The organism is Pseudomaricurvus alkylphenolicus, from assembly GCF_011683955.1.
Taxonomy (GTDB): Bacteria; Pseudomonadota; Gammaproteobacteria; order Pseudomonadales; family Cellvibrionaceae; genus Pseudomaricurvus; species Pseudomaricurvus alkylphenolicus.
Genome location: NZ_JAAQPI010000010.1, coordinates 288,356 through 370,085, shown reverse-complemented (window position 1 = coordinate 370,085; position 81,730 = coordinate 288,356). Strand labels below are relative to the sequence as shown.

General features: G+C 53.0%; 62 protein-coding genes (1 of these 62 only partly in view). 26 read left to right on the top strand and 36 right to left on the bottom strand.

The genetic code is table 11. The annotated features are described in order from the left end of the window. Positions 1-288: 288 nt before the first annotated feature. Complete coding sequence (locus HBA55_RS24020) at positions 289-1,200, bottom strand: LysR substrate-binding domain-containing protein (protein WP_166996579.1); 912 nt, start codon at positions 1,198-1,200, stop codon at positions 289-291. 158 nt (positions 1,201-1,358) lie between these two features. Here HBA55_RS24020 and HBA55_RS24015 point away from each other — a divergent pair, with 158 nt between their 5' ends. From HBA55_RS24015 to HBA55_RS23995, 5 genes are all read left to right on the top strand, one after another. Next, on the top strand, positions 1,359-2,168 hold the full coding sequence (locus tag HBA55_RS24015) for an enoyl-CoA hydratase/isomerase family protein (RefSeq protein ID WP_166996578.1): 810 nt from the start codon (positions 1,359-1,361) through the stop codon (positions 2,166-2,168). Between the two features lie 299 nt (positions 2,169-2,467). Next, positions 2,468-2,899 carry a DUF2147 domain-containing protein gene (locus tag HBA55_RS24010; RefSeq protein ID WP_166996576.1) on the top strand — a complete coding sequence of 144 codons (432 nt, stop codon included), beginning with the start codon at positions 2,468-2,470 and terminating at the stop codon, positions 2,897-2,899. Positions 2,900-2,992: 93 nt separating this feature from the next. Then, complete coding sequence (locus HBA55_RS24005) at positions 2,993-3,196, top strand: hypothetical protein (protein ID WP_166996574.1); 204 nt, start codon at positions 2,993-2,995, stop codon at positions 3,194-3,196. A 300-nt stretch (positions 3,197-3,496) separates the two neighbouring features. After that, entirely contained in the window at positions 3,497-4,771 is a 1,275-nt protein-coding gene (locus tag HBA55_RS24000; RefSeq protein WP_166996572.1) for a sensor domain-containing diguanylate cyclase, read from the top strand. Positions 4,772-4,845: 74 nt separating this feature from the next. After that, the gene (locus HBA55_RS23995) at positions 4,846-5,724 is read left to right on the top strand and encodes a TSUP family transporter (protein ID WP_166996570.1); all 879 of its coding nucleotides are present in this window, start codon (positions 4,846-4,848) and stop codon (positions 5,722-5,724) included. Between the two features lie 48 nt (positions 5,725-5,772). Here HBA55_RS23995 and HBA55_RS23990 read toward each other — a convergent pair whose 3' ends face one another. From HBA55_RS23990 to gcl, 6 genes are all read right to left on the bottom strand, one after another. Beyond that, on the bottom strand, positions 5,773-7,398 hold the full coding sequence (locus HBA55_RS23990; protein WP_206019947.1) for a SulP family inorganic anion transporter: 1,626 nt from the start codon (positions 7,396-7,398) through the stop codon (positions 5,773-5,775). Between the two features lie 428 nt (positions 7,399-7,826). Further along, positions 7,827-9,248, bottom strand: a complete 1,422-nt coding sequence (gene pyk / locus HBA55_RS23985) for a pyruvate kinase (protein WP_166996568.1) — start codon at positions 9,246-9,248, stop codon at positions 7,827-7,829. Further along, positions 9,235-10,521 (bottom strand): glycerate kinase type-2 family protein, encoded by a 1,287-nt coding sequence (locus tag HBA55_RS23980; RefSeq protein WP_166996566.1) that lies wholly within the window; start codon positions 10,519-10,521, stop codon positions 9,235-9,237. The genes pyk and HBA55_RS23980 overlap by 14 nt, the downstream gene beginning before the upstream one ends. A 221-nt stretch (positions 10,522-10,742) precedes the next feature. Continuing rightward, positions 10,743-11,633, bottom strand: a complete 891-nt coding sequence (glxR, locus tag HBA55_RS23975) for a 2-hydroxy-3-oxopropionate reductase (RefSeq protein WP_166996564.1) — start codon at positions 11,631-11,633, stop codon at positions 10,743-10,745. Between the two features lie 15 nt (positions 11,634-11,648). Beyond that, the gene (gene hyi / locus HBA55_RS23970) at positions 11,649-12,431 is read right to left on the bottom strand and encodes a hydroxypyruvate isomerase (protein ID WP_166996562.1); all 783 of its coding nucleotides are present in this window, start codon (positions 12,429-12,431) and stop codon (positions 11,649-11,651) included. A 30-nt stretch (positions 12,432-12,461) separates the two neighbouring features. Then, complete coding sequence (gcl, locus tag HBA55_RS23965) at positions 12,462-14,237, bottom strand: glyoxylate carboligase (RefSeq protein ID WP_166996560.1); 1,776 nt, start codon at positions 14,235-14,237, stop codon at positions 12,462-12,464. A gap of 259 nt (positions 14,238-14,496) precedes the next feature. Between gcl and HBA55_RS23960 the strand changes: the two genes are divergently transcribed. Continuing rightward, on the top strand, positions 14,497-14,931 hold the full coding sequence (locus HBA55_RS23960; RefSeq protein WP_166996558.1) for a GlcG/HbpS family heme-binding protein: 435 nt from the start codon (positions 14,497-14,499) through the stop codon (positions 14,929-14,931). 20 nt (positions 14,932-14,951) lie between these two features. On the opposite strand, the gene HBA55_RS23955 is transcribed toward HBA55_RS23960, so the two are convergent. From HBA55_RS23955 to HBA55_RS23945, 3 genes are all read right to left on the bottom strand, one after another. Further along, positions 14,952-15,773, bottom strand: coding sequence for an IclR family transcriptional regulator domain-containing protein (locus HBA55_RS23955; RefSeq protein WP_166996556.1), 822 nt, complete (start codon positions 15,771-15,773; stop codon positions 14,952-14,954). 16 nt (positions 15,774-15,789) lie between these two features. Next, entirely contained in the window at positions 15,790-17,130 is a 1,341-nt protein-coding gene (pepQ, locus tag HBA55_RS23950) for a Xaa-Pro dipeptidase (RefSeq protein ID WP_166996554.1), read from the bottom strand. A 316-nt stretch (positions 17,131-17,446) separates the two neighbouring features. Next, positions 17,447-18,271 (bottom strand): type 2 periplasmic-binding domain-containing protein, encoded by an 825-nt coding sequence (locus tag HBA55_RS23945; protein ID WP_166996552.1) that lies wholly within the window; start codon positions 18,269-18,271, stop codon positions 17,447-17,449. 163 nt (positions 18,272-18,434) lie between these two features. On the opposite strand from HBA55_RS23945, the gene HBA55_RS23940 reads away from it, so the two are divergent. Genes HBA55_RS23940 through HBA55_RS23930 form a run of 3 tightly spaced genes read left to right on the top strand, consistent with a single transcriptional unit; the run spans position 18,435 to position 22,010 of the window. Next, positions 18,435-19,061 (top strand): paraquat-inducible protein A, encoded by a 627-nt coding sequence (locus HBA55_RS23940; protein WP_166996550.1) that lies wholly within the window; start codon positions 18,435-18,437, stop codon positions 19,059-19,061. After that, positions 19,058-19,690 carry a paraquat-inducible protein A gene (locus HBA55_RS23935; protein ID WP_166996548.1) on the top strand — a complete coding sequence of 211 codons (633 nt, stop codon included), beginning with the start codon at positions 19,058-19,060 and terminating at the stop codon, positions 19,688-19,690. Before HBA55_RS23940 ends, HBA55_RS23935 begins: the two co-directional genes overlap by 4 nt. Then, positions 19,677-22,010, top strand: coding sequence for a PqiB family protein (locus tag HBA55_RS23930; RefSeq protein ID WP_166996546.1), 2,334 nt, complete (start codon positions 19,677-19,679; stop codon positions 22,008-22,010). The genes HBA55_RS23935 and HBA55_RS23930 overlap by 14 nt, the downstream gene beginning before the upstream one ends. On the opposite strand, the gene HBA55_RS23925 is transcribed toward HBA55_RS23930, so the two are convergent. Beyond that, positions 21,979-24,141, bottom strand: a complete 2,163-nt coding sequence (locus HBA55_RS23925) for an ATP-dependent helicase (protein ID WP_166996544.1) — start codon at positions 24,139-24,141, stop codon at positions 21,979-21,981. The genes HBA55_RS23930 and HBA55_RS23925 overlap by 32 nt on opposite strands. A 198-nt stretch (positions 24,142-24,339) precedes the next feature. Between HBA55_RS23925 and HBA55_RS23920 the strand changes: the two genes are divergently transcribed. Genes HBA55_RS23920 through HBA55_RS23900 form a run of 5 tightly spaced genes read left to right on the top strand, consistent with a single transcriptional unit; the run spans position 24,340 to position 28,786 of the window. Next, entirely contained in the window at positions 24,340-25,908 is a 1,569-nt protein-coding gene (locus HBA55_RS23920; RefSeq protein WP_166996542.1) for a FadD3 family acyl-CoA ligase, read from the top strand. A 32-nt stretch (positions 25,909-25,940) separates the two neighbouring features. Next, positions 25,941-26,855: a VOC family protein gene (locus HBA55_RS23915; RefSeq protein WP_206019946.1), complete on the top strand. Its 915-nt coding sequence runs from the start codon at positions 25,941-25,943 to the stop codon at positions 26,853-26,855. A gap of 6 nt (positions 26,856-26,861) precedes the next feature. Then, positions 26,862-27,722, top strand: a complete 861-nt coding sequence (locus tag HBA55_RS23910) for an SDR family NAD(P)-dependent oxidoreductase (protein ID WP_166996541.1) — start codon at positions 26,862-26,864, stop codon at positions 27,720-27,722. Positions 27,723-27,725: 3 nt separating this feature from the next. Continuing rightward, positions 27,726-28,298, top strand: a complete 573-nt coding sequence (locus tag HBA55_RS23905; protein ID WP_166996609.1) for an NUDIX hydrolase — start codon at positions 27,726-27,728, stop codon at positions 28,296-28,298. 32 nt (positions 28,299-28,330) lie between these two features. Continuing rightward, complete coding sequence (locus tag HBA55_RS23900) at positions 28,331-28,786, top strand: nuclear transport factor 2 family protein (protein WP_166996539.1); 456 nt, start codon at positions 28,331-28,333, stop codon at positions 28,784-28,786. 73 nt (positions 28,787-28,859) lie between these two features. Here the strand turns inward: HBA55_RS23900 and HBA55_RS23895 are convergent, their stop codons facing one another. From HBA55_RS23895 to HBA55_RS23875, 5 genes are all read right to left on the bottom strand, one after another. Further along, entirely contained in the window at positions 28,860-29,960 is a 1,101-nt protein-coding gene (locus tag HBA55_RS23895; RefSeq protein ID WP_166996537.1) for an alcohol dehydrogenase catalytic domain-containing protein, read from the bottom strand. 5 nt (positions 29,961-29,965) lie between these two features. Beyond that, positions 29,966-30,688: an aspartate/glutamate racemase family protein gene (locus tag HBA55_RS23890; RefSeq protein WP_166996535.1), complete on the bottom strand. Its 723-nt coding sequence runs from the start codon at positions 30,686-30,688 to the stop codon at positions 29,966-29,968. Positions 30,689-30,769: 81 nt separating this feature from the next. Beyond that, positions 30,770-32,074 (bottom strand): cytosine permease, encoded by a 1,305-nt coding sequence (locus tag HBA55_RS23885; protein ID WP_166996533.1) that lies wholly within the window; start codon positions 32,072-32,074, stop codon positions 30,770-30,772. Continuing rightward, entirely contained in the window at positions 32,071-33,234 is a 1,164-nt protein-coding gene (locus HBA55_RS23880) for a DUF917 domain-containing protein (protein ID WP_166996531.1), read from the bottom strand. Before HBA55_RS23880 ends, HBA55_RS23885 begins: the two co-directional genes overlap by 4 nt. Then, positions 33,231-34,844 (bottom strand): hydantoinase/oxoprolinase N-terminal domain-containing protein, encoded by a 1,614-nt coding sequence (locus tag HBA55_RS23875; RefSeq protein ID WP_166996529.1) that lies wholly within the window; start codon positions 34,842-34,844, stop codon positions 33,231-33,233. The genes HBA55_RS23880 and HBA55_RS23875 overlap by 4 nt, the downstream gene beginning before the upstream one ends. Positions 34,845-34,962: 118 nt before the next feature. Between HBA55_RS23875 and HBA55_RS23870 the strand changes: the two genes are divergently transcribed. After that, positions 34,963-37,755 (top strand): winged helix-turn-helix domain-containing protein, encoded by a 2,793-nt coding sequence (locus HBA55_RS23870; RefSeq protein ID WP_166996527.1) that lies wholly within the window; start codon positions 34,963-34,965, stop codon positions 37,753-37,755. A gap of 57 nt (positions 37,756-37,812) precedes the next feature. Here HBA55_RS23870 and HBA55_RS23865 read toward each other — a convergent pair whose 3' ends face one another. Continuing rightward, on the bottom strand, positions 37,813-38,919 hold the full coding sequence (locus HBA55_RS23865; RefSeq protein WP_166996522.1) for an S-methyl thiohydantoin desulfurase domain-containing protein: 1,107 nt from the start codon (positions 38,917-38,919) through the stop codon (positions 37,813-37,815). Between the two features lie 272 nt (positions 38,920-39,191). Between HBA55_RS23865 and HBA55_RS23860 the strand changes: the two genes are divergently transcribed. After that, on the top strand, positions 39,192-40,316 hold the full coding sequence (locus HBA55_RS23860; RefSeq protein ID WP_166996519.1) for a M14 family metallopeptidase: 1,125 nt from the start codon (positions 39,192-39,194) through the stop codon (positions 40,314-40,316). Between the two features lie 364 nt (positions 40,317-40,680). Here HBA55_RS23860 and HBA55_RS23855 read toward each other — a convergent pair whose 3' ends face one another. Beyond that, positions 40,681-42,765: a TonB-dependent receptor domain-containing protein gene (locus HBA55_RS23855; RefSeq protein WP_166996517.1), complete on the bottom strand. Its 2,085-nt coding sequence runs from the start codon at positions 42,763-42,765 to the stop codon at positions 40,681-40,683. Positions 42,766-43,161: 396 nt separating this feature from the next. Then, positions 43,162-44,487 (bottom strand): spinster family MFS transporter, encoded by a 1,326-nt coding sequence (locus HBA55_RS23850; protein ID WP_166996516.1) that lies wholly within the window; start codon positions 44,485-44,487, stop codon positions 43,162-43,164. Between the two features lie 207 nt (positions 44,488-44,694). Between HBA55_RS23850 and HBA55_RS23845 the strand changes: the two genes are divergently transcribed. After that, positions 44,695-45,696: a helix-turn-helix domain-containing protein gene (locus HBA55_RS23845; RefSeq protein ID WP_166996514.1), complete on the top strand. Its 1,002-nt coding sequence runs from the start codon at positions 44,695-44,697 to the stop codon at positions 45,694-45,696. On the opposite strand, the gene HBA55_RS23840 is transcribed toward HBA55_RS23845, so the two are convergent. The 12 genes from HBA55_RS23840 to HBA55_RS23785 form a co-directional block, all read right to left on the bottom strand. Next, positions 45,693-46,361, bottom strand: a complete 669-nt coding sequence (locus tag HBA55_RS23840; RefSeq protein ID WP_166996511.1) for a peptidylprolyl isomerase — start codon at positions 46,359-46,361, stop codon at positions 45,693-45,695. The genes HBA55_RS23845 and HBA55_RS23840 overlap by 4 nt on opposite strands. A gap of 174 nt (positions 46,362-46,535) precedes the next feature. Beyond that, a complete protein-coding gene (locus tag HBA55_RS23835; protein WP_166996509.1) occupies positions 46,536-48,818 on the bottom strand; it encodes a TonB-dependent receptor in 2,283 nt (760 codons plus the stop codon). 51 nt (positions 48,819-48,869) lie between these two features. After that, a complete protein-coding gene (locus HBA55_RS23830; RefSeq protein WP_166996507.1) occupies positions 48,870-50,069 on the bottom strand; it encodes a M24 family metallopeptidase in 1,200 nt (399 codons plus the stop codon). A 207-nt stretch (positions 50,070-50,276) separates the two neighbouring features. After that, a complete protein-coding gene (locus tag HBA55_RS23825; protein ID WP_166996505.1) occupies positions 50,277-50,543 on the bottom strand; it encodes a hypothetical protein in 267 nt (88 codons plus the stop codon). Between the two features lie 112 nt (positions 50,544-50,655). Continuing rightward, positions 50,656-51,384 carry a DUF481 domain-containing protein gene (locus tag HBA55_RS23820; RefSeq protein ID WP_166996503.1) on the bottom strand — a complete coding sequence of 243 codons (729 nt, stop codon included), beginning with the start codon at positions 51,382-51,384 and terminating at the stop codon, positions 50,656-50,658. 54 nt (positions 51,385-51,438) lie between these two features. Next, entirely contained in the window at positions 51,439-51,825 is a 387-nt protein-coding gene (locus HBA55_RS23815) for a GFA family protein (RefSeq protein WP_166996501.1), read from the bottom strand. 22 nt (positions 51,826-51,847) lie between these two features. Continuing rightward, positions 51,848-52,627, bottom strand: coding sequence for a methyltransferase family protein (locus HBA55_RS23810; protein WP_166996499.1), 780 nt, complete (start codon positions 52,625-52,627; stop codon positions 51,848-51,850). Positions 52,628-52,811: 184 nt separating this feature from the next. Continuing rightward, positions 52,812-54,392 (bottom strand): winged helix-turn-helix domain-containing tetratricopeptide repeat protein, encoded by a 1,581-nt coding sequence (locus tag HBA55_RS23805; RefSeq protein ID WP_240946240.1) that lies wholly within the window; start codon positions 54,390-54,392, stop codon positions 52,812-52,814. Positions 54,393-54,627: 235 nt separating this feature from the next. Further along, positions 54,628-59,490 (bottom strand): NAD-glutamate dehydrogenase, encoded by a 4,863-nt coding sequence (locus tag HBA55_RS23800; RefSeq protein ID WP_166996495.1) that lies wholly within the window; start codon positions 59,488-59,490, stop codon positions 54,628-54,630. Between the two features lie 25 nt (positions 59,491-59,515). Continuing rightward, a complete protein-coding gene (locus HBA55_RS23795; RefSeq protein ID WP_166996493.1) occupies positions 59,516-59,800 on the bottom strand; it encodes a hypothetical protein in 285 nt (94 codons plus the stop codon). Positions 59,801-60,067: 267 nt separating this feature from the next. Continuing rightward, positions 60,068-60,295 (bottom strand): SDR family oxidoreductase, encoded by a 228-nt coding sequence (locus HBA55_RS38225; RefSeq protein ID WP_420821511.1) that lies wholly within the window; start codon positions 60,293-60,295, stop codon positions 60,068-60,070. After that, complete coding sequence (locus HBA55_RS23785; protein ID WP_166996488.1) at positions 60,264-61,829, bottom strand: FAD-dependent oxidoreductase; 1,566 nt, start codon at positions 61,827-61,829, stop codon at positions 60,264-60,266. The genes HBA55_RS38225 and HBA55_RS23785 overlap by 32 nt, the downstream gene beginning before the upstream one ends. Before the next feature lie 137 nt (positions 61,830-61,966). On the opposite strand from HBA55_RS23785, the gene HBA55_RS23780 reads away from it, so the two are divergent. Further along, on the top strand, positions 61,967-62,644 hold the full coding sequence (locus HBA55_RS23780) for a TetR/AcrR family transcriptional regulator (protein WP_166996486.1): 678 nt from the start codon (positions 61,967-61,969) through the stop codon (positions 62,642-62,644). Positions 62,645-62,648: 4 nt separating this feature from the next. Here the strand turns inward: HBA55_RS23780 and HBA55_RS23775 are convergent, their stop codons facing one another. Continuing rightward, positions 62,649-63,542, bottom strand: a complete 894-nt coding sequence (locus HBA55_RS23775; protein ID WP_166996484.1) for a LysR family transcriptional regulator — start codon at positions 63,540-63,542, stop codon at positions 62,649-62,651. A 104-nt stretch (positions 63,543-63,646) separates the two neighbouring features. On the opposite strand from HBA55_RS23775, the gene HBA55_RS23770 reads away from it, so the two are divergent. Together HBA55_RS23770 and HBA55_RS23765 are read left to right on the top strand one after the other, a co-directional pair. Next, entirely contained in the window at positions 63,647-65,341 is a 1,695-nt protein-coding gene (locus HBA55_RS23770) for a class I adenylate-forming enzyme family protein (RefSeq protein ID WP_166996482.1), read from the top strand. Positions 65,342-65,453: 112 nt separating this feature from the next. Further along, on the top strand, positions 65,454-66,746 hold the full coding sequence (locus HBA55_RS23765; protein WP_166996480.1) for a sugar MFS transporter: 1,293 nt from the start codon (positions 65,454-65,456) through the stop codon (positions 66,744-66,746). Here the strand turns inward: HBA55_RS23765 and HBA55_RS23760 are convergent. After that, positions 66,718-67,605 carry a type 2 periplasmic-binding domain-containing protein gene (locus tag HBA55_RS23760; RefSeq protein ID WP_166996478.1) on the bottom strand — a complete coding sequence of 296 codons (888 nt, stop codon included), beginning with the start codon at positions 67,603-67,605 and terminating at the stop codon, positions 66,718-66,720. The genes HBA55_RS23765 and HBA55_RS23760 overlap by 29 nt on opposite strands. A gap of 57 nt (positions 67,606-67,662) precedes the next feature. Beyond that, on the bottom strand, positions 67,663-68,562 hold the full coding sequence (locus HBA55_RS23755; protein ID WP_166996476.1) for a TSUP family transporter: 900 nt from the start codon (positions 68,560-68,562) through the stop codon (positions 67,663-67,665). A gap of 380 nt (positions 68,563-68,942) precedes the next feature. Between HBA55_RS23755 and HBA55_RS23750 the strand changes: the two genes are divergently transcribed. From HBA55_RS23750 to HBA55_RS23730, 5 genes are all read left to right on the top strand, one after another. Next, on the top strand, positions 68,943-71,933 hold the full coding sequence (locus HBA55_RS23750) for a TonB-dependent receptor (protein ID WP_240946239.1): 2,991 nt from the start codon (positions 68,943-68,945) through the stop codon (positions 71,931-71,933). A 138-nt stretch (positions 71,934-72,071) separates the two neighbouring features. Beyond that, the gene (locus HBA55_RS23745; RefSeq protein ID WP_166996474.1) at positions 72,072-73,628 is read left to right on the top strand and encodes a tryptophan 7-halogenase; all 1,557 of its coding nucleotides are present in this window, start codon (positions 72,072-72,074) and stop codon (positions 73,626-73,628) included. Then, positions 73,625-74,347: a SapC family protein gene (locus HBA55_RS23740; protein WP_166996472.1), complete on the top strand. Its 723-nt coding sequence runs from the start codon at positions 73,625-73,627 to the stop codon at positions 74,345-74,347. Before HBA55_RS23745 ends, HBA55_RS23740 begins: the two co-directional genes overlap by 4 nt. Before the next feature lie 12 nt (positions 74,348-74,359). Next, positions 74,360-75,355, top strand: coding sequence for a cupin-like domain-containing protein (locus HBA55_RS23735; RefSeq protein WP_166996470.1), 996 nt, complete (start codon positions 74,360-74,362; stop codon positions 75,353-75,355). 14 nt (positions 75,356-75,369) lie between these two features. After that, entirely contained in the window at positions 75,370-76,866 is a 1,497-nt protein-coding gene (locus HBA55_RS23730; RefSeq protein ID WP_166996468.1) for a tryptophan halogenase family protein, read from the top strand. Between the two features lie 21 nt (positions 76,867-76,887). On the opposite strand, the gene HBA55_RS23725 is transcribed toward HBA55_RS23730, so the two are convergent. Both HBA55_RS23725 and HBA55_RS23720 read right to left on the bottom strand, forming a co-directional pair. Continuing rightward, positions 76,888-77,712 carry a LytR/AlgR family response regulator transcription factor gene (locus HBA55_RS23725; protein WP_166996466.1) on the bottom strand — a complete coding sequence of 275 codons (825 nt, stop codon included), beginning with the start codon at positions 77,710-77,712 and terminating at the stop codon, positions 76,888-76,890. 120 nt (positions 77,713-77,832) lie between these two features. After that, positions 77,833-78,975 carry a sensor histidine kinase gene (locus HBA55_RS23720; protein WP_338109443.1) on the bottom strand — a complete coding sequence of 381 codons (1,143 nt, stop codon included), beginning with the start codon at positions 78,973-78,975 and terminating at the stop codon, positions 77,833-77,835. Between the two features lie 320 nt (positions 78,976-79,295). On the opposite strand from HBA55_RS23720, the gene HBA55_RS23715 reads away from it, so the two are divergent. Continuing rightward, positions 79,296-81,730 carry the 5' portion of a glycoside hydrolase family 3 protein gene (locus HBA55_RS23715; protein WP_240946238.1) on the top strand. 148 nt of this gene lie beyond the right edge of the window, so only the first 2,435 of its 2,583 coding nucleotides appear in the window; its start codon is at positions 79,296-79,298; its stop codon lies off the right edge, out of view.

Below are 81,730 nucleotides of genomic sequence, written 5' to 3'. Positions count from 1 at the left end.
CGGGCCCAACAACAATCGCAGCGAGAACGACCGAGCAATCCAGCTGTCACACAGGCAAAGTAGCATTCTGAAATACAGGACATTTCTAAGTTGCAGACAGTTAGGACATTTCTAACTTGCATTAACAGGACATTTCTAACTTGCATTAACACACACACAAGCACCGGACCCAGGCTGTAGAATGATGAGTTCTTCAACTCCCGTGGTCAATTGAACTGCTTTCGAAAAGATTCTTCAGTACTACGTTTTCTAAACGTAGATGGACCTCAAAATCCGTGAGACTTTCAACTATTTCACCGAATCGAGACTTTCAAATAACGAACTTATCCAAAAATAAAACGCTTCAACTTCCTTTCTCTGTTCACTCTGCTTTGGCGACACCATCCAGTATCCGTAATCCGTAGGAATCGCTACATCAAGAAATCGAACCAACCGCCCGTCTTTGATCCATAAATTTGTACTCGGTAACAGAGCCAGTGTTACTCCCAAACCCTCGGCAGCAGACTTGACAGCCGCCAGATAGGAATCGCAGACAAGAATGTCTCCATTGGTTACGGCCTCTTCGCCAAGCACCCTATGCCATAGCCGTGTATCTTCTGAAGGAGAAATCAAACGGTAATGACGAAGATCATCGAGAGTATTCACGGAGTTTTCGCAGGCGTACTTGGGACTGCACACAGGAACGAGCTGAACCTTGCAAAGCAAACGGCTTTCCAAATCCGGCCAATCACCAACCCCGAAACGAACTGCAGCGTCCAGAGGTTCCGTTTCAAAATCGACATAGGAACTGCGAGCCTCAATACGCAATTCGACATCCTCAGCGTAGTCGCTGAAGGATAAATAATTGGGAATCATCAACTCCTGGGCGATAAACAGAGAGGCACTGACGCGAAGTGAGCGTTGCTGGAAACGTCGAATAAAGTCCTGGTATCCCTGCTTGTGGGTTCTAACAAGCTCAGCGGCGATCTCGTAATAAAACTCCCCTTCGGTGGTCAGTTCGATTTGCCTTGCCCTGCGATTAAACAACGCCATACCCAGCCACTCCTCCAACGACTTGATATGTTGGCTGATCGCAGGGGGAGAGACATTCAGCGCCGACGCAGCAAGCTTAAAACTGCGGTGGGTGGCTGCGGCCTCAAAGACGACCAGCCACTGGATGGGGGGCGGATTACTGGGGGCTCGTATCCTGGCAGTGGTCATTGTATTCCAGCTATTGAGTGTCTGCTGTGCCACCAATGCTAGCCCTCATTCAGGATTAAGTAAATCTTATCTTTAAATCAATTTATATGAATTGAGACGTCAATTGGAACAGATTATCTTAACAGTTACATATTGACACGACCTTTAAGGAGCTGCGGATGTCAACTCAAAAACCTTCGAAACCCTTTGTTGTCACCAGGAATCAAGGCTTGGTTATTATTACCATCAATCGTCCTCCCTGGAACATGATGGGGACCGATTTTATGGATCAACTGGAGCAGTTGCTTCCCGAACTCAAGTCTGACAACAGTATCAGGTCCGTCCTGTTTACCGCTGAAGGTGAAGATAATTTCTCAGCCGGCATGGACCTCAAACAGTTGGTGGATAAAGTCGGCAGCAAGATGGCACTTGAGGCACTGTTCGACCAGCGGCTTCGTGTCTTGTCGGCCATTGAAAACCTCGGCAAACCGGTAATCGCTACCATGTTTGGTTACTGCCTGGGTGGCGGTCTGGAGCTGCCAATGGCCTGTCATTTTCGACTTGCCGCCAAAGACGGTTGCCGGATAGGACTTCCGGAAATGGATTTGGGTACTGTACCGGCCTGGGGAGGCAGTGCCCGGTTAACCCGACTGGTGGGCCGAATGCACGCACTGGATATGATTCTTAGGGCAAAGAAAATAGACGGTCCTGAAGCCTGGCGAATCGGGTTGGTTAATGAGGTGGTCGACAACAGCAAACTGAAAGCAAGGGCTATTGAACTGGGCCTCCAGCTGGCCACCGACATCCCTCCTCTGGCGATGAGTGAAATTATTCCGGTGATTATCAGGGGCGCTGATCTTTCTCAGGAAGAATCACTGCGAATGGAAAGGCAGGCTGTGCTCAATACCATGGGCTCGGAAGAAAACCAGGAAGGCATGATGGCTTTTTTGGAAAAACGGAAGCCCGCTTTTAAAGACAGACAGTCTTGAACCGGTTTTTAAGATAGACAGTCTTGAACTGGTTTTTAAAACAGACGGCCTTGAACCGGTTTTTAAAACAGACGGCCTTGAACCGGTTTCTAAATTAAACAATCTTGTATCCCTCGATAACAGCATGAAACCCTGGGCTTGCGCTTTACAGACTGACCATCAGCCGTTGAAGCCTTGCTTTCGTCAATCCGCGACATTATCAGTTCTTTACGGATTGTAAAGCGGGGTCAGGAAAGAGAGAGTGCTACACTGGCGGTCACATTTAGGTTCCCGGGAATCAAAACAAGAGGATAGCCACCATGACCAAACTCTCTCAGCTTCTTAGCGCAGTATTGCTGAACGGACTATTGCTTAGCAGCTCAGCACTGGCGATGGATAACACCGTAACAGGCCAATGGCAAACCACTGACCGCTTTGGCCAACCTGAATCATTGGTCGAGCTGTTTATGGAAGGTGATGAACTGCGAGGACGTATCGTGAAACTCTACGACGATACTAACCAAAACGCTGTCTGCACGGAATGTTCAGATGACCGCGAGGGCCAACCCATTGTAGGCCTCGTTTTTATCACCGGGCTGGAAGCCGACGGCGAAAAATGGATCAACGGTCAGGTACTGGATCCGGAGTCCGGCAGTGAATATGACTGTGAAGTCTGGCGCGAAGGCAACACGCTCAAGCTGAAAGCGGGTTTTGGTGTATTTTCCCAAACCAAGGTGTGGAATCGTCTTTGATCCTTTTCTGGCTTGGTTACGTACTCTCAATAACCGATTCCTGACTATACTGATGGTTCGGTATCATCACAGTAACATTGAGAGGTATTCCGCGTGTCCTACAATAACTACCACCCTGCCCCATTGGACAAGTCTGCCCTGCAAGCACTGCAGTCATTGGAACAGGAATTTGACCTGACGATGGTCGCTGTAGAACAAGACCCCCAACCGGCTCATTTAACGGATGATCAGCTGGCACGGCTCAAGGAACTGGAATCAAAGCTGGGCGTTTCCATTGTCGCTTACACAAAACACTGACCCAAATTGATCAATAACTGGTCAATTGAGACTGATAGCTTTGTGTTGACGTCCTCTTGGCCACATATCACCATATTTGATTTTTGTGACTCTCAGGTCTAGCCACATCCTGAGAGTGCTGGCATACTGCCTCGAAATGCCACATCCTGCAGATAGCCGTATTGCTGTTGGGAGGCGCTTGATTGTATCGCCAGAAATACAGGCAGAATTACAACAAGTTGCGCACACGGCTGACATAGGGCTGTTTATATTGCCGGAGGTGACTGTTAGTCTGTAATTGGTAACGGTGGCAAAATAATAATGAATAAAAGCCTGGATGTCCGCGAAAGGGACTTTCTTTTAATGCGCAGTAGCGAAGGCTATATGCGTATCGAAAACAATCGTATTACTCTGGTAAACCATAGCCTGTTGCAAATTCTGGGTTACCACCATCAAGATGAGCTGCCCGATTTCTTTCCGGAAATTGTGTATCACCAACGTGAATTTCTAAAATACAGCGCTGCTTTGATCAACAATTGCAGTGTCTCTCACTACGACCTCAGCCTTAAGGGCTGCCATGGAGAGGAAGTCACCGTTCGCTGTGAAGCCTCCTCCGTTGTCGACGATGACCAGGTCGTGGTGTTCCTGCTGCTTGAAGACATTACGATACAGCATAAACGCCTGGAAGAACTGATGCTGAAATCGACGGTATTTGAACACAACCCGTTTTCAGTGGCGATTACAGATCACCAGGGTGTGGTTGATGTTATTAATCGCCGTTTTAAACGTCGTACGGGTTTTAGCGACAAACTTATCGCGGGCGTGAATATCTTCGATCTAAAAACCATCACCAGTCCCCTGTCTGGGCTAAACCGGGTGGATATACTCGATGAGATCGAAAGGCGGCCTGAGTTCGTCGGCGAGTTTCGCAGTGTCAAACAGGACGGCAGTACCTTTATGGAAGAGCTGCATATCGTGCCTGTGTATCGTAACGGAGAGCTGAAAAACATCATCTTTATCAGTTACGACCTGACCGACGAACGCGCCATTCGTCGCAAACTGGAAGATCTGGCGTATCACGACCAGATGACGGGCTTGCTTCGAAAGGAGCCCTTCTACGAGATTGCTGAAGAAATCAAAATCAATATCGACGAAGAAAAACGCAGTATGGGGCTGCTCTTTATCGATCTGGATAACTTCAAACCCATCAACGACAGCTACGGCCACCGCATCGGCGATATGGTGCTGGTGGAATGCGCAGCCCTGCTTCGCAACTTGTTCCGACGTACGGATGTTGTCGCTCGTTTTGGTGGCGATGAATTTGTTGCTATCTGCCCCAATGTGCCTCGTATCGAAGATATGGAAATCATCTGCGAGAAGATTGCGGCCACCTTCAACGCATCCGCCCTGGCACTGACCGCTGAAAATATCGACGTCTCCATCAGTGTCGGTGCGTGTTTCTATTCCGGCGAGACCGACTCCCATATGTCACTGGGTGACCTGGTGCACGCGGCGGACAAGAATATGTACCAGGCCAAGCGAGAATCAGACGCCGGATACCAATTGGCACCTTTAAACCTGCTTACCCCATCCTGAATACGAATGCACTAGACTGTATAGAAGTGTCAGCAATCAGTACAATTTGCATTTAAAACAGGAATTTATTAACCGTGCTCATACGTGTCAGAGCCCTGATTCTGCAGCCTGCAATAGTGTTGCTGGCGCTCTGGATTCTGGTCTTGCTCAGCCTTCCCAATACTATTGCCATTGTTACCGAGTACCTGGCTTTTGCCCTGCTGGGCGTGATCGGAGCCATCTTTGCCAATGCTACCGGTGCCGGTGGAGGTGTGGTCTTTATCCCCGCTTTTGACCAGTTGCAATTCAGCGTTGCACAGTCGGTCGCCACCAGCTTTGGTATTCAGTGTATGGGTATGACCACCGGGGCCGTAGCCTGGACCCGTTACTGGCGCAATATCGACACCGAGATCGATCGCCGCAACTGGAGCGCCTACGTACCAACCATCACCCTGGTCTCGGTTACCTCAGTCCTAGGAATGTGGCTGGTCTATGGCCTGAATGTTTCGGCACCCGGCCCTATCAAGGAAATGTTTGCGGTATTCTCCATTATTCTGGGAATTGCCATTCTCTATGTGAGTTTTCGGGAGCCACAGAGCCAATACCGGCAGAATCTTGAAGACAGGGATTTTCTGATGCTGCCTCTGCTGGGCCTGGTGGGCGGCGCCATTACTGCTTGGTTATCCGTAGGCGTTGGTGAAATCCTGGCCATTTACCTTATTCTAAGGGGCTTTAACGCCGTTGCGGCGGTGGCAGCGGCTGTGGTGGTGTCAGCGATCACGGTTTTGGCCGGCGTCTGGGAACATCTGCTGTTCTCTCCCAACCTCTATTGGCAAGTTGTCCTCTTTGCAGGGCCGGGTGCCATTGTGGGTGCCTGGCTTGCGCGCAGGCTCGCCTGTTATCTTCCGGTCATGCAACTCAAGCGGTTGTTTGCTTTGTGGATACTGGCGATGGGATTGGGGTCGTTTTTTTGAGTCAAAAAAAGCCCGGGCATTGCCCGGGCTTTTCCTGGTGTTTGCAGCTTAGCGTTCAGACGTCATTTGATGTCCGTGTCCTACCACATCTGATTCATCTTCGTCGTTATCGGCGTCAGTCGTCACCTCCCGACCGTCCAGTGTTTCCACTTTGGACAACATGGGGTAAAGCAACAGGAAGGCACCAATAGCCAGGTAACCGCCGACAATGCCGTTAAAGACCGGCAGGTGCATGGAACCGGAGTGCAGAATACCAATAGAGGCCATCACTCCGCCGACAACCGAGAACCAACCGGCGTTGCGGAAACGACCATCAATGACACTGGCGACAATAGCCCCCCACATCAGCCCGGTGATAATCGCCCCCTGAGACAGGGCCTGGTGGCCTAAGACGTGAGCGCCCTGTTGCAGCATCGCACCTACCATTGCTTCATCGGTGAGATTGGGCAGATTGGCAGCACCCGCATCGCGCAAGGCATTCATCATGGAGCCCCACTTAACCATCACAAAGCTGGAAACATGCGGCATCATGGCAATGGCGATAGCCATCATGTGTTCTTTCTTAACGCTGTTGGCGCTTTCAGAAATCAGGCTGATGGCCACAAAGACCAGAATGGGGGCAGCAGCAGAAAGCGGTATCAGATTACTCAGGAATGCCAGCAGACCAAAGGTTGCCGCCAGGAAGAACACCACGCCCACGGCTAGAACATAACCACAACGCGCCTGCATGCGGCTGTAAACCGGATGGCCGATATAGACTGTGGTGGGGAACGGAGAACCGAACACAGCACCAATCATGGTACCGACACCATCGGTAACCTGACAGGCGGCAACCGGGTACTTATCACCGGCGGCTTCGGCGGACTCTACGTTGTTCATGGTTTCGATAAAGTTATAAATCTGAACAGGTACCAACACCAGGAACAACTCAGGGTTGCTGAACAGATGCTGCAGACCGGCGATCAAATCACCGAAGTAAGGCAGCGGTGGATAAAAACCCACGCCGTCAAAGCTTACGGAAGCCTTACCCATGGACAGAGCCATGATAGTGCCCACAATCAGAGCTACCAGACCGGCAGGCAGATTAAACGGTAACTTGAAACGGCCCACCAACCCCCAGACGATAATCATCAGGGAAACAAAACCGATCACGGGCTCTTCAAAAATATTGGCCAGCGAAACGGTACCGATAAAGACAAGCGCGATACCGCACAGGGTTCCCAGCATACCCGCGCGAGGCGTTACCCGCTTCAGGAATGGACCAATCAGCGCGCCAAAGGCAGCGACAATGCCACCGATAAAGCCGGCACCGATACCAACCTGCCAGGCCAGCAGCGCGTCGTTAGTGGACCAGTAGATGGGACCGATCACACCGAACAGGTAAACAAACATAACCGGTGTACTGATACCGTAGGGCAATGCAGTAACGTCGTCGCGACCGGTTTTGGCGGCGAGTCGACGGGCCATCAGAGTGTAAACAATGACTCCGGCAAGAATGGCGACGGCGGCACCGGGGACGATGCGACCAAAAACGATATCGGCGGGCATGTTAAAAACAAATTTGCAGATACCGCCGAGAACAATGAGGTTTGTGAGGTTATCAGTAAACAGTGCCCAGAAGGCACTGAGGTCACTGCGTGCGAACAGCGGATAGGTGGATGTTTGTCGGTTCATCGGTTTACTCACTTCGAAGTCATGGTCGCCGACACCGTGGTTGGAGCAGGTGGGCTCGATGAATCGAAGTTGTCCTCCCGTAAGTTATTTATCATGTTTATTGTTTCGACCTCAACGCGTTCCGGGCTAATTCGGCAAACGTTTCGGCCAGGGCTCTAAGCTATAGAAATCCTGACACTTGTGTCAAGACCTGTGTTTGCATATTTAGGGGGTTTTTAATGACCTTGGAGTCTAGCCGGTTTTTTTCTGGTAATTAATCGTTTAAGTGTTTAGGTTTTGCGGGTTTTTGTGGTCAGTTTGCACGGTATTATTTGGGCAGGTGGGCGCTATCAGAGTCCGTTGCGGTCCGATTCAGTGGTACAACTTTGTTCACGTACTGCGGGGACAGAGGCAGCAACCTCCGTCCCCTTCCGGGTCGAAAATTGAGGTCAGGCGGGAATGGTTTCAATACGCAGGAGATTAGTACTTCCCTGCTGCCCGAAAGGCATTCCTGCGGTAATCACGACGGTATCTCCAACCGCCGCTACCCGTTCCCGTTTGGCCGCATCCAAAGCCTGACGAACAAAATCTCCCTTGCCGTCAAAATCAGGATCGTGCACAGAATTAATGCCCCATACCACAGTCAGCTTTCTCGCCGTTGCGAGATTTCTTGTCAGACTGAGAATCGGCGCCTGTGGTCGTTCCCGTGAGGCACGCAAGCTACTGCTCCCTGTACCGGTAAAATTGATGGTCACGGGAATATGTAAAATTGTGGAGATACGACGAATCGCACAACTGATGGCATCTGCTGATGTCGGCTCCGGTTTTGCGTGAGTCGCATCCAGCCCTGCCCGGAAGCGAGGATCTGCTTCTACCTGGCGGATGATCTTACTCATCATCTCAACAGCCTCTATCGGGTAGCGCCCCGACGCAGTCTCCGCCGACAGCATTACCGCATCCGCACCTTCAAACACCGCGTTGGCAACATCCGTTACCTCAGCGCGTGTTGGTGTCGGAGCATCACGCATAGACTCCAGCATCTGCGTGGCGACGACTACGGGTCTGCCCTGCTTGCGGCATTCTTGAATAATTCGTTTCTGCGTACTGGGTACCTGCTCTGCCGGGATTTCAACACCAAGGTCACCGCGGGCAATCATAATACCGTCTGCAGTAACGACAATATCCTCGATCATCTCTACAGCAGACGGCTTTTCAATCTTTGCCATAATCGAAGCGCGGCCGTTTATCAGTTCTTTGGCAAATTCAACATCCTGTGGTCTCTGTACAAACGACAGGGCAACCCAATCAACACCCAGGTTTAAGCCAAACTCCAGGTCGTCGCGGTCTTTTTCGGTCAGCACACCACTGGTCAAAATCGCATCGGGAATATTCACCCCTTTACGATCCGACAAAGGTCCACCGACAACAACCGTCGTTTCCACACTATCGCAATCGCAGGCATCAACCCGCAATCGGATCTTGCCGTCGTCCAAGAGCAGCTCCATGCCTGGCTCAAGTGCTTCGATGACTTCCGGGTGCGGCAGCTGAACACGGTTTACATCTCCCTGCTCAAAGTCATTATCCAGAACAAATTTGTTGCCCTTTGTCAGTTCAATCTGACTGTCTCTAAAAGTGCCAACACGAATTTTCGGCCCCTGCAAATCCATCAATATACCGATGGGGCGACCGGTCTCTTCTTCGATCTCCCTGACCCAGCGGTAGCGTTGCTCGTGGTCCTGATGAGAGCCATGACTGAAGTTGAGCCGAAAAATATTGGCGCCGGCATTCACCAATTGGCGAAGCGCCTCTTTGTCGGCTATAGCCGGACCGAGCGTGGCCAGAATTTTGGTGTTCTTATTATTCGGACTCATAGTTTCCCTCCGGGAGAATCAGGATTGCACGAAAGTCGTTGACATTGGTGCGAGTGGGACCGGTCATCAGCAGGTCGTCGGTTGCCTCGAAAAAGCTGTAGCCATCATTGTTGTCCAGATAATCACTGGCATTCAGTGCGAGGCTGTGAGCGCGGGTATAAGTCTGCGGTGTTAACAGGCATCCGGCGTTGTCTTCGGAACCGTCAATGCCATCGGTGTCAGCCGCCAGTGCAAATATACGCGGATGTTGTTGCAATGATATAGCCAGGCTCAACAGAAATTCGGCATTGCGGCCACCCCTGCCCTTGCCTTTGACGGTAACGGTGGTTTCACCACCAGACAGTATCACACAAGGGGCAGGTAACGGCTGGTGTCTCTCGGCGATCTGCCGGGCAATGGCGGCGTGTACTTTGGCAACTTCGCGCGACTCCCCTTCTATACCGTCTCCTAATACCAGCGGTGTAATACCTCTTTTTGTCGCTATCTCTGCCGCAGCGTCAAGTGACTGCTGTGGCGTAGCGATCATAGTGAAGTGGCAGTTGTCCAGAACCGGATCGCCGGGTTTTACCGTTTCCGATGCAGGATCCAGCAACCACTGTTGAACAGTGTCGGGAATGTCGATCTCGTATTTATTGAGAATAAGCAGAGCTTGGGCCGATGTCGTTGGATCAGCAACGGTGGGGCCTGAAGCAATAACGGTAGCTTCGTCGCCGGGAACGTCAGAAATCGCAAAGGTATGAACCCGCGCAGGATACGCCGCTTTGGCCAGACGACCGCCCTTAATGGCGGAAAGGTGCTTGCGCACGCAGTTCATCTCGTCGATGCTGGCGCCGGATTTCAGCAGCGCCTTGTTAATGGCCTGCTTATCCTTAAGCGTGATTCCCTGAGCCGGTAGGGCCAGCAACGAGGAGCCGCCACCTGAAATCAGGCAAATCACCTGATCCTCCGCAGAGAGGTTACTGACCAGCTCCAATATGCGTTTGGCAACCGCCTCGCCGGCATCGTCCGGGACGGGATGAGCGGCTTCGACCACTTCGATATGCTGACACTCGGCGCCATGGCCATAGCGGGTAACCACCAATCCACTCAGAGGCCCCTGCCAGGCCTGCTCCAGTGCCGCGGCCATGGAGGCCGCCGCCTTACCCGCGCCGATCACAACAGCGCGGCCGCTGCGATCTTCGGGCAGGTAATCGGCCAACACCTGGCGTGGGTGGGCCGCCGCAACCGCGGTGTCAAAGAGTTCGGACAGGAAAGCTTGCGGTTGTATCGTCATACTTGTGCTCCTGCAGTGACGTCGTCACAGCGACGTGGCAATGAAAATTTTCAACGGATACTACCATGATCACCATACGGAAATACCCGTTGAAAAGCTCCATCCAAAGAAAGCCCAGCCAACGGGCAGTATAACCGTTGACTGGGAAAGGCGCTGAATTGGGGTGATCGAACAGCGCAGGTACAGCAGAGTTGGTTGCAGTACGTAAAGGGGTAGCTTGCTTATTGGCCTCCGATCTCGTGATTGGCCATCAGCTCCAAGGCTCTGACCATGGCGGAGTGGTCCCAGTCGCCACCACCATTGGCGGCACAGGTGCTGAACAACTGCTGTGCTGAGGCGGTGTTGGGCAAGCTCATCTGCAGCTCTTTGGCGCCACTCAATGCCAGATTCAGATCCTTCTGGTGCAGGCCGATACGGAAACCGGGATCGAAGGTGCGCTTGATCATACGCTCGCCGTGCACTTCCAGGATTTTGGAGGCGGCAAATCCACCCATCAGAGCCTCACGCACCTTGGCGGGATCGGCGCCGGCCTTGGAAGCAAATACCAGAGCCTCACTGACGGCTTCAATATTCAACGCCACGATAATCTGGTTGGCCACTTTACAGGTCTGTCCGTCACCGTTGCCACCGACCAGTGTTATGTTCTTACCCATCAGGTCAAACAGGGGTTTGGCTTTCTCAAAAGCAGCTTCGGTACCGCCCACCATAATGGTAAGACTGGCCGCTTTGGCTCCCACCTCGCCACCGGAAACCGGCGCGTCCAGGTATTCGCAACCCAACTCATTGATGGCTTGCGCAAAGTCCTTGGTTGCCATGGGCGAAATGGAGCTCATATCGATGACGGTCTTACCCGCGCTCAGTCCGGCGGCAACACCGTTCTCACCGAACAATACTTCTTCCACCTGAGGGGTATCGGGAACCATAGTGATAATAAAGTCTGCAGCTTCCGCCACCGCTTTGGGCGTCGGGCACGCAGTAGCGCCGGCACTGATCAACGCCTCCGGGGCTTTTTTGTAGTGCTCGGAAACAAAAATCTCATGATCACCGTTCTGCAGGTTCTGAGCCATGGGCAGACCCATAATGCCGGTTCCGATAAATCCTATTTTGCTCATAAACGTGTTCTCCAGTTACATTACATTGTGGGTCTTCAGCCAGCCCAAACCGGCTTCGGTAGACTGCTTGGGTTTATATTCACAACCGATCCAGCCGTCATAGCCGATACTGTCCAGAAAACCGAACAGGAACGAGTAGTTGATCTCGCCGGTGCCGGGCTCATGGCGGCCGGGGTTATCGGCCAATTGCACATGGGCGATACTGGACAGGTTATTTTCGATCGTCGGGGCGAGATCACCCTCCATAATCTGCATGTGGTAGATATCGTATTGGTAAAACAGGTTGTCGCCGCCCACCTCATCGATAATTCCCACAGCCTGCGCCGTATTGTTAAGAAAGAACCCGGGGATATCCCGTGTGTTGATGGCTTCAATCAGGCACTTCACACCCGCCGCTTTTAACAAAGGCGCCGCGTAACGCAGGTTCTCTACGAAAGTGGCGTGAGCCTGCTCCTGGCTGACACCCTCCGGTACTATGCCGGCCAGCACGTTGCACTGGTTGCAGCCCAGCGTTTTAGCGTACTGAATCGCCAGTTCGACACCATTGCGAAACTCCTCCTGGCGGTCCGGATGACAGGCGATACCTCGCTCCCCCGCATCCCAATTGCCGGCCGGGAGATTGAACAACACCTGTTGCAGATCATTCGCTTTCAGGCGCTCGGCGATGTCCTGTGCCTCAAAGGCATAGGGAAACAGATACTCCACTCCCTGAAATCCGGCCTTGGCGGCGGCGTCAAAGCGATCCAGAAAATCCACCTCGGTAAACAACATGGAAAGGTTGGCGTTTAGTTTAGGCATGATCAGCTCCTGTTACGTTTATGGTTATATTCAGTCGAGCAACGAAATGGCCGTTGGTGCATCCTGGGCGTTGCCTGCCAGCTGCTCGAATTCGGTGACGTTATTAATTTCGGTTCCCATAGAGATATTGGTTACTCTTTCGAGAATCACCTCCACAACCACCGGCACTCTGTATTCCGCCATCAGCGAACGGGCCTGGGCAAAAGCTTCCTGAAGCTGTTCCGGGTCACGCACGCGAATCGCTTTACAGCCCAAACCTTCGGCCACGGCCACATGATCCACACCGTAGCTGCCCAGTTCCGGTGCGTTGACGTTTTCAAACGACAGCTGCACACAATAGTCCATTTCAAATCCCCGCTGCGCCTGGCGTATCAGACCCAGATACGAGTTGTTTACCACCACATGAATGTAGGGCAAATTAAACTGCGCACCCGCCGCCAGTTCCTCGATCATGAACTGGAAATCGTAGTCACCGGATAGAGCAACTACCTGACGCTGCGGATCCGCGGCACACACACCCAGGGCCGCCGGAATCGTCCAGCCCAATGGACCGGCCTGACCGCAATTGATCCAATGACGCGGCTTGTAGACGTGCAAGAACTGCGCCGCCGCAATTTGCGACAAGCCAATGGTGCTGACGTAGCAGGTGTCGCGCCCAAAGGCGGCATTCATTTCTTCATAGACCCGTTGGGGTTTCACCGGTACATCTTCAAAGTGTGTCTTACGCTGCAGCGTGCGCTTACGCTCCTGGCATTGCTGCAGCCATTCGCTGCGATCAGCCAGCTTACCTTCGGCCCGCCATTCGCGTGCAACCTCTACCAGTAATTCCAATGCTGCGCCGGCATCGGCGGCAATGCCGTAGTCCGGCATAAAGACACGCCCAATTTGGGTCGGTTCGATATCAATATGCACAAAAGTGCGCCCCTCTGTGTAGACATCCACAGAGCCGGTATGACGGTTGGCCCAGCGATTACCGATGCCCATAACAAAATTGGATTCCAGCAATGTGGCATTACCGTAGCGATGTGACGTCTGCAGGCCAACCATGCCCACCATTTGCGGGTGGTCATCGGGAATGCTGCCCCACCCCATCAGGGTCGGAATAACCGGAACACCGGTAATTTCGGCAAACTCAAGCAAGGGGTCACAGGCATCGGCATTAATCACACCACCACCGGCGACGATGAGCGGGCGCTCCGATTCATTCAGCATAGTCAGCGCTTTTTCGATTTGCGCGCGCGTTGGCGTCGGCTTGTAGGCCGCAAGAGGCTCGTAGGTCTCCGGATCAAATTCGATCTCCGCCATTTGTACATCAAAGGGCAAGTCAATAAGCACAGGACCGGGGCGACCTGAACGCATCAAGTGAAATGCTTTTTGGAAAACATAGGGCACCTGACCCGGTTCCAATACCGTGGTTGCCCATTTGGTGACAGGCTCAGCAATACTGGCAATGTCCACAGCCTGGAAATCCTCTTTGTGCAATCGCTCGCGAGGTGCCTGACCGGTAATGCACAAGATGGGAATGGAATCCGCAGAGGCGGAGTATAAACCGGTAATCATATCGGTACCGGCAGGGCCGGAGGTTCCGATACAAACACCGATGTTACCGGCATGGGTGCGTGTGTAACCCTCAGCCATGTGTGAAGCGCCTTCAACGTGTCGCGCCAGCACGTGTTTAATGGTGCCGTTTGTGCGCAATGCGGCATAGCACGGGTTAATGGCGGCACCGGGTACACCGAAAGCCTGGTTTACTCCTTCCAGCTCCAGCACTTTAACGGCAGCTTCAATGGCTCTCATTCTTGGCATGTCTCTCTCCTGAACGTGTTGACCTCAACCTTGGAGTTGATACTATAGAAAACCTGTCACTTGTGTCAACTTTAAGTGAGATAGATTTCCACATTATGGAAATAATGATATTTATTTATATTTATCAATAACTTAAAGATCATAAACCACCAGACAAAGACAGATACCAAAACTAAAAAAATCAATTTGGTCACGAAAAAATGCGTTAGGTACTAGCGAGCGGCTTCAAAAATCACTAACAGAAAGAGAGACCACAGCGATGACTATGCAACTTGATCTTGAGCGATCCACTCAAATTATCCGCGGTGCCCTGGCCTGCGGCGGCGAGTTGAAAACACCACCTTTGACCGTGGCCGTCCTGGATGCGGGAGGCCACTTAAAAGCATTTCAGCGTCAGGACAACGCCAGCATCATGCGAACGGACATCGCCATTGCCAAAGCCTGGGGCGCGATTGGCATGGGAATGTCGTCCCGCTGCTTGGGTGACGTCGCGTCGGAACGACCGGCATTTATGTCCGCACTGACCACCATGGCGCATGGGAACCTGGTGCCCGTACCCGGAGGTGTGCTGGTCAGGGATGACGACAACAATATTATCGGCGCCGTCGGTATTACCGGAGACACGTCCGATATCGACGAGCGCTGTGCCGTCGCCGGAATTCAGTCAGCCGGATTACAGGCTGACGCCGGATAGCGGCACAGGCTTTTTGAAGTTTAATGTGTGCGGGGGCGAATGCCCCCCATGGCCTCGGTGATTTGATCGGCAGTTTGAATCAGTAGCTGCCCCAGATCGGGGACGCGCTCATCAGTAATTCGGGAACGCGGTCCGGAAATGGAAACGGCTGCAATGGCTTCGGCATGCTCATTGTAAATGTTGGCTGCGATGCAACGCAGACCAATGGATTGCTCTTCGTTGTCGAAAGAGTACCCCTGCTCCCTGATGCGCCGCAGTTCGTCGATAAATTCCGCTTTGGTGGTCAGAGTATTGTCGTTAAAACGCGTGAGTTGACGCTGTCGCAATATACGATTGACTTCACCCTGGGACAGGCTGGACAACATTGCCTTGCCCACTCCGCTGGCGTGCACGGGCGCCCTGCCACCAAGGTTGGCCACCATGCGCATCATTTCTTCACACTCGACCTGGGCGATAAATACCGGGTCGCCGTGATCCAGAATCGCCAGGTTGGAGGTTTCCCCACTTGCCGCCACCAGCTCACGCATGAAAGGTCGCGCGCAGCTGACCACGTCGCGTGTTTTCAAAAAGCCATTACCCACCGCGAAGGCTTTTACGCCAATAAACCAACGGCCCCGCTCCTGATCTTGACTGACAAACCCCTGCTGCTCCAGACTGGACAACAAGCGATGGGCAGTGGAAGGCGCCAACTCCAGCGCATCGCTGAGATCAGTCAGCGCAAGTCCGGCTGTTGAGTCTGCCAGCACTTCCAGAATTCTTAACCCCCGTACCAAAGATTGCACCTGGCTGCCGCTACCGGATTTTGTTGTCGAGCTGGTCTTGGGTTTACCTCTGGCTGCCACCGAATTGCCTCGTTATTTAGAGTCCATTTGTACGCGTAAAGTTAACACATCCGGAGGCCGTAACGAGAATATTATCTTCGATACGGATGCCGCCATAGGGCAACAGCGGCTCAACGTTTTGCCACTGTATGCTCTGACCTCGGTGATCGTTGCGGGCAGCCTCTAACAGTGGCGGAATAAAATAGAGCCCGGGTTCGATGGTAAATACCTGATGCTCGTCAATTCGACGAGTCAGACGCAGAAAGGGATGCTCACTGGGAGGCAGTTCCTCGTCACCCGCCGGGTCGGCCAGATAACCGCCTCGGTCGTGAACCTGTACGCCCAAATAGTGGCCTAGCCCATGCGGAAGGAAAACCCGGGTGACACCGGTCTCGATCGCCTCCTCTTCATCACAACAGATCAACTCGGCGCTTTTCAGTACAGCGGCGAGGTTTCTGTGAGTCTGAAGGTGTAAATCCACATAGCTCACGCCTGGCTCGATCCGACTGATGATATCGAGCTGTAGCTGATCCATGGAGTGAATTAAGGCGGCAAATTGATTGTCCGCCTGGGTGTTGTTTTTGCCAACATAGGTCCGGGTAATATCCGCCGCATAACCCGCAGCTGCGGCACCGGCATCAATCAGAAAAGAACGATGCTCAGAGGGTGCGATACGCTCCCTCTGAGTGTAATGCAGCACCGCACAGTGTTCGTTAAATGCTACGATATTGCCGTAAGGCAATTGCTCATCCAATTGTTCGGTAGCCTGCAGATAGGCCAGATGAGCCTGGTATTCACTGCCACGGTTTCGAAAAACCTCAGCGGCCGCACGGTGGCCGCGAACGGCCAGTTCATTGGCCAAACGGATACACCCCTGTTCGTAGGGGGTTTTCCAGGCGCGGTGGTAATCAAGAGCAGTCAGCAGCGGGACCGGATTGATATCCAGAGTCGTCTGGTCTTTGAAAAAAGCCAGATCGGGGCCGATATAGGCCGTCTTTGCGTCGGTATTGAACAGGGTTCGATGCATCTGCCGCTGATCTTCAAAAATGCTTACTTCAAAGCGCCGTTGAATATCGTCGCATCGCAACTGCTTTTGACCGTGCCAGATATCCGGTGGGCAATGTAGCCACATCTGGGGCTTGTCGGTATCCAGATCAATCACGATAAGCCCTTCATCGGCCTGCTCCAATGGCGCCCATACGGCAAAATAAGGGTTAAGTTTGAATGGCGCGTGGGTATCGTCGCGGTAGTGGTACTGCAGCTCCCCCGCCCCAATCACCAGGCGTTGATAACCGTACTGCTCCAGGAGATCCCGGGTCAGGTTGAATTGCTTGCTGACGTGGTCAGGATAAATAGCGCTTAGGCTGGCTGGTACCATAACGGGGTCTCCAATTTTTGTTGAGCCGGACACAATCTACTCAGCGTTGCGTCATTTCGGGTTATACAGGGGATACACAGATTAGTGTCCCGACAATAATAACGAGTGACGCGGCAAAGCCCTTACATTATCGATCAGAGCGGTCCAAATAACTTGCCGAAAAAGCACCTGATTCTCAAACGATTACGGTCTATAAACCCAACTCCACAAAATCTTCTCCGGATTTATCAGGCAGTCGAGCGTTAGGGGCCAAGGATAGGTCCAAGAGTCAACAGTGAAGGTGCATTGGAGCCCGAGGGGGTTGTAGGTAACTATCTCAACAGGAGGGTGTCAAGGGCGTTTTTCGGGCTGAGCTGGGTACCTGGCACCCAAGTTCCAACAGGTAATAATGCCAATCCCTGCCGGAGATGACCTCATCGATGACGGGCTGAAGCTGTTCATACTCTGCCATCGACATCGGGGAGAAGAACAAGTGTCGGGCAAACTCGGCTTGGGGAAGCGGCAGGCGCCGAAAGGAGTCCGGGCGGAAAAAGTGACGTTCAAAGAACGCCAGCGTCAGCGGGCTCATAATCGCCACCTCAACCCGGCCGGAGAGCAGCAAGCGCAGATCCTGCAGGGCATTGGAGGTCTCAACAGTGGTGATATGACCTTGTCGAACCAGCTCTGTGATCCCGGCGTAGTAGAATCCACGCGGCATCGCCAGCTTGCGACCCATCATGTCTTCGGGTTTTTGATATTTTATGATGCTGTTATTGCGTACAACAAACACGTCCCGGTCGTGAACAATGGCGCGACTCCAGAGGTATCTTCGCTTGCCGATATCGCTGAACCACTGGGGGTTGGCACCGATAACGGCACCCTGCCAGTCGCCGGATTCAAGCAGGCTGTTCAGCCGTTTACGGGGTATGTATTTGAGCTCCAGCAAGTAGTCTTGCTGCTGGCGATTAATCAGCCCTATCAGAGTCTGGTACATGCCCTGCTCCCGGGCGATCTGCTCCAGGGTACTGATTTGTTGCAGTTTTTGCTGGTGCACCCTGGAAAAATAGGGGGCCCGATCATGATAGGTGTAAACCGCCAATGGAGTTGGGGTAGCGGCAGCTACCTGGTTGGACATGGCCGCACCGGTTATCCAGAAGGACATCAAAAAGAGTCCAAACATAAATACAGGGGGTTTAATTGTCGCTCTCCTGTGAGCTGGGGCTATCGTAAGGCAGCAATGTACCATCAGCCCCGGATTAGCGCCACCGCTCCACCATTAAGCAAGGCACTTTGAAAAGGCGCGCGAGACCGAATAAGCTAGATCCATGTCCGATCCCATCACCCTCTGTCATCACTGCGACCTGTTGGTCAAACTGCCCGCCGAAGAGGCCGCGCAGACCACGCACTGCCCCCGCTGCCATGCTGACCTACCCCACGATCTCCATCAGGGGCTGCAAGCTCCCATGGCACTGTGCCTGGCCGGCTGTATTCTGGTGGTTCCTGCCAACACCCTGCCGATCATGACCTTGAGCATTCTCGGCAACTCTAACGCCAATACCATGCTCAATGGCGTTTTACAGTTGTTTGATGCCGGGTACTGGTGGATGGCGTTTCTGGTGTTCCTGTGCAGTGTGTTGGCCCCGGTTATGATCCTCGGTCTGCGATTTGCAGTGTGCCTGGCCATCTCAACAGGTGCGCCCTCGCAATGGGTGGTGCCCTTGTTGAAGGGTTACCAACACCTGACACACTGGAGTTCCCTGGATGTCTATATGCTTGGAATTCTGGTAGCCATTATCAAACTGGTGGACTTGGGAGACCTGGTGTTTGGACCCGGACTGTACAGTTTTATTGCGTTGTTGCTATTGTCCAGTTGGTCCACTGCTACCTTTAACGCCAAGGCACTCTGGAGTTTGGTGAGCCGCTCCCAACATCAGGGGAAAACCAACAGATGAAGCGTGGCATTGATCTGGGCCTGGTACTCTGCCTGCAGTGCCACCAGGTAAACCAACAGGCCTCTGCCAACAATCCCGGCTATTGTCACCGATGTGGCGCTCCCTTGTTTCAGCGCTTACCTCAAAGCCTGTCACGAACATGGGCGCTGCTGATCACCGCCGCGATTTTGCTTATACCTGCCAATCTGTATCCCATTATGACAGTGGTCTACTTTGGTTCCGGGCAACCCGATACGATCATGTCAGGCGTGGTGCGACTGATTCAGTCCGGTCAATATCCGATTGCCATATTAGTGTTTATTGCCAGTGTGGCGGTACCGGTGATAAAAATTCTCGGTATTGCCTTCCTGTTGTTGGTGGTGCAGCTGCGCTGGAGACTGAGCCCCCATCAATGCACGCTGATGTACCGTAGTATCGAATGGATTGGCCGCTGGTCGCTGCTGGACCTGTTTATGATCTCGATACTGGTTACCCTGGTGGACCTGGGAGAGATTGCCACGGTATCAGCCGGAACCGGCTCCACTGCGTTTGCCGGGGTTGTGGTATTAACCATGATGTCTGTAATGACTTTTGACCCCAGACTGATATGGGATCTACAAGATACAAAGGACGAGCATGACTCAAATTGATTCAGATCAGGCTATTCCCCAAGCGCTGGCAAAAAGGCCATCCCGATTGTCAATGGTATGGCTACTACCGTTGATCGCGGCGGCTATTGGTGGGTGGTTGGCGTACAAGGCCATTACCGAAGCCGATATTTCCATCAATATTCATTTTGAATCCGGCGAGGGTATCTCCGCAGGCAAAACAGAGATCCGTTACCAGGGCATTGTACTCGGCAAGGTGGACAGACTCAGCCTCAATACTGATCTCGCCGGTGTTATTGCACATGCCTCTGTTGATCGCCGCGCCCGGGAAGCCCTCAAACACAACACCCGGTTTTGGTTGGTCAAGCCGGAAGTCAGTTTTGGTGGTGTCAGCGGTCTGGATACGCTTCTCTCGGGTAATTACATCACGCTGCAGCCCGGTGATGGAGCTTCAAAACGGGACTTTCACGCACTCACAGAGCCTCCCACCCTGAACCAACGGGGCAGTGGTCTTTCGCTGACACTCACGGCTGACAATCTGGGTTCGCTGCACGTGGGCTCGCCGGTTCAACATCGCGGTATTACTGTGGGTGAAGTGCTCAGTTATCGCTTGGGGGATGATGGCAGACAGGTTTCCATCGGCATCCACATCGAGCAGGAGCATACGCATCGAGTACGCAGTAATTCCCGCTTCTGGAACAATAGCGGCATCAATATCAGTGGCGCCTTACCCCATTTTAAATTGCGTACCGGCTCGCTGGCCTCCATGATCGCCGGCGGCATTTCCTTTGATACGCCCGCCGTTGGGCCCTCCGGCGAAACGGTAGCCAATCGTCATCATTTTGAGTTGTTTGAGGACTATCAAGCCGCTCAGTCGGGCATCAGCGTCATCGTACACTTCGACAGCGCCAACGGCATTACCGAAGGACATACTCCGGTAAAATTCAAAGGCATGACCCTGGCCACGGTCAGGAGCCTTAAGCCCAACCATGACTTTAGCGGCGTTGAGGCTGAGCTACTGTTTGATCCCCGTGCGGATTTCGCGTTAAACACCTCCACTCGATTTTGGCTGGTTAAGCCTCAGATTTCACTGTCGGAAATATCGGGATTAGGCACCCTTCTTGGGGGCAGCTATCTGGAAATGGATTTCGGTGAGGGTGATTCACAGCGTGAGTTCGTGGTGTTGGCCAAACCACCTACCCCAACTCCCAACGGCCCCGGTTTGAGGCTGACCCTTATGGCTGACAAACTCAGTGGCCTTAACCGTGGCAGCGAGATCTATTACAAGCAGGTGGCCATCGGTCGGGTTGAAGGTTTTCACCTTAGCGACGCCAGGGACGTTGTATTGGTAGACGTATTAATTGAACCGGAATACCAAGACTTGATTTCGTCAAACACGCTTTTCTATCAAGCTGGCGGTGTTCAAGTCAGTGGTGGTCTTGATGGGCTGGAGTTAAAAACGGAATCCCTGACCGCACTGATCAAAGGCGGTATTGGAATACACAATCCCGCAAAAAGAAACTCTGACTCAGCGGCCCCCATTATCAGAGATGGCCACCAATTCGTGCTCTATGAGAATCGCGATAAGGCCATCAATCGTGGCCCGCGCATCAGCGTCAGTTTTATTGATGGAGAGGGGCTAAAAGTAGGCACCAAAGTCAAATACAAAGGTATCGATGTGGGTAAGGTTGATGCACTCCACCTGAACACCAAAGGTGATCGTGTGGTGGCGAGTATCGCTCTGCTGCCCTCGGCCAGGCATTTGGCCCGGGAAACCAGCCAGTTCTGGATTACCCGGGCACAGCTCGGTTTATCCAACAGCGCTCACTTGGGAACGCTGATCAGTGGTGTTCACATCAGCGTCAAGCCGGGCTCGGGCAGAACCCGAACGAGGTTTGTTGCTTTGCCACAGCCCCCCGTTACCGCCGACACCACTCTGGGGTTGAGACTGGTTCTACAAACTCCCAAATTGGGTTCTCTTAAAGTGGGAGTGCCCGTCTATTTTCGGGATATTCCTGTTGGAAAGGTCGATGGCTATCGGCTGGGCAATACCGCCCAGTTTGTGGATATCGAGATTTCCATTGAGGAACGATATGCAGCGCTGGTGTCTGCAGAGTCTCAATTCTGGAATGCCAGCGGTATAGGTGTCGACTTTGGCCTGTTTAGTGGAGCAAAGATACGGGCTAACTCGGTGGAATCCATTTTGTCAGGTGGAATCGCATTTGCCACTCCCGAAGCGGGGACGCCAGTGCCACCGGGAACCCGTTTTGTTTTGCATGAGGAGCCAAACGAAGTTTGGCTTGATTGGAGCCCGCGAATCGAACTGATGGTTAATCCCACATCCCCATCACCTGCTTTTTAATATCCTTGAGTACTTTCTCTCCGGCGGCTTTGTCCGCCTCCGTCAACCGATTATCGGGAAATGGCATTTCCTCCAAAGTTGCCAGCACCGGCTTGGTCAGAAATCGGCTCTTGGCACCATACACATGCTTGCCACCAAAACGCTGCTGCTCCGGCACCCAATACTTTAACGGCTGGATTAAATGCAAATGTTGCTGAGCCCGGGTCAAAGCGACGTAAAACAGGCGTCGTTCTTCCTCTAAGGCAACCGGATCATTGGCCGCATACTCGTTGGGGAAGTTGCCATCAGCCACATTCAACAAATAAACGTGATGCCACTCCTGCCCCTTGGCACTGTGCACCGTGCTCAGGATCAGAAAATCATCGTCCTTATGGGAGTCGTCGCACAGGGCGCCGGACTTTGACGGAGGGTCGAGAATCAACTCGCTGAGAAACCGCTCTCTGCAAGGAGCTTGCTGGGAGATTTGGGCCAGCTGCTCAATATCGCCATTGCGACTGTAGGGATTGTCATAGTTGCTCTCCAACACCGGTTGAAACCAGAGGCTCACCTGGCGCATCTGATCGCTCCACTCAATCAGATCGTGATGGATTGCGTGCAGTAATGTGACCAGGCTATACCAGGTATCGTGGTCCATCACGGCGGATTTGTAGGAACGCAGGCTGGAAAAGTCAAAATCGTGCTGCTCCAGATGGTCGAGAATTTTCTCTGCCACCTTCGGCCCAACCCCCGGCAACAGTTTTAATACCCGAAAGCCCGAGATACGGTGTTTGGGGTTATCCGCCCAGCGCAGTACGCAGAGCGCGTCTTTAACGTGTGCCGACTCCAGAAACTTAAGCCCGCCGTGCTTTACATAGGGAATATCGTGGCGACGCAGCTCAACCTCCAAATGATCGGAATGGTGGCCGGAGCGAAACAACACGGCCTGACGTTTAAGATCAATGCCCTCTTCCCGTGCCTTTAGTACCTGTTCGACAATATAGCGGGACTGGGTTTCGGCGTCCTCCACCGACACAAGCCGGGGCTTGTGTGCCACCTGTTTGCTGCTGTGCAGGAAGTTTTTGTAACCTTCCCGGCTCTCTTTCAAAATCGCATTACTAAGATCGAGAATAGGCTGATTGGAACGAAAATTCTCGCTTAATGGAAACACCTTGGCATGAGGTGAAAATTGCTCCGGGAAGGACAGGATATTATCGACATCTGCGGCGCGAAATGCATAGATGGACTGGGCATCATCCCCCACCACCGTAACGCCGCGTCCGTCGGGAAATAATCGCTGGATGATACCGGCCTGCAATCGATTGGTGTCCTGGTACTCATCCACCAGAATGTGATCGAACAGACCGCGGATCTTCTGGGCGATGGCTTCTTCGCCGGCCAGCAGATACCAGTACAGCAGCAGGTCGTCGTAGTCCAGACTCAGCTGCCGCTGTTTGGCCTGGGTATAGGCCTTAAACAACTCTTTAAGCTCCTCGGCCCAGTCGCCACACCAGGGAAAGTCCCGCTCCAGCACTTCGGGCAAAGGTTCCTGGGAATTTACGCAGCGGGAATAGATATCCACGCAGGTGGCTTTTTTGGGAAAGCGCTTTTCCATGCCGGTAAAACCCAATTGGTGACGCATGACATCCATCAAGTCCGCCGAATCGCTGCGGTCCATAATGCTGAAATCCGGCTCCAAACCAATACTGGTGGCGTGCTGGCGCAACAGGCGATTGGCTATGGAATGGAAGGTCCCCATCCAGTTCAGGCCATCGGCAAGGGAATCCAGGGCGCTGGCAGTGGCGTCGGTTCCGGCCTTGGCGGCGATAACTGACTGATCCCCAGTGGCGTTCGCAGGCACCTTCTCGCCCTGCTTCTCACCACTCATCTCAGCATCTTTTAAGCGGCTGTGAACGATGCGCTGGGCCCGATTGGCCAGCTCGGTAGCCGCACGCCGTGAAAAGGTCATCAGCAATATACGAGCGGGGTCCACTCCATTGAGCACCAGAAATGCCGCGCGCTGCGCCAGCGTGTTGGTCTTGCCGGTTCCGGCACCCGCAATAATCAACTGAGGCTCGGAATCCACTCCGCCTTCAGCCAGCACCCGGCCATATTCCGCGGCCTGGCGCTGCTGTTCTGTACAGTTTGGCAGCATAACCTTTACCTCTGAGTTAACGTTGGGTTGTCTCCTAGCATGCCCACCCAGCACTGTACATAAATACACTGTATAAAACAACAGTCACCATAAACCACAACGGTCTCGTCCAAGGGGACTAAGACAAGCCCCTGGCCACTGGGATACCTTTGTTACTAACCAAAGAGGTCATAAACCCAAGAACGATCAAGGATTGCCATGCCCACCCAAACCGCGACGACGATTCCCCAGCTGATTCAGCACGCCGCCCGTCAATTCGGTGACCAGCCGTTTCTGGAAGAAGGCGGCACCCGTCTCAGCTTCTCTGAATTTTCCCAACGCGCTGAAAAAGTGGCGGCCGCTCTACTGGCCCGGGACATAAAACCCGGTGATCGAGTGGCAGTCTGGGCTCCCAACATTTCAGAGTGGATTATTGCTGCCCTGGGTGCCCAATGCGCAGGAGCCGTGTTGGTAACACTGAATACCCGCTACAAGGGCAGTGAAGCTGCCTATATCCTGAGACGCAGTGGCACCCGTTTTTTGTTTTCGATTGGTCAATTCCTGGACACTGACTATCCGGCCTTGCTGCAAGGCGAAGACCTGCCTGATCTTGAGGAAATAGTGGTTTTCAGGCAAGAAGATACCCGCCACACCTGTTGGAACACCTTTTTGGAAAGCTCCGCTAGCATCAGCGACACACAGGTGCGGGACGCGCTGCAGGCGGTCACTGGCGAACAGACCTCTGATATCCTGTTTACCTCCGGCACTACCGGTAATCCCAAAGGCGTAATGACCGGACACCGCCAAAACCTGCAGACCTTTACTGCCTTTGCCGAGATTCTCGGTATTGAACAGGGGGACCGCTATCTGGTGGTTAACCCCTTCTTCCACAGTTATGGCTACAAGGCCGGCATTCTGGCCTGCCTGATCAAAGGCGTTACGCTGCTGCCTCACGCCGTATTCGACACCGAAGCCATCCTTACCCGTATTGGCGAAGACCGTATCTCCGTACTGCCCGGGCCGCCTACCCTGTTTCAATCATTACTGGCACATCCACATCTGCAGCAGTTCGACACCAGTACCCTGCGCTGTGCCACCACGGGCGCGGCTGCCATCCCGGTGGAAATGATCCGGCAGATGAAATCGCGCCTGGGCTTTGAACGGGTGATTACAGCTTACGGCCTTACTGAGAGCTGTGGTCTCGCCACCATGTGCCGCCCGGAAGATGATCCCGAGACCATCGCCAAAACCTCAGGCCGGGCCATACCTGAAATCCAACTGCGCTGTGTCGACAGCAACAACCAACCGGTAGCGGTGGGTGAGAGCGGCGAGATTGTCGTTCGCGGTTTGAATGTAATGCAGGGCTACTTCGAAGACCAACAGGCAACCGCCGGTACCATCGACAGCGACGGCTGGCTCCACACTGGCGACATTGGTGTGCTGGACGAGCGTGGCTATCTGCGCATTACCGACCGCCTCAAAGATATGTTTATCACCGGCGGTTTTAACTGCTATCCCGCGGAAATTGAAAACATCATCAGCACCCACGACGCCATTGCCATGAATGCTGTCATCGGCGTTCCCGATGAACGCCAGGGGGAAGTGGCCATGGCCTTTGTTGTACTGAAAGACAATACCGGGTTGACAGACAAAGACTTTGTCGATTGGTGTCGCCAGCAGATGGCCAACTACAAGGTTCCGCGCCGGGTACAGTTTATGCAATCGCTGCCGGTCAATGCCTCGGGCAAGGTGCTCAAAACAGAGCTGCGAAAACTCGCTGCAGAATAAATTCAGATATCCATTTTATCAGGAATACAAACATGAGTATAAAGATTCACAGCCTTGGTTATATCGGCGTAGAGTGCACCGACCCAACCCGTTGGGCAGATTATGGCACCCGGGTACTCGGCATGATGGATGTTTCCGACACCCTCAATATCGAAGGCGGTGAACAGGTTTACCTGAAAATGGACGACCGCCCTTACCGCATCGTGGTGGAAAAATCCGATGAGGATCGCTACGGTTTCAGTGGCTGGGAAGTTGCGGGACCGGAAGCCTTTAACGACGCTCTGCGAGTATTGGAAGACAGTGGCGTGGATTTCGAACGCTGCAGCCCGGAACTGATAGCCACCCGCCGGGTACAGGATTTGGTACGCTTTGCCGACCCCGAAGGCAACCAACATGAAATCTACTGGGGCCCGGTGTCCGACTTTGCCCAATTTGCCTCTCCGGTTGGCATCAAGAAATTCATTACCGGCGAACAAGGTTTTGGCCACGTGGTTATGCCCGCCCCCACATTCGATAAAACCGTTGCTTTCTACAAAGACGTTATGGGCTTTGGCCTGTCCGACTTGATGAAAGTGCGTTTTACCGAAGACCCCAACGAACCGGAAAAACGCCTGTACTTTATGCACTGCAACGAGCGCCATCACAGTTTGGCACTGTTTGAATCCCCCATGCCCAGCGGCTGCGTTCACGTTATGGTGGAAGTGGACAGCGTTGATGAAGTTGGCCGTGCCATGGACCGCATGAAAGCCGCAGGCGTGCAACTGACGGGCACTCTGGGCCGCCACGCCAATGACCATATGGTGAGTTTCTACATGGCAACGCCGTCGGGCTTTATGCTCGAATACGGCGCCGAAGGGCGAACTATTGAAGACTGGGACAACTATTCCGCCTTCCAGAGCACGGTTAACAGCTTCTGGGGACATGATTTCAGTGTGGGACAGGGCTAATCCAGAATGCGCAAACAATCTAGAATCGTACTCGTCACTGGCGCCAGCCGCGGTGCCGGCAAAGGTATTGCACTGGCATTCGGCTCCGAGGGTGACATCGTCTATGTAACCGGTCGCACCCAATCCGAAGGCGCTGCCCCACTGCCCGGTACCGTCTATGCCACCGCCGAAGAAATCACAAAGCGTGGCGGCCAGGGTATCGCAGCCATCTGCGACCACAACGACGACGCTCAGGTGCAAGCCCTGTTCGAGCGCATCCAGCGCGAACAGGGACGCCTCGACATACTGGTCAACAATGCCACCCACATTCACGACGATCTCATTAAACCCGGTGCTTTCTGGAGCAAGTCGCTTGAGCTGGCCAATATCCTTAACGTCGGCTTACGCTCAAGCTACGTAGCGAGCTACTACGCGGCAAAAATCATGAGTGAGAATCGAAGCGGCCTGATTGTCAACACCGGCTCCTTTGGCTCCAGCTGTTACATGCACGGCCCCGCCTATGGTGCCCAAAAAGCCGGACTCGACAAAATGGCCTGGGACATGGCCCACGACCTGCGCCCCTACAATGTCGCCAGTGCCGCCATCTGGATGGGCATGCTCAAAACTGAGCGCACCGACGCTGTGATGGCCGCAGAACCGGAAAAGTACGAAAACTTCTTCGATCTGGCCGAATCCCCGGAATTTACCGGTCGCGTCATCAGTGCACTTTATGAATCCTCATCGCTGATGGAAAAATCCGGATACACCTTTGTCGGTGCAGAACTCGGACAAGAATTGGGCGTCAAAGACATTGATGGCAAACAGCCCATCTCCCACCGGGACATGCTGGGCAGCCCTTTGTCTTTCAGCGCGGCAGTGGTGGAATAAACCATGAAATTCTGCAGCGAGTGCGGCAACAGAGTCGAAAAGCGCGTGATTGGCCACGACCCTCAACTGCGCTTCCAATGCACCCACTGCGGCAAGGTCCACTACCAAAACCCGAAAGTTCTGGTTTCCTGTCATGCTACCTGGGAAGACAAAGTGCTGTGGATGCGCCGCGGCACCGAGCCCTTCAAGGGGCTCTGGACAGCACCATCCGGATTTGTTGAAGAAGACGAATCCCTTTTGGAAGCCACCGCCCGCGAACTCTATGAAGAAACCCGGGCGAAAGTCGACATGTCACGGATGAACCTGTGGCTTGTCGGCAACCTGATGCCCATGAACCAAATCTACATGGTTTACCACGCGCCCTTACTTTCTCCGGACTTTGAAACCACCGAAGAAGCCACAGAAGTGGCGCTCTTCAACCACAAAGAATTTCCACGTGAAGAATTCGCCTTTCCTGAAGTTCTCGAAAACGTCGACCTCTTCTACGAAGATCTGCTCAGCAACAACTTCCGGGTCTTTATGGGAAAAATACAAGGCGGTACCAACACCATTGCCACCGTTGCACAACACCTGTAACCCTCACTGAATACCAACCAGACCTTAGCGCTATGACGATAGAAGAACGCCTGCACCAGCTGGAATCCATTGAAGCCATCAAACAACTCAAGGCCCGCTACCTGAGTGCCTGTGATCGCAAACAGACCGACATCATGCGCGACTGCTTTGTAGAAACCGAAGCCCATATCGACTACGGCAACGTCGGCCAATTCAACCACAGAGACGGGCTCATCGATGTCTTTAACGAACTGGGTAACCATGAATACATCATCGACATGCACCATGGGCAAAACCCCCAGATTCAGATAATCGACAGCAATACCGCTACTGGTAACTGGCAGCTGTACTTTCAGCAAATCAACAAAAAAGAAAATACACTAACCCAACTGGGTGGATTCTACGATGATATCTACACGTATACCCAAGAAGGTTGGCGAATAAAATCGACGCGATTTACGGTAACGTCACAATTAACAACAGCGCTCCCAGCCAAGGGTACTGATTAAACAGCGTTCAGGATAAATGTTTCGATAGCAACGTCTCTTTCTCGCCATAATGGGGCAATTGGCTTGTCCCGTTTCACTGTAGCTCTTCCTCTCTCGGAGTCAAAAAGACTTTACCCGTTTTTGACCCAAGACTCTTAACGATCGCATGATCAAACTTGTCAAACGGGAACACAGATTCTACGGCGCATTCCTGATTGCTGGCTTGTAGATAGTCCCAGACCTTCTGGTAGACCACCCGTTTGTGATCGTCGGACGTATCGGGAATCCACCAGTTTTGGATGGAAAACCCTCTTATGGACAGTCCTTCCTGGCTCATTGCTGTCAGCGCATCCCGTTCGAGAAACATAGGAGCATCGCTCAGGGCGCCATATTTTAATACTGTTCCGTAACGGGACAACAGCTTCAGCGCAATGCTGGAAAACACACCATCTGATATCGGGTCCAAAGCACCTTTTAAACCACGAACCCCACAAAGGGACTCAATATACTCCACCACTTGTGCGGCATTGGATCCGTCCGAAGCACAATGAATCACTTTGTCTGTCTCACAAGCTCCTTTCAGTTGGTTTACTTGCTCCTGGCGCCTAACGGTAGATATCACGTTGATACCTTGGTAGCGACAGAATTCAATGATCCATCGCCCCAATGCGGAGCCTCCTGCTCCTTGCAGCAACCAATCCCCTTTCTTTAGCTGCAGTACCTCCTTTATCATGACGTACGACGTCACGGAAACGGAAAAAAATGTACTGGCGGCAAGGTCCGACACCGCTTCAGGCACGGTGATAACCTTGTCGCTCTTTACGCAAAGGTATTCAGACCAAACACCATCGGCGATCTCCCACTCCCCCCAAGGGGACCAAGCTTTTACGGTTACCCGCTGCCCTACCACAAAGCTCCCTTGCAGGGCGGCCCCGACTTGTTGCACATGGGCAACAGCCTCCAAACCCGGCAACACTTCGGTGTTTCGATGCCCACCAAAGTCCCGAAAGCGAGACACGATACCAGCTGAGCACAAAAGATCACAGGGGTGAATAGCAGATAACACCACCTTTAGCAGTAATTCGTCTTCTGCCGGAGAGGGTATTCGTTGCTCTTCCACCACAGAAAGACAATCTACGACGCTTTCGTCAGCGGACGGCGATATTCTATCTAAAACAATTTTTTTGTTCGTCATGAATCTCATACTACGTAGCCGACTATCTCTTTCTGAGGAGGCAATGGATAAGCTATTTTGCTGTGCTTGAGGTGATTGCGAACTAAACTCTTTGCCGCCTCAACCGCTAGCGGCAGTGGATTGATGATGGGTACCGATAACCCCTGTTCTTTTAGGCCGAAGGTGATTTTCGATTCCAACGCCGCAAAGTGCGTACATCCAAAAATGATAACGTCTGCTTCGTCCTCAAGGATTGCTTCCACAGTACACTGTAAAAGCGTTTCGAACGCTGAGGGATCACTGTCTATATTTCTTACTGGGATATTTGTCGGGCGAACCGATGCTAACTTTTCAGCCAATCCATACCGAATCGCCATTTCCTGATAACATCGCTTGCGTCGTTCCAGTGTGGGCAGAATAGAAAATTTGTGACCCAGCAACGCAGCGAAGTGCATGGCCACTTGTCCACAACCGACCACCGGAGTATTCACCGCTTCGCGAATAGCAGCCAGTGACGGGTCCGCCACGCAGTTCAGTACAATCGCACTGGCCCCTTCCCTTTCGGCGGCCGAAGCATTTTTAATCATATCTGGCCCCGCCAGGACCTCATCATAATCACTTTCGATGGAGATCGGTCCCTTTTGCAAAACATGATTCACGAAACGGAATTCACTGTCCTGCTGTCCAGCAATGAAGCTAACCGCGTCTACCGGATGGGCAACGGGTGTCAATAAATGTATCGATTTCATGAAAACTCCTAATCAATGCATTGGGGTAACGAGAAGCAAGCTCGAAACTCTACAGAGAGAATGGTGGGCGTTAAGAAATTGCTAACTTTTTTTGGCGTCAGCGTATCTATTACCGCATACATAGATAAGAATTCTATCCAAAACGCATAGAACCGATGCAGCGACAATGACAGAATCCAGAGCGGGAACCGTCGTCAACACATAGAGATCGTTGAGTGAAGCGTAACCGGCCGCGCAAGCCAGGGACCAGGCAACAATGGAGGGGTAGCGAATGCCAGCCATGGTTGAATGGGAAAATGGGCGATATTTTCCACCGTTAAGAATATAGAAATCAGCGATGTAAATTCCGGCCACCGGTGGAATGGCAATGCCAAGAAGATGGAGAAAGGGCAAAATATCGTCCATGACGCCAGATAGGGCCAGGAGTGTTCCAACAACCCCGCTCCCCAGGGCCAGCTGCCAGTAGCGCCTGCCCTTGAATATGGTCGAGAGTCCCAGGGAGGCGCCGTACAAATTGCCATTGTTGCTGGTCCACGTGGTGAAGACCACAATCACCAGAGCGATCATACCCAAATTCAGGGCGTCCAGAATCGCCATGATTTCACGTTCGCCGGTAGCAAGTGAAGGTATGGCAGAGCTTAGCGTAATCAGCGGTTTGGCAATACTGAAGGTTATAATCGCAGCGATAATCCCGTGCTTGACCGATATCGCGTACCGGCAAATATCCGGAAATATGACGGTGCCCACAATGGAGCCTCCAATCACCGCAGAGATCGCCTTACCAGCACTCATCGATGAGGAATCCGCGCTACCGGCAGCGTTCTCCAGGCCAAATTGAGTGATGCTCGCGTAGACCAGCACCACCAGGGAAAGTATGAGCAGGGGCACTGCAAACTGCGAGAGCCTGTCCAGAGCCCTGAAGCCGAAGATCACGGTACTGATCATCAAAATCGCTCCGGCAATGGTAAGAATTTCCCAGGTAAAGGGGCCGAGCGCACTGTCCCCGATGACATCGACAAGAGCCTTGCCGAATAAAACAAGATTAATGCCAAACCAACCAAACAAACTGGCGGCAAATATGGAATTAACCAAATGAGCGCCTCGACTGCCAAAGGCGTATTGGGTAATGTAGTAGGTGCTCAATTTGGTTCTTGCGCCAACAGATCCACAAATACTGGCGAATGCCCCGAGAACGATACCTGCAATAAAGAACACATAAACACTGGCCTCCAAACCGATTTGATTGCCGACCTTGACTCCCGTTACAAACCCGGGCAACGAGATAAACACACCAATTTTGATCAAAGCGATGTTCTTCCAACTGACACTTCTTTCCTGGTCCACCGGCTGATCCGTTGGTTCGTCCAGTAAGTTCTTCAATTTCACTCTGCATCTCCGAAGTGGTTTGTTGTTTGATTCAGGGCTTCCACGGGGCGGTACTCGTCTTGCAAGCCGAATTGCCGTGGCCCCAAAAGATCAAGGGCTTTTTGCGATCTGAATATGGAGTTGGTACTACACGCAATAACACCCACTCTTTGTCCATATCTTAAATTTTCGACATGAATGGCTTCGCAGGTTTCGGCGTCAACAATAGAGATGATGTCCGGAATCGTGGCCCTAAGTTCATCGTTAACCCACGCCGCCGTAAATTCATTTTGAAACTGAATTACGGACGTATCCCCATTCACGCCAAACCCCTCTATTTTTACCGTACCAATGGAGAAACCGTATTGGTATCTGCGCGAGACATCCACGATTTTCCCTTCAAACAGCGGGTAGGCATAACGATAATCCTTGGTCGCTCTCAGGGCGGAGAATAAAGCTTCTTGCGAGCTTTGCCCCCGACAACCCGCTATTCTAAGATTACGCCCGATATCCGCCGCCAGGGTTAATGTCCCGGGTATGACCATTTCTTTAACATCTGATCCCCACAGCGGATAGCTGACCTTGTGGCACCTCCCCCCCATGCTGACCGATGTCGACCTCGACAAGCGCTCGAGTGTGATGTTGTCGGCATCGTCTATAATGACGCAATGACCATGTTCATTGGTCAAAACGGCTGGTGTTCCTGAGCGTTCAAGGAGATTAAATACCTGCATAAACCCTTTTGGGAACGCCCGACCCATGCCATCACAATCCAGTACCGGTAGATTCAGTTTAGCCGATATTAAGAGCGGGCTTAATCCATTCTGCCCACCGATCTCCATGGGTAGCACAGCGTCCACTTTCTGTCCCAAAAGGGCTTCCATTTTCTTAATTCCAATGATGCCTTCATTCCCGTCCGGGTACTTCTCCAGCAAGACCCCAGGTGCGCCTATCCAACCACAGGGGACAACGAGCGCATCGTCACTGATATCGTGAGGAGAAACGATGGTGATGCGGCTGTCGTCTTCCTCCAGCGCTTGTTGAAGTTGCAGTTCCGTGACGTAGGTAATACTACCGCCACCAGCACCGAGAAAGGAGCACCCTATGGCGATATCCTGAACGTCCTGAAAATCCAGGGGTGATTGATAGAGACGGCTTTCTCTCGCGTTCGTTGTTATCATGTTGTTTCGCTGAATTCGGCGATGACTTTCACGGATAGCCTTACCTTCTGACCGGGTAGATAGGTAAGCGGGACTTCATTGACCTCAACGACTCTGGCGCTGTCTCGGTCTCCTCCTTTAGACACCACATGGTCGATGGACTTGAGTGTCAGATCACTGAGAACGACGTCTCGGTCGTCTTGTTCATGGGAATAAATCTGGTCTGTTGCACTGCTGATTTGTGACCAGGCAGCGCCAACCGCGTTGGCCACGTCAGAATACTTTGGCCTTACAATGTGAGTGCAGCCTTCAATTGTGTCTGCTACCAAGAGCTGTCCTCCCCCGACCAGAATGACGGTCATGTCTTCCGCGCTGGTTTTCATCTGGTCTACGATATCCGAGACCTCGTTATTGATGAATTGTGACATCATGGAAACAAAGCTTCCGGAGAGGTGTTCCAGCAACTCCAGATTGGCGCCCTGAACCTGTACTGCCAAACCGGGATTTGCAGCCAGGGCAATATCGGTGGCCGTCAGTGTATCGCCGCCAAAACACAGGGAGCGCTCCTTGATGTCGCTTCCCACTGACTGAGGACCCAATTCGACCCGACCGATCTGAGCGGATAATTCAGTGACGCTCTCTGAACGAGAAAGACTGGAGTTTGGGCAATGGATTATCGTGCCTCCGCCGAGCGCGATCGAAGAGACGTCCGGCATTCTAAAATTGGTTTTCACCGCACCAATCGTAACGCCTTTCGTTGACTCTCGAGGAAGCCCATTTTTGATAACACCGACATCACAGGTGGTTCCGCCGATATCGACAACAATGCCGCTTTTCAATCCTGACAGGAATGCGGCACCGCGAATACTATTGGCTTGTCCAGACGCCATGGTCAGAATGGGTAAACGCCTGGCCGTTGCCACATCAATGGCGGTACCGTCGTTCTGGCTTATGCAAACTGCCGCCGTGAGGCCATTAGCCCTAACCGCAGCCTCCAGACCATCGGTCATAATCGTTGCCAGTCGAGTACAGGCTGCATTTAAGATGGCGGAATTTTCACGCTCGATAAAGCCAACCCTGCCAATATCACTGGACTTGGTGATATGGGCACTCGGGCAGTGGAACTGAACGATTTCCGCAGCCCTGTCCTCCATACGTGGATTAAGCTGGCTGTTCACACAGGATATGACAATGGCCTCTACACCCCTATTGGCCAACTCGAGCGCGGCTTCGCGCACCATTTGTTCGTCAAAGCTTGAAATTTCTCTCCCGTCAAACTCGTACCCTCCTGGTAACAGGTAGCTTGCCGATCGGGTAGCGCGTTTGAGTGATGTGGGCCAACCCGTCCAGGGTCTAACGGATCGTCCCGCCGGCCCTGCCAGTCGAATAACAGCGACTTTTGTTAAGCCTTTTTCTTCTAAAATGGCGTTGGTGATCTGTGTGGTTCCAATGGTTATCCGCTGTATTGCACTGGTGTCAACGCAACTACCGGCCAGCAGGCCACCAATCACCTCCGAAACGCCGGTTTGAACATCCGTGGTACTGGGTGTCTTATGGCTAAAAATCACTCTGCGTTGACTCAACAGAACCGCATCGGTATTGGTTCCGCCGACGTCCACTCCAATTCGCATATAGCGCACTCCAGAGATCATTAATCGAGTTGAGTTTCACAAAAATACTAGCATCATAGGCCAGTGTAATTTCGACAAATACGGGTAATTTCCGCATCGGATATTCGGTGTTGATTTTATGATTTTTCGGTCTAATATTGTGTATCACGCTACCTACAAAGCTTGTTTCGACGTTATGCCCAAACCCAAAAACCGGTGGATTATTCAGACAAAATTGGCTCCACCGGAGCCTTCCAGCCTCGATATTGGTCGCATTAACTTACGCAACATTTACACTCAACAGCCACGATTTCGTTTGTGCATCATCCACGCACCTGCCGGTTACGGAAAGAGCAATCTGCTGAATAACTGGTACAGTTTCCAAACGTCACTGCAGGGGTATGTGTGCTGGTTATCGCTGGATGAATACGACAGTGATCGATCATCCCTATACAGCTATTTTGTTGAATCTCTCAGGGTGTCGGGATTGGAACTGGAAGAAATGATGGAAGTCATTGAAAGCTCAGAGAACCTTTCTGAGAGGGCGTTTTCCACGATTTTGGTCAATACCATTGCAGAGTCGAGCGTCCCAGTCACGTTGTTTCTGGATGACTATCACCGTGCCTCAGGTGGTGTTCTCGACAGTATTATCAACACCCTGCTCCGATACGCACCGGACAATTTTCGATTAATCATCGCTTCACGTACCTTCCCAAGCATTGAATCCTCACAAATCAGAGCCGCCGGGCAATTGCTGGAGATTGATGTCGACGATCTACGCTTTGATGCTGATGAAATCTCGCAGCTCTTCGAAGCCCGGCTCAGCGATCTCGAGGTGAGTGATCTTCTCAAAAAAACCGAAGGCTGGCCTTTTGCTTGCACCATGGTGTCTTACCTCTTCGAGAAGGGAAAAATCAAAGGTCACCAGTTTTCGGAGCTTACGGGTCAAACAAGGGAGCTGTCGAATTACATTACCGAACAAATATTTTCTTCACTGTCACTCGAAGAACAGAACTTTTTGCTGGTTACCTCTCTAACCGACAGATTTACCGCGGAACTTGCTATGGCGATGGATGATACCATCAATCCCTGGTCAGCGATTAATACATTGGAAAAAAACCGCCTTTTCCTGATCCCTTTGGATAATCAAGATGGTTGGTACCGTTACCACCAACTTTTCTCTCAGTATCTATTTTCCCGGTGTCAGAAATCAAAAGGAAAGATGGTACACTCCCTGCATAAAAAGGCGTCACTGTGGCTGTTCGAAAACGGTTACATCGTCGATGCGATCAATCAGGCGTTGGCGGCGAAGGATTCTGATTTGGCCGCCGGTGAGCTCAATCGTGCAGGAGGCTGGCGTTTGACGTTTTCGGGAAATCTGGATTTTGTAAGGAATACCATCAGCCGCCTGCCCAAGGAATCAATCGAAAAGCGTCCCCGCCTTTTCCTGACGATCATTCTTACCCTGATTAGAGAGGGTAACATAGTGGAAGCCTGCAACCGAGCAGACTATTTTCGCGAACACAGCCAACACTATAGCCAGTGGCACGGTGTCCCACTCAGTGACAAGGAAAAAATCGAATGGACTTGCATTGCCGACCTGCTGTTGGGGTCATACCTTGATGTACCGGCTACGGATGCCAGATTGCACTACATCCAGAAGCTGGAGCGAGAGATCGATGTTGACGATTCTGTGCTCAAGGGCATCGTTAAGGGCTGTTTATTTCACCAATATTGGGAGCGGGGTGATTTGGCTGGGGCAGAGAACTCCCATAATGAATGGGTTTCCTTGATCAAGAAAACCCCAAAATCGACGGTGTACAGCTACACCTATACCAGAATTAATCTGTCCATCCTCGACGTGGAGCGATGCAACCTGAAACGGGCCAGTGCCTACCTGGAAGAGGCGAACACACTGATCAGTCGATATCCCAATACGGATTTCAACTTGAAGGCAGCCGTCTCCGTTTTTCTTGCGGAAATCGCTTATTGTCACAACGACATTACTCAGGCTCAATCACTGCTTCAAGACTCGCTGAGTCACCTGCAGAAATTCGATGCCTCGTTTAAGCATTTTGCTCCCGCATTCGTAACCCTGATACCCATTGAACGACTAAAGGGTTCACTGAACTCCATGCTGGAGGCGGTCGATACCGGGCATCGTATTTCTGAGGATAGGAGAATTCCCCGATTAAAGCACCTCTGCAGTATCACGCAGGCCAAACAGTATCTTTTGACAGGCGAAATCGCGGCTGCAGAAAAGACGATGGAAGAATCCGGAATCTTTCAGCTTTTCAGCGACTATCCCAATGAATCTGATCTGTCTATCTACCTGCCCGAACTCTCAGGCGTACTCGTATCCCGTCTCTTGATTGAAAAATCACAGTATCAGCAAGCGGCGGAAGCATTGATCGGCCTCGAAGCTACCCTTCGAAAACAACATCGAAATCGACTACTGGTGGAAGTCCTGCTACTGCGTTGCCGGTGTGGAATAGGCTTGGATGATACCGATTCGGCGGCCTCATTTCTCAATGCCGCCGTCGAGATCAGCATGTATGAAGACTACTTTCGACCATTCATCGACGAAGGACGCCACATCTCGAAAATTACCAAACAGGTATTGGCTTCGGAGACCGCCAAGGAGCTCAATCGGTATCATAAGAACTTCCTGCGCAGCATAACCCAGATGCTCAATAAGGAACAATCGAGTCGCTCGGCAAGGTCCACGGGCTTGGGGTTGTCAGAAAAAGAGTACGAAGTACTTATCCGTGTTGCAAAGGGGTTGTCAAACAAAGAAATCGCCAGAATACTCGATGTACCCGAAGACAACATCAAGTATCAATTGAGGAAGGTGTTTAAGAAATGGAATATCTCCAATCGGTCTGATGCCGCCAATATTGTCAACCGAAAGCTGCTTGAGCTCAAAGAGTAATCGTCCAACACTGCCAATTCGTCGACACGTCCTTGTGCCGACTGCCGCTTACAGCGCTCAGGCGACTTCGCCCGTCGGTTCGTTGAGACTGGCGCTATAAAGATCTCGGTTAATGGCTTGCTCTGCCTCTCTCAGAGTTTCAGGTAATAGCACGCCGGTACCCAGAATCAGATTGCAGCGTGGTACACAGAGTACCACCACATCTTCGCCGTTGGCGATTTCGGATGAGGCCAGGGGCATGCCGGTCTTCTGAGAAATGATCGTAATTAAATCAGGGAAGGTGGAGTGACGAACACCGTCAATATCCAAGGTCATATACTCGTTCCAGACACTGACTTCAGCGCTACACTCCCCCTGGACCTTGAGTTTACCCAGGGTATAACCACCAATAGCCTGTAATTCAAGCTGTTCGATTTTTCCTGCGCAAAGAATGTCACCCGCCGTTGAGGTAACTATCGCATCGATCACCGTAGCAGCGCCCGCGTCTTCCGCATTCATCATAGCTCGACCGATTGACATAGCGTGCGTCGTCGCCCCGGGAGCTGCATTGGTTTTTAGGTAAGACACGGGAAGTGGGTCTCTCACTACCATGACCAGGCCCCCGGACTCCACGGCCGCTTGTCGAACAAGGTTTGCAGCCACTTGTAACTGCCCTTCCACGACCATTTCCAGATAACGACCTGAGTCTGGATTGCCCCCCACGGCAGACTGAACGGAATGATAGTCAGGAATTCGATTGATTCCCATGCCCCCCATCAGCCCGGTAGGGTGTGCTCGACCGTTAGCGGGCGCGTCCACCATCGGAATCTTTAACATGGCGGACTGAAGCCAACCATTCAGGCCGGAAGCCGGTCCGTTTTCATTGGGAATGATGCCGGAAATACGTCGATCTGTTTTCTGCTGAACGAGCTCCATCGCCTTGATAATATCAACCGGCATAAAGAACCGCTCTTCACCGGTTGGTGCGCCAACGGCAGAGGCGGTAATAACAAGGTCATCATCATTGAGATCGTCGAGAGAAATCATGGTTGGCGTACCCATGGCGGTTGCCAGTTCAAACCTCTGGAATCCGGCTGCTATGGTTCCGCCACCACCGCCACCCAGTACCGCTCCGCCGTATACTACTGAACGTCCAACTTCATTGTCGAGAACGATCTTTGCCATTCAATACCTCCAGGTCATTGATGATTAAACTGCAAGAAATGTTTACTGCCTTCAAACACGCCGTTCACACCCATAGACGGATCCAGCAGCGACTAACCCATTCAATCTAACATCTTCTTCGCGTGTAATTTTCTGAGATTCGTGTGAAGGATACAGGTTTCTACAGTGAAGACTGTAAATGACCCGATCTTTGTCCTTTTACACTGGTCCAAAGTGATACATTCCTTATTAGGGTACCCGCCAAATTTTCTATTCACACATCGAGGGTTTTGATGAGGATATTTAGCCACTTCGACGGAGGTAGTATTGACGTCGTAAATCAAGAAGACATTCGCAATATCGAACTGAGATTGCGGTCTGACAATAAAGCCGATTTTTCCCAATGGTTCTATTTCGGCTTACACTGCCAAGTTGGCGATAATCACCAGCTTAATATCAACAATGCGGGTAGCTCAAGCTATCCACAGGGATGGGAAGGCTATAAGGTTTGTGCCTCCTATGATCGGGATAACTGGTTTAGAATCCCGACCCGATACGACGGAACCAATCTGGAATTTGAGATCAAGCCTGAATCCGATCTAATATACTTTGCCTATTTTCCTCCTTATAGTTTCGAACGTCACTTGAATCTTCTGGCCAAGGTGCAACTTTCTGAACAAGCAAGTATTCGCTGCTTGGGCCATTCCGTAGAAGGTCGGCCCCTATCTCTGATCAAGGTCGGCGAGCAGGGCTCTGACAAAGCGGTTATCTGGATGACAGCTCGGCAACATCCCGGAGAGACAATGGCAGAGTGGTTCATAGAGGGCGCTCTGGAGCGACTGCTGGACAGCTCAGATGCCATTGCAAATGATGCGCTTGATAGGGCTGTTTTCTACCTTGTTCCCAATATGAATCCGGACGGTGGTGTTTTGGGTAACTTGAGAACCAATGCCAAAGGAGAGAACCTCAATCGTGCCTGGTCTGCGCCTTCCTTGGTCAATAGCCCAGAGGTATTCCACGTTCGAGAAGAGATGAACCGTACTGGCGTTGATTTGTTTTTAGATATACATGGCGACGAAAACATTCCCTATGTCTTTCTGTCTGGCAGCGAAGGGGTTCCCTCTTTCAATAAGGCGATGGAGATCCGGCAAGACCATTTCAAGCGGTCATTTCTTGATGCCAGTGCTGACTTTCAGACCACACATGGATACCCCAAAAAGGCTCCTAACACCGCAAACATGGCAACGGCCACCAGCTATGTTGCAGAGACCCATCGCTGCTTGGCTTTTACACTGGAAATGCCTTTTAAAGATAATGATGATCGCCCCTGCCGGGAGAAGGGATGGTCCAAACAACGAAGCAAGATCCTCGGGAAAGATACTTTGGCAGCCATTAGGAACTGCATCGACACCCTTTAAGCCAGAAGCCTATTACATCAACTACTGTCTTTCCTCTTTTCGAAAGGCATTGTCCCATAGCCCCTGTTAATCTCGAGGGGCTTTAGGAAGATCGACTACGGGAGTCGATGAGTTTCAGTTATACCCGAGCACAAAACAAGCCTCGTCTCTGGACTCTACATCGATGTAAGCGGAATTTTCTTCATGCTGATGGTCTAAGGACTTGTATATGAGTTCAACGACATCGGAAGTCGCATCCGGTTCTCTCTCAATAGTCGTTGAATCTAATGCTACCATTTGCAGCATACCTCTCTCCGTTGAAATCGGTTTTATTCAGTTTGAAAAAAAGGGGCGTTTCACGCCCCCTGAAAACACGCACATCGAACTAAATATCATACCTTACGGAAATTCCGTAACTTCTGGGTTGGTTAGGGGTAACCACCGGTTCAGAAGTACTGAAGAAGTGGATCGCTGATCGATAGTCCATGACATTGTCCACGTAAGCGGCAATCGACCAGTTCTCCATGTTCAGGGATACTTTGGCATCAACATAGTGTTGTGCATCGATTTTGTTTCTATTATCCGACCGATGATAAGTGGCGCCGGAACGGCGATAAGCCACATAACTTCTCAGTTCAGCGCCGTTGTCGAGGTCAACACTGTGAGTAGCGCTGATATTAAAGGTGTAACGGGGAACGAAAGGAACCTCGTTGCCATCCTTGCGAGGATCTGGAGTTTCACCAAAGCGGACAACCTCGGCGTCGGTATAGCCGTAGGCCATATTCAGCGTCAGGTTTTCGGTGGCCTTGGCCATGACTTCAATTTCAAAGCCCTGGATTGGCGTGTCCGCGAGATTGGCGTTTCCGATGGTGGTTGCGAATTCGCTGAATTGATAATTCTCAATATCCATATAGTACACTGCACCATTGACAATCAAGCGATTGTCCCAAAGCGTGCTCTTGGCGCCTATCTCGTAGCTATCTGAGATTTCTTCGTCGTAGAAATTGGGCTGAATACCGTAGGCGGGATTATTCAGCCCTCCGGTGCGGAATCCTCGTGAGTAGGAAGCGTACATCAAGGTGTCAGGTGTCATTTGGTAAGACAATCCCAACTTTGGTTGAACTTCTGAAAACTCAACACTACGCTCGCCTTCGACGGGTGTGGGCAGCTCATAATCGTATTTTTGATCACGCTCGGTTTTGTCGTAGCGCAATGCCGCCGTCAGCTCCAGCTCGTCAGTAAGATCGTAACTGCCGTACACAAACACACCAAAATCGGTGCTGTCCGTTACCGCGTGATCACGCTGATTGGGATGGCCCACGTACCAATCCGGGCGAGAATCGTCGCCAGGATCCGCAAGACGACCGTAAAGATAAGTATTGGTGCGATCGCGGTAGGCGCCTCCCACAATCCAGCGAAAGCGCTGATCGTCGGCGGAGGTCAGTCGTACCTCCTGGCTAAAGCCCTCCGTGCGATTCCAGGGTATTTGAATCTGGCTGGCCGTTGGTCGGGCATCTTGCTCCAGCCACAGAATATCGTCAATATCACTGTAGTTGGTGACGGCCGTCAAAGACGCAAAACCGAAATCCCAATTGAGCTGGAAGGTAAACTCCTCGGACTCCTGTCTTTCCAAGCCGGGGTAGTTGCTTTGAGCAACCTCATAGGAGTCGGAATCGTTGAGTTCCGCCTCTGGAATACGATACTGAATGCCGTAACCGTAATCACCGTCAGCAATTTTGGCGGTGAAGGTCATATCAATAGCATCGTTTGGCATCCAGGTGAGAGCACCGCGCACGCCGTAAGAGCCATCCACAAAGTCGACATGCTCACCTTCAACGTTTTTGATCTGCCCCTCTCGATCATTGTAGGTGGCACCGATACGATAGAGCAGAACATCGTCAATAATAGCACCAGACATAGCCGCATTGATGGTCTTGTCGCTGCCGCTCTCGTATTTGACCTCAAAGTTACCACTCAGATCATTCGATGGCGTTTTAGACTGGATGATAATGGCACCGACTAACGCGCCCTGGCCGTACAACGCACCCTGCGGGCCACGGAGCAGCTGAATGCTCTCTACGTCAAAAATTCCCTGGTTAATAAAATTAATGTCGGGCACCGTTGCCCCATCTACGACAAAGCTTACCGGTGCCTCACCAAACTGGGGTGTACCTATGCCCCGAACATTGAGACGAACCGTTGCTTTGGAGAAGGAGTCGTTCAAGTGAATATTAGGAGCGAGATCCGCAATACCCTGGAGGTTATCAATACCAGCATCCGAAATAAGGGATTCGGACAATACCGTTACGGATTCCGGCACCTCCTGGAGACTTTCATCCCGCTTACGGGCCGTTACGGTAATTTCTTCGATCTGGAAGCCTTCGGCGCGGATCTCAGGCGCAAGAGGCATGCTGGCAACGGCCATCATCATTGCCATGGGCGCCCTTCTAAACAGCTGATTCTTAATCACTTTTTCTCTCCCCTGAATAGGTTTTATTGTCGGTACCTGCAGAACGTTTCTGTATGTTGACCTATCGACTAACGACCGGCTATTGATGTACCGACGACCATCGTAGCAAGGAGGTTTCGTGTAATTATGGGCAAATCGTGCGATTTGGCGAGTTTGGGGTGAAGTGAAAGTGGCTGGGGTCAAAGGTTGTTCAGTGGCAATAGAAGTTTTTCCTTTGAGTAAGTGTCCTATCCCAATGCGACGCGAACAGGCGTCACATTGTGTTCATGTTGTCATCGATATGTTGGTGTCCCTTGAATCGATGAAAAAACCGAGGGTGCAATTCAATCCTCAGACCAGGTTCAATGACATCAATGTCGGCAGTCTGAAAACTAATGCATCCTGCAACTGCAGTAATTAAATCAACTCTCCCCGAATCGCCAAATCATTTCTAACCGTCTTAGAGCAGACCCAGAACAATACTGCGGCGAACAGTGGTGCCGTCAGCGCCATCAGTAGAGCAATGCGCAGAGACTCGCCTTCATTGGCGGCAATACCAAGGTTAACCAGAAGATCACTGCCCACACCCACAAACAGTGGTCCAAATCCATAAGAAATAATGGACGTTGACAGCAGCATAAAACCAATCGCCAGTGCTCTGACAGCAGGTTCGGCCACGATCTGCAACGTTGACATGCTGGGGCCAACGCCGCTACCGGCGACCAGCGCTGCCAGAAACATCACCGCGTAGGAGCCGTGCAAGTGGTCGACAGTGAGTGCGACAGCGTAAAAGGGAACGGATAGCACCGCGGCCAGGGCGGGCAGCCAGAACTCCCACAGGTGGTTTTGGACGATGAGTCGCGATACCAACACGCCGCCAGCTACAGTGCCCAGCAAATAGCCCAACCCAATGCTAAGGCCACCGGTGGGGCCATACTCCCCAATAGAAACACCGTGAATACGCAGATAGAACGAGGGTATCCAAATCCCAGCGCCACCAATGATGAAATAGTACAGGGGGATTCCCCACAGCAGGTAACGCACCGTGCGTTTTCGCAGCAAGCTTAACGAGGCGTCCAGAAAAGACGTTGGCGACGGCACGTCGGAGACGGGCTGCAAACGCCCCCTCGGGGGCTCGACCACCAGGAACACCAGACAGAAAGCCAGCAGAACCCCAGGCAGGCCAAAGATCAGAAACACGGCGCGCCAACCGTACACATCCGCCAACATAGCCCCCATTACCACGCCCAGGATGGAGCCCAACATGCCAACACCGGTAAATACCGAGACGGCAAATGCCCGCTCCCCAGAACGAAAGTAATCCCCAATCAATGAATGGGCCGCTGGCACACAGCCAGCCTCGCCGATGCCAACCCCCACCCGCGCCAGAAAGAAATCGGTAAAGTTGCGCACCAGCCCGCAGGCTGCCGATGCCAGACTCCAGACACCGATACAGATGCTCAATATCCAAACCCGGTTTTTGCGGTCTGCCAGGCGCCCCAGCAACAGCCCGAAAATGGCGTAACATAAGGCGAAAGAAAAGCCGCCAAGAACCCCCAGCTGCGAGTCGGAGAACTGCATATCGGTTTTGATCGGCTCAAGCAGCACCGAAAACAAGTTGCGGTCCATATAGTTAAACAGATTAACCAGGCCCAGAACCAATAGCACGGTGTAACGGTTGGAGAGAGTTCGGGGGGTGGCGTTGAGGGGTTGTGTTCGGGGGGTGACTACGCCTTCGGTCATGGACGGTATCTCGTTGGTTGCCGATGAAAGGGATTCACTATGCCCTAGCCACAAACAAAGATATCTGCAGATTTACCGGTTATTTGTGCCGATTAGGCGGGAAACACAAGTCTTGAACGACAATGGTCCGGGACTGGCGTTTTGCTCAACGAGCGAGTAGCATCGGTTGCTGTAAGGTTGTACCGCGATAGGTGCCAGTAAACTGCGATGATGAAATTTCACCCCCCTATTACCACTCCCGCCATCCTGTCCTCGGCGCTGCGAGACTTCTCCCGCAGCGGGGAAATTCTTTCTGCTCCGGCGACCGCCAGTCAGCCAGCCTTGGGAAGTATTATAAACTGGGAGAATATCATTCCTCTTGCTCATAACGATGTGATGTCCGTAGTGAATGCACCCATTGAGCAAGAACTGGTGGATCACTTTGTGATTGAGGAAGGATGCTATGGACTGCAGTTTGTACTCAGTGGCAATCATGCCCAGATTTTGGACGACAATGAGTGCTACTCCCACGCCGGCCCGAGAATGAATATCACCCACTTTCGCGAAAAGACTTCACAGGTACGCGTCCACCAGGCCGGTACCAAGCTCACGTACGTGGGTGCCTGGGTCAGTCCTCACGTCTTGAAGCATGTCTTTGGCATAAACCCCGGCGATATTGACCGCATTCTGCATCAACGGGGTAATGACCAGCCCCACAACTCCATGGATTTTCCGCTACTGCCCAAGGCGCAACAATTGGTTGCTGAGATGTTTGCCGCAAACTATGAAGGTAAAATCCGCAGGGTGTTTATGCGCTCGAAAATGGATGAGCTGCTCTGCCTGGCACTGTCGGATGTGGCCGATGGTTTGCGGGAGCACCAGTATTCCGGAGATCGTTTGACGAACTCAAAGACTCGTTCTCTTGAAAAGTTAAAAGACTACGTACAGGCAAACTATCAGGATTTGCCGCCGATAGAGTCCATGTGTTCCATGGTCAACATGTCGAGAACCAACTTGTGTAACAGCTTTCGTTCTCGCTACGGCATGGTGCTGTCGGACTACATTCAGTCGGTCAAAATGGACAACGCCAAACGCTTGTTGATGTCCGGCGCCTATACCATTTTGCAAGTGGCAAACGAAGTGGGTTACAGCAACCAGTCCAGTTTTACCCGCGTATACAAACGCCACTTTAATCGAATGCCCAAAGAGGACAAAATGCTTGGTGGTTAATTCGTTATTGTAATCACTCTGGTGATCATAATCGGATCTGACAGTATCTGTCCTTTAAGTCTATCAATATGGGTATCGCCTCCCACGTTTCTTTCAGAGATCTCTCTGACCACCTCCAGGCCTTCAACTACTTTGCCGAAGGCGGGAAACCCCTGAACATCTGGCCAGGAGCGGCCATTAACATCCAACTCCGGGAAGTCTCCAAGACAGATAAAAATCTCTGGAATCACAGCGGTGGTGTTATAGAGATCACGCGCAAAGGATACGGTGGCTTCAGCGTGCCTTAAGCCAGTGACCTCGGTGGTTTCTATCGTGTTCAGCAGCTTGATGGCTGCGCCGGTTTGTTCGTTGGTGTTAATGATCTCGCTGGCGGTGCTTGTGACCAGCTGCGCGTACATCATTCCTCCCTGTATCAGTTTAGGGCCCTGGGTTTTGTTCAAAGGGGTGGAGCGATAAAAGCGACCGCCGTTGTAGCGGCCCTCCTCTACCATGTCCAAAAAATAGGCAGAGGTCAGCGGGGCCTGATCAACATAAACCTCAATGGTGATGTCTCCGATGCTGGTTTCGATGCGTACTTTTTGGGTGGACACCGCCTCCGCCCAAATGTGAACATTGAAGAAAACCGCCATAATGGCGATGCAAACTGTCAGTTGACGAATGCGCATTGTATGATTCCTTAACAAAATTGTGCCCTCTAGCGCCCCGTCAGCTCTATTGACAATAGTGGACTGAGACACTGGCACTGCTGTTCATTGGTGTCCTAACCGGGTTACAAAAAGGGCCGGGGTTAACCGGCCAACGAGAGTAACCCTAAGTACCGAAGCTTGACTGGAGCGGGATTAATAGGTGTAGGAAAACTCCAGCCCCCAAGTGCGTGGTGCCTCGTAGTACTCGTAAAAAATGCCCCCAAAATAGGCACCGGTATGACCGTACTCCTCATAAGTGAGGTTTTTGCCAAACAACGAAACCTTGTAGCGATCGCTGATGTCCGACCAAGTCACACTGGCATCTAGCAGTGCGTAGCTATCGTGAAAGAGGCTGTTCTGAACATTAACCGGACGTTCATCGGTAAAACTGTATGAAGATCTGAATACCAGGATGCCCTGCTCACCCAAGTCAACGTCGTAGTTGGCCGAGAAAGAGTAGGTCCATTCAGGGGCACGTTCGAAAGCGAGCTTCTCGGCTTCCTGGGGGTCTGGAATCCCATCGCCATCAACATCAAAGCCCGGGAAGTCATCGTAGGCGGCATCCAGGTAGCCCAACGCAGCCGTCAGCACCAGATGGTCGGTGGCCATCCAGGTGGTTTCGATTTCGATGCCATTTATGGTGGCATCCGCCGCGTTTTGAATATTTTGTACACCGGTGCGTGAGGTATCCAGAATCACCCGTTGCAAGCCGGTATACTTGTTGGAAAACAGCGCTGCATTAACCCGTAGCCTGCCCTCCATGAGGTCTGCTTTGAGGCCGATCTCAAATGCATCAACCGCCTCTTCACCGTAGGGCTCGGCGGTGGCGGGGCTGAGGGCGCGAACATTAAAGCCACCACTGCGAAACGCTCGGGTGAATTGCGCGTACATCAGGACATCCGCGCTGGGCTTGTAGTGTAACCCCAGCTTTCCACCGACGTTGCTCCAGGTTTCGTCGTCCACAAACGCTGGAGCACAGCTCTCGAGATCCAGTGTACACCCCAGATAACCGTAGATCGCCGCGGCTTTTTCTTCTTCTGTGTAGCGCAGCCCCGCTTGTAATGTCAGCTTGTCAGTCAATGCGTAGTCACCCTGCACGAACAGACCGAGACTCTTGTGATCAATTTCGCCGCCTCGGGTGAGCACAATGCCGTCTAGTTCAGCTACCCCGGCCAGCAGGTTTTCTCTTGAGTCAGTGGTTTGCTCAAAGTACTGCGCCCCAACGGTGAAATCGAGCGCGTCGTTGAGCACACTGGCGTTGTAGCGCAGCTCCTCACTGAACTGATGTTGATCCAAGGTGATGTCATAGATCAGAGACTCGTAGGGCGTCGCATCGATGTCATTGAAGGAATCCACCTCAACGGCACGATAACCGGTAATCGATGTCAGAGTACCAGGCCCAATGTGCCAGTTGGTCTCCAGTGTAATCTGCTGCCACTGCGTCTGGCTGTCGCCCTGGGTGTCGTGGGCCAATTCACCGCGACCAAGCTCAACAGGTTCGATCTTGGGGTAACGAAAGGTGGAGCCATCGGGGTAAAAGGATCCGGCAGACTCAATTAGGCGGCCGGTGGAACCAGCGGTTTTTACGTCGCCAAACTCGGTGATTAGTGTCACCTCTAAATCTTCGGTAGGCGTCCATCCTAGCACCGGTCGAGCGAACAGGCTGTTTTCAGCGCCGATATTATTTCCTGCGGTTTCACGATTGTTAAAGGGCTGCCCGGTCACTTCGTTGATCCCGGGGTAATTGATATTGTTGTAGTAGCTGTCCCGATCTTTGCTCATCAGTGTGATGCGACCAGCCAAGGTGTCTTCGATCAACGAATTCTCTATTGCCATGGAAAGATCCCGACGGTTGGCCGTGCCAGTGGTCGCTTTCACTTCCAAACCAAATTCTCCGGTGGGCCGCTTGGAGCGAATCGATACGGCGCCACCCGTCACATTGCGGCCAAACAACGTGCCTTGGGGGCCGCGCAGCATTTCGATGGTGTCAATATCAAAGGTGTCCATTTGCGCCCCATAGGTACTGCCCAAGGTCACACCGTCGACAATAACGGAGACCGTTGGATCCACGGCTGCGGTGCTGGCCAAGAACCCCATACCACGCATGGTGAAGTTGGCGACGCCGGGCAAAGTGCCTACGTTCTGTAAGCGCACATTCGGCGCCATGACGCCGATGTCGCTGAGCTTCTCGGCGTGCATGGCCTCAACCTGGCTACCGGAAAAAGCAGAGATGGCAATGGGCACGTCTTGCAGGGCTTCAGCGTTGCTTTTTTTCTGGGCGGTAACGGTAATTTCTTCCAGCAGAAGACCAACCCCACTACGCCGGTGGGTGTCTGGGTTTTCAGCCGTTACGGTTGCCGCGCAGATCAGAGCGCCAGTGGCGATTGCCCTGCTGACTAAAGCAAGGGCCGTCTTTTGGTGGATTTTTGTGTTCATGCGGATGCTATCTCCTCAACGCTATTGTGTCGTTATTGTGTGTGCTGCTCGTCAGTCAGCGGGTCGTCTATCGGATCCTCTTTTTATCGTCAATTCAGCCAGTGTTTCAGGAGCAAAGGTCAGGCAGCGATTGCCGGTTTCTGTCACCAGCACCGTATCAGAAAAGCGAAAACCGCCCAGGCCGCTTAGATAGATACCTGGTTCAATGCTGAACACCATATCTTTCTTGATCTCTCGTTCATCGCCATCGGCAAGGAACGGGCCCTCGTGCTGGGTAACGCCAAAGCTGTGGCCGGTTCTGTGCAACCAGGTATCGCCGTACCCCTCCGAGTTTACGTACTGCCTGACCCGGCGATCCACTTCACCCATACACTCCCCTGGCTTCAATAATTCGAAGGCCAGAGCCCGGGCGTTGAGCATGACCTCAAACGGACGCTGCGCGGCCTCCGGTACCTGGTTGAGAAAAAAGGTGCGCTCCACCTCAGCGCCATACCCATCGGCTTTACCGGACACGACGGTGACATGTGGCCCCCCCTCTTCCATAGTCATAAACACGTTGGTGAAATTGTGAGGATCGTCCGACACCGACGGTGGCTGGACCATGCCGTAAACATTACTGGCCAACATATTGGTCGTGGGCTTATCGGTAAGAAGCTGCGTCATTACCCACTTAGACACCTCACTGTTAGCCTCGATAAATGACTTGCCGACACGGGCCCCCTCCAGCAGCAGCTGGTGGCCCTTGCTCAACAACACGGAGGTGTATTCGATTCTCGAGATTTCATACGGCGATTTGATTTCACGAAGCTGGTCGACCAGCGGCAGATAGACGACAGTAGATTGAATCTGCTCCCCCAGAGCGCGAACCAGATAGGCCGGAGACGTCTCCTCCACACCCACCCTGGCGCCCTGTTCAACAAGATCCCACAAACGGCAGTCCCAGCTTTTCGGTTGCCGAGCCGGAAACTCCTCATAGGTAACCCGCTCAAGATCCAGCACAGAACGACAGGCCACGTGGGGCTCCTCCAGCTCCGGCACCAGAAAATACGGTTGCCCGGTCTGCGGTATTATCAGGATAAAGGGTCGTTCGTGGACAAAATTGGCGAAATTGGTCAGATAGTAGATGTTGTCAGGAGACTGACACACATAGACATCCAGCCCTGCCGCTGCCATATGGATTTGAAGGTTTTTCAGCCGGGCGTCCAGTTCACCCTTGGATGGAGACTCAACGCTGGGAGGAACGTGATTCATGGCGGGATCCTTACTATCAATGGTGTATCCATTGTAGGAAGGACGTGGTTCGGCAGTCTGTTCCGAATTCACAGGGTTTTGTGCCGGATGTGCAGAGTATCTATTTGGAGGACAGTCTACCTAATTAAGACTTAGACACCGGAGGTGGCTAAGTCAAAGGGGAATGGAGAGGTAATCCAGAGAGCCCGGGGCGGCGATACCGAGTATTTAATCCTTCTTGATGATCGTGGTTAGATTGATCGGAGACTGAACCAACGTCTTCTCCCCAGCAATGGTTGGGTAGAAGATATAATAGCCTTTGTCCGGTTGAGAGGTGATTTTGTCATTCACCACCTGAAATGGCTTGTCAAAACCCTGGATGTGAACCTCGTAATCGCCACCCAGCATGGTATCCATTGTTCGGCTGCTTCTATTAATAAAGTCGCAGCCGGACAGCAATAGTGCAACCGCCACCACAGATAGAGTCCTAATCATTGGAATTTCCATTTTTAGTGAGTTTATTGTCGGATAGATCCAATTCTGCAATTTTGATCGCAACAACACAAGCCGTCGCACTGCTCTACTGTTTCTCAGGCGCGTGCATCATTCAAAAGCTGTACAGCAAGGTAACCGCCGTTTCGGTATCCGCATGCTTGCGAGCAACCGGGACCTCTTCAGTGTATTTGATGGTATAGGACAATTTGAGAGAGAAGTTGGCGACAATATTGGCTCTTAAGGCAGTGATGGATTTGGAAATGGTATTATCGGAACCGGATTCAACCGTGAGCTCTTCGCTAAAGACCGCGTTATCGCTCAGCTGCCACTGATAATTGAGCGACCCCCTCAGGATAGCTTCTTCCTGATCATCAGCCCCCGCTGCTTCAGCCTCGGCATCAACGACGCTCATTCGGAAACCGGGGCCCACTTCGAGCTCCAGGCTCATATGTTCGATATCGTTAAGCATCTTGCGTCCGTAGCCGGCAGACACCGTCGCCTGGTAGTCGAATCCACTAAAACGATCGTCGTCATAGGAGCCAAACAGAAATACGTAGCTCTTGTCACTGAGTTTGTAGTCAATCTTGTGAGACAGAAAGTATTTTTCCGCCGAGCGCTGATCATCCTCCTTGGTATTGAGGGTGTCCAGGTTGGTGGTATTGCGCCAACTTTCTTGCTCGTGCTGCAATTTCGCACGCCCCTTGATAGTCGTGGTTTCGGTATTGCCCGATGTGGAAACAAACCCCAGTTCAAGCTCGCCACCCCAAGGCGAGCTCGGGGTCTCTTCTCCCACCGTCCCCTGAATTGTCAATACTCCGATCATGAAAAACAATGTGCGCATTACCTAGCCTCCCTATTGATTGCAAACACAGCCCTTTAACCATAGCAGACTCTCTCAATATTGCGCCCAAGACTCGGGAATAGTTACCCAGTGCCGTGCATTATGATGGCAGGCGCTGATCGTAGGAGCTGGGACGACATCTTTCATACATCCTGCTGCTACGCCCACCCACTCCGGGAAGCGGGCCCAATACCAATACACGGTAGAACCACACTCCGGGCAAAAGTGGCGCACCTGATTGCCGTATTCATTACCGATGGCGTAGGTTTTTGGCTTACTGCCAATGATCTTCAGAGTATCCTTGCTATAGTAGAGTGAATGGCCAAAGGCACTCCCTGTTCTTTTACGGCAATCATCACAATGGCACAGGGCATTCAGTTTCGATGTTCCGGACAGTTCAACGGTAACTGCTCCACAACAACAACTGGCTTGCTTGTTCATTGTCTTACTCCTGACAGTAGATTCATTTTTCCTGATGGGGAAGTTTCTTGCCCCCTATCGGAAAGATCTGCGGCACGTGATCAATGTACTCTCGATAGGCATCGCCGAATTTGGCCAGAAGATCACGTTCTTCGTAGCCGATACCAATAAAGATGTATATTGAAAACAAGGCTGATGCGACAAAGTGCCCTGTTGTCATCACCGGCGTCGCCCAGAAGACGATCAGCATCCCCAGATACATCGGGTGACGCGAAAATTTGTAAAGGGAGGGTGTGATAAACGCTTCCCCATCAGCGGGTCTTTCAAGAAGGCTGTTCCATGTCTGCCGGACCCCGAAGAGCTGAGAGTGACTGATCATGAATGTGGACCACAGGACCAGCCCCGCGCCTGATAGAAATGTGATCTCCAGAAGCCTTGCCCCCCAGCCCGTGATTGCCCATATTGCTGCAGGCATCGGCTGCCAGGCCAGGTATACCCAAATAAGCACCAGACAGGTGGCTAATACATAGACGCTTCGTTCCAGACAGTCCGGTACCACACGGGCAATGACATCTTTAAATCCCGACCTCGCCATCACGCTGTGCTGAACACCAAATGCCAGAATGAGCAGTGCATTGGCTACTGCTGCCGGTATTGCCGGCAACGCCAGCAACACCGGACCACTATCAACTGTTTTTAACAGCGAAAGGATAGGCAGATAAGATGAAATAAACGGACCGCCCAGGAATACCAGAAGGTAGCTGAATACACACCAGAACAATAGATAGATTAAAATGCTGATAAAAAAGTAGATAAGCTTCATGTTGATCTCCCGCCTCGAATGTTGCTTGATGATGGCTACCGAGGTTCACGCTCAATAGTGCTGATCCTCCGTAATGCGTTGGAAGACATTTGAGCAGATGGGAGGGCAACAAACTTGAAGAAAGTCTGGAGAAAGTCTGGAGAAAGTCTGGAGATTGAAACCGCGCGGTGATATGGGCGTCGAGTCAGATTCGAAGGCGCCTGAAGGCCGTGCTCAGCGCTTCCCTGATCTGTCCGGACACAAAGGGCAACGCCGCGAAAAACTGTTGACTGTCAATGTGCGGGCTGCGCTCTCGGGCTTTATGCAGCCAGGCGTTTGCCCTGTCAGGACGATGAGTGATATCACTGGTGGCTGCTGCCAAAAGGTCCATAATGGCCAGGGCCCCGGGCTGGTGGGCAGACTTCTCGGCCCAGATGTGAGCATTCTCCCTGTCATCGTCGGCCAGGAATGAAAATGCCCGAATCCCATAGAAGCCATAGGAAAATGGGTCAAGAGGGCTCAGTGTCAGTGCCGTTTCCGAGTCCTGATATCCGCGCAGATCATCGCTGCTGAGCAAGGAGGCCAGACCGTGGGCGTAATAGCCCTGGGCGTAATTGGGATTGAGGGTAATGGCTCGCTCAAGCCAGGGTAAACTGGCTCCCGGCTCGCCGGTGAGCCAGTGCACACGCCCCCTGACAAAATTGGCCAGAGGGTCCATATGATCCAGATCGATGCTTTTTTCCGCGTGATTGATGGCCAGCTCAACGGCTTTTAGCCTGTCCACCCCGGGGTAGCGGTTAAAGGCATTTTGAAAGGCCGCCGATGATAATCCCGCGTGCGCGCGCGCAAAGTCCGGATCCAGCCTGATCGACTGTTGAAATAATTCAAGTGCCCTATGATTGTCTTGTTCATTAAAGCGGAAGAGATGAGATATGGCACGGTGATAGGCCTCCCAGGCATTGATATCATCTGTGCTCTTCAGCATAGCGTGGCGGGCTTCATGCTCGCTGATTTGCAGCTCCAGCTGATTGCTGATGCGGTGGATCAGCTCTTGCCGTATTTGGTATACGTCGACATGACGGAATGAAATGGTTTCCGCCCAAATGACGGTCTGATCTGAGACGTCGTCCAAACGAATATTGATTTCCACGGCAGTGCGATGACGCACCAGAAATCCAGAAACGCAGTATTTGGCGTTGACCAAGGCGTGTATGTCTGATTGTGTAATTGATGTATCAGAGAGCTGAAAGGCACTGGCGCGCGCGATCACTTTCAACCACCTCAGGCGGGACAAGCTCGTGATGATGTCGTGCGCCAGCCCTAGAGACAGTATCGTGTCTTTTTCGGTGTCAGACATTTGAAAAGGCAGCACCACGATGGTGGGACGATCTTCATCGGTCAGCGAGGAGACGTCAGAGCGGGGTTCTGTAGCATCCAACCTCGGATCGCAGCCCGCCCAACCAGTGCGCTCTGTTGCAATATCCTGGATGTCGCCAATAAAGCGGAAACCAAGGCCATGTACCGTCTTGATCCATTTTTGCGATTTGCCATTGTCGTCGATGGCTTGTCGGGCGCTCTTGATTCGGCTGGAAATCGCAGAATCCGAAACCACTCTATCCTTCCAGATGGTGGCCATAAGCTCGTCTTTCATGACAACCCGGTGGCGGTTCTCAATCAAGATACGCAGCAACGCAAAGACCTGTGGCTCAACCTGGACCGGGAGCCCCTCCTTAAGGAGGCATAAAGAGACTGGGTCGAGCTTGAAATTTCCGAAATGATAGGCCATCGCGCTAGATTTTCTGGGAGTCAGTGTAAGGATAGCATTTTCGGTTTTGGGGTAACAACAAGCCCTGAAATTCAGGACTGTGGATGCCGGCTTCCGGCACGCTTGGGCAGGAGCACGATAATAGATGAGTCACTCTTGATAAATCAGGTAACCGTGTGTATCAAAAAAAGGTGGCGGTTCCCCCGCAAGAGCGCACTAACAAGGGCCCCGCCACCGTGCAGAAATCTGCCAAGGGCTAGCCGGGTTGTCGTAACGCCTCGTGGTTTTGAGCAAGGTCTTTCAATTCATTCAGCACCACCGTCACCATCGCAAAGTCGATATTGTCCGTCGGCGTCAATTCCCCCACCAGCGTTTGCCAACGGGTGGCCTGAGACTCGTGTGCCCGTAACCAAGTCTCCAGGCTGTCATCGAGTGATGTGCCCTCGGTGGTTGGCTTGACGATGGACTCCGCCAGTGTTCGAATCTGAGATTCAACGTCATCCAGAAACGCCTCCCGCGCCATGGCTTGCCAATAGCTGCTGAGTCTGGCTTCCGACACCAGATGCACAAAGCGGTGCAATCCCAATCTGTCTGCCAGAACAAAATAGACTCGGGCCACCTCCGAAGGATCGACTGACAGCGCGTTGGCCGCCTCAACCATGTGCAGCTCGGAATACAAGGTTGTCGGCATGGCGGCGCTGGCGGCAATAGCCTCAGGCAGCCCCTGCTCCACCAGCTTGTCACGGCCAGACTCCCAATCCTGCCGCGGTTGGCCGCAGATGAGTTCGGGCAGTTTGGACTGCAACCGCTGTACAGGAGCGGCGAATGCCTCAACTTCCAACGCCGGTGACAAACACCCCCGTCGATTGCGCAGAAACCAGCGCGTCGCTCGACGCATCCGACGCATCATGGTGGCCAGCGCACTGTATTGCCGCTCTGAGTCTACCTGAAAGTCCAGCGCCTCTATCGCCTCGAAGTAACCGTGCATTTGGTAGATGTCCCGCGCACTCACATAGGCCTTGGCCACATCCACCGGGTTAGCCCCGGTAAACTCCGCCAGGCGGTGAGAAAAATTAATGCCCATGTGGTTGACCATGTCGTTGGCCACCTGAGTGGCCACAATTTCCTTGCGCAGACGGTGCTGATAGATCTGCTCCCGGTATTGGCTTTTCAACGCCTGCGGGAAGGCAGACTCCACCGATTGCGCAATGTAGGCATCGTCGGTGAGTTGCTCATTGGCCAGTACTTCTTTTAACTGCACCTTGGCGTAGGAAATCAGAACCGACAACTCCGGCCGGGTTAAAGACTTGCCCTTTTGCTGGCGTTCGAGAATTTCCTCATCCTCAGGGATAAACTCCAACCCACGATCGAGGTGCCCAATCTCCTCCATGTGGTTGATAAAGCGGCGGTATTCCCCCACCCGAATCGACACTTGGTACTCGGCCAGTGATATGGCCTGGGTTTGCTTGTAGTTATTGTTCAGCACTTTAACAGCCACGCTGTCGGTCATCGATTCCAGCAGCCGATTGCGTTGTTTGTCAGTCAGATCCCCGTTGCCAACAATCCCATCGAGTAGGATCTTGATGTTAACTTCGTGGTCTGAGCAATCGACACCGGCTGCATTATCGATAAAATCTGTGTTACAGGCTCCACCCTCAAGACAGAATTCGATCCGACCCAGCTGAGTCATACCCAGATTGCCGCCTTCGCCGAACACCCGGCAACGCAGTTCGCTGCCATTGACCCTTAGCGCGTCGTTGGCTTTGTCACCGACATCGCTATGGTTTTCATCAACGGCTTTGACATAAGTACCAATACCGCCGTTCCAAATCAGATCGACTGGCGCCTTCAGCAGCGCGTTGATTAACTCCGTTGGGGTCATTCTGTCCGTTGAGATTCGGAATCGTCGCTTCATCTCCGGAGTTGTCACGATGGACTTTGCCGACCGGGAGAACACCCCCCCGCCCTTTGAAATCAGCTCTTTATCGTAGTCCTGCCAGGTCGTGCCTGGATCATTGAACAAGCGCTGACGCTCGGTGAAACTGCTGGCGGGATCGGGGTCTGGATCGACGAAAATGTGCAGATGATTAAAGGCGGCGGTCAGGCAAATGCATGGCGACATCAACATACCGTTACCGAAAACGTCCCCGCCCATGTCGCCGATGCCAATGACGGTAAACGCATCGCTTTGAACGTCCAGGCCCTTTTCCTTAAAGTGGCGCTGTACGGACACCCAGGCGCCCCGTGCCGTAATCCCCATACCTTTGTGGTCATAACCCACACTGCCTCCGGAGGCGAAGGCGTCTCCCAGCCAATGGTCATAGTCCGCGGAAATCTGATTGGCAATGTCAGAGCAAGTGGCTGTTCCCTTGTCCGCCGCGACAACGAGATAGGGGTCATCACCGTCACGACGGATAACTTGCGGAGGAGCAACAATGTTACCCTCCGCGAAATTGTCTGTGACATCCAGCAAACCCCGAATAAAGGTTTGATAACAGGCGATGCCTTCCTCCAGTTGAGCCTGGCGCCCACCCTCGGTAGGAAGTCGCTTGGCAACGAAACCGCCTTTGGCCCCACTGGGAACAATCACCGCATTTTTGACCTGCTGGGCTTTGACCAGACCCAGCACTTCGGTACGGTAATCCTGCAAACGATCCGACCAGCGTAATCCACCACGAGCCACGGAGCCACCGCGCAGGTGAACGCCCTCAACCCGAGGAGAATAGACAAAAATTTCGTACAACGGACGCGGTTCGGGAATATCCTCTATGGTCTGAGGGGCAAATTTGAGGGAAATGTAATTCTTGGGTGTGCCCTCAGGACCATTCTGGAAGAAATTGGTGCGCAGCGTCCCCTGAATAAACTCCAGATACCGTCGGATAATTTGGTCTTCGTTGAGATTATCGACTCGATCCAGACTGTCGAGGATCTTTTGTCTCAAGCGATCGATCCTTTCAAGGTCTCGTTGCGCACCGCCATTGACTCGGGGGTCAAAGGTGAATTTGAACAGCGCGACCAGGTTACGGGTAATGTCCAGATGGTTGGCAAGCGTGTTGGCGATGTAGGTTTGGCTGAAGTTAAACATCGTCTGCTTCATATAACAGGCGTAGGCCCGCAGCACCGTCACCTCCCGCCAGCTCAGACGAGCACCGAGAACCAATCGGTTAAAGGCATCGTTGTGAGCCTCCCGGTTCCATATCGCGGCAAACGCGTCCTGGAAGTTCTGCCGGGCGGATTGTACGTCGATGTCGGTTTGCAACCCAAAGCGCAGGTCAAAGTCGTGCATCCATACCCGCCTGCCGTCACTGGACTTGATTTGGAAGGGATGCTCGCCCAGCACCCGTAGCCCGAGATTCTCCAGCACTGGAATCACGTCCGACAATTCCAGGGTTGACCCCAGGTGAAACACCTTAAAGCGCATGGCGTTTGTCGCCGCTCCCATGGGTTGGTAGAAACTCATGGCCAGGGGCTGCTCCTTATTCAAGCCATCGATGGCGCTCAGATCCTGAACCGCCGCCCGGGCTTCAAAATACTCCTGGTAACCGGAAGTAAAACCGCCCGCGTAGCGTTTGAAAAGTTGTGTGCCGAGTTCCTCCCCGTGGGTTTCGCACAACGAGTCATAGAGCCTGTCCTGCCAGGAGCGGGCAATGTCCACAATACGCCGTTCCAGGCGCTTGACCTCGATACTCGGTGTCTGCTCGGGGTCCACTTTGAACACGATATGACACCGGGCTAACACCGACTCCGAGAAGTACGTGGTGAATTCATGCTCCTGAGCGTTGATGGCAGCGCCGATCAGATGCTGAATCCGCTCGCGGATCTGCGTATTGAACTGATCCCTGGGCACATAGACGATGGCATTGACGAATTTGCCGTAGGGGTCCCTGCGCACAAACAGGCGCACCTGCTGACGCTCCTTGATGTGTGCGACGCCCCGGATGGTTTCCAACAACTCAGACTCGTTGCTCTGGAACAACTCATCGCGGGGAAACGTCTCCACAATTTGACGCAGTGCCTTGCCGTCATGGGAGCCGGGATCCAGATCCGCACGCGCCAACACATTGGCAACCTTCTGCCGTACCACCGGAATCAAAGTGGGTGAGAGGGTGTATACCGCTGCGGTGTATAACCCCAGAAATCGCCCCTCGCCACAAACACGGCCCTGGGCATCGAACTTCTTAACCACGACGTAATCGGAATAGGCATGGCGATGTACCCGCGAGCGCACCGACGACTTGGAGAAAGACAACAGTTGCGGCGTTAGGTGAAAGCGGGTCATGCCCGGATTAAGATCGTCCTCAAACGCCGTTGTGTCATGGCCTTCTCTTAAGCGAAACAATCCCAGCCGTTGATCCGTTCGTTCACACAACAAGCGCTTGCCTTCCAGCTCCTGAAACTCGTACTCGCAATATCCCAGCAGTACGAAGTGTCCGTTTGCCAACCACTTCAGAAAGGACCTGGCTTCCTCAACATTGACCTTAAGTGCCTTGTCCTCAACCCGCGTCAGCTCCTCACCGGCGGCGACGACCTTGGCGCGTAGGCTTTGATGATCGGTTACCACCGTTCCGACGTCCCGCAACACCGATCGAAACGCCGACGTTAACTCAAGCATGTCCGATTCGTCCGTATGACGACTGACTTCCAAGTAAACCAGGGCTTCCGTTCGAGCCTCTGCCGCGCCCTCATCAAGGTGGGCATCCTTCAGTGAGACTCGTTGTAAAACCCCCTCTCTGTCTCTCAACACATCAACGATGACGCTGTCAACTTCGTGAATCTGTAACCCGCGACGAGTGAGTTCAATGCGCAGCGAATCGACGAGAAACTCTCTGTCCTCCGACAGGATCAAGATAACGGTATGCTCACAAAGCCAGCCGTCCTTCTCCAAGTCCGGGTTAAATACGCGTATCTTATTTTCGATCGAACGATTGTTTAAAAAATGCCAGCAGCATAGGGCTCTACCCTTGGCGTCGTTCGAGATAAGGTCGTCCCCTATGCCTGAAAGGCCTGCAAGTTTGAGTCGCAGAGCCTCGGGGGCGGCAGACATTGGGGATTGGTGGTCGGTGAATTGATGTTTGGAACAGGTCGCTTCAGGGGCGTTAGTTACTACGTCAGTTGTCATGGTCAGGTCGGTATTTGCGCCAAAACTAAGTGAAAACGTCGAGATCTTGTACGGAACGAATCGGTTCGATATCACCTTGGTAGACATCGACATCATTCAATCCCGCGTTGGGAGTTAGGGTCTCTGCGCAGAGAAGGCAGTCCATCAAAGACTCAACACTGAGTCCTACCGCATTGAGATCATGCATAAACGTAAACGCCTTTCGCCGTAACACGGATCGCGCGGACCAACGTTCGGCGCTAAAGGTTGTCTTATAATAGATCCTCATGCCGTCTTCGAAGATCAGCGAGAAGTATCCGGTGTGGTACATGGTGGATTGGCCTGTCTGTGGGAGGGCAAAAACGATACCCTTGCTTTCGTTATTTTTCGAACTAGCTTACCAGAGACCCGGAGAGTCATTTGACCGAATTCGGGTAAATCAGCAGAACAATTTGGGGAAAAATGGGCGTTTCCAGATGTTTCTGCTGAGCGCAGAATTTACAGACTCAAGGCAGTGACACAGAATTATTTACAAGCTTTTATTTACAGGCTCTTACACAGTTTTATTTACAGGCTCCAATTAGATTTACAGGCTCTACTAGACGCTATACCCCCCATCCACACTTAATATCTGCCCAGTCACATAATTCGCCCGGTTCGACGCCAAAAAAGCCGCCGCCTCACCGATATCCCGAGCCTGCCCGAACCGCTTCAAACACAATCCAGTCTTAACCGCCTCCTTCCATCGATCATCAAATACCCCCTCCTGCTCAAGCCGCAAATAAATCCCCGCCTCAATCGCCGCCTTGGGAGCAACCGACAACACATCCTTGGGCGGCGTACGCAACAGACCGCGCCCGCTGACTTGCAGCCACACCCGCCTGACGACCGGAAAAAGTCGCGTCAGCAATACTGATCCCGGAATTGTAACCGTCACCACGCCGCGGTATGCCGCAGGCGGTTCGACCCGCTGCATATAATCCCGGCACAATGGAACCATCCAACTTCTTAACCTCACCGCTGGGCAGAGTATCCAGTCCTCCCAGGGTAAAAAACGGAATATAAACACCGCGCCCTGGCGTCATATCCAAAGCCACATAGGGCGCCTGCAGAGGTCGCAACCACTGTGACTGCTTATGAAACAAAGGATCTTCACCGGCTTCGGCGTGTTGATTATAAAAATTCATGGTGTGCGACAGACTGTCTGCGGGCAATCCCAACTCCTGTTCCAACTCTTCAATAGTCTCACCGGTCGCAACAACATCCGCATTTAACCAGCTGCCCTCTTCATAATTACCATAGGCATCCACATCCGCAATCATATAAATGCGTTCGTTGTTTTGCTCCCGGTATTGCTCCAGCAGGCGAGTGCCAATACGACCATGATAGGCATCCTCATTAACAAAACGCTGCCCTTTGCCGTTGACGATAATGCTGTAAGTCAGGCTGGCAGGTGGATAATAAGGCACGCTGCTGAAACCTTCGTGCATATTGATGGCTGCGCCGCCCACCGACATTCCCATCTGAATACCCGTGCCGGTGTCCCCGGGATTACCAATCGGGTTGTTGGCGGCATTGAGGCGGGGCGCGTACTGCTTGACCATCTTTTCGTTCATCACAAAACCACCGGCACACAGAACGACCCCGCCCCGGGCTTTACAAGCCAGGACTTTACCGTCTTTGCGAACCATCAACCCCACAACTTGCTCATGCTCATCCACAATCAGGCTCAGTGCCCGGCTGTCGAAATGTACGTTAACACCTCGGGCTACGGCTGCCTTTTCCAACACCTGCATCAACAGCGCGCCGGCACCCATGCCTTCCATCTGCACCACATGTCCGCGAGGCACCGGCTTGCATTTCTCAATTTCAGGCCAGGTTTTCTCGTTACCGCACCAGAACAGACAGTCGTCTGTGGTCGGCTCAACCACACGTTCCTCGTAGTAAGATTCTTTAAAAGGAACACCCATCTCCACCAGCCAGTCGAAATGGCCTGCAGCGCCCTCTGCAAACCTGCGAATCTTTTCTTCATCTGCCTGAGGAGCATGCTGCATCATCAGGTAATTCACCAGATTCTCGGTAGTATCCTCAAAACCAAACTTCTTTTGCATGGCGGTACCGCCACTGCCACCGAGATAAACCTCGCCACCGGAGAGCGCGGTGGAACCCCCAGCTGCAGAAGACACCTCAAACAGGTGCACTTCAGCACCGGCATTCGCCGCTTCAATCGCAGCGCAACTGCCGGCGCCGCCAAAGCCGACAATAACAACGTCCGTCTCGATATCCCAATGAGAGACTTCTTTGACTGGCGTTGATCGGGTGGGGGTTGGCTTCTTTATCTCAGTTTTTACCTCAGTCATACAATAAACCTATATAGATCAGATAGTTATAAGATCGGCCCCACAGAACCAATTTAAAGAGCCTTCTTTATTGACACCAGATTAAAGAACTATCTTTATTTTTGCAAGACTTCATCTTTGTGGTAACTTACCCCGCCATGAGTACCCCAAAACCCAGTAACAATACGGCAGACCGCCGCAACGCCCTGATTCTCAAAGCCCAGGAACTGTTTGCCCGCAAGGGCATCGACGCCGTGTCTCTGAATGAAATCAACAAGGCCGCCGGTCAGAAAAACACCTCGGCGATGCACTACCACTTTGGCAGTAAACAAGGTCTGCTGGATGCAGTGATTTACGAGCACTACGGGCCGATTGATAACGACATCAATAGCCGCCTGGACCAATTCGACGCCCTGCCCGTCGAGCAGCAAACCGCAAGACTAATCACCGAGGCCGTACTGCTGCCCTTCGTCGAACAATTGGAGACCCCTCAGGGTGTGGATTACCTGGTGATCGTCGGGCAGGTGTTTCTGAAAAGTTCGGACATGATTCTGAAGGGACACCCGGATGCTATAGATAAAGCGCGCCAGCGGGCATTTGAACGCATGAATCGTTTTACGGGGGAGTTACCAGAGCAGGTTCTTGAGGCCCGACAGGTGATGTACGGTAACCTGATGATGCAATCGCTCGCCATTTACGCCCGAGCGGTGCTTGATGGTAATGAGCACCCCTTTGGCGGCAAGGATCTGTTTATCAGTAACCTTACCGATACTTTGGTGGCGGCATTGACGGCACCCCTGTCAGAAGAGACGAAATCAAAGAGTCTGACTCCCTGAATATCTAGAGCAGTGGCAATTCCTGCTCTAAAAAGTCCAAAAATGCCGTCAATTTGGTCGGCCGAAACTTACGGTGATGGTAGACCGCATACAGTGGCACCTTGGCGATGGCGTATTCAGATAGCACCGAGACCAACTCACCACGTTTCAAGGCATCGGTTACCAAATAGGACGGTAACGATGAAATCCCCCCCCCATCCAACAGTACTGTCAGTAATGCGGTACTGTCGTTGGTGATAAAGTTGCCGCCCACACGAATCCGTTCGCGTCGCCCGCTGCGACGAAACTCCCACAAGGCGGTATCGGGGATATTGGGGTATTCCATCAGCAGACAATTATGATCCATCAGCTCCTTGGGAAATTGCGGGGCTCCCCGTTGCGCCAGATACTCAGGCGATGCACACACCACATTGTGGCTCTCACCCAATTTTTTGGCCACCAGATTGGAATCCTCCAGCTTGCCGAACATCAACGCCACGTCCATCTGCCAGTCCAGATCCTGCAGGCGATGCTGTTCCAATTGCAAGCGCACAGACAACTGCGGATGCTGCGCCAAAAACCGGGGCAATAACGGGCTGATTCGGTATTGCCCATAGCCTTGGGGGGCGCTGATTCGCAGTGTTCCCTGGGGCTCGGCATTTAGCGAATGCGCCCTGTCACGCGCGCGCAAATAGTGCTTTAACAAAGGCGCACATTCTGTGTATAGATTCTGTCCTGCCGCGGTCAGCTCCAGGCGCCGGGTTGAGCGATTCAGCAAGCGCACGCCCAGCTCCTCTTCCAATGTATGTATCTGTTTGCTGACCGCGGCATTTGACAGTTCCAAACGCGTCGCGGCTGCCGAAAACCCCAGTTCCTCGACCACAGCCGCAAACACGGTGAGGCGAATCATCTGCTGCATAATTATTCACTATAGTAAATAGAGTATTCACTTAAATATCATAGGTCAGTACTCGTCGCTAGGCTACTATGACGTGATCAACACCGGATAATAATGAGGTTTTTATGTTGGACGCCGTCAGGCAGACCATTGCCGCGCTGACCCAATCGGGCATGCCCTTTGAGATCACACAGGCCCGGATCGGGGAGCATCCTTACCCCGTGTATCGCCACTGTCCCCCTAACCTCGGTCATTTCGTTGAAGCTCTCAGCCAGCACAATGACGCCACGGCGTTGGTCTACCAGGATGACAGAATCAGCTACATCCAGCTGCAACAACAGATCCATAGCACAGCACATGCCCTGATCCAGGAGCTGCAAGTGCAACCCGGCGAGCGGGTGGCTATCGCCATGCGAAACTACCCCGAATGGCTGACGGCGTTTCTCGCCATTACCGCCATTGGTGCCGTAGCCGTGCCTTTAAACAGCTGGGGATCTGAACAGGAACTCCAATACGGACTCGACGATTCCGGCAGTCGCGTGGCTTTTGTCGACGCCCAACGCCTGCGGAAAATATCCAGCCTGCCTCAATGCCAAGACGTCACTTTAATCTGCTGCCGTGATAAACCAAAGCAATCCTCTTCTGCCATAGAACTTAGCCAGTGGTTTGATGCGTACAAAGACAAGGGCCCAATTGACCGCATCGATATTGAGCCCGACAGCGTGGCTATGATTATGTACACCTCGGGTACCACCGGCCGCCCGAAGGGGGTTGTTACCACACATCGAGCATTGCTGACCGGCCTGATGAACTGCGAACTGAGCAGCGCTATTGTGGCCATGCAATACCCGCAATTTATCGCGGCGGCACAACAAAGCAAAACACAGCCCGCCGGGCTGCTCACCGTACCTCTGTTCCACGTCAGCGGCTTGCACGGTACGGCACTGCCTGCGCTGCGCGGCGGCCGTAAAATCGTAATGATGTACAAATGGGAACCGGGAGAAGCCTTGCAATTGATGCAACAGGAAGGCATCAGCGCCCTGACTGGTGCCCCCAAAATGGTAGAGAGTTTTCTGGACGCTGCGGAGGATTCTGAGGTGGACCTTTCGCGGATGGCCGCCCTGACTTCCGCCGGCCAGGCCCAACCAGAGCGATTAACCAAACGTATTCGAACAGCCGTGCCCAATGGCATGCTCGGGGTTGGTTACGGTATGACAGAGGCCAGCTCCACCATTTGTAATCTGGCGGGTCCTTTGTGCCTGGAATATCCCAATAGCGTGGGTCTGCCCTTGCCCACAGCCAAAATCGAGATTCGCGATGAGGCCGGCAATGCACTGGTCGCCGGTCAGCGCGGAGAAATCTGGGTACGGGGTGCCATGTTGATGGATGGCTATTGGAATCAACCGCAAGCCACCGAGGCAGTCCTGCAGGACGGCTGGTACGCCACCGGCGATATCGGTGTTTTCGACCAATCCGGTATTTTGTCCATCGTGGACCGCAAGAAGGACATTGTTATTCGAGGCGGCGAGAATATTGGTTGCTCCGAGGTGGAGCATGTGGTCGATCAAATGGAATCGGTACTGGAGTGCGCTGCCTTCGGCCAGCCAGATGCTGAGTGGGGTGAGAAGTTGATCATGGTGGTTCGCTGCCAGGATCGGCATGGATTAACCGCGCAGGATATTCAGAATTTTGTCGGCGAACGTCTGGCGGCATTTAAGGTGCCCACTCACGTGTATTTTCAGGATGACAGCTTGCCACGCAACGCGACCAACAAAGTCATTAAACCTGAATTAAAGAAACGTTATTCCCCCCCATCGTAAAACCAATCCCATTTACCGCAAATCCATTGCTCATGATTGGATCTCCCCATGTAATGGCAGGAATAAGCCACCCGCCGCCCAACGGCAATGATAAAAATCACAGAGGTCCAATATGGCAGGAATTGCCCAAAGCTCCTCCTACAGCCCAGCCGCTGACACCCCGGAAAACGCCAACTACCGCTTTGCGCTGGTTACCCTGACATCCCTGTTTTTTATTATGGGATTCATCACCTGCCTGAATGACATTCTTATTCCACACCTGAAAAACGTCTTCTCTCTCAACTACACCCAGGCCATGCTGATCCAGTTCTGTTTCTTCGGCGCCTATGGACTCACCTCCGTCCCCGCCGGAGCCCTGGTAAAAAAAATCGGTTACCAGCGCGGCATTGTGATCAGCCTGGTGATCGCCGCCGCGGGCTGCCTGCTGTTTTACCCAGCCGCTGCTTTTGCTTCTTATCCGCTGTTTCTTGGTGCCCTGTTTATCCTCGCCTGCGGGCTGACGCTGTTGCAGGTTTCTGCCAATCCCTACGTCACCCGTCTGGGTCCGGTAGAGACTGCCTCCAGCCGTCTGACTCTTAACCAGGCCTTCAACTCACTGGGTACCACCCTGGCGCCCTTCTTCGGAGCTCTGCTGATTCTGTCGACGGCAACGGTCGCTGTATCTGAGATGAGCGATACAGAACTGGCCGCCTTCCGCAGCCACGAAGCCGAAGCGGTGCAGCTTCCTTACATGCTGCTCGCCAGTGCCTTTTTTATTCTGGCTACCGTGTTCAGCCTGCTGAAGTTGCCCGTCATCATTGATGGGGAATCCAAGAGCGAAAAAGAGCAAAACCAGGATGCCGAATCCGCCTGGCAGTACCGCCATTTAGTACTGGGTGCCGTGGGTATTTTCGTTTACGTCGGCGCCGAGGTCTCCATCGGCAGTTTTCTGGTGAACTTCCTGGGGGAACCCCACATCGTCGGTCTACAGGAAGCGGACGCCGCCCCTTACATTGCCTACTACTGGGGGGGGGCCATGGTGGGCCGCTTTATCGGTGCCGCCCTGATGACCCGCCTTCCCGCCGGTGCCGTGTTGGCCGCCAGTGCGGTCATGGCAGGCTTGTTGGTGACGGTCGCCATGTCCACCTCCGGCTCAGTGGCCATGTGGGCGATTCTGGCGGTGGGTTTGTTTAACTCCATTATGTTTCCCACCATCTTCAGTCTCGCCGTTCAGGGCCTGGGCCGCCACACCAGCCAGGGTTCCGGCATTCTTTGCACCGCCATTGTCGGTGGCGCGATTATTCCGGTGATGCAAGGGGCGTTTGCTGACAATATGGGTGTGCAGGCGGCATTCTTCCTGCCGGTGATTTGTTACGTTTACATCGTTTACTACGGGCTCAGGGGGTCACGCCCGACAAACCGATAGCCTCCTCCAATGAGAGCCACAGCTCCTTGCGTGCAAGGGGTGTGGCCTCGGGCAACAGCGGGTTCGTCAAGTTGATCACTCTGCGTCCCTGCAGCTTGGCCCGCTCCAGCCTCGAACGATGAAACTGCCAAAAAAACTGATCGAACTCGCCATTGGCAATCATTTGTTCCAATCCCAACCGGATGCCGGTCGCAAGCTCCTCATCCTTGTTATTGACGAAATAGTAAAACGCGGCCGGATACCGAATCAGCACCAGGCGATCCACCTCCACCCCCTGCTCGAAGTGGGCATCCAGCTCCTCCCAAATCTCCACCACCGAACGGGGAAAGTAGTCCACGCGCCCGGAAACCAGCATATGGAAGGCCCCACGATAGGAGTTTGTGCTCTCTACCCGGAACTGATTATCACGCAGGATCAGGTTATCCGGCCAGTCGTGAACCTGCACCAAAGGGTGTTGCTTTAATTGTTGGCGTTGTACCGCCTCGATAAAGCGGTCTTTTCTCTCACTGTGAATCAGGGCCAGACGCCAGCCGATCAAGCCCTTATGAATGGGAATACGAATCGCCCTGAGCACCTGCTCCCGTTCCGGAGTGGTCATGTTCCAGGCCACATCCAGCCCCCTGCCCTGGGCGATACTGTGCAGGGAGCGTTTTCCCAGCATGCCTTTGGGACCAGGCACCAGCCGAAAAGGTTTATCCTGAAGGCTAAGTGCGCGTTGCAGCAGTTTTAGTGGGTATTGATTGCGATGATCGAATTCGTGAGTGTCGGGGTACACAACATCCCTTGCCTGGGTACCGGCTGAAGCCAACAGGCATATTGTCCATGCAAACATGAGCAGACGGCAGTGTATTGACGGCATGGCCCCTCCAACGCCACTTCATAATCGTCAGTCTAGCAGTTGGTGGTAGTTATACGATCAGAGGTTGAGTACGGACCCTATGCCCATTAGCAGGACCCAGAGGGAGAACATCAATTTCAGTTTTTGTACCGGCAGGCGGCTGGCCAACTGACGGGCCAACACAGCCCCCAATACGGCGCCGGGGCCGGCAAACATGACCACCGGCAGATACAGCTCAGGATTGAATACCAGGTGCTCCAACACCCCACAAAGTACCGTCAGCGCGGAAACAACCACCGCTGCCGCGACCGCCATAATGGCATCAAACCGCCGCAGCATCAGGTAAATCGCCAGAATTTCTCCCACCCCGACCGAGAGCCAGGCGGTGATCGCCCCGCCGATAAAGCCAATACCAACAAGAGCCGCCTTGTCGATGCCCGACAGCTCGGAAAGCGGCGCCTCGCTATCGAGCTTCAGGCAGAGGCTGAGCAAAAGTATCGCGCTTCCCAAGAGGATGGAAAACCAGCCAAAAAGAGCGTTTAGAGAACCGGGGGCGGCCCAATTGAACCCATAGATCAGCCACAGGCCGGCAACTGATGCCGGTGCCACCAACCCGATCACTTGCCAGAATGGCCGCCAATGGCGGGCCTCCGAACCCCGGCTCTTGGCCTGGTAAAAACGGGTCCAGACAATAGCCCCGGTGGTCATTCCCATGCACTGAATACCAAAGCTGGTCGCCACCGCCTGGGCGCTGCTGAAATTAAGCTGCTCAAAGGCAGGTATAAACACTACACCCCCACCGGCCCCCGTGGCATTGGCAAAAATGGCCCCGATTACCCCCAGCAGCGTATAAGCAATATGCTCTTCAACAAATGCCAGCGACGGAGCTTGCAGGGCCCAGATCAACAGAACCGATAATACCCCCAGTAACAGCAACCGGTGCGGGGTGTCATACAGGTCTTTGGCTATGGTAATCACGGTGAAATACCCTTCGGGAACCTTCTTGTTGAGTCACAAGATATCCCAACAGGGTAAGGGCTCATACCCTATTGCGCCGGGTCGGCTCGCCAATACGCTAAGATGGACGGGTATAGCGATTTGTCATAAGTGGAGGTGTGTTTGATGCAAGAATACAACAATTCGACAGGGTGCCGGAGACTAAAATTCTAACTGCAGGGCGACTTATCTCATCCAAAGTCCGCCTTAACCCATAGCCGTATTATTCGTCGAACCCATTTTATATGTTTTCCCTGCGGCAAAGGGAACACCACCAAAGAGGCCTGCTCCCGAAGCCCAACTATCGAGCCGAATCAATGAAAGAGAGATTCTATGGATAATAAGATGGGGAGAAGAGAAGTATGATGAACAGAAAGCTCCTGAAGCGTAACATTCTGGCCAGTGCCATTGCTTCATGCACCATGCTGGGTGCCAACGGCCTTGTGATGGCCGAAGAAGAACTCATTGAAGAGATTGAAGTTACAGGCATTATTAACAGCCTCAAACAGTCCATGGATCGCAAACGCGATGCCAGCGGCGTGGTTGACTCCATTACCGCTGAAGACATGGGTAAATTCCCGGACACCAACCTGGCGGAGTCGCTGCAACGTATTACCGGTGTGTCCATTGACCGCAACAACGGCGAAGGCCAGGAGATCACTGTTCGTGGTCTGGGCCCCAACTTTAACCTGGTGACGTTGAACGGCCGCCAGATGCCTACCTCCGGCCTGGAAGCCGACGCCGTTAACGCCTCTCGTTCCTTTGACTTCAGTAACATTGCCTCTGAAAGTATCGCAGGGGTGGACGTTTATAAAACCTCTCGTGCAGACATCCCCACCGGTGGTGTCGGTGCCACGGTAAACGTACGCACCACTCGCCCGCTGGATTCGCCCGGTATGAAGTTCACTATCGGCGGTAAGGCGGTGTATGACGAATCTCAGCTGGACCCCGAGGTCACTCCTGAAATCTCCGGTCTGTTCAGCAACACCTACGCCGATGACACCATTGGCGTGGCGCTGTCTCTGAGCAAGCAGGAACGTAAAGGTGGCTACCGCCAGGTTTCTGTACCCAACGGCTGGCACACCCAGTCCACTCAACAGGTGGATGGCTGGTTTGCCGGTGTCAACATGACCTCCGGTGAGCTGACCGGAGACGACCACATTATTCGTCCTCAGAACATCGAGTACAACTTCACCGAGTTTGAACGCGACCGTACCAACGGCCAGCTGACGCTGCAGTGGGCACCTTCTGATGCCATCACCGCAACTCTGGACTACACCTTCTCCGAGCAGGAAATCGCCTCCACCAACAACACCCTCAACATCTGGTTCTGGGAAGGTGAAGGGCTCGACGAAGTGAATTCCGAGTGGGCCCAGGGCGGTACCAATAACGCCGGTGGCAATGTCTTCTTCCCGGTCGTATTTAACCACTTTGGTGGTGACGATCTGGTCTTTGGCGTTGGCGATTTTGCCCAGGTTAACGAAAACAACTCTGTGGGGCTGAATGTCCAGTGGGATGTTACTGATCGTCTGACTCTGGAATTTGACTACCATGATTCCAAGGCGGAATCCAAAGCCGACAGTCCCTTTGGTAACAGTTCTGTGATTCAAACCTCCGCATTTGTTCGCGCCGGTGCCGTGGTTGACTTCAGCGAAGACTTTGCCGTCCTCGGCGTTCGCAGCCCCAACGGTGGCTTCCTGAGTGCCGGTGATGTATCTGCCAGCGACCTGCAGCCCACCGGTAGCTCGCTGCGTAACAGTGTCTTTACCAATGACATTGAGCAGATGCAGATCAAAGGTACCTTTGACGTGGATCAGGCCGGCATCACCAGCATCGACTTCGGTCTGGCCCGTACTGAAAACTCCATTCACCGTGGTTTGATGGTGGCCCAGCGTGATAACTGGAGCTCTGCCGACGGTGATCCTTCCGAGTTGCGCGATGAAGTGTTTGAAGCCCTGAATCTGCAAAGCGACTTTGATGAAGCCAATGGCAGCGGCCAACTGGCCAACGATGCCGGCAGCTTTGATCAGTTCAACCTCTACTACGGCTTCAGCTTTATTGATAACGCCACTGACGTGGTTGCCAGCCAGGCACCTGCCAATAGCGCTAACGAAGTAAACCCGTCTGTATGGCCTTGCGCCGACCGCTTCTGCGTGAATAACAACTGGACCACCGACCAGCGCACCGAGGAAATCAGTACCTCTGCCTACTTCCAGGTGAACTTCGAGCATGAGCTGGATATCGGTATCCTGCGTACCGCCGTGGGTTTGCGTTACGAAGAAACTGACGTCGAATCCAGCGCGGTTGTACCTGCCTACTCCGGTATTGACTGGGTGGCTGACAACGAATTCAGCCTGGTAGACACCGGCGCCAGCAGTGCCACTGCCTTCGATGCCGAGTACGACTACTTCCTGCCCAGCATCGATGTCAGCCTGGAACTGGAAAACAATGTGGTTCTGCGCGCTTCTGCGAGCAAAACGATCTCTCGTCCCAACTACAACGACATTTCCGGTGGCGTAGCCATTGGTACTCTGCGTAACATCGAAGGTGACGCCCAGCGCGGTGACCCAACGCTGTTGCCTCACGAGTCCAAGAACTACGACTTGTCTGCGGAATGGTACTACGGAGACTCCAGCTATGTGGCTGTGGGCTTCTTCCGCAAAGATGTAACCAACTTTGCCGGTATCACCACCTCCACCGAGAACCTGTTTGGCCTGCGTAACCCTTCTCAGGGCCCTCGCTTCCAGGCAGCCGTTGCGGCCCTGGGCTCCGGTGCCACCACCTCTGAGATCCGTGACTACATCAAGGTCAACTTCCCGGACACTGTCACTGGCAACCGTATCCACTCCACCGACGATGATCCGTTGTACGACTTCAATGTCACCATTCCGTTCAACGAAAGTGAAGCGGAAATCAAAGGTATCGAATTCGCCATTCAGCACACCTTTGATAACGGCTTTGGTGCCCAGTTCAACTATACCTGGGTGGACAGCGACGCCGAGTACGACGACACCGAGTTCGAAGACCAGTTCGCACTGGTGGGTCTGAGTGACACCATGAACGTCGTGGCCTTCTATGAAAACGACAGCTTCGCGGTACGTCTGGCCTACAACTGGCGCGATGAGTTCCTGACCAATATCGACCGCAACCACGGCAACCCCGAGTTTGTGGAAGAATACAGTCAATGGGACCTGAACATGAGCTATCAGATCAACGATGAGTTGAACGTGTTCATGGAAGGCCTGAACATCACCGACGAATCCACCCGCTCCTTCTCCCGCTACAGCGGTGCGTTGCAAAGTGCCACTGAGCAGGGACCCCGCTACAATCTCGGTATCCGCTATACTTTCTGATACTGAGCAGGGATCTTAGCCTCAGAGGATCCGTCGAGCACGGCGGCTCCTCATGAAGCTGCGGTCCCGTTCCTCGAATTCCAGGATAGGAACCCCGGCAGGGTTCCTCATCCGACACCCTACAGATCAGGAGTCACCGTGGAGTCCCAAATCAATAGCGTGGTTATTGTTGGCGGAGGCACTGCGGGCTGGATTACCGCCGCCCGCCTGGCCCATGACCACTGCGCCAATCAGCCTGGCGGTCTGACCGTCACCCTGATCGAATCTCCCGATGTCGGCCCTATCGGGGTCGGTGAAGGTTCCTGGCCCACATTGAGGGTCACGCTACGTGAAATCGGCGTTTCCGAGTCCGACTTTATCCGTGAGTGCGAAGTTTCCTTTAAACAGGGCTCTAAGTTTGTCGCCTGGCGAACCGGTGCTGATAATGATTTTTATTACCACCCGTTCATGCCACCGGAAGGTGCCCTGGACATCGACGTAAATCGCGCCTGGCTCAAACATCAACCCGAGGCTCCTTTTGCCTACGCGGTCAGCGCACAACCCCAGCTTTGTGAAGAAGGCCTGGCCCCCAAGCAGGTTCAAACCCCCGAGTACGCTGCCTTCTCTAATTACGGCTATCACCTCAATGCCGATAAGTTCGGCGCCTTTCTGCGCCGTTACTGTATCGAGAAACTTGGGGTTAACTACATTGAAGATCATATTACCGGTGTCAATGCCGCCGAAGACGGTCATATCAGGTCACTGAGCTGCCGGGCCAGCGGAGAGATTACCGGCGACCTTTTCGTGGATTGTACCGGCGGCCGCGGGTTGTTGATCAATCAACACTTCAAGGCCCCGTTTGTGGACTGCACCGACGTGCTGTTCAACAACAAAGCTCTTGCCGTACAGGTGCCCTATGACACCCCGGACCAGAATATCGCCTCGGCCACCATCAGTACCGCTCAAAGCAGCGGCTGGATCTGGGATATCGGCCTGCAGACCCGCCGCGGCATGGGCTATGTTTACTCCAGCGCTCACATTGAGCGCGATCAGGTCTGGGAAGCGCTGCAAGCTCATATTGCCAGCACCTCCAGGGTCAACATCGAGACATTGACGCCGCGAGAACTGTCCTTCCGTCCCGGCTATCGCTCGACTCCTTGGGTAAAAAACTGCGTGGCCGTTGGCATGTCTTCGGGGTTTGTGGAACCCCTGGAAGCCTCGGCCATTGCCATGGTAGAGATCTGCGCAAAGACCATCAGCAATGAACTGCCGGCCACCAAGGCGGCCATGGCCATTGTCGCCCAGCGCTACAACCAACGCTTTGTCGAGCGCTGGGACAGCATTGTGGAATTCTTGAAGTTACATTATTGGCTGAGTGAGCGGGACGACTCGGACTATTGGCGAGACAACCGACGCCCCGACACCCTACCGCAACATCTCACAGAAATGCTGGAACTCTGGAAGCATCAAATTCCCAGTACAGCGGACTTTCACCAGATTCTGGAATTGTTTGGTCCGCCCAGCTATCAATATATTCTCTATGGCATGGGCTACAAACCGGCCGATCGGGTGACCCGCTCTCGCCGGGACAACGATGAGATAGCCGCTCAGGTATTCCAGAGCGTGTCGGACTCGTTGAAAAAAGGCCTGCGTGGCCTGCCGACAAACCGTTCACTGCTCAACGCCATCACTCAACGCTCTGGGGAGGGCATATGACAAAGCTAGCTGTTCTAAACAACGTCGACCACAAAGACTTGAAGATCAACACCAGCCGCTCTGCCGAGCTTGGCGATGCCTATATGTGCGTGCCAACCTTCCCCAAGGAGTTCCGCTCTGTGCAGGCCCACTACCCGATTGTCTTCGGTAAGAATGCGCAATCGGAAGAATACACCCCGCTGGTGCTGTTGGGGCTGCAGGAAAATGAAAACCTGTTCCTGCGAGACGGCGAGTGGGACGCCCGATATCTGCCACTGTGCGCTGAGGCCAAACCCTTTCTGATTGGCCCCGGTCAGAACAACCCCGCTGACGACGAACAACAGTGGGTCATTCACGTGGATATGGACAGCCCCAAACTGGGTGTGGCGTCGGGGGTCAGCCTGTTTAAAGAATTTGGCGGTAACAGCGACTACCTGGACCGGGTTCGCGAAGTGCTGCAAGCCATCCATGAAGGCATCGCCGAGGTTAAACCCTTTACCGATCTGCTGGAAAAGTACGAACTGCTTGAACCCTTCAGTGCTGAGACGCAATTGATCAATCGCCAGACCTGCAGACTCGAAGGTTTCTATACCATCAATGAAGAACGCCTGGCTAACCTGCCTGCCGAAGACATCAGTCATCTGCATAACAGCGGATTTCTGTTTGACATACACATGCAGCTGGCATCACTGTCACACTTGGCGGATTTGTTTGACCGCAAAAATGCACTACTGTCGTAAACTGACCGAACTGTGAATATTAAAGCCATTGATTGTGCACCAGAAACAGAACTCAACGATGACATTCTGTTATCCGAAGAACCCATTATTCTGAGGGGACTGGTGGCTCATTGGCCGATCGTCCGGCGGGCCCGGGAATCCAACGCCTCGGCCGCTGAATACTTTGCCAGCCTTTACGGAGGGCGCCCGGTAACCGTTGTACGGGGGGAGCCCGAGACCGGTGGCCGGGTGGCGTATAACGAGGACCTCTCGGCGCTCAACTGCCTGTCCGCACACAAGACACTGCCGGACGCACTGGCCTTGATTTTGGGTCAGGCGGATGTTGAAAAGCCACTGCTGTATTATGTCGGCACCACCCTGACCCACTCGATCATGCCCGGCTTTCGGGAGGCTAACGACCTGAACCTCAGCGTCAATGCCAACCAATACATCTGGCTCGGTAATCGCAGCTGTATTCCGGCACATTTTGATCTGCCGGACAATATCGCCTGCAACGTCGTCGGGCGCAGGCGCTTTACCCTGTTCCCTCCCGATCAGCTGGAAAACCTCTACGTTGGCCCCCTGGACTTCACGCCGGCGGGGCAAGCCATCAGTCTGGTGGATATTCGCCAACCCGACCTTGAAAAATTCCCCCGCTATGCATTGGCCCGTGAGCAAGCACGCATCGCGGAACTGGAACCCGGCGACGCTCTGTTTTTACCCAGTATGTGGTGGCACCACGTTGAAGGTCTGGACGATCTGAATGTACTGATCAACTACTGGTGGCGACAAACCCCGAACTACCTGAGCAGCCCTCAGGATGTACTGGACCTGGCGCTGCTGTCCATTCGTGATCTGCCTGAACACGAAAAAGCGGTTTGGAAGCAAATGTTGGATTACTATGTGTTTAACGACGATAAAAAGGCGTTCGACCATATACCCACCTCGGCCCGTGGCAGCCTGGGCCCAATCGACGAGACCATTGCCAGAAAGGTTCGTGCGAAAGTACTTTCGCGCCTGAACCGCTAACAAAGAGAAGCGAGATGGCAGCAGACAACAACACAATCAGAAACGTTATCATCGCCGGAGGCGGCACGGCAGGCTGGATGACAGCAGCCGCACTGTCCTCACTGATCGGAAAAAACCTCAACATCACACTGATTGAGTCTGATGATATCCCCGTGGTAGGCGTGGGAGAAGCCACTATACCACCACTGCTGACGTTCCATCGCCTGCTCAAAATTGATGAACAGGAATTTATGAGAGCCACCCAGGCCACCTTTAAACTGGGCATCAATTTCGAGAACTGGCGCGAACGCGAACACCAGTACTTCCACTCCTTTGGTACCACCGGTAAAGATTGCTGGGCGGCGACTTTCCATAATTTCTGGCTCAAAGCCAGAGACGAGAGCTACACCGAAGCGTTCGAAAATTACTGCCTCGAAATTCAGGCGGCGAGACAGAACCGCTTTGCCAGAGTGCAGAACAACCTGCTCAATTACGCCTACCATCTGGACGCATCCCTCTATGCCGGTTTTCTTCGCAAGCACGCGGAAAAGCATGGCGTCGTGCGCCAGGAAGGGATGATAGACAAGGTTGAACAGGATCTACATAGCGGCGACATCAATGCGCTGCAACTAAAAGATGGCACCCGCATAGAGGGCGACCTGTTTGTTGACTGCACCGGATTTCGCGGTTTGCTGATCGAGCAGACGCTACACGCCGGTTATGAGGACTGGTCCCACTGGCTGCCCTGCGACAGAGCCGTTGCCGCACAAACCGAACTTAAGGGGGAGTTAACCCCCTACACCCGCTCTATCGCCCACGACAGCGGCTGGCGCTGGCGCATACCCTTACAGACCCGCGTCGGTAACGGCCTGGTATACTGCAGTAAAACCATGTCGGATGAACAGGCACGCCAAACGCTGCTGGACAGCGTTGACGGTGAATTGATTAACGAACCACGGGTTATCCCTTTTCGTGCCGGACGCCGCCGTAAAACCTGGTTGAAAAACTGCGTGGCCATCGGGCTTTCCAGCGGCTTTATCGAGCCTTTGGAAAGTACCAGTATTCACCTGATTCAAAGGGCCATTATTCGTTTGATGCAACTGTTTCCCACCGACGGCATCAAACAGCCGGACGTGAACGAATTCAATCGCCAGTCTGAGTCAGAGACCAGCTATATCCGAGACTTTATTATTCTCCACTACAAGGTCACCAATCGCACCGACAGCGAGTTCTGGCGTTATTGCAAGAATATGGATGTACCGGACAGTCTGGCTCGCAAGATTGATCTGTTTCGGGAATGCGGCCGTGTTTTCCGCGAAGATGTTGACCTGTTCCTGGAGAACTCCTGGGTGCAGGTAATGATGGGCCAGGGCATTACACCCGAGCAATACCACCCGATTGTCGATATGATGAGCGAACAGGAGCAACGAGCCTTTTTTGAAGGAATTCGTTCATCCGTGAACAATGTGGTGGAGCAACTGCCGACCCACGAACAGTTCCTGAAAAGCTACTGTGCCTACTCAGCGACCTAGCTTTTCAAGTAGGGGTAGCTTTTACGCTGCCCCGGACAAAAACTCCTTAATGGACTCGCGGTAATTTCGGCTGACTTTCAACCGTTCGCCACAGTCCAGAAACAGGAAATACTCACCCTTTGTGTGTGGCTTTACCTGCTCGATGCGCTCCAGATTGACAATGGTGGAACGATGCACACGTTTAAACACCGCTTCGTCCAATTTGCCCAACAGCTCCTTCATAGTGCAGCGCATAATATGCGTTGTGCCTTTCACGTGGATGCACATATAGTCACCGGCGGCGTCCACCCAATCAATCTCGGTCTCCGGTACCATGGTGACCGTTTCAGAATCCTTAATGGCAATTTTCTTGGGGCCTGCCGGTTTTTCCGGTGCCGGGGGAGCGTCCTGGCCGGTTATGCCCTGTCGGTGAATTTTTTTGGCAATACGATCAATGGCGCCGATTAGGGGAGTTTTATTCTCAATCTCAGAATCCGCTTTCTGGAAGCGGTCGAGCGCCCTTTCCACGGCCCTTTGCAAGCGGTCTTCTTCCAGCGGTTTTAACAAATAATCCACCGCATGAACATCAAACGCATCCAGGGCATACTGCTGATAAGCGGTGGAGAACACCACCATCGGCATGGCATCCGCCTGCAGGGCCTTGACCACATCAAAGCCGTTCATACCGGGCATCTGGATGTCCAAAAACATCAGGTCAGGATTCAGCTCCAGCACTGCCTGTACCGCCTCGCGGCCATTTTGGCACTCACCGATGACTTCGATTTCCGGAATGTCTTCGAGGCAGGCCTTGAGCAGGTTCCTCGCCAAAGGCTCGTCATCAACTACAAGCGTTCTTAAGCTCGTCATGGTTCACCCGCTTGGTGTTATCTCTCGATTTACAACGTTTATTATGATTATAGGCTCGCACCACTATCGGTCCATAGCCATGGCCACATTATACTCAAGCGGGGAAAGGATAAAAGTGGGTCAGGCGATCTGGGAATCCAGCTCTTCAGTCTCAGATTCGGGCTCGAAAGGAAAACGCATCATTATGGTCAAGCCACCGGAGTCGGTCTCCCGCAGATCAACCTGCTGCTGATCGCCATATAAGGTCGCGAGGCGATCCAGGGTATTGCGCAAACCGACCCCACGCCCCTGCAGCAGCTGCTCTTGGTCCACATTGAGGCCCGGACCATCGTCCCAGACCTCAATGTGCAGCACCTCGTCGCTGACATCAGCCTTAACGCCAATTGTGCCGCCATGTTCACTCTGCGAAATGGCGTATTTGATGGCATTTTCGGCTAGTGGCTGTAACAGAAGGCTGGGGATACACGCCGTTTTGGCATCATCTGAAACCTGAATATCCAGCTTCAGCCGATCACCAAAGCGCGTTTGCTCGATTTCCAGATACAGCATCAAGGCCTCCAGCTCCTGCTCCAGACTGACCCGGTGGCTGGGATCGTTGTCAAGTGAATAGCGCAGAAAGCGGCTCAACTGTTGCACCATGGTCTGAGCGGTTTTGTTGTCCTTCATCCGGATCAACGCGTAAATGGCGTTGAGCGTATTAAACAGAAAGTGGGGATTGAGCTGGTAGCGCAGCATCTTCAGCTGCGCCTCTCGGGCCACAGCTTCGGCTTCCAGGCGTTTATTGTGTTCGCGATGAACCTGTGCCTCGGTTTCTACCACCTTGCGATGTTCAAGCTGCATCAAATGATAGTACTTGACCCCATAATAAAGCGCAGTCCAACAGAAAAAGATAAAGAAACCACCGAAGTACCAACCGCCAAAATCCTGCCAGAGGTTTTTTTCTTCCTGCACGATCCAGATAAACGTGACCATTCGCAGCGCAGTCCAAACCGCTGAACTCACGCTCACCATTAACAGTGTCAATGTTATGCGGGACAACGGTGGTTTATCCCACAGCCAGGTATAAAAATTTCTTAGTGGAAAAGACACCGCCGCGCCCAGCACCGCCTGCAAAGTGGTGTGAACGATGTGAGCTGGCTCTGCGGTGTTATACCAGAGCGTCAGGGAGAAAAAGGTAACGACCATAAGCCCCAGCCAGAATATCAGCTGGAACACGCAGAACTGGTAATGACGGTTGGAAAACAGATTCTTTGCAAATGACACGGTCTGGTCTTCCCGCACGGTTAAGTTCACACTGTTGGCAACCATAATACTGCAAGCCCGCCGCCATACCTAGTGGGTGGACAGGCTTGGGCTGCCGAGTTAACGCACCCTGCACCCTTCCCGTCGCAAACACATCGTCGGTGAAATAACGCCATGTTAATTTCTTTTGCAACTGATGGATTCCGCTTAAAAAAACTAAGCCCAACGTATCGCTCTTATGCGATTTGCGAATAACCACATGTTGTTTGATATCGAGATAAAGCTTGGCTCTCAAGCAGGACGAGCAAAATCTCTCTAATAACCAATATAAAGAGGTCTACATGTACTTAAGGATGTCGTCCAAAGCGGCCAAACTGGGTCTGGGGATGTGCCTTGCCGGGCTGGTTGCTTGCAGCAGTTCGGTGCAGGATGCCGGTGCTCGCACCGAGGCGTCTCAGCCCTACCAACTGGAAATCTGGCCTCAGGTCAGCAGTGCGGTTAAACAAGATCCGGAGATGGAAAAGGCTATCGCCGAGATGGTGGCGAAAATGTCGACGGCCGAAAAAGTCGGGCAAATGATGCAGCCGGAGATCCGCAACGCGACGCCGGAGCAGATTCGTGAATTGCACGTCGGCTCGATCCTCAATGGCGGCGGAGGTTTTCCCAACAACGACAAGTACTCAACACCATCTGACTGGCTTGCTGTGGCAGACCAGTACTATCAAGCCTCCATGGACACCTCCGATGGTGGCCTGCCCATACCGGTAATCTGGGGTACCGATGCCGTGCACGGCCATAACAATGTGATCGGCGCGACCCTGTTCCCTCACAACATCGGCCTGGGAGCCGCCGGCAACCCGGAACTGATCGAAAAAATCGCAGCCGCCACTGCCCGCGAAGTGGCCGTGACCGGAATCGACTGGGCCTTTGCCCCCACCGTCGCTGCGGTTCGTAACGACCGCTGGGGCCGTACTTACGAAGGCTATTCCGAGGCTCCCGAGATTATTGAGGCCTACGCCGGCAAGATGATCGATGGTCTGCAAGGTGCCGGGGACAGCGACGAGCTGCTCGATGGTCATCGCGTCGTCGCCACGGTCAAACACTTTATTGGCGACGGTGGTACCCAGAACGGTATTGACCGAGGTGACACCATCGCTACGGAAGAAGACCTGCTTGCCATTCACGGTCGCGGTTACGTGTCAGCGCTGGCCGCAGGTGCCCAAACCGTTATGGCTTCCTTTAACAGTTGGCATGGTAAAAAGCTGCATGGTCACAAATACCTGCTGACGGATGTGTTGAAGCAGCGCATGGGGTTTGACGGCTTTGTCGTGGGTGACTGGAACGGCCACAGCTTTGTCAAAGACTGCTCCACGGTCAGCTGCCCGCAGGCCATTATTGCGGGCGTTGATATGTTTATGGCACCGGACGCCGACTGGACCGAGCTCTACAAAAATACCCTGGCCCAGGTTGAGAATGGCGAGATACCCATGGCGCGGATCGATGACGCCGTCACCCGAATCCTGCGCGTTAAGATGCGTGCCGGTTTGTTTGATAAAGGCGCCCCATCTGAACGCCCGCTGGCTGCCAAAACCGGCATCATGGGCTCTGCCGAGCACCGTGCCGTGGCCCGTCAGGCAGTCCGTGAATCACTGGTATTGCTCAAGAACAAAGGCGGTCTCTTACCGCTGCAGCGCAACCTTAACGTTTTGGTGGCCGGCGACGGAGCCGACGATATCGGAAAGCAATCCGGCGGCTGGACCTTAAGCTGGCAGGGCACCGGTAATAAGAACAGCGACTTCCCGGGGGCGACCTCTATTTTTGGCGGTATTCAAAAGGTCGTTGGGAAAGCCGGTGGCAAAGCTACCTTGAGCGTGAACGGTGAATTTTCAGAGAAGCCGGACGTCGCCGTTGTGGTCTTCGGTGAAGACCCCTACGCCGAAGGACAGGGAGACGTGGAATCCCTGGAATACCAGCCGGGCACACACCAGGACCTGAAATTACTGCAAAAACTGAAGGCACAGAATATACCCGTGGTCTCGGTATTTCTCTCCGGTCGCCCCATGTGGGTCAACCGCGAAATTAACGCTTCTGATGCGTTTGTTGCGGCCTGGTTACCCGGCTCTGAAGGTGACGGTGTTGCTGATGTACTGTTCCGTAACAACACCGGAGGCATTAATTTCGACTTTAGGGGGAAACTGACATTCTCCTGGCCGAACCAGCCCGACCAGGTGCAACTGAATTCGGGAGAAAAAGACTACGAGCCCCTGTTTGCCTATGGTTATGGGCTGAGCGTCCAGGACCAGGACACCCTGGCTGACAATCTGGAAGAAAAGGCACTGAAGCTGGGTGCCGCCTCCGCCGCTGAGTCCGTTAAACCCCTGTTTGTTTCCCGCGCGCTGCCGCCCTGGGGCCTTTATGTCGGCGATCGTCACGACTGGCAGGTACCGGTAACCAGCAATATCGTCAGTACCCGCGACTCCGCAAACGTCACCATCAGCGCCATTAACAAAGATGTGCAGGAAGATGCCCGCAAAGTCACCTGGTCGGGTCAATCCGCCGGGCAGGTGCAACTGCAATCCAACCAGGGCAGCCAGGACCTCAGTGCCCTGTTGCAACAGGGCGCAGCTCTGAGTCTTGAATTGCGGGTCGACAGTCCGCCCAAAGGAGCCGTTTACGCGCGCATGGATTGCGGCGAGGATTGCCAGGGGCAACTCGATATCGCTGAGCAGCTCAACGCGCTGCAGGCCGGCAGCTGGCATGACTTTGCCATCGACCT

Coding starts and splice junctions, on each gene's coding strand:
- HBA55_RS23945 (WP_166996552.1), bottom strand. CDS start 18,271: ATGTCCTTCTGGATAACCGGTGCGGCCATGTCCAACCAGGTAGCTGCC.
- HBA55_RS23820 (WP_166996503.1), bottom strand. CDS start 51,384: ATGCGCACATTGTTTTTCATGATCGGAGTATTGACAATTCAGGGGACG.
- HBA55_RS23860 (WP_166996519.1), top strand. CDS start 39,192: ATGAGGATATTTAGCCACTTCGACGGAGGTAGTATTGACGTCGTAAAT.
- HBA55_RS23940 (WP_166996550.1), top strand. CDS start 18,435: ATGTCCGATCCCATCACCCTCTGTCATCACTGCGACCTGTTGGTCAAA.
- HBA55_RS23870 (WP_166996527.1), top strand. CDS start 34,963: ATGATTTTTCGGTCTAATATTGTGTATCACGCTACCTACAAAGCTTGT.
- pyk (WP_166996568.1), bottom strand. CDS start 9,248: ATGAGTCCGAATAATAAGAACACCAAAATTCTGGCCACGCTCGGTCCG.
- hyi (WP_166996562.1), bottom strand. CDS start 12,431: ATGCCTAAACTAAACGCCAACCTTTCCATGTTGTTTACCGAGGTGGAT.
- HBA55_RS23960 (WP_166996558.1), top strand. CDS start 14,497: ATGACTATGCAACTTGATCTTGAGCGATCCACTCAAATTATCCGCGGT.
- HBA55_RS23915 (WP_206019946.1), top strand. CDS start 25,941: ATGAGTATAAAGATTCACAGCCTTGGTTATATCGGCGTAGAGTGCACC.
- HBA55_RS23890 (WP_166996535.1), bottom strand. CDS start 30,688: ATGAAATCGATACATTTATTGACACCCGTTGCCCATCCGGTAGACGCG.
- HBA55_RS23815 (WP_166996501.1), bottom strand. CDS start 51,825: ATGAACAAGCAAGCCAGTTGTTGTTGTGGAGCAGTTACCGTTGAACTG.
- HBA55_RS23785 (WP_166996488.1), bottom strand. CDS start 61,829: ATGACTGAGGTAAAAACTGAGATAAAGAAGCCAACCCCCACCCGATCA.
- HBA55_RS23770 (WP_166996482.1), top strand. CDS start 63,647: ATGTTGGACGCCGTCAGGCAGACCATTGCCGCGCTGACCCAATCGGGC.
- HBA55_RS23845 (WP_166996514.1), top strand. CDS start 44,695: ATGATGAAATTTCACCCCCCTATTACCACTCCCGCCATCCTGTCCTCG.
- HBA55_RS23730 (WP_166996468.1), top strand. CDS start 75,370: ATGGCAGCAGACAACAACACAATCAGAAACGTTATCATCGCCGGAGGC.
- HBA55_RS23905 (WP_166996609.1), top strand. CDS start 27,726: ATGAAATTCTGCAGCGAGTGCGGCAACAGAGTCGAAAAGCGCGTGATT.
- HBA55_RS23750 (WP_240946239.1), top strand. CDS start 68,943: ATGATGAACAGAAAGCTCCTGAAGCGTAACATTCTGGCCAGTGCCATT.
- glxR (WP_166996564.1), bottom strand. CDS start 11,633: ATGAGCAAAATAGGATTTATCGGAACCGGCATTATGGGTCTGCCCATG.
- HBA55_RS23920 (WP_166996542.1), top strand. CDS start 24,340: ATGCCCACCCAAACCGCGACGACGATTCCCCAGCTGATTCAGCACGCC.
- HBA55_RS24000 (WP_166996572.1), top strand. CDS start 3,497: ATGAATAAAAGCCTGGATGTCCGCGAAAGGGACTTTCTTTTAATGCGC.
- HBA55_RS23765 (WP_166996480.1), top strand. CDS start 65,454: ATGGCAGGAATTGCCCAAAGCTCCTCCTACAGCCCAGCCGCTGACACC.
- HBA55_RS23935 (WP_166996548.1), top strand. CDS start 19,058: ATGAAGCGTGGCATTGATCTGGGCCTGGTACTCTGCCTGCAGTGCCAC.
- HBA55_RS23810 (WP_166996499.1), bottom strand. CDS start 52,627: ATGAAGCTTATCTACTTTTTTATCAGCATTTTAATCTATCTATTGTTC.
- pepQ (WP_166996554.1), bottom strand. CDS start 17,130: ATGGTACCAGCCAGCCTAAGCGCTATTTATCCTGACCACGTCAGCAAG.
- HBA55_RS23875 (WP_166996529.1), bottom strand. CDS start 34,844: ATGCGAATTGGAGTGGACGTCGGCGGAACCAATACCGATGCGGTTCTG.
- HBA55_RS23760 (WP_166996478.1), bottom strand. CDS start 67,605: ATGCCGTCAATACACTGCCGTCTGCTCATGTTTGCATGGACAATATGC.
- HBA55_RS23795 (WP_166996493.1), bottom strand. CDS start 59,800: ATGTACCACACCGGATACTTCTCGCTGATCTTCGAAGACGGCATGAGG.
- HBA55_RS23725 (WP_166996466.1), bottom strand. CDS start 77,712: ATGACGAGCTTAAGAACGCTTGTAGTTGATGACGAGCCTTTGGCGAGG.
- HBA55_RS23880 (WP_166996531.1), bottom strand. CDS start 33,234: ATGATAACAACGAACGCGAGAGAAAGCCGTCTCTATCAATCACCCCTG.
- HBA55_RS24010 (WP_166996576.1), top strand. CDS start 2,468: ATGACCAAACTCTCTCAGCTTCTTAGCGCAGTATTGCTGAACGGACTA.
- HBA55_RS23850 (WP_166996516.1), bottom strand. CDS start 44,487: ATGACCGAAGGCGTAGTCACCCCCCGAACACAACCCCTCAACGCCACC.
- HBA55_RS23800 (WP_166996495.1), bottom strand. CDS start 59,490: ATGACAACTGACGTAGTAACTAACGCCCCTGAAGCGACCTGTTCCAAA.
- HBA55_RS23825 (WP_166996505.1), bottom strand. CDS start 50,543: ATGATTAGGACTCTATCTGTGGTGGCGGTTGCACTATTGCTGTCCGGC.
- HBA55_RS23900 (WP_166996539.1), top strand. CDS start 28,331: ATGACGATAGAAGAACGCCTGCACCAGCTGGAATCCATTGAAGCCATC.
- HBA55_RS23895 (WP_166996537.1), bottom strand. CDS start 29,960: ATGACGAACAAAAAAATTGTTTTAGATAGAATATCGCCGTCCGCTGAC.
- HBA55_RS23925 (WP_166996544.1), bottom strand. CDS start 24,141: ATGCTGCCAAACTGTACAGAACAGCAGCGCCAGGCCGCGGAATATGGC.
- HBA55_RS23835 (WP_166996509.1), bottom strand. CDS start 48,818: ATGAACACAAAAATCCACCAAAAGACGGCCCTTGCTTTAGTCAGCAGG.
- HBA55_RS23805 (WP_240946240.1), bottom strand. CDS start 54,392: ATGGCCTATCATTTCGGAAATTTCAAGCTCGACCCAGTCTCTTTATGC.
- HBA55_RS23830 (WP_166996507.1), bottom strand. CDS start 50,069: ATGAATCACGTTCCTCCCAGCGTTGAGTCTCCATCCAAGGGTGAACTG.
- HBA55_RS23980 (WP_166996566.1), bottom strand. CDS start 10,521: ATGACGATACAACCGCAAGCTTTCCTGTCCGAACTCTTTGACACCGCG.
- HBA55_RS24020 (WP_166996579.1), bottom strand. CDS start 1,200: ATGACCACTGCCAGGATACGAGCCCCCAGTAATCCGCCCCCCATCCAG.
- HBA55_RS23990 (WP_206019947.1), bottom strand. CDS start 7,398: ATGAACCGACAAACATCCACCTATCCGCTGTTCGCACGCAGTGACCTC.
- HBA55_RS23930 (WP_166996546.1), top strand. CDS start 19,677: ATGACTCAAATTGATTCAGATCAGGCTATTCCCCAAGCGCTGGCAAAA.
- HBA55_RS23780 (WP_166996486.1), top strand. CDS start 61,967: ATGAGTACCCCAAAACCCAGTAACAATACGGCAGACCGCCGCAACGCC.
- HBA55_RS23910 (WP_166996541.1), top strand. CDS start 26,862: ATGCGCAAACAATCTAGAATCGTACTCGTCACTGGCGCCAGCCGCGGT.
- HBA55_RS23775 (WP_166996484.1), bottom strand. CDS start 63,542: ATGCAGCAGATGATTCGCCTCACCGTGTTTGCGGCTGTGGTCGAGGAA.
- HBA55_RS24015 (WP_166996578.1), top strand. CDS start 1,359: ATGTCAACTCAAAAACCTTCGAAACCCTTTGTTGTCACCAGGAATCAA.
- gcl (WP_166996560.1), bottom strand. CDS start 14,237: ATGCCAAGAATGAGAGCCATTGAAGCTGCCGTTAAAGTGCTGGAGCTG.
- HBA55_RS23865 (WP_166996522.1), bottom strand. CDS start 38,919: ATGGCAAAGATCGTTCTCGACAATGAAGTTGGACGTTCAGTAGTATAC.
- HBA55_RS23740 (WP_166996472.1), top strand. CDS start 73,625: ATGACAAAGCTAGCTGTTCTAAACAACGTCGACCACAAAGACTTGAAG.
- HBA55_RS23840 (WP_166996511.1), bottom strand. CDS start 46,361: ATGCGCATTCGTCAACTGACAGTTTGCATCGCCATTATGGCGGTTTTC.